Origin of the sequence: Providencia sp. 2.29 (assembly GCF_015832305.1) — a bacterium.
Lineage (GTDB): Bacteria > Pseudomonadota > Gammaproteobacteria > Enterobacterales > Enterobacteriaceae > Providencia > Providencia stuartii.
Window position 1 is genome coordinate 3,453,699 of record NZ_CP065420.1, and the last position, 115,343, is coordinate 3,569,041.

General features: G+C 42.1%; 97 protein-coding genes, 7 tRNA genes and 5 pseudogenes (2 of these 109 cut by a window edge). 65 read left to right on the plus strand and 44 right to left on the minus strand.

Annotation, left to right across the window (positions count from 1 at the left end; translation table 11 throughout):
- The 10 genes from cydB to sdhC all read right to left on the minus strand — a co-directional run.
- On the minus strand, positions 1-556 hold the start of the coding sequence (gene cydB, locus I3B46_RS16325) for a cytochrome d ubiquinol oxidase subunit II (RefSeq protein ID WP_163762157.1). Its footprint begins 584 nt before the window's first position; only the first 556 of its 1,140 coding nucleotides appear in the window; its start codon is at positions 554-556; its stop codon lies beyond the left edge, outside the window.
- A gap of 14 nt (positions 557-570) precedes the next feature.
- Positions 571-2,139, minus strand: coding sequence for a cytochrome ubiquinol oxidase subunit I (gene cydA / locus I3B46_RS16330; RefSeq protein ID WP_004917765.1), 1,569 nt, complete (start codon positions 2,137-2,139; stop codon positions 571-573).
- 925 nt (positions 2,140-3,064) lie between these two features.
- The gene (gene sucD / locus I3B46_RS16335; protein ID WP_004917763.1) at positions 3,065-3,937 is read right to left on the minus strand and encodes a succinate--CoA ligase subunit alpha; all 873 of its coding nucleotides are present in this window, start codon (positions 3,935-3,937) and stop codon (positions 3,065-3,067) included.
- Positions 3,937-5,103, minus strand: a complete 1,167-nt coding sequence (sucC, locus tag I3B46_RS16340; protein WP_004917759.1) for an ADP-forming succinate--CoA ligase subunit beta — start codon at positions 5,101-5,103, stop codon at positions 3,937-3,939. Before sucC ends, sucD begins: the two co-directional genes overlap by 1 nt.
- 134 nt (positions 5,104-5,237) lie before the next feature.
- The gene (odhB, locus tag I3B46_RS16345) at positions 5,238-6,452 is read right to left on the minus strand and encodes a 2-oxoglutarate dehydrogenase complex dihydrolipoyllysine-residue succinyltransferase (protein ID WP_004917758.1); all 1,215 of its coding nucleotides are present in this window, start codon (positions 6,450-6,452) and stop codon (positions 5,238-5,240) included.
- A 14-nt stretch (positions 6,453-6,466) separates the two neighbouring features.
- Positions 6,467-9,274 (minus strand): 2-oxoglutarate dehydrogenase E1 component, encoded by a 2,808-nt coding sequence (sucA, locus tag I3B46_RS16350; protein WP_004917756.1) that lies wholly within the window; start codon positions 9,272-9,274, stop codon positions 6,467-6,469.
- A 302-nt stretch (positions 9,275-9,576) separates the two neighbouring features.
- Positions 9,577-10,293 (minus strand): succinate dehydrogenase iron-sulfur subunit, encoded by a 717-nt coding sequence (locus I3B46_RS16355; protein WP_004917754.1) that lies wholly within the window; start codon positions 10,291-10,293, stop codon positions 9,577-9,579.
- A gap of 35 nt (positions 10,294-10,328) precedes the next feature.
- Positions 10,329-12,095 carry a succinate dehydrogenase flavoprotein subunit gene (sdhA, locus tag I3B46_RS16360; protein WP_004917753.1) on the minus strand — a complete coding sequence of 589 codons (1,767 nt, stop codon included), beginning with the start codon at positions 12,093-12,095 and terminating at the stop codon, positions 10,329-10,331.
- Positions 12,096-12,440, minus strand: coding sequence for a succinate dehydrogenase membrane anchor subunit (gene sdhD / locus I3B46_RS16365; protein ID WP_004917752.1), 345 nt, complete (start codon positions 12,438-12,440; stop codon positions 12,096-12,098).
- Positions 12,434-12,823: a succinate dehydrogenase cytochrome b556 subunit gene (gene sdhC / locus I3B46_RS16370; RefSeq protein ID WP_004917750.1), complete on the minus strand. Its 390-nt coding sequence runs from the start codon at positions 12,821-12,823 to the stop codon at positions 12,434-12,436. The genes sdhD and sdhC overlap by 7 nt, the downstream gene beginning before the upstream one ends.
- A gap of 615 nt (positions 12,824-13,438) precedes the next feature.
- On the opposite strand from sdhC, the gene I3B46_RS16375 reads away from it, so the two are divergent.
- Positions 13,439-14,725 carry a citrate synthase gene (locus I3B46_RS16375; RefSeq protein WP_004917748.1) on the plus strand — a complete coding sequence of 429 codons (1,287 nt, stop codon included), beginning with the start codon at positions 13,439-13,441 and terminating at the stop codon, positions 14,723-14,725.
- A gap of 71 nt (positions 14,726-14,796) precedes the next feature.
- Here I3B46_RS16375 and I3B46_RS16380 read toward each other — a convergent pair whose 3' ends face one another.
- On the minus strand, positions 14,797-15,561 hold the full coding sequence (locus I3B46_RS16380; protein ID WP_004917746.1) for an AraC family transcriptional regulator: 765 nt from the start codon (positions 15,559-15,561) through the stop codon (positions 14,797-14,799).
- A 102-nt stretch (positions 15,562-15,663) separates the two neighbouring features.
- Between I3B46_RS16380 and I3B46_RS16385 the strand changes: the two genes are divergently transcribed.
- The gene (locus I3B46_RS16385) at positions 15,664-16,791 is read left to right on the plus strand and encodes a multidrug effflux MFS transporter (protein ID WP_014657759.1); all 1,128 of its coding nucleotides are present in this window, start codon (positions 15,664-15,666) and stop codon (positions 16,789-16,791) included.
- 67 nt (positions 16,792-16,858) lie between these two features.
- Here I3B46_RS16385 and I3B46_RS16390 read toward each other — a convergent pair whose 3' ends face one another.
- The 5 genes from I3B46_RS16390 to I3B46_RS16410 form a co-directional block, all read right to left on the minus strand.
- Positions 16,859-17,602: a type 2 GTP cyclohydrolase I gene (locus I3B46_RS16390; RefSeq protein ID WP_004917742.1), complete on the minus strand. Its 744-nt coding sequence runs from the start codon at positions 17,600-17,602 to the stop codon at positions 16,859-16,861.
- A 213-nt stretch (positions 17,603-17,815) separates the two neighbouring features.
- Positions 17,816-19,339, minus strand: coding sequence for an IS66 family transposase (gene tnpC, locus I3B46_RS16395; RefSeq protein ID WP_163762158.1), 1,524 nt, complete (start codon positions 19,337-19,339; stop codon positions 17,816-17,818).
- 84 nt (positions 19,340-19,423) lie between these two features.
- Positions 19,424-19,768: an IS66 family insertion sequence element accessory protein TnpB gene (tnpB, locus tag I3B46_RS16400; protein ID WP_034167512.1), complete on the minus strand. Its 345-nt coding sequence runs from the start codon at positions 19,766-19,768 to the stop codon at positions 19,424-19,426.
- On the minus strand, positions 19,765-20,061 hold the full coding sequence (gene tnpA / locus I3B46_RS22530) for an IS66 family insertion sequence element accessory protein TnpA (RefSeq protein ID WP_094961085.1): 297 nt from the start codon (positions 20,059-20,061) through the stop codon (positions 19,765-19,767). The genes tnpB and tnpA overlap by 4 nt, the downstream gene beginning before the upstream one ends.
- A 380-nt stretch (positions 20,062-20,441) precedes the next feature.
- Positions 20,442-20,648 (minus strand): YbfA family protein, encoded by a 207-nt coding sequence (locus I3B46_RS16410; protein ID WP_014657758.1) that lies wholly within the window; start codon positions 20,646-20,648, stop codon positions 20,442-20,444.
- A gap of 410 nt (positions 20,649-21,058) precedes the next feature.
- Between I3B46_RS16410 and kdpF the strand changes: the two genes are divergently transcribed.
- From kdpF to I3B46_RS16445, 7 genes are all read left to right on the plus strand, one after another.
- Positions 21,059-21,148, plus strand: coding sequence for a K(+)-transporting ATPase subunit F (kdpF, locus tag I3B46_RS22760; protein ID WP_071243399.1), 90 nt, complete (start codon positions 21,059-21,061; stop codon positions 21,146-21,148).
- 1 nt (position 21,149) lies between these two features.
- The gene (gene kdpA, locus I3B46_RS16420) at positions 21,150-22,853 is read left to right on the plus strand and encodes a potassium-transporting ATPase subunit KdpA (protein WP_004917735.1); all 1,704 of its coding nucleotides are present in this window, start codon (positions 21,150-21,152) and stop codon (positions 22,851-22,853) included.
- A gap of 13 nt (positions 22,854-22,866) precedes the next feature.
- On the plus strand, positions 22,867-24,930 hold the full coding sequence (gene kdpB / locus I3B46_RS16425) for a potassium-transporting ATPase subunit KdpB (RefSeq protein WP_004917733.1): 2,064 nt from the start codon (positions 22,867-22,869) through the stop codon (positions 24,928-24,930).
- A gap of 10 nt (positions 24,931-24,940) precedes the next feature.
- Entirely contained in the window at positions 24,941-25,534 is a 594-nt protein-coding gene (kdpC, locus tag I3B46_RS16430) for a potassium-transporting ATPase subunit KdpC (RefSeq protein WP_014657757.1), read from the plus strand.
- An 8-nt stretch (positions 25,535-25,542) separates the two neighbouring features.
- Positions 25,543-28,263, plus strand: a complete 2,721-nt coding sequence (gene kdpD, locus I3B46_RS16435) for a two-component system sensor histidine kinase KdpD (RefSeq protein ID WP_036943513.1) — start codon at positions 25,543-25,545, stop codon at positions 28,261-28,263.
- The gene (gene kdpE, locus I3B46_RS16440) at positions 28,235-28,918 is read left to right on the plus strand and encodes a two-component system response regulator KdpE (protein ID WP_061064308.1); all 684 of its coding nucleotides are present in this window, start codon (positions 28,235-28,237) and stop codon (positions 28,916-28,918) included. Before kdpD ends, kdpE begins: the two co-directional genes overlap by 29 nt.
- A gap of 84 nt (positions 28,919-29,002) precedes the next feature.
- Entirely contained in the window at positions 29,003-29,398 is a 396-nt protein-coding gene (locus tag I3B46_RS16445) for a DUF5329 family protein (protein ID WP_223854703.1), read from the plus strand.
- 139 nt (positions 29,399-29,537) lie between these two features.
- Here I3B46_RS16445 and glnS read toward each other — a convergent pair whose 3' ends face one another.
- Positions 29,538-31,205 (minus strand): glutamine--tRNA ligase, encoded by a 1,668-nt coding sequence (gene glnS, locus I3B46_RS16450; RefSeq protein ID WP_014657755.1) that lies wholly within the window; start codon positions 31,203-31,205, stop codon positions 29,538-29,540.
- 149 nt (positions 31,206-31,354) lie between these two features.
- A complete protein-coding gene (locus I3B46_RS16455; RefSeq protein WP_104873337.1) occupies positions 31,355-32,170 on the minus strand; it encodes a sulfite exporter TauE/SafE family protein in 816 nt (271 codons plus the stop codon).
- A 218-nt stretch (positions 32,171-32,388) separates the two neighbouring features.
- Between I3B46_RS16455 and I3B46_RS16460 the strand changes: the two are divergent.
- Both I3B46_RS16460 and I3B46_RS16465 read left to right on the plus strand, forming a co-directional pair.
- Positions 32,389-32,604 (plus strand): annotated as a pseudogene (locus tag I3B46_RS16460) (transposase domain-containing protein); the annotation flags it as partial.
- Positions 32,605-32,726: 122 nt separating this feature from the next.
- Positions 32,727-33,362 (plus strand): annotated as a pseudogene (locus I3B46_RS16465) (IS3 family transposase); the annotation flags it as partial.
- Positions 33,363-34,132: 770 nt separating this feature from the next.
- Here I3B46_RS16465 and I3B46_RS16470 read toward each other — a convergent pair.
- The 11 genes and pseudogenes from I3B46_RS16470 to nagE form a co-directional block, all read right to left on the minus strand.
- Positions 34,133-35,626 (minus strand): DUF2235 domain-containing protein, encoded by a 1,494-nt coding sequence (locus I3B46_RS16470; protein ID WP_231405871.1) that lies wholly within the window; start codon positions 35,624-35,626, stop codon positions 34,133-34,135.
- A 43-nt stretch (positions 35,627-35,669) separates the two neighbouring features.
- Entirely contained in the window at positions 35,670-36,050 is a 381-nt protein-coding gene (locus tag I3B46_RS16475; RefSeq protein ID WP_076914346.1) for a DUF2235 domain-containing protein, read from the minus strand.
- Positions 36,043-36,555: a DUF3304 domain-containing protein gene (locus I3B46_RS16480; protein WP_076914345.1), complete on the minus strand. Its 513-nt coding sequence runs from the start codon at positions 36,553-36,555 to the stop codon at positions 36,043-36,045. The genes I3B46_RS16475 and I3B46_RS16480 overlap by 8 nt, the downstream gene beginning before the upstream one ends.
- Positions 36,556-36,678: 123 nt before the next feature.
- Positions 36,679-36,834 (minus strand): hypothetical protein, encoded by a 156-nt coding sequence (locus I3B46_RS16485; RefSeq protein ID WP_004917708.1) that lies wholly within the window; start codon positions 36,832-36,834, stop codon positions 36,679-36,681.
- A gap of 1 nt (position 36,835) precedes the next feature.
- Positions 36,836-37,098 (minus strand): annotated as a pseudogene (locus tag I3B46_RS16490) (PAAR domain-containing protein).
- Positions 37,099-37,661: 563 nt separating this feature from the next.
- Positions 37,662-38,105: a hypothetical protein gene (locus I3B46_RS16495; protein ID WP_004917703.1), complete on the minus strand. Its 444-nt coding sequence runs from the start codon at positions 38,103-38,105 to the stop codon at positions 37,662-37,664.
- A 60-nt stretch (positions 38,106-38,165) separates the two neighbouring features.
- Positions 38,166-38,528, minus strand: a complete 363-nt coding sequence (locus I3B46_RS16500) for a DUF4087 domain-containing protein (RefSeq protein WP_104873336.1) — start codon at positions 38,526-38,528, stop codon at positions 38,166-38,168.
- Complete coding sequence (locus tag I3B46_RS16505) at positions 38,525-39,190, minus strand: glycoside hydrolase family 19 protein (protein ID WP_004917699.1); 666 nt, start codon at positions 39,188-39,190, stop codon at positions 38,525-38,527. The genes I3B46_RS16500 and I3B46_RS16505 overlap by 4 nt, the downstream gene beginning before the upstream one ends.
- 2 nt (positions 39,191-39,192) lie before the next feature.
- Positions 39,193-39,420 (minus strand): hypothetical protein, encoded by a 228-nt coding sequence (locus I3B46_RS16510; protein ID WP_076914344.1) that lies wholly within the window; start codon positions 39,418-39,420, stop codon positions 39,193-39,195.
- A gap of 692 nt (positions 39,421-40,112) precedes the next feature.
- Positions 40,113-41,041 (minus strand): annotated as a pseudogene (gene tssK / locus I3B46_RS16515) (type VI secretion system baseplate subunit TssK); the annotation flags it as partial.
- A gap of 1,041 nt (positions 41,042-42,082) precedes the next feature.
- Positions 42,083-44,110 (minus strand): N-acetylglucosamine-specific PTS transporter subunit IIBC, encoded by a 2,028-nt coding sequence (gene nagE / locus I3B46_RS16520; RefSeq protein WP_014657737.1) that lies wholly within the window; start codon positions 44,108-44,110, stop codon positions 42,083-42,085.
- A 458-nt stretch (positions 44,111-44,568) separates the two neighbouring features.
- On the opposite strand from nagE, the gene nagB reads away from it, so the two are divergent.
- The 10 genes from nagB to I3B46_RS16570 all read left to right on the plus strand — a co-directional run bounded on the left by nagB (position 44,569) and on the right by I3B46_RS16570 (position 48,936).
- Positions 44,569-45,375: a glucosamine-6-phosphate deaminase gene (gene nagB / locus I3B46_RS16525; protein ID WP_004917685.1), complete on the plus strand. Its 807-nt coding sequence runs from the start codon at positions 44,569-44,571 to the stop codon at positions 45,373-45,375.
- Between the two features lie 77 nt (positions 45,376-45,452).
- Positions 45,453-46,616, plus strand: coding sequence for an N-acetylglucosamine-6-phosphate deacetylase (gene nagA, locus I3B46_RS16530; RefSeq protein ID WP_104873335.1), 1,164 nt, complete (start codon positions 45,453-45,455; stop codon positions 46,614-46,616).
- An 11-nt stretch (positions 46,617-46,627) separates the two neighbouring features.
- Positions 46,628-47,851: a DNA-binding transcriptional regulator NagC gene (gene nagC, locus I3B46_RS16535; RefSeq protein ID WP_004917681.1), complete on the plus strand. Its 1,224-nt coding sequence runs from the start codon at positions 46,628-46,630 to the stop codon at positions 47,849-47,851.
- A 361-nt stretch (positions 47,852-48,212) separates the two neighbouring features.
- Positions 48,213-48,289: transfer RNA gene (locus I3B46_RS16540), tRNA-Met, on the plus strand.
- Between the two features lie 5 nt (positions 48,290-48,294).
- Positions 48,295-48,379 (plus strand) — tRNA-Leu (locus tag I3B46_RS16545).
- A gap of 28 nt (positions 48,380-48,407) precedes the next feature.
- Positions 48,408-48,482: transfer RNA gene (locus I3B46_RS16550), tRNA-Gln, on the plus strand.
- Positions 48,483-48,516: 34 nt separating this feature from the next.
- A tRNA-Gln gene (locus I3B46_RS16555) sits at positions 48,517-48,591 on the plus strand.
- 71 nt (positions 48,592-48,662) lie between these two features.
- Positions 48,663-48,739: transfer RNA gene (locus I3B46_RS16560), tRNA-Met, on the plus strand.
- A gap of 6 nt (positions 48,740-48,745) precedes the next feature.
- Positions 48,746-48,830: transfer RNA gene (locus I3B46_RS16565), tRNA-Leu, on the plus strand.
- 31 nt (positions 48,831-48,861) lie between these two features.
- Positions 48,862-48,936: transfer RNA gene (locus I3B46_RS16570), tRNA-Gln, on the plus strand.
- A 1,174-nt stretch (positions 48,937-50,110) separates the two neighbouring features.
- On the opposite strand, the gene I3B46_RS16575 is transcribed toward I3B46_RS16570, so the two are convergent.
- Positions 50,111-51,226 (minus strand): DUF3829 domain-containing protein, encoded by a 1,116-nt coding sequence (locus I3B46_RS16575; RefSeq protein WP_004917671.1) that lies wholly within the window; start codon positions 51,224-51,226, stop codon positions 50,111-50,113.
- Positions 51,227-51,994: 768 nt separating this feature from the next.
- Here I3B46_RS16575 and I3B46_RS16580 point away from each other — a divergent pair.
- The 5 genes from I3B46_RS16580 to I3B46_RS16600 all read left to right on the plus strand — a co-directional run bounded on the left by I3B46_RS16580 (position 51,995) and on the right by I3B46_RS16600 (position 59,763).
- Entirely contained in the window at positions 51,995-53,227 is a 1,233-nt protein-coding gene (locus I3B46_RS16580) for a lipase/acyltransferase domain-containing protein (protein ID WP_076914343.1), read from the plus strand.
- A 195-nt stretch (positions 53,228-53,422) separates the two neighbouring features.
- Complete coding sequence (locus tag I3B46_RS16585) at positions 53,423-54,499, plus strand: lysophospholipid acyltransferase family protein (protein ID WP_004917668.1); 1,077 nt, start codon at positions 53,423-53,425, stop codon at positions 54,497-54,499.
- Positions 54,493-55,371 (plus strand): phosphatase PAP2 family protein, encoded by an 879-nt coding sequence (locus I3B46_RS16590; RefSeq protein WP_040132906.1) that lies wholly within the window; start codon positions 54,493-54,495, stop codon positions 55,369-55,371. The genes I3B46_RS16585 and I3B46_RS16590 overlap by 7 nt, the downstream gene beginning before the upstream one ends.
- Positions 55,355-57,865, plus strand: coding sequence for a PEP/pyruvate-binding domain-containing protein (locus tag I3B46_RS16595; protein WP_076914341.1), 2,511 nt, complete (start codon positions 55,355-55,357; stop codon positions 57,863-57,865). Before I3B46_RS16590 ends, I3B46_RS16595 begins: the two co-directional genes overlap by 17 nt.
- 548 nt (positions 57,866-58,413) lie before the next feature.
- The gene (locus I3B46_RS16600) at positions 58,414-59,763 is read left to right on the plus strand and encodes a dicarboxylate/amino acid:cation symporter (RefSeq protein ID WP_004917663.1); all 1,350 of its coding nucleotides are present in this window, start codon (positions 58,414-58,416) and stop codon (positions 59,761-59,763) included.
- A gap of 12 nt (positions 59,764-59,775) precedes the next feature.
- On the opposite strand, the gene I3B46_RS22765 is transcribed toward I3B46_RS16600, so the two are convergent.
- Positions 59,776-59,877, minus strand: coding sequence for a DUF3289 family protein (locus I3B46_RS22765; RefSeq protein WP_219725107.1), 102 nt, complete (start codon positions 59,875-59,877; stop codon positions 59,776-59,778).
- Positions 59,878-59,987: 110 nt separating this feature from the next.
- The gene (ubiF, locus tag I3B46_RS16605) at positions 59,988-61,175 is read right to left on the minus strand and encodes a 3-demethoxyubiquinol 3-hydroxylase (RefSeq protein WP_104873332.1); all 1,188 of its coding nucleotides are present in this window, start codon (positions 61,173-61,175) and stop codon (positions 59,988-59,990) included.
- A gap of 395 nt (positions 61,176-61,570) precedes the next feature.
- Between ubiF and miaB the strand changes: the two genes are divergently transcribed.
- The 5 genes from miaB (at position 61,571) to lnt (ending at position 67,163) form a co-directional block, all read left to right on the plus strand.
- Entirely contained in the window at positions 61,571-63,001 is a 1,431-nt protein-coding gene (miaB, locus tag I3B46_RS16610) for a tRNA (N6-isopentenyl adenosine(37)-C2)-methylthiotransferase MiaB (protein WP_004917657.1), read from the plus strand.
- A gap of 86 nt (positions 63,002-63,087) precedes the next feature.
- Positions 63,088-64,089: a PhoH family protein gene (locus I3B46_RS16615; RefSeq protein WP_223854883.1), complete on the plus strand. Its 1,002-nt coding sequence runs from the start codon at positions 63,088-63,090 to the stop codon at positions 64,087-64,089.
- Complete coding sequence (ybeY, locus tag I3B46_RS16620) at positions 64,086-64,553, plus strand: rRNA maturation RNase YbeY (RefSeq protein ID WP_004917654.1); 468 nt, start codon at positions 64,086-64,088, stop codon at positions 64,551-64,553. The genes I3B46_RS16615 and ybeY overlap by 4 nt, the downstream gene beginning before the upstream one ends.
- A 181-nt stretch (positions 64,554-64,734) precedes the next feature.
- Positions 64,735-65,619, plus strand: coding sequence for a CNNM family magnesium/cobalt transport protein CorC (corC, locus tag I3B46_RS16625; RefSeq protein ID WP_014657724.1), 885 nt, complete (start codon positions 64,735-64,737; stop codon positions 65,617-65,619).
- Positions 65,619-67,163, plus strand: coding sequence for an apolipoprotein N-acyltransferase (gene lnt / locus I3B46_RS16630; RefSeq protein WP_060560654.1), 1,545 nt, complete (start codon positions 65,619-65,621; stop codon positions 67,161-67,163). The genes corC and lnt overlap by 1 nt, the downstream gene beginning before the upstream one ends.
- A gap of 70 nt (positions 67,164-67,233) precedes the next feature.
- Here lnt and I3B46_RS16635 read toward each other — a convergent pair whose 3' ends face one another.
- Positions 67,234-68,157: a sugar kinase gene (locus I3B46_RS16635; RefSeq protein ID WP_040132903.1), complete on the minus strand. Its 924-nt coding sequence runs from the start codon at positions 68,155-68,157 to the stop codon at positions 67,234-67,236.
- A complete protein-coding gene (locus I3B46_RS16640) occupies positions 68,154-69,176 on the minus strand; it encodes an SPFH domain-containing protein (RefSeq protein ID WP_004917647.1) in 1,023 nt (340 codons plus the stop codon). Before I3B46_RS16640 ends, I3B46_RS16635 begins: the two co-directional genes overlap by 4 nt.
- A 150-nt stretch (positions 69,177-69,326) precedes the next feature.
- Here I3B46_RS16640 and I3B46_RS16645 point away from each other — a divergent pair, with 150 nt between their 5' ends.
- Complete coding sequence (locus I3B46_RS16645) at positions 69,327-70,040, plus strand: NUDIX hydrolase (RefSeq protein WP_004917646.1); 714 nt, start codon at positions 69,327-69,329, stop codon at positions 70,038-70,040.
- Between the two features lie 74 nt (positions 70,041-70,114).
- Here I3B46_RS16645 and I3B46_RS16650 read toward each other — a convergent pair whose 3' ends face one another.
- Genes I3B46_RS16650 through I3B46_RS16665 form a run of 4 tightly spaced genes read right to left on the minus strand, consistent with a single transcriptional unit; the run spans position 70,115 to position 73,848 of the window.
- Positions 70,115-70,615 (minus strand): protein disulfide oxidoreductase, encoded by a 501-nt coding sequence (locus I3B46_RS16650; protein WP_004917645.1) that lies wholly within the window; start codon positions 70,613-70,615, stop codon positions 70,115-70,117.
- Positions 70,616-70,622: 7 nt separating this feature from the next.
- Positions 70,623-71,351, minus strand: coding sequence for a DsbA family protein (locus tag I3B46_RS16655; protein WP_004917644.1), 729 nt, complete (start codon positions 71,349-71,351; stop codon positions 70,623-70,625).
- A complete protein-coding gene (locus I3B46_RS16660) occupies positions 71,348-73,405 on the minus strand; it encodes a protein-disulfide reductase DsbD family protein (RefSeq protein WP_104873331.1) in 2,058 nt (685 codons plus the stop codon). Before I3B46_RS16660 ends, I3B46_RS16655 begins: the two co-directional genes overlap by 4 nt.
- A 47-nt stretch (positions 73,406-73,452) precedes the next feature.
- Positions 73,453-73,848, minus strand: a complete 396-nt coding sequence (locus I3B46_RS16665) for a metal resistance protein (protein ID WP_104873330.1) — start codon at positions 73,846-73,848, stop codon at positions 73,453-73,455.
- 482 nt (positions 73,849-74,330) lie between these two features.
- Here I3B46_RS16665 and I3B46_RS16670 point away from each other — a divergent pair, with 482 nt between their 5' ends.
- The 5 genes from I3B46_RS16670 to I3B46_RS16690 all read left to right on the plus strand — a co-directional run bounded on the left by I3B46_RS16670 (position 74,331) and on the right by I3B46_RS16690 (position 78,176).
- The gene (locus I3B46_RS16670; RefSeq protein ID WP_014657717.1) at positions 74,331-75,224 is read left to right on the plus strand and encodes an amino acid ABC transporter substrate-binding protein; all 894 of its coding nucleotides are present in this window, start codon (positions 74,331-74,333) and stop codon (positions 75,222-75,224) included.
- 114 nt (positions 75,225-75,338) lie between these two features.
- Positions 75,339-76,079 carry an amino acid ABC transporter permease gene (locus I3B46_RS16675; RefSeq protein WP_004917640.1) on the plus strand — a complete coding sequence of 247 codons (741 nt, stop codon included), beginning with the start codon at positions 75,339-75,341 and terminating at the stop codon, positions 76,077-76,079.
- A gap of 1 nt (position 76,080) precedes the next feature.
- The gene (gltK, locus tag I3B46_RS16680) at positions 76,081-76,761 is read left to right on the plus strand and encodes a glutamate/aspartate ABC transporter permease GltK (protein ID WP_004917639.1); all 681 of its coding nucleotides are present in this window, start codon (positions 76,081-76,083) and stop codon (positions 76,759-76,761) included.
- Positions 76,758-77,483, plus strand: coding sequence for an amino acid ABC transporter ATP-binding protein (locus I3B46_RS16685; RefSeq protein WP_004917638.1), 726 nt, complete (start codon positions 76,758-76,760; stop codon positions 77,481-77,483). The genes gltK and I3B46_RS16685 overlap by 4 nt, the downstream gene beginning before the upstream one ends.
- A 159-nt stretch (positions 77,484-77,642) precedes the next feature.
- Entirely contained in the window at positions 77,643-78,176 is a 534-nt protein-coding gene (locus I3B46_RS16690; protein WP_036943465.1) for a GNAT family N-acetyltransferase, read from the plus strand.
- A gap of 10 nt (positions 78,177-78,186) precedes the next feature.
- Here the strand turns inward: I3B46_RS16690 and I3B46_RS21910 are convergent.
- Positions 78,187-78,587, minus strand: a pseudogene (locus I3B46_RS21910) (GFA family protein).
- A 431-nt stretch (positions 78,588-79,018) separates the two neighbouring features.
- On the opposite strand from I3B46_RS21910, the gene leuS reads away from it, so the two are divergent.
- Genes leuS through nadD form a run of 4 tightly spaced genes read left to right on the plus strand, consistent with a single transcriptional unit; the run spans position 79,019 to position 83,833 of the window.
- On the plus strand, positions 79,019-81,601 hold the full coding sequence (leuS, locus tag I3B46_RS16695) for a leucine--tRNA ligase (RefSeq protein WP_004917635.1): 2,583 nt from the start codon (positions 79,019-79,021) through the stop codon (positions 81,599-81,601).
- Between the two features lie 12 nt (positions 81,602-81,613).
- Positions 81,614-82,153, plus strand: a complete 540-nt coding sequence (gene lptE / locus I3B46_RS16700; protein WP_014657715.1) for an LPS assembly lipoprotein LptE — start codon at positions 81,614-81,616, stop codon at positions 82,151-82,153.
- Positions 82,153-83,187, plus strand: coding sequence for a DNA polymerase III subunit delta (gene holA, locus I3B46_RS16705; protein WP_104873328.1), 1,035 nt, complete (start codon positions 82,153-82,155; stop codon positions 83,185-83,187). Before lptE ends, holA begins: the two co-directional genes overlap by 1 nt.
- Positions 83,177-83,833 (plus strand): nicotinate-nucleotide adenylyltransferase, encoded by a 657-nt coding sequence (gene nadD / locus I3B46_RS16710; RefSeq protein ID WP_104873327.1) that lies wholly within the window; start codon positions 83,177-83,179, stop codon positions 83,831-83,833. The genes holA and nadD overlap by 11 nt, the downstream gene beginning before the upstream one ends.
- Here nadD and I3B46_RS22535 read toward each other — a convergent pair.
- Positions 83,824-84,546 carry a YbgA family protein gene (locus I3B46_RS22535; protein WP_223854701.1) on the minus strand — a complete coding sequence of 241 codons (723 nt, stop codon included), beginning with the start codon at positions 84,544-84,546 and terminating at the stop codon, positions 83,824-83,826. The genes nadD and I3B46_RS22535 overlap by 10 nt on opposite strands.
- Before the next feature lie 315 nt (positions 84,547-84,861).
- On the opposite strand from I3B46_RS22535, the gene rsfS reads away from it, so the two are divergent.
- From rsfS to lipA, 9 genes are all read left to right on the plus strand, one after another.
- Positions 84,862-85,188, plus strand: a complete 327-nt coding sequence (rsfS, locus tag I3B46_RS16720) for a ribosome silencing factor (RefSeq protein WP_004917626.1) — start codon at positions 84,862-84,864, stop codon at positions 85,186-85,188.
- Positions 85,189-85,190: 2 nt separating this feature from the next.
- Entirely contained in the window at positions 85,191-85,661 is a 471-nt protein-coding gene (rlmH, locus tag I3B46_RS16725) for a 23S rRNA (pseudouridine(1915)-N(3))-methyltransferase RlmH (RefSeq protein ID WP_004917624.1), read from the plus strand.
- A 32-nt stretch (positions 85,662-85,693) separates the two neighbouring features.
- The gene (gene mrdA / locus I3B46_RS16730; RefSeq protein WP_004917620.1) at positions 85,694-87,583 is read left to right on the plus strand and encodes a peptidoglycan DD-transpeptidase MrdA; all 1,890 of its coding nucleotides are present in this window, start codon (positions 85,694-85,696) and stop codon (positions 87,581-87,583) included.
- Between the two features lie 4 nt (positions 87,584-87,587).
- A complete protein-coding gene (gene mrdB, locus I3B46_RS16735) occupies positions 87,588-88,700 on the plus strand; it encodes a peptidoglycan glycosyltransferase MrdB (RefSeq protein ID WP_004917618.1) in 1,113 nt (370 codons plus the stop codon).
- Between the two features lie 12 nt (positions 88,701-88,712).
- A complete protein-coding gene (gene rlpA, locus I3B46_RS16740) occupies positions 88,713-89,690 on the plus strand; it encodes an endolytic peptidoglycan transglycosylase RlpA (RefSeq protein ID WP_163762159.1) in 978 nt (325 codons plus the stop codon).
- A gap of 226 nt (positions 89,691-89,916) precedes the next feature.
- Positions 89,917-91,125 (plus strand): D-alanyl-D-alanine carboxypeptidase DacA, encoded by a 1,209-nt coding sequence (gene dacA / locus I3B46_RS16745; RefSeq protein ID WP_004917615.1) that lies wholly within the window; start codon positions 89,917-89,919, stop codon positions 91,123-91,125.
- 99 nt (positions 91,126-91,224) lie between these two features.
- Positions 91,225-91,488 carry a DUF493 family protein YbeD gene (gene ybeD, locus I3B46_RS16750; RefSeq protein ID WP_004917614.1) on the plus strand — a complete coding sequence of 88 codons (264 nt, stop codon included), beginning with the start codon at positions 91,225-91,227 and terminating at the stop codon, positions 91,486-91,488.
- A gap of 259 nt (positions 91,489-91,747) precedes the next feature.
- On the plus strand, positions 91,748-92,392 hold the full coding sequence (lipB, locus tag I3B46_RS16755; protein ID WP_014657709.1) for a lipoyl(octanoyl) transferase LipB: 645 nt from the start codon (positions 91,748-91,750) through the stop codon (positions 92,390-92,392).
- 123 nt (positions 92,393-92,515) lie between these two features.
- The gene (gene lipA / locus I3B46_RS16760; RefSeq protein ID WP_004917612.1) at positions 92,516-93,481 is read left to right on the plus strand and encodes a lipoyl synthase; all 966 of its coding nucleotides are present in this window, start codon (positions 92,516-92,518) and stop codon (positions 93,479-93,481) included.
- A 142-nt stretch (positions 93,482-93,623) separates the two neighbouring features.
- Here lipA and cspE read toward each other — a convergent pair whose 3' ends face one another.
- Together cspE and I3B46_RS16770 are read right to left on the minus strand one after the other, a co-directional pair.
- Positions 93,624-93,833, minus strand: a complete 210-nt coding sequence (gene cspE / locus I3B46_RS16765; RefSeq protein ID WP_014657708.1) for a transcription antiterminator/RNA stability regulator CspE — start codon at positions 93,831-93,833, stop codon at positions 93,624-93,626.
- A 206-nt stretch (positions 93,834-94,039) separates the two neighbouring features.
- Positions 94,040-94,510 carry a methylated-DNA--[protein]-cysteine S-methyltransferase gene (locus I3B46_RS16770; protein WP_004917609.1) on the minus strand — a complete coding sequence of 157 codons (471 nt, stop codon included), beginning with the start codon at positions 94,508-94,510 and terminating at the stop codon, positions 94,040-94,042.
- Positions 94,511-94,800: 290 nt separating this feature from the next.
- On the opposite strand from I3B46_RS16770, the gene nrdH reads away from it, so the two are divergent.
- The 12 genes from nrdH (at position 94,801) to I3B46_RS16830 (ending at position 108,768) form a co-directional block, all read left to right on the plus strand.
- Positions 94,801-95,028: a glutaredoxin-like protein NrdH gene (nrdH, locus tag I3B46_RS16775; protein WP_014657707.1), complete on the plus strand. Its 228-nt coding sequence runs from the start codon at positions 94,801-94,803 to the stop codon at positions 95,026-95,028.
- Positions 95,029-95,037: 9 nt separating this feature from the next.
- Positions 95,038-95,451, plus strand: coding sequence for a class Ib ribonucleoside-diphosphate reductase assembly flavoprotein NrdI (gene nrdI / locus I3B46_RS16780; protein WP_004917606.1), 414 nt, complete (start codon positions 95,038-95,040; stop codon positions 95,449-95,451).
- A gap of 10 nt (positions 95,452-95,461) precedes the next feature.
- Positions 95,462-97,594, plus strand: a complete 2,133-nt coding sequence (gene nrdE / locus I3B46_RS16785; protein ID WP_071599640.1) for a class 1b ribonucleoside-diphosphate reductase subunit alpha — start codon at positions 95,462-95,464, stop codon at positions 97,592-97,594.
- Positions 97,595-97,607: 13 nt separating this feature from the next.
- Positions 97,608-98,579: a class 1b ribonucleoside-diphosphate reductase subunit beta gene (gene nrdF / locus I3B46_RS16790; RefSeq protein ID WP_004917602.1), complete on the plus strand. Its 972-nt coding sequence runs from the start codon at positions 97,608-97,610 to the stop codon at positions 98,577-98,579.
- A gap of 726 nt (positions 98,580-99,305) precedes the next feature.
- Positions 99,306-100,508, plus strand: coding sequence for a glycine betaine/L-proline ABC transporter ATP-binding protein ProV (gene proV, locus I3B46_RS16795; RefSeq protein WP_061064333.1), 1,203 nt, complete (start codon positions 99,306-99,308; stop codon positions 100,506-100,508).
- On the plus strand, positions 100,498-101,676 hold the full coding sequence (gene proW, locus I3B46_RS16800) for a glycine betaine/L-proline ABC transporter permease ProW (protein WP_004917597.1): 1,179 nt from the start codon (positions 100,498-100,500) through the stop codon (positions 101,674-101,676). Before proV ends, proW begins: the two co-directional genes overlap by 11 nt.
- Positions 101,677-101,762: 86 nt before the next feature.
- Positions 101,763-102,761, plus strand: a complete 999-nt coding sequence (proX, locus tag I3B46_RS16805) for a glycine betaine/L-proline ABC transporter substrate-binding protein ProX (protein ID WP_004917594.1) — start codon at positions 101,763-101,765, stop codon at positions 102,759-102,761.
- Between the two features lie 157 nt (positions 102,762-102,918).
- Positions 102,919-104,118: an MFS transporter gene (locus I3B46_RS16810; RefSeq protein WP_004917593.1), complete on the plus strand. Its 1,200-nt coding sequence runs from the start codon at positions 102,919-102,921 to the stop codon at positions 104,116-104,118.
- Positions 104,119-104,774: 656 nt separating this feature from the next.
- Positions 104,775-105,299: a transcriptional repressor MprA gene (gene mprA / locus I3B46_RS16815; RefSeq protein ID WP_004917591.1), complete on the plus strand. Its 525-nt coding sequence runs from the start codon at positions 104,775-104,777 to the stop codon at positions 105,297-105,299.
- 218 nt (positions 105,300-105,517) lie between these two features.
- Positions 105,518-106,699 carry a multidrug efflux MFS transporter periplasmic adaptor subunit EmrA gene (gene emrA / locus I3B46_RS16820; RefSeq protein WP_004917588.1) on the plus strand — a complete coding sequence of 394 codons (1,182 nt, stop codon included), beginning with the start codon at positions 105,518-105,520 and terminating at the stop codon, positions 106,697-106,699.
- Positions 106,700-106,713: 14 nt separating this feature from the next.
- Positions 106,714-108,249, plus strand: coding sequence for a multidrug efflux MFS transporter permease subunit EmrB (gene emrB, locus I3B46_RS16825; protein ID WP_036943452.1), 1,536 nt, complete (start codon positions 106,714-106,716; stop codon positions 108,247-108,249).
- 90 nt (positions 108,250-108,339) lie between these two features.
- Complete coding sequence (locus I3B46_RS16830; protein WP_004917584.1) at positions 108,340-108,768, plus strand: hypothetical protein; 429 nt, start codon at positions 108,340-108,342, stop codon at positions 108,766-108,768.
- Here the strand turns inward: I3B46_RS16830 and I3B46_RS16835 are convergent.
- Together I3B46_RS16835 and I3B46_RS16840 are read right to left on the minus strand one after the other, a co-directional pair.
- The gene (locus tag I3B46_RS16835; protein WP_014657700.1) at positions 108,754-109,290 is read right to left on the minus strand and encodes a hypothetical protein; all 537 of its coding nucleotides are present in this window, start codon (positions 109,288-109,290) and stop codon (positions 108,754-108,756) included. The genes I3B46_RS16830 and I3B46_RS16835 overlap by 15 nt on opposite strands.
- Positions 109,291-109,412: 122 nt before the next feature.
- Complete coding sequence (locus tag I3B46_RS16840; protein WP_072502896.1) at positions 109,413-110,456, minus strand: tRNA/rRNA methyltransferase; 1,044 nt, start codon at positions 110,454-110,456, stop codon at positions 109,413-109,415.
- 180 nt (positions 110,457-110,636) lie between these two features.
- Between I3B46_RS16840 and I3B46_RS16845 the strand changes: the two genes are divergently transcribed.
- The 3 genes from I3B46_RS16845 to pssA all read left to right on the plus strand — a co-directional run.
- Complete coding sequence (locus tag I3B46_RS16845) at positions 110,637-111,350, plus strand: tRNA-uridine aminocarboxypropyltransferase (RefSeq protein WP_014657699.1); 714 nt, start codon at positions 110,637-110,639, stop codon at positions 111,348-111,350.
- Positions 111,351-111,555: 205 nt separating this feature from the next.
- The gene (locus I3B46_RS16850; RefSeq protein ID WP_014657698.1) at positions 111,556-114,201 is read left to right on the plus strand and encodes a bifunctional acetate--CoA ligase family protein/GNAT family N-acetyltransferase; all 2,646 of its coding nucleotides are present in this window, start codon (positions 111,556-111,558) and stop codon (positions 114,199-114,201) included.
- Between the two features lie 167 nt (positions 114,202-114,368).
- A protein-coding gene (gene pssA, locus I3B46_RS16855; RefSeq protein ID WP_004917572.1) for a CDP-diacylglycerol--serine O-phosphatidyltransferase crosses the window boundary here: on the plus strand, positions 114,369-115,343 show its 5' portion. It continues 381 nt past the right edge of the window; only the first 975 of its 1,356 coding nucleotides appear in the window; it begins with the start codon at positions 114,369-114,371; the stop codon falls past the right edge of the window.

The window sequence follows — 115,343 nt, forward strand, 5'->3', positions numbered from 1 at the left end:
TTGCACCTTGAGTCACAATCATCATTAAGCTAACAACACCAGCTAACAGACCATATGGGTTCAGTAGGCCGAACAAGTTACCTGTATAAGTCAGATATTGTTGGCTATCGATTTGGAATGGAACACCTAAAAGCAGGTTACCAAACGCAACACCGATAACTAATGGTGGAACGAAACCACCGATAAATAGACCCCAGTCCCACATGTTGCGCCATTTTGGATTCTCCAACTTAGAACGGTAGTCAAAACCGACTGGGCGGAAGAACAGTGCTGCAAGCACTAAAATCATCGCGACATAGAAACCTGAGAATGCCGCAGCATACACTTGTGGCCATGCTGCAAACATCGCACCACCTGCGGTGATCAACCAAACTTGGTTACCATCCCAGTGCGGCGCAACTGAGTTAATCATGATACGGCGATCAGTATCTGTTTTACCTAGAATTGGTAATAAGAAGCCGACGCCCATGTCAAAGCCATCCGTGACAGCGAAGCCAATCAGCAGAACGCCGATTAGAATCCACCACACAAATCGAAGAACTTCATAATCAAACATAAGTGGACTCCTGTTTACTGAACGTCTTGTGCAGAGTTGTTTTTCTGTTCAAAGTGGTAGCGGCCAGTTTTCAGGCTGCTTGGCCCTTTACGAGCGAATTTGAACATCAGGAACAATTCAGCAATTAAGAACAGTGTATACAGACCACAGATCAGAGCTAGAGAGAAAATCAGATCATGGGTTGTCAAGTTTGAGTGTGCAACGGAAACAGGGAGAACCTCACCGATAGCCCACGGCTGACGACCATATTCTGCAACGAACCAGCCTGATTCAATCGCAATCCACGGTAATGGAATACCGAACAATGCGGTACGTAGTAACCATTTGTTTTGACCAATACGGTTGCGTACCACTGACAGGAAGGATAGACCGATGATAATCAGCAGCAGGAAGCCTACGCCAACCATGATACGGAATGCCCAGAACAATGGACCTACATTCGGGATACTATCTTTAACCGCTTTTTGGATCTGTGCTTCTGTTGCATCAACAATATTTGGTGCGTATTGTTTCAGCAGAAGACCATAACCTAAATCTTTCTTGTTCGCTTCGAAAGATTTACGCAACTCAGGGTCTTTATTACCCGCAAGAAGTTGTTGTAACTCACCGTATGCAATCATACCGTTACGAATACGAACTTCGTGTTGCTTCATCAGATCTTTCAGACCTAGAACTGGTGTATCCAGTGAACGCGTTGTGATAAGACCCATCACCCATGGAATTTCAATTGCAAATTTGTTTTCCATTTTTTCGGTGTCAGGCCAAGCGATCAGGTTAAACGCTGCAGGTGGAGCATGCGTTTCCCACTCAGCTTCTACCGCGGCTAACTTGGTCTTCTGCACGTCACCCATTTCGTAGCCTGATTCATCACCAAGAACGATAACAGATAGTACAGCGGCAATACCGAAGCTTGCAGCGATTGCAAATGAACGTTTAGCAAACGCAAGGTCACGGCCCTTAAGCATATAGTAAGAGCTGATACCCAGAACAAACATCGCACCAGTACAATAACCAGCAGCAACTGTGTGAACGAATTTAACTTGTGCAACAGGGTTCAGGACCAGCTCAGAGAAGCTGACCATTTCCATACGCATTGTTTCGAAGTTAAAGTCTGCAGCGATAGGGTTTTGCATCCAACCGTTCGCAACGAGGATCCACAGCGCAGAGAAGTTAGAACCTAAAGCAACTAACCAAGTCACCGCAAGGTGTTGAGTTTTGCTTAAGCGATCCCAACCAAAGAAGAACAAACCAACAAACGTTGATTCAAGGAAGAATGCCATCAAACCTTCGATTGCCAGTGGTGCACCGAAGATATCTCCAACATAGTGGGCATAGTAAGACCAGTTAGTCCCGAATTGGAACTCCATAGTCAAACCAGTGGCAACACCTAGAGCAAAGTTAATACCAAATAACTTGCCCCAGAATTTAGTCATATCTTTATAAATTTGCTTACCAGACAGCACATATACCGTTTCCATGATCGCAAGCAAAAACGCCATACCAAGCGTTAGTGGTACGAACAGGAAGTGATACATCGCAGTTAAGGCAAACTGTAATCTTGACAGTTCGACAATATCAAACATCTTGACTCCTTGCTCCTAGCAGGAAGACACCGACTTGCGGCAACCCAGCTTCCAATACAATTAAAGAAAGCCTCTTAACTACCAGCAAAAAATGCCTCAAAACAACAAATAATTAACAAAATCAAAAACTCTAACGACACTATAATAATAGTACGCTTATCTTCACATACAATAAACTTCTTTTGCGTGATTCAGATTTGAATTCTGAATATATATCAATAATTATACCCTATAATAGAAAAATGAGTATTTGATCGCACACCAATTTAAGCAAATTATAAAAATAATGCTAGTACTAATGAATTGATTTGCGTCAACTTTTTTGATTGTTGTTAAGCGATTATCCTTATCATCAATTAATGGTTATTTAAATGTTAATTGTCTGTTATTGATAATAGTACAAATATTCTTAATTTTCTAAAAGAGAGCCTAAAAAATTAACTTTTTATTTAAAACTTCATAAAAAGATAATTTAATTTATAATATTAGCCTATTTGGTTTTTATTATGAATTTTATTAATTACTAAATAATCTCTGCTTATTTGACTATTTTAGATTTATTAATTAAGACTAAGCATCCGTTATTAAAAATGGCACTTTAGTAGTATATTTAATCACATTGAGTGAAAAACACCCAACTTAAGACTAGAGTACAACATTTAAGCAGTATAAATAACCGTCAAACGGCGATAATTGGAACCCGTTAAAGGGTAGTTGCATAGTACAATTAAATCTAAAAAAACTAGGCCGCCAAAAAGAGTACGACACTCCATCTCACGTATCCACACTGCGATAATCCGCTAATTTATCGATAACAGCACCTGTGTTATCCCTCTGTGTCTAGCGCGCCACGCACAACAAAAAAGGCCCGTATTCTTTTGGAATACGAGCCTCACTGTTTTAAATGTTTATGCTAAGCGAGAGCTTATTTTGCCAACATTGATTTCACAGCATCGCCAATGTCTGCCAAGCTACGTACTGTTTTCACGCCCGCAGCTTCTAATGCAGCAAATTTCTCGTCAGCTGTACCTTTACCGCCAGCGATAATCGCACCAGCGTGGCCCATACGCTTACCTTTAGGCGCTGTTACACCTGCAATGTAACCAACAACTGGCTTAGTTACGTGCTCTTTGATGTAAGCAGCCGCTTCTTCTTCTGCGTTACCACCAATTTCACCGATCATGACGATTGCTTCGGTTTGTGGGTCTTCTTGGAACATCTTCAGGATGTCAATGAAGTTTGAACCTGGGATTGGGTCACCACCGATACCAACACAAGTTGATTGGCCAAGACCTGCATCTGTCGTTTGTTTTACCGCTTCATAAGTCAGCGTACCTGAACGTGAAACGATACCGACTTTACCTGGCATATGGATATGACCTGGTTGGATACCAATTTTACATTCACCCGGCGTGATAACACCTGGGCAGTTTGGACCGATCATGCGTACGCCAGCTTCATCTAATTTCACTTTCACAGTCAGCATATCCAGCGTTGGGATACCTTCAGTAATAGTGATAATCAGTTTAATGCCCGCATCAATTGCTTCTAAGATAGAATCTTTACAAAATGGTGCTGGAACATAGATAACAGAAGCGGTTGCGCCTGTCGCTTCTACAGCTTCACGAACAGTATTAAATACAGGTAGGCCTAAGTGAGTTGTGCCACCTTTACCCGGAGTCACACCACCAACCATTTTAGTACCGTAAGCAATCGCTTGTTCGGAGTGGAAAGTACCTTGACCGCCAGTGAAACCTTGGCAAATTACTTTGGTGTTTTTATCGATTAAAATAGACATTATTTGGCCTCCGCCGCTGCTACTGCTTTCTTAGCTGCATCCGTCAGGCTGTTTGCTGCGATAATATTCAGACCGCTATCAGCCAGTTTCTTCGCACCTAACTCTGCATTGTTACCTTCTAAACGAACCACTACTGGTACATTCACGCCAACTTCTTCTACTGCACCAATGATGCCGTCTGCAATCAGGTCACAGCGAACGATACCACCAAAAATGTTAACGAAAACAGCTTTAACGCTCTTATCTGAAAGGATAATTTTAAATGCTTCAGTTACGCGTTCTTTAGTTGCGCCACCACCAACGTCTAAGAAGTTAGCTGGTGCACCGCCGTGCAGTTTAACGATATCCATGGTTCCCATTGCAAGACCTGCACCGTTAACCATACAACCGATGTTGCCATCAAGTGCAACATAGTTCAGTTCCCACTGTGCAGCTTGTGCTTCGCGTGCATCTTCTTGAGATGGGTCATGCATTTCACGCATTTCTGCTTGGCGATATAGTGCGTTGCTATCAACACCTAATTTACCATCCAAACAAACTAGGTCGCCTTCAGTATTGATAACTAATGGGTTGACTTCGATTAGAGCAAGGTCACGCTCTAAGAACATAGTCGCTAGGCCCATGAAGATCTTAGCGAATTGGCTAACTTGTTTACCCGTTAAGCCTAATTTAAATGCTAATTCACGGCCTTGGAAAGGCATAGGACCTGTTAATGGGTCGATAACTGCTTTGTGGATCAGTTCTGGCGTTTCTTCAGCAACTTTCTCAATCTCAACACCACCTTCGGTAGAAGCCATAAACACAACACGACGTGTGCCACGGTCAACTACTGCACCCAAATACAGCTCTTTAGCAATATCTGTCGCATGTTCAACAAGGATTTGGTTAACAGGCTGACCATTTGCATCTGTTTGGTAAGTAACAAGGTTTTTACCTAACCATTTTTCAGCAAATTCTTTGATATCGTTGATATTGCTTGTGACTTTAACGCCGCCAGCTTTACCACGTCCACCTGCGTGAACTTGGCATTTAACAACCCATGGGCCGTTTCCGATTTTTTTAGCCGCTTCTACAGCTTCATCTGCTGATGAGCAGGCATAACCCGTTGGTGCTGGCAAACCGTAGCGTGTAAAAAGCTGTTTTGCCTGATACTCGTGTAAATTCATGATGTTCTATCCATAATTGAGTCTGAAGAGGCGTTTATTCGCCTCCTGCAATTGTTACTGATTTAGCAACCGGCGGGAGCCGGTTGCATCGGTTACTTCAGACCGGACAGGTATGCCCCTGCCCTGTTATGTTGCTATACGTCCAGCAGTAAACGAGTTGGATCTTCCAGCATATCTTTGATAGCCACTAAGAAGCCAACTGACTCTTTACCATCAATTAGGCGGTGGTCATAAGATAATGCAAGGTACATCATTGGAAGAATTTCGACCTTACCATTAACCGCCATAGGGCGATCTTTAATAGCATGCATGCCTAAGATTGCACTTTGTGGTGGGTTAATGATAGGTGTGGACATGAGAGAACCAAATACGCCGCCATTAGTGATAGTGAAGTTACCACCAGTTAAGTCTTCAACCGTTAATTTACCGTCGCGACCTTTAACAGCCAGTTCTTTAATTGTCTTCTCGATATCAGCCATGCTCATCGCATCAACGTCACGCAATACTGGTGTTACCAGACCACGAGGTGTCGATACCGCAATACTGATGTCGAAATAGTTGTGGTAAACCACATCTGTACCGTCAATAGAAGCATTCACTTCTGGATAACGTTTCAGTGCTTCGACCGCTGCTTTAATGTAGAAAGACATAAAGCCTAAACGCACACCGTGACGTTTTTCGAACGCTTCACCATATTGCTTACGCAGATCTTTGATTGGCTGCATGTTAACTTCGTTAAAGGTTGTTAACATCGCAGTGCTGTTTTTCGCTTCCAACAGACGCTCAGCAATACGTTTACGCAGACGTGTCATTGGTACACGTTTTTCGCTACGATGTGCCAGTGGCGCTTGTGGAGCAGCAGGTGCTTGTGCTTTAGCAGCAGGCGCTGATTTGTTCGCTGCTAAATGTTTTTCAACATCTTCGCGAGTCAGACGACCACCAACACCCGTGCCTTTAATATCTGCTGGGTTAAGATCATGCTCTGCAACTAAGCGACGGATCGCTGGAGACAGTGCATCATTGCTCTCTTCTTCCAAGCTCGCCGTTTGACGTTGTGCAGGTGCAGCTTCTTGAGCAGGTTTCACATCCGCTGGCATGCCAGTGCTATCACCCAAACGAATACGGCCTAACAGTTGTTTAGATAACACTGTTGCACCTTCGTCTTCAACGATAGCTTCTAGTACACCCGCTTCACTTGCAGGAACTTCTAGTACAACTTTATCCGTTTCGATTTCAACCAGCACTTCGTCACGTTCAACGCTATCACCTGGTTTTTTATGCCATGTGGCAACCGTAGCATCAGCAACGGATTCAGGAAGATCTGGAACAAGAATTTCTACACTACTCATTTTCTATCCTTTAATTATTCAATGTTCAACGCGTCATTAACCAGAGCTTGTTGCTGCTCTTGGTGAACGGACGTATAACCAACTGCTGGAGATGAAGAAGCAGCACGACCTGCATAACGTAAAGTCGCCCCTGCAGGGATAGCTTCACGGAAGTTGTGTTGGCTGCAATACCAAGCGCCTTGGTTCAATGGCTCTTCTTGACACCATACGAAATCCTTAACATGCGCATATTGCGCCAGCGCTTGCTGAATATCTTCGTGTGGGAACGGATATAGCTGCTCAATACGCACGATAGCAACATCTGTTTGTTCATTCTTACGACGCTGTTCTAACAGATCGTAATAAACTTTACCTGAACACAGAATGACGCGTTTCACGTTTTTCGGATTGATTTCATCTATTTCACCGATTACTGGCAGGAATTTACCATTCGCCAGCTCTTCCATGCTTGATACCGCTAATGGATGACGCAGCAGTGATTTAGGTGACATCACAATCAGAGGACGACGCATATCGCGTAGTGCCTGACGGCGTAACATGTGATAAACCTGAGCAGGCGTTGACGGCACACACACTTGCATGTTTTGGTCTGCGCACAGTTGCAGATAACGCTCTAAACGTGCAGAGGAGTGCTCTGGGCCTTGGCCTTCATAACCGTGTGGTAAAAGCATTACCAAGCCACACATACGACCCCATTTTTGCTCACCTGAGCTAATAAATTGGTCGATAACCACTTGCGCACAGTTTGCGAAGTCACCAAATTGAGCTTCCCAAATCGTCAGAGCGCGTGGTTCTGTCGTCGCGTAGCCATATTCGAATGCCAACACCGCGTTTTCTGTCAGAACTGAGTCCCAAACATTAAACACGCCTTGCCCGTTATGGATATTTTGCAGCGGTACATATACTGAACCGTTCGTTTGATTATGAACAACAGCATGACGGTGGAAGAACGTACCACGGCCAGCATCTTCACCAGATAGACGAACAGGAATACCTTCATCAACCAAGGTTGCATATGCCAATGTTTCTGCTGCACCCCAATCAAGAGGTTTTTCGCCTTTTGCCATTTCAGCACGGTCAGAGTAAATTTTCTCAACACGAGACTGAGTGACAACTTCAGCAGGGATAGTACTGGTTTTAACCGCAAGCTCTTGCAAGCGTTTTAAATCAAATGTGGATTTGTATTCTTCATTCCATTCATGGTTCAGGTACGGTTCCCATGTATAAGAATGTAGCCCCATTTCACGCCACTCTTCAACGACACAGTCGCCTCTATCTAGCGCGTCACGGTACAAATTAACCATCTCAGTGACTTCATCAGCAGTCACAACACCACTTTCAATTAGACGGTCAGCATAGATTTTACGTGGGGTCGGATGTTTTTTGATTTTTTGATACATAATTGGCTGAGTTGCATTTGGCTCATCAGCTTCGTTATGACCATGACGACGATAACAAACGAGGTCAATCATCACATCACGTTTAAAGGTATTACGGAAATCTAATGCTAAGCGAGTGACAAATGCTACCGCTTCTGGATCATCAGCGTTCACGTGGAAGATAGGTGCTTGGACCATCTTCGCGATGTCAGTACAATACTCTGTTGAACGAGTATCTTTCGGGTTAGACGTTGTGAAACCGATTTGGTTGTTAATGACGATACGTACAGTACCACCAACTTCATAACCACGCGCTTGAGACATGTTCAGTGTTTCTTGAACAACGCCTTGGCCTGCTACCGCAGAGTCACCATGGATGGTGATTGGTAGCACCATATTGCTACGGCCTTCATCAAGACGATCACGACGAGCACGGACAGAGCCAATAACAACTGGGCTAACTATCTCAAGGTGAGATGGGTTAAATGCCAATGCTAAGTGAACACGTGAGCCTTCGGTTTGGAAATCAGAAGAGAAGCCTTGGTGATATTTAACGTCACCAGCACTTGAGTGGTCTTTGTGTTTACCTGCGAACTCATCGAATAGTTCAGCCGGTTTTTTACCTAAAATGTTGATAAGAACGTTAAGACGACCACGGTGAGCCATACCTAGTACAACTTCACGCGTATCTTGTTTACCCGCATGGTGAATCAAATCTTTCAGCATTGGGATCAGTGAATCACCACCTTCCAATGAGAAACGTTTTGCACCTGGGAATTTAGCGCCTAAATAACGCTCTAGCCCTTCTGCTGCTGTTAATTCAGCTAAGAAGCGACGTTTTTCTTCTTTCGTAAATTGCTCAGCGACATTCACAGACTCGAGGCGTTGCTGGATCCAGCGTTTTTCCTCAGTATTTGTGATATGCATGTATTCAGCACCAATAGAACCGCAATAAATACGTTTCAGTGCATCATACAGGTCGCTAAGTTTCATGGTCTCTTTGCCAATCGCAAAAGAACCCACATTGAATGTTTCGTCGAAATCTTCTTTCGTTAGATTATGGAATGCTGGATCTAAATCGGGAACAGATTCACGTTTCCATAAACCTAATGGGTCAAGATTTGCATTTTGATGCCCGCGGAAGCGGAATGCGTTAATCAACTGCAAAACTTTTACTTGTTTTGCGTCGATTGCAGGATCGCTAACAGAGGTATGATAACGAGTCGAGTCTTTTGCTAAGCGACGGAAATATTCGCGTGCTTGTGAGTGGAATTGCTCAGCGTTGGTGCCTGCTCCAGGCAGTTGCTGGAAGATTTCTCTCCAGCCAGCATCAACAGAATTGGGGTCAGTTAGATAATCTTCATAGAGTTGTTCTATGTAAGTCTGGTTCGCGCCTGCCAGAAAGCTCGAATCCAGCCAGTCCTTCATTACGCCGTTCTGCATTGTGATCCCTTAAGCTTTTACAGCTTTAGTTTTCGCCGTGGTTAACTAATTGCCGCGTTTAAGCGGCCTCGATAAAGGTTCTTCTGGACGTGCTTTATGCATGTTCTCACTTTGGGTTTCCCTTTATCACTCCGGGCTCCCCTTTTAAGGAACCTTTAAAAACTGACTGCAGTTTTTAAAGGTTCCTCGAGTTTGCTCGCGTCTTCATCATTTGCAGTTTGGCTTATTACTTTCACTTTTTTGCTTTTACTTTTTACTATTTAATAACCTACGGTACTTTCGTACCGCAGGTTAAATCGGTTTTATGCACTATGTTTTAGTAACATAGATTTAATATGCCCGATAGCTTTCGTTGGATTTAGTCCTTTAGGACATACATTGACACAATTCATGATGCTATGACAGCGGAAAACACTAAAAGCGTCGTTCAGATCATCTAATCGAGCATCTGTTTCAGTATCTCTACTATCAATTAGGAACCTGTATGCAGCTAAAAGACCTGCTGGACCAATAAATTTGTCCGGGTTCCACCAGAACGATGGGCAAGAAGTTGAGCAACATGCACACAAAATACACTCATATAATCCATCGAGTTTTTCACGCTGTGCCGGTGACTGTAAATTCTCACGCGCCGGTGGGTTCTTATTATCATTAATAAGATACGGACGAATTTTTTCGTATTGAGTATAGAACTGGCTCATGTCGATAATCAGGTCACGAATAACAGGCAGACCTGGTAATGGACGGATCACAATTTTCTTTCCGCTACGAGTCAACGCAGACAGGGGTGTGATACAAGCCAGACCATTTTTACCATTCATGTTAACGCCGTCAGAGCCACATACACCTTCACGGCAAGAACGACGGAATGACAATGTTGGATCTTTCTCTTTCAGTTGGATCAACGCATCCAGCAACATCATGTCACGCCCTTCAGGCACTTCGAGCGTGTAATCTTGCATACGTGGCGCGTTATCTACGTCCGGATTATAGCGATAAATCGAAAATTCAAGTTTCATAGTTCATTTCTCCGCAACTGGATTAACACCACGCATTAATAAGTACGTACTTTCGGCGGGAAGGGTTCACGCAACTTAGGTTGCATGTTCACTTCACGACGCGTCATCGTTTCAGATTGCGGTAAATACAATGAGTGACACAGCCAATTAACGTCATCACGATCTGGATAGTCGAAACGGCTATGCGCTCCGCGACTTTCAGTACGGAAGTTTGCAGCTTGTGCTGTTGCATAAGCTGTTTCCATCAAGTTATCCAGCTCTAAACATTCAATACGTTGAGTGTTGAACTCGGTCGATGTGTCATCAAGACGTGCATTTTTCAAACGCTCGCGGATAACTTTCAGCTCTTCTAAACCTTTCGCCATTGCATCACCTTCACGGAATACCGAGAAGTTATGTTGCATGCAGGTTTGCAGCGCTTTACGGATTTCAACAGGATCTTCACCCGTACGTGCATTTTCCCAGCGGTTAAAGCGAGCCATTGCAGCATCAATGTCAGATTCAGATGCTTCACGCATTGAACCTTGCTCCATCAGTGACTCTTTCAGGTGTAGACCCGCAGAACGACCAAATACCACTAAGTCGAGCAATGAGTTACCACCAAGGCGGTTAGCACCGTGTACAGATACACACGCAATTTCACCCACAGCGAACAGACCTGGAATGACTTCATCCTCGCCTTTTTCGTTATAACGAATCGCTTGACCTGTAACCTTAGTTGGGATACCGCCCATCATATAGTGACACGTTGGGATAACTGGGATTGGCTCTTTGATTGGGTCAACGTGAGCAAAGGTACGAGATAACTCAAGAATACCCGGTAGGCGTGATTCCAGAACTTCTTTACCCAAGTGGTCCAATTTCAATTTCGCGTGAGGTCCCCAAGGGCCATCACAGCCACGACCTTCACGGATTTCAATCATAATTGAACGAGCAACAACGTCACGACCAGCAAGGTCTTTCGCGTTAGGCGCATAACGCTCCATGAAACGCTCGCCGTCTTTATTCAATAGGTATCCACCTTCACCACGGCAGCCTTCTGTTACCAGAACCCCTGCACCTGCGATACCTGTTGGGTGGAATTGCCACATTTCCATATCTTGTAGTGGCACACCCGCACGGGCAGCCATACCAACACCGTCACCCGTATTGATGTGAGCGTTTGTTGTGGATTGATAGATGCGGCCTGCACCACCTGTTGCAAGGATCGTTGCTTTAGCTTTGAAGTAAACTAGCTCGCCAGTTTCCATACAAATTGCCGTACAACCAACGATATCGCCATCTTGGTTTTTAACTAAATCAAGGGCATACCACTCAGAAAAAATAGTGGTGTGGTTTTTCAGGTTTTGTTGATACAACGTATGCAACAGAGCATGACCAGTACGGTCAGCAGCAGCAGCGGTACGAGCCGCTTGCTCACCACCGAAGTTTTTAGACTGACCACCGAATGGACGCTGATAAATACGACCGTCGTCCAAACGAGAGAATGGTAAGCCCATATGTTCTAATTCAAGAATCGCTTCTGGACCCGTTTTACACATGTATTCGATGGCATCTTGGTCACCGATATAGTCAGACCCTTTTACGGTGTCATACATGTGCCACTCCCAGTTATCTGGGTGAGTGTTACCTAGTGCAACAGTGATACCACCTTGCGCTGATACCGTATGAGAACGGGTTGGAAAAACTTTTGACAACAAGGCGCAAGATAAGCCAAGTTGCGAAATTTGCAATGCAGCGCGCATACCTGCGCCACCTGCACCGATAACGATAGCGTCAAATTCTCTTATTGGCAGATTCATTTATGCACCCCACACCACAATTGTTCCGTAAATTAAGTAAGCCAGCAGCGCAACAACAATAACAAGCTGCAACACTAAACGTAGTGCCAATGGCTTAACATAGTCAGTGAGCACCTGCCATAAACCAATCCAGGCATGCACTAAAATCGAGAACAATGTGAGGATAGTAAATACTTTCGTCACAGAAGATGCGAAGAAACCACGCCATGTTTCATAAGTGATATCGTTGATGGCAATAAAGCCAACAAGATACAGTACGTAGAGTACGATAACGATCGCTGAACCACGGATTAACAGCCAGTCCTGAATACCAGTGCGGCCTAAAGCTGAAGCATTACTTACCATACTAATATCCCCGCCAGAATTGCCAGAACGACAGTAATAACAAACGTGATTTTTGCAGATGAGTTACCTGCGGCTAGTGTTTCATCAACCCAGCCGAAGTCCATCAGCATATGACGAATACCACCACAAATGTGGTAAGCCAATGCTGTTAGAATTCCCCAAAGAATGAACTTAGCAAAAAAGCCGGTCATTATTTCGGATACGTATTGAAAGCCTTCTGGAGAGGAGAGAGATGTCCCTAACAACCAAAGCAGAATACCAACTGCGATGAAAGTAATGACGCCAGAGACACGGTGCAAGATCGAAGAGATTGCAGTGATCGGGAAGTGGATCGTCTGCAGATCAAGATTGACAGGTCTTTGTTTTTTCACAATTTTGCCCACACAGCTCTTTATTATTTTCCTTCCTCCGGACCTGGGGCGGAAATGGACAGCGACAGGGGTACAAAATGCAACTTAAGCTAAACGTTAGTCCATCATGTTCAAGTAGAGTTGCATACTGATTACGCTGGAACTCCTACATCAGGGTAATCCGGAGACCTGCTGCCAGTATAAAGTCTTCACATTGCTATTACAATTCCCACACAAAATGTTTGGTGACATTTAGCCCGAACAGTGAGAGGGATCACGATTTAAACATTTTATATAAATGTGCTTATCTTATTTGACAATGATTCAACATTTATCTTACATATATGGCTGGTAGAATTATCTGAACGTCGCCAATATCTCAATCGGCGTGAAAGAAAACTGAAAAGTTATGAAACTAGTTTCCCTTACTAAAAATAATGATATTGTAGGGAAAACAACAAAAAGAACATAACATCTACACACTCGTAAACAACCTAAAAGACATTGTCATCGGTAGTCAGATTTCAGGATTTAATGTGATAGCTAGCTGATTTCCACAACACACCGGTAGAACAATGTGTAAAGACGCAGTATAACGCTGAGTTCTGGTTGTTGGGTGTTGATTATCAAGCGCTAAGGAGACCGTAAATGGCTGATAACAAAGCTAAGCTAACGACTGAGAGTGCAAGTACAATTGAACTAGACATTCTAACCCCAACTCTCGGTCAAGACGTTATCGATGTCCGAACTTTAGGTTCAAAAGGGTATTTCACCTACGACCCTGGATTTACCTCTACTGCTTCATGTGAATCAAAAATCACTTACATTGATGGTGATAAAGGCATTCTGCTGCACCGCGGTTTTCCAATTGACCAATTGGCAACCGAAGCCTCTTACTTAGAGGTTTGCTACATCCTGTTATACGGCGAAGCGCCAACGCAAGAACAATACAATACCTTTAAGAATACGGTAACTCGCCATACCATGATCCATGAGCAAATTACCCGTATGCTTACAGGCTTCCGCCGCGACTCACACCCTATGGCAGTATTGTGTGGTGTGACAGGTGCGCTAGCAGCCTTCTATCACGATGCGCTGGATGTTAACAACCCTCGCCACCGTGAAATCACCGCGTATCGTCTGCTGTCTAAGATGCCAACGGTTGCGGCGATGTGCTACAAGTACTCCATCGGTCAACCTTTCGTCTACCCTCGTAATGACCTGTCTTATGCAGGTAATTTCTTGTACATGATGTTCTCTACACCATGTGAAGAGTATGTGGTTAACCCAGTGCTTGAGCGCGCAATGGATCGTATTTTAATCCTACACGCCGACCACGAACAAAACGCTTCAACGTCAACCGTACGTACTGCTGGCTCTTCCGGTGCAAACCCATTTGCATGTATTGCTGCGGGTATCGCTTCGCTATGGGGACCTGCTCATGGTGGTGCTAACGAAGCTTGTCTACGTATGTTGGAAGAGATCCAAACTGTTGAACACATTCCAGCATTTATTGAGCGTGCGAAAGATAAAAATGACTCTTTCCGTCTGATGGGCTTTGGTCACCGTGTTTATAAAAACCATGACCCACGCGCGACTGTTATGCGTGAAACCTGCCATGAAGTTCTAAATGAGCTTGGCCTGAACGATAGCCTACTCGAAGTGGCGATGGAACTGGAGCGTATTGCACTAAACGACCCATACTTCATTGAGAAAAAACTGTATCCTAACGTTGACTTCTATTCAGGTATCATCCTGAAAGCAATGGGTATTCCATCATCTATGTTCACCGTGATCTTTGCTATTGCACGGACTATCGGCTGGATTGCACACTGGAACGAAATGCATGATGATGGTCTGAAAATCGCACGTCCTCGCCAGCTATATACTGGCTACGGGAAACGTGAGTTTAACTCTAACCTATCAAAAAAATAATATTCTTACTAAAACGATTCGATTCCCTACATACCAAAGCCCCGAAAATCGGGGCTTTTCTATCGCATGATTTAGCTAGTTGATTGGTATTCTTTTGGTGTAACACCACTCATTTTTTTAAAAAAACTAATAAATGCGCTATCACTCGTTAGCCCTAATTCTTGAGTGATAAAATGGTAGGGCTTCCCTTGAGCAAGAAGCTCTACAGCCTTTATAAAACGCCATTGTTGGCGCCAAACCTGATAACTCATGCCTGTTTCACGCAAAAAAATACGTGTAATCGTTTTTTCACTTGCTCCAACAGTTTGGGCCAGCGCGACTAATGGTGGAGGAAGCTGCTCCATATTGACATGTTTCAGTCTGCGATCTTGCGGTATAGCGATAAACATCGGCTCTTTACTCGCATTTTGCAATTCATCGATAAACACAGGTAATAAATTGGCTAACCGCCCTGTTTGCCACTGGCTATCAAAAGGTGCAATAGCAATACGTTCAAGAAGCTCTCTCAATAGCGGTGTTACCGTTAACACCATGACTTCACTACCAATTTGCTGAGCAAACTGTTGGCTTAGATAAACGGAGCGATAGCCAACAGACGCCCGCATTTGCGCACGATGAACAACCTGTGCGGGGATCCAAGCCACTCTACCAGGAGGGAGTAATGATAAGCGGTTTTCCAATGAAATACGGATACAACCTTGCTGCGTAAACAGTAATTGCCCCATATCGTGAGCATGAAAGCCTGAGTCGTGTTGCCCCATCTCCGCTGCAATCCCTAATATCGGAGCTTGATACCAATGTGTCTCAAACTTATCTTGCTGATTAAGCCATGCCATAACATGTCCTATTTTTGATATTTATTGTCTTTATTATTGTAATAAGACAGTAAAAATACAACTAAACTGCTCGCCATCAGTGACAGATATAGGATTATTAATATGAAACGTCCTCTTTCATTATGGCTGGCTGTTGCCTTAATGATGTTTCCACAAATCGTTGAAACCATATACAGCCCAGCATTAACGGGGATTGCTATCGCTTTCCATGTTAATGCAGAACAAGCTTCACAGACGCTTTCACTCTATTTCTTTGCATTTGCATTCGGCGTCGTATTTTGGGGAAGAATGTGTGACACACTAGGCCGCCGTCCAACAATACTTGCAGGGCTTTTATTGTATGGAGTTGCCTCGATTGGAGCCTTATTTGTAACGCATTTTTATTTATTATTGCTTATGCGCATGTTATCCGCTTTTGGTGCAGCTGTAGGCTCTATTGGCACCCAAACAGCCATGCGTGATTGTTATCAAGGCCATGAATTATCTAAAGTATTCTCTATTATGGGGATCGCTCTAGCCATTAGCCCAGCAATGGGTATGTTAGCAGGTTCATTATTAGTCAGTAGTGGTGGTTATCAAGCCGTTTTTATTGGCTTAGCGGTTTTAGCTATTGGGTTATTGTTGTGGTCTTGTTATCGACTTCCAGAAACTCGACCAGCAAATGTGATACACAGCCCATTTTTAACCACTTTATTCACCATGATTAGGGATAAAGAAATTGTCAGAAATGTGATATTGATAGCATTTTTCAACATTAATTTATTCAGTTATTACCAACTGGCGCCCTTTCATTTTGAACAATTAGGGCTATCTCAACAACAATTTGGCCTAACTGGGATCTTATTAGCGTTAGGTGTAGGAATTGGTTCGACGTTAAATCGCCATTTATTGGGTAAAAATTGGTCACCAGAAAAATTAGTTAAGCTATCAAGCTTTGTTTCACTAATAAGTGGTTGCCTAGTTTTTATCCTAATGCATTCAGTGTGGTTTATTGCGCCTGTAATAGGGGTCGTCATTGGCTATGGTATTGCAATCCCTAATATTCTAGCTCATGCACTTAGCCGCTATTCCGACAATAAAGGCACTGCGGGTGCCATTTTAGGGCTATTTTATTATATAGGGCTTGCGGTAGGTTTGATGGTGGCAGGCTGGAGCCAACATTTAGGTGGGGTTTTGGTAATAGGCAGCATTATTCTCAGCCTATCATCCCTTCGCTATCGCACACAGTAAATTCAACTCACTGTCTATGTGCAGCGCCAATATTGATTGGGCTGCACATGTTTATTTTAAATAACGCTTAAGCAGGATTATCAATATCAATGAATACCGCATCTAGCCCGTGGTTATCTACCAGCCACTGAGTAAGTGCTTTGATCCCATAACGCTCAGTCGCATGATGCCCCGCTGAGTAAAAATGGATCCCCATTTCTCTTGCAATGTGGATCGTCTGCTCAGATACTTCCCCTGTTACAAAAGCATCTACACCAAATTCCGCGGCTTGCAAAATAAAGCCTTGTCCCCCCCCTGTGCACCATGCAATTTGGCGAATTTCTTGTTTCCCCGTATCACCACAATGGAGTGCTTTACGCCCAAGGTGCGTTTCCAGTCGTTCAGTTAATTCAGCAGGCGTAATCGGCTGATCAAAGTAACCAAATGGCATTAATGGCTCAATATGACCATCAATTTTAACCCCCATGATATGCGCCAACTGGGTATTATTTCCTAAGTGAGGATGTGCGTCTAAAGGCAAATGATAGCCATATAAGTTAATATCGTTTTCGAGGAGCGTTTTTAGACGCTTTCTTTTCATCCCTTTGATCACAACGGGTTCATTTTTCCAAAAGTAACCATGATGAACAATGACAGCATCCGCATTCATTTCAACGGCTTTATCAAGTAATGCTTGGCAGGCAGTGACTCCCGTTACAATTTTTTGTACATGTGAACGCCCTTCGACTTGTAAACCGTTCGGCGCATAGTCTTGGAATTCGCTGACTTTCAGCTCATTATTAATAAGTTCTTCCAACGCTAAGTTACGCATAATATTGTCCTTTTACTGCATCGGTTTTGCCTGTTCTAGCAAAAATGGTTGGTTTTGTGACAAGCTATCTAGAGTGTCTAGCTTTTGACATCCTCCCCGCCCTAAAGGGTAAGATCCCTACTATATTCATAATGGTCGTGAGGATCAGCCATGAAGCCATTTTTGTATACAGGATATCGTTTTTCCGTAAGCGCTTAATGAACCAGTAAAGCTTTACTCAACCTCACTGATTTCTACGTTCCATGGCATGAGATCCGACACATCATCTTTCGGACTTCGTTTTGGTAACTCGGTAAACAGGTGTTGGAAGTAATAATAAGGGTTCATGTCATTAGCGCGGCAAGTCATCACGAGGCTATACAAGTTTGCACTCGCCTTTGCTCCGCCTACCGACGTTGAGAACATCCAATTTTTGCGACCTGTCGTGAACGGCCTTATATCTCGTTCGGTCACATTGTTGTCGATACTTATATCGCCGTCTTCAAGGTAGGTAAGCAGCTTAGGCCACTGGTTTTGCGTATAAGTGATGGCTTTGCCAAGTAATCCTTTAGGGAGAACGTTTTGACTGTCAAGCCATTGCTTGAACTCATCTAAAATAGGTTTGGCTTCTTCTTGTCGTAGTTGGTGTCGAGATTTTGCGTCAAGCCCTTTGGCTTTCTTTTCAATACCGTATAGTTTGCTAATAAAGTTCAGTGCTTTTTCTGGCTTGCCCGCTTTTTTTGATGGTGAAGCTTTTTGAGCATCAGTGAACTTTCTGCGTACATGCGCCATGCAAGCAGCTTGAGTCACGTCCTCAAGTTTGTCGTATGCACTGTAGCCATCCGATAGCAAGTAACCAGAGTAACTACCTAAAAAGTCTTGTACGCACTCTGCTCTGCGGCTGGCTTGATAGTCGTAGATAACCACTGGGTTATTGACGAACTCACCGCTACGATAGACCCACATATATGACTTAGATTGTGCTTTCTTATCTTCTTCACGTAATACTTGAACAGTGGTTTCGTCCGCGCAGATGAGCTTTTCTTTCAATAACTCACTTTTCATTGCATCAATAATGACTTGCACTTTGCTTCCTAACTGAACGCACCAGTTGGCCAGTGTAGCGCGGCTAATATCTATACCAGAGCGATTGAGAATATCCACTTGGCGATAGAGTGGCAGAGCATCAACGTATTTTGCTGTGACTACAGCGGCGAATGCATCTGCACTCCCTAGGCTTTTAGGGATCATACTTGCGGGTTTTGGGGCTGTGATAATCTTTGTTTCAGTCTGTGTTTTTTCACACTGCCGGCAAGCGTACTTGGTTCGCTCGTGACGTATAACACTAACCTTCTGTGGGATGATTTTCAGCTCTTCAGAAGTTTCAACACCACATTGATGTAAAGGCTCGTCGCAGCAGTCGCAATAAGGGGCATTGAGTTCATGTTTATGAACTTCACGCTCGAGCTCTTTTGGAAAAGGCTTACGGCCTGTTTTTTTCTTGTCGTCGTCGGATTTAGCCGTACTCTTTTGTTGCTCCGCTTCGTTAAAGGTACCTTTGGGTATTTTTTCACTTTGTGATGAGAAGCGCTTTGACTTACTTAAATTGAGCTGTTCAATCAACAACTCAATTTTGGTTTTGAGCTCGGCAACCTCCTCTTGCTTTGCCGCAAGGAGTTTATCTTTTGCTTCGTTCTGTTGGTGAAGCTCAAGCAGCATAGCTTTTAGCTGGTCGATATCATCAGGGAGGTCGGTCATGTCTGGGCTCTGGTCATCTCAATGACTTAAGTATGACAGCAAAAAAGGATCGTTCAAGCCCAACGTGACGATCAGTATCAGCGGTCACACTTCTAGATTATGAAGTGGACGATGAGCTTTGGCATGTTCGAGCGTTAACCCCGAAAGAAGCCAACCCAGTTGTTGCTTAGTAATATGAATGGCTCCGTCCTCACTGGGTCTTGGCCACTTGAAGGTCCCTTTTTCTAAGCGACGATAGTACAGCCAGAAGCCATTAGTATCCCAAAACAAGATTTTCAATTTATCTCGGGTACGATTGCAGAAAATGAACCAAGACTCACTAAACGGATCCATCTCAAGAGTCTCCGCGACAATCAACGATAGTCCATCAATGGACTTACGCATGTCCGTGACTCCAGAGATGAGGAAAACCTTACCTGTTGGTATCATTGTAGCGCTTCAAACCAAGTCTTAATTTGTTGCGAGCTAAGCGTTGCCGGCAGTTCTGCTCGAATGCCATTATTGAGAATTAACACAACACAACTTGTGCTCACGGTAGGCTCTGTCACCACGATAGGTTGAACCCTGGTTTCAGGCTCGGATTGCGTGAGCTTTTTCGACCAATAGTGAAAAGTCTGATAGCTTATGTTTTGCTCCGAGCAAAACTGCTTAATGCCTAAATTACTTTGTCGTTGCTGCTCTAGAATTGCAGTCCAGTATTCTCGTTTACTTTGTTGTTCCATAGTCCCTCCAATGAAAAAGCTACTATGGCAAATGACGAGTTTGTTTAGTATGTGTGGTTCATTAACCGCTTACGTTTTTCCTGCCTCATGGTTTTCATTTTGGAACGCTAAGGCGTGGTTGAAAAAAGCAACAAGCCCTGCAAAGTGCGCTATGTCATGCCATTACTGACTATTGAGTCTTAATTGAAATTTAAAGGCGCGCCGTCGCTTCATAATCGGCATTATACTTTGGTCCATGAAAAAGGAAAAGTTATGCGCTAATGAGCGCCTCATCGGCATAGAAAAAGAGGGAATGGTGGAGATAGATCAGGTTAAATAATCTAGCATTTGAAATTAATATTCCCCCCACAACCTAGTGTTGCGGGGAGCGGGATCGCCAATTAGCGATGAGTATTCATGGTCATTTCTGAGCGCTCAAGCCAAACGGGCTTATCACTTGTTTTAGCCCACACTTTATAAAGGTAGCTATAAAACTTTGCGCGTTGTGGATGAAAAACCATAACCGGAAATGCAAGTATGCCAGCGGTTAACGCTGCTGTGCGGCGTAAAAGCACCTGATTCCGGGAATATTCGTGATATGCGGACATCGATATCCTCCTGTCAGTAGCCACATTATTTGCCGATTTTAGTTTGCCCCTAACTTACACATAGTACCCATTCAAGAGTGACCAAAATCGTACAGATAGTATGAAAGATAAATTAACTGCCTTAATAATACTCTTCTATTGGTAATTTTACTACTGATCTGACCACTTAAAAGATAAAAAAATCGTCAATTTTGAGAAAAAATGTAGGTTTATTACAATAATTAACAGCAAAATGAATAAAAACAACAAAACGATCACAATAAATCAACAACATCGATTAACAAAGCGTCACACTGCCGCTTTTTATCGCGATTTTTATACTTTTTTTACACCCCTAACTGACTTTTTATCAGCTTCTTTACAACGTAATCCTTACCCTACTCCTATGGAAATAATAAGGAGAAACGACTGTGTCATTACTTTCCATTATTGGGGCAGTTTTCGTTGTTTTACTGCTGGTTTATCTCATTTATGCCCTGCTTAACGCGGAGGATTTCTAAGATGGCCACAAGTGCATTACTACTTATTGCCAGTTTTTTACTGGTGCTATTTGTACTCGCGAAACCACTCGGACTATTTATTGCCCGATTAATAGAAGGCGATATGCCACACTTTATCGCCAAAACTGAGACGATCATTTGGCGTTTCAGTGGGCTAAAACAGCCAGGTCGAGAAATGGCAGAGATGAATTGGTCACGTTACGCATTCGCCATTTTGCTGTTTAACGCATTGGGCTTTGCGTTACTTTTTATTCTGCTGCTATTTCAAGGCAACCTCCCTCTTAACCCACAAAAATTTCAAGGGATGAATTGGGATCTCGCTTTTAATACTGCAATTAGTTTTGTAACCAATACCAACTGGCAATCTTACAGTGGTGAAAGCAGCTTAAGTTACCTGAGCCAAATGGCTGGATTAACCGTACAAAACTTCTTATCCGCAGCAACAGGCATCGCAGTCGTGTTCGCTCTGATCCGTGCTTTTGCACGCCACAGCAGTAAGACGCTGGGTAATGCTTGGGTGGATCTCACGCGTATTACGCTCTATTTACTCTTACCGTTAGCAGTTATTTTTGCGCTCTTTTTTGTTAGCCAAGGTGTGATCCAGAATTTCTCGCCTTATGTCTTAAGCAATAATCTAGATAGTTCAGCTCAACTCATTCCAATGGGGCCTGTGGCATCTCAAGAAGCGATAAAACTCTTGGGCACAAATGGAGGCGGATTTTTCGCCGCAAACTCTTCTCATCCCTTTGAGAATCCAACGGCGTTGACTAACTTCGTACAGATGTTAGCGATCTTTTTGATCCCAACAGCCTTATGTTTTGCCTTTGGTCGCTCCGTGGGAGATAACAAACAAGGAAATGCCCTGTTATGGGTCATGGCGATTATTTTTGTCATCGCGGCTACAACGGTGATTTATGCCGAGTATGTTGGCAACCCTTTTTTAGCTGATTTTGCGGCAAATAGCTCAATCAATATGGAAGGAAAAGAGAGCCGATTTGGGATCCTTGGCTCAGCATTATACGCCGTTGTGACTACCGCAGCGTCATGCGGTGCCGTCAATGCCATGCATGACTCTTTTACTGCGTTAGGCGGTATGGTGCCAATGTGGCTAATGCAGATTGGTGAAGTGGTATTTGGGGGCGTCGGCTCCGGTCTGTATGGCATGTTGCTCTTTGTTTTACTTGCCGTATTTATTGCCGGTTTAATGATTGGCCGTACTCCCGAATATTTGGGTAAAAAAATTGAAGTGAGAGAAATGAAAATGGTGGCTATTGCTATTTTAGTTACACCGACATTAGTACTTTGCGGTACTACACTCGCTTTAATGACAGATGTGGGCCGCGCTGCCATTTTTAACCCTGGTGCTCATGGTTTTAGTGAAGTGCTATACGCTTTCTCTTCTGCTGCCAACAACAACGGAAGTGCTTTTGCAGGGCTTAGTGCAAACACACCGTTCTACAATGTTGCACTGGCAATCACCATGTTCTTAGGCCGCTTTGGTGTCATCTTCCCTGTTCTTGCTATCGCGGGTTCATTAGCAATGAAAAAACCTCAAATGGCAAGTACCGCCAGTTTACCGACGTATGGGCCTGTTTTTATTGGCTTATTAATTTTAACCATTTTACTCATCGGTGCTCTAACTTTCGTGCCCGCACTTGCGCTGGGTCCGATAGCAGAACATTTGCAAATTGGGTTAGCAGCATAATGAGGGAAATAAAATGAACAGTAAAAAAACTCAGCTTTTTGACCGTAAACTCGTTCGTCAATCGATTATTGATGCGATAAAAAAATGTACACCGCAAGCTCAATGGCGAAACCCCGTCATGTTTGTGGTCTATATCGGTAGTCTTATTACCACGCTGTTATGGCTAGCGATGCTCACCCATTATAGTACTGGGGATGCTTGGTTTAGTGGCATGATAACCTTATGGTTATGGTTTACTGTCTTATTTGCTAATTTTGCTGAAGCGCTCGCAGAAGGGCGCAGCAAAGCACAAGCGGCTAGTCTCAAAGGGGTTAAGAAACTCAGCAGTGCGGTACGTCTTGCTAACCCTAGCTTGGATGCCCCGCAAGAAACCGTCAATTCAGACCAGCTACGCAAAGGTGATATCGTTTTGATCCGTGCGGGTGAAACCATCCCTTGTGACGGTGAAGTGCTTGAAGGCGGTGCCTCCGTCGATGAAAGTGCAATTACGGGGGAATCAGCACCCGTGATCCGTGAATCTGGTGGGGATTTCTCCTCAGTGACGGGGGGCACCCGTGTATTGTCAGACTGGCTGATCGTTGAGTGTACCGTTAATCCCGGTGAAACTTTTCTTGACCGAATGATCTCAATGGTTGAGGGAGCGCAACGTCGCAAAACACCTAATGAAATCGCACTGACTATTCTATTGACCGCGCTTACCATTATTTTCTTGCTCGCCTGCGCAACCCTGTATCCTTTTACTCTCTTTGCAGCAGAATATGCAGGTGCTGGCAATGCAGTTTCTATTTTAGTGCTGATTGCGCTATTAATTTGTTTGATCCCAACCACCATTGGTGGATTACTCTCCTCTATTGGTGTTGCAGGGATGAGCCGCATGCTAGGTGCGAATGTCATCGCCACCAGCGGACGTGCGGTTGAAGCTGCTGGGGATGTTGATGTGCTATTACTGGATAAAACAGGCACAATCACATTAGGTAATCGCCAAGCCTCTGCCTTTTTACCGTTATCAGGTGTCACTGAACAACAATTAGCTGACGCAGCTCAACTCTCATCGTTAGCCGATGAAACACCTGAAGGTCGCAGCATTGTAGTACTCGCGAAACAAAAATTTAATTTACGTGAAAGAGATATTCACGCCTTAAATGCCACTTTTGTTCCTTTTTCGGCAATGACCCGTATGAGCGGCGTCAATGTTGGTGACAGGATGATCCGCAAAGGTTCAGCCGATGCCATTCGCCGTTATGTTGAAGCTAATCATGGCAAATTCCCACTCGAAGCAGACAAGTTAGTCGAACAAGTTGCTCATCAAGGGGGAACTCCATTGGTCGTCGTAGATAACCAAACTGTTCTTGGTGTCGTCGCCTTAAAAGATATTGTAAAAGGTGGCATCAAAGAGCGTTTTGCTCAAATGCGTAGCATGGGGATCAAAACGGTAATGATCACTGGGGATAACCACCTAACGGCAGCCGCTATCGCTGCAGAAGCGGGTGTTGATGATTTCTTAGCAGAAGCGACGCCAGAAGCCAAATTAGCATTAATTCGACAATATCAATCGGAAGGCCGTTTGGTTGCCATGACAGGCGACGGCACCAATGATGCCCCTGCCCTTGCCCAAGCCGATGTCGCCGTTGCCATGAACTCTGGTACACAGGCCGCGAAAGAAGCGGGTAACATGGTGGATTTAGATTCAAACCCAACCAAACTGATTGAAGTGGTGCACATAGGCAAACAGATGTTGATGACTCGGGGCTCGCTCACCACATTTAGTATTGCAAACGACATAGCCAAATATTTTGCCATTATTCCAGCCGCCTTTGCGGTAACTTGGCCACAACTTAATGCCCTCAACGTCATGCAGCTCCATTCACCAGCTTCCGCATTATTATCGGCGGTGATCTTTAATGCCTTGATCATTGTGTTTCTGATCCCATTGGCATTAAAAGGGGTCAATTATCGCCCTATGAGCTCACAATCGTTATTACAACGCAACCTTGGTATTTACGGCCTTGGCGGTCTGATCGTTCCTTTTGTTGGCATCAAACTTATTGACATGGTCATTAGCCTCTTTGGTTTATAAGGAATCAATTATGAACACGATCCGTTCATCCATTGTGGTATTAATTTTATTGGCGATTATAACGGGTGTCGCTTATCCTCTATTGGTTACTGGGCTCGCGAATGTTCTATTTCCTTGGCAAGCCCAAGGTTCGCTCATCCAGCAAGAAGAGCGTGTTATTGGATCTACTTTGATTGGTCAAAATTACCAATCTGACCGCTATTTTTTCGGCCGACCTTCAGCGACGGCTGATTATCCTTACAATGCGTTAGCCTCAAGTGGGAGTAATCTTGCAATAAGTAACCCACTTTTAAACGAAGATTTCGCACAGCGTAGTCAACAGTTGAGGATGCAAAATCCAGATGCGGGACAAGCTATCCCTGTCGATCTACTCACCGCCTCTGCCAGTGGCTTAGATCCACAAATTTCTGTTGCGGCAGCACTCTATCAAGCACCGCGTATCGCAAAGAACAGACAGATCCCACTAAAAGCAGTAGAATCATTGATAGCGGCACAAACAGAAAAGCCACTCCTTGCCTTTATGGGGGAACCCGTTGTGAACGTGTTGCAACTGAACGTGGCATTGGATGAGTTTAAGCAGCAGGCCAATCTCCCTACTTACTGAGGTTAGTTATGGACAATCAAGATCCTGTACGTCCAAATCCAGATGAATTGCTGGCAAAAGCCAATGAAAGTGGTCGTGGCAAACTCAAAATATTTTTCGGCGCCTGTGCAGGCGTCGGAAAAACTTATGCGATGCTACAGGAGGCACAGCGCCTGCGGGCGCAAGGCCTAGATGTCTTAGTGGGGGTCGTCGAAACCCATGAAAGGGAAGAAACCGCCGCGCTCCTTGATGGTTTATCTCAGTTACCGCCGCGCCGCTTAAACCATCGAGGCCGTCGTATGAGTGCTTTTGATATTGATGCTGCTATTGCAAGGCACCCTGCTATCATTTTGATGGATGAGTTGGCATTTAGTAACCCAGCAGGTAGCCGCCATCCGAAACGGTGGCAAGACGTTGAAGAGCTTCTTGATGCGGGTATTGATGTTTTAACGACTATCAATGTGCAACATATTGAAAGTTTGAATGATATTGTGGGTAGCATTACAGGGATCCACGTACGTGAAACGGTTCCCGATCACATATTCGATGCCGCCGATGAAATCGTTTTAGTCGACCTTCCCCCAGACGATCTCCGCCAGCGCCTAAAAGAAGGTAAGGTCTATATCCCCGCACAAGCCGAGCGTGCGATCGAACATTTTTTCCGTAAAGGTAATTTGATAGCCCTTAGAGAGTTGGCTTTACGCCGTACTGCCGACCGAGTCGATGACCAAATGCGAGAGTTTCGCGATGGTAAAGGGCACGTTCCTGTTTGGCATACTCGAGATGGTTTACTGTTATGTATTGGTCACCATAATGGCAACGAAAAACTGGTGCGAGCGGCGGCAAGGTTAGCGGCAAAACTAGGCTCTGTTTGGCACGCCATTTATGTCGAAACACCAAAGTTACATCGCCTTCCTGAAGGGCACCGTAGGGCTATCCTTAAAGCGCTCCGCTTGGCTCAGGACTTGGGAGCCGAGACAGCAACGTTATCCGATCCTTACGAAGAAAAAGCGGTTTTACGCTATGCGCGCGAACACAATCTAGGCAAAATATTGGTAGGTCGGCGCACGAAGCGTCGCCGCTGGCTAGACTTTGGTACTCATACAAACTTTGCTGAACGTTTAGGCGCATTAGGCCCAGATCTTGATTTAGTTATTGTTGCACTCGAAGAGAGAAATGATTGGGTTAAGGAGCCTGAACGTAAGCCTTTTTCTGAAAAATGGCGGAGTGATGTTAATGGGTTTTTAGTGGCTATCGCTATCTGTACGGTGATTACCCTGTTTTCACGTACTTTTTTGCTGGCCCTCGATAAAGCCAACCTTGTTACGCTGTATTTACTGGGTGTTGTATTAGTCGCGCTTTTTTATGGACGTCGCCCATCCATCTTTGCTGCGCTAATCAATGTAATTAGCTTTGACCTCTTTTTTGTACAACCCCATTTTTCACTCGCCATTATGGATATGCAGTACTTGGTCACCTTTACCGTCATGCTAATTGTCGGTGTCGTGGTCGGGAATCTAACTGCGGGTATGCGATATCAAGCGAGGATCGCGCGCTACCGTGAGCAACGAACTCGTCATCTATATGAAATGACAAAAGAATTAAGCCGAGCACTCACAGAGCAAGATATTGGTAAAACTGGCTATCACTTTATCAATAATGCCTTTCAAGCAAAAACCTGTTTATTGTTACCAGATGAAAACAATCAGCTCTCCCCTTTGTTATGTGAAGGTCATAGCCCTATGCAAATTGATCAGGCTATTGCTAAATGGAGTTTCGAGAAGCGGCAACCTGCTGGTGCGGGGACAGATACCCTCCCAAGTGTACCTTATCAATTACAACCCATTACAACCGCCGATCAAACACTGGCTGTACTCGCCATTGAACCCAACAATCTCCGTCAGTTGCTGATCCCTGAACAGCAGCGCATGTTGCAAACTTTTACAGGGCTGATTGCTAGCGCTTTAGCGCGTTTGCAATTGTCAAAGCAAGCGGAAAGTGCAAAATTAGATATTGAGCGTGAGCAGTTACGAAATTCGTTATTAGCCGCATTATCTCATGATCTTAAAACCCCCTTGACGGTGCTGTTTGGCCAGGCGGAAATTTTGACCTTGAATCTGAGCGCTGAAAATTCTCCTTATACTGAGCAAGTGAATCAAATGCGCCAGCAGATACTGAGCACCTCACGTTTAGTCAACAATTTATTAGATATGGCACGGCTGCAATCCGGCAGTATTCAACCTAATTTTGAGTGGCAATCACTGCAAGAGATCACAGGCAGTGCGGTTAGAACCCTTGATTACACCTTGCATAGCCACCCTCTATCTATTGATATTCCTGCCAACTTATTGCTCTATTGCGATGGCAATTTAATCGAGCGCGTATTAATTAACTTACTGGAGAATGCGACTAAATACAGTGATAAAGATACCCCGATGGGAATTTGTGCTCAAATAGAGGATAATCAAGTACATATTGAAGTTTGGGATGCGAGCAACGCTATCCCTGATGGGCAGGAAAAAATCATTTTCGATAAATTTTCTCGCGCCCAAAAAGAGTCGGCTATTCCCGGTGTAGGCCTTGGGTTAGCAATTTGTCGAGCCATTATTCAATTGCATGATGGCAACATTTGGGCCGAAAATAATAAAAAAGGTGGAGCTAGCTTCCACTTTGTTCTACCTTTTAAACAACTTCCAGATATTGAAGAGCTAGATAATTATTGTGAATCCCCATCAAATACTGATCATTGAAGATGAAAAAGAGATCCGTCGCTTTGTCCGATTAGCTTTGGAGGGGGAAGGCTGGAAAGTTTTTGAGGCGGAAAACCGCCATCGGGGGTTAATTGAAGCGGGAACTCGCCAACCTGATCTGTTAATACTGGATCTTGGCTTACCGGATGGTGATGGCTTAGATCTGATCCGTGATCTGCGCCAATGGAGTAATATCCCGATCATCGTTCTCTCCGCTCGCGAGGAGGAGTCACAGAAAGTCGCGGCATTAGATGCCGGAGCAGATGATTACCTGACTAAACCTTTTGGTGTTAGCGAATTACTTGCAAGGGTCAGAGTCGCTTTACGTCGCTTCGGTAAAGTCACTCAAGAAAACGCAATATTCCAATTTGGTGATGTCACAATTGATTTTATCAATCGTCTCGTCACCAAACAAAATGAAGAGTTACATCTCACCCCTATTGAGTTTCGCTTGCTCAGTGAACTCGTAGCAAACAGTGGCAAAGTTCTAACGCAACGCCACCTATTGTTACAAGTTTGGGGGCCTAATTATGTTGAACATAATCATTACTTACGTATTTATATGGGGCATTTACGCCAAAAACTGGAAAATGATCCCGCTCGCCCTATTCATTTATTAACGGAAACGGGGATTGGCTACCGATTTATGCCATAACCTCTTATTCTCAGATTATTTCCTCTAGCTGCTGTAAAGTGACTCGCTATAATCTTCCTTATATCAAATTAAGGAGAGCAAATTTTGCAATCAAACATGACTTATCTAGTTCGCCGTTTTTCTACTGTTTTCGTTTTATTATTAGGTCTGTTTGTGGCCACACAAGCACTGGCACTAAGCCCTGAAGAACGCACGCGCACAGAAGCACTGTTAACTGAACTAGGTAAACAGCAGAATTTAACCTTTACCCGTAATGGCTCTGAGCACAGTGCAACCGATGCGGAGTCTCATCTACGCTTAAAGTTAAGCAAAACACACAAACGCTTGAGCACCACTGAACAATTTATTGATAACGTCGCGTCCAAATCCTCTATCACAGGTGAAGAGTATCAGGTCAAAGACAGCGAAGGGAAAGTCACTTCCGCGAATCAATATTTACATCAATTACTAAAAGAAAAAGTGGATACCCAAAAGCCTTAGTCTTGGTGATATCGGCTATTCTCCCATAAAAAAAGCTTCAGTGGCTGAATATAGCCCTGAAGCTTTTTTATTATACCTAACGTGTTCTCGCATCGAGCCATAGGAAAACCCTATAGACTCGACACACACAAGGGGGTAATTATTGTTTCTCTATCTTCGCCCAAGTATCGCGCAAGCCTACCGTACGGTTAAACACCAGTTTATCTGCGCTGCTTAAACGGTTATCTGCACAGAAATAGCCTTCTCGTTCAAACTGATATGGCTTATCTGTTGCAGCTTCACGCAAGCTCGGCTCAACAAACCCGTGTCGAATAACCAATGATTCTGGGTTAATGACCGATAAGAAATCTTCTTCCGCCGCTGGGTTTGGTACGGTGAATAAACGGTCATATAAACGAATTTCAGCAGGTAGTGCGTGCGCTGCGCTAACCCAATGAATAACGCCTTTCACCTTACGACCATCGGCAGGGTCTTTATTTAGGGTTTGTGGATCATAGGTGCAGTAAATCGTTGTGATGTTCCCTTCTGCATCTTTTTCCACGCGCTCTGCTTTAATAATATAAGCATTACGTAGGCGAACTTCTTTACCTAACACTAAACGTTTGTATTGACGGTTAGCCTCTTCGCGAAAATCTGCGCGATCAATATACAACTCGTTGCTAAACGGCACTTCACGAGTTCCCATCTCAGGTTTATTTGGATGGTTAGGTGCGGTCAAGATCTCTTCGCCTTCTGGCATATTTTCAATGACTAGGCGTACAGGATCGATCACCGCCATCGCACGCGGCGCGTTTTCGTTAAGATCATCACGAATACATGATTCCAGCGACGCCATTTCCACGTTATTGTCTTGCTTAGTCACGCCAATACGCTGACAGAATTCGCGAATAGATGCAGCGGTGTAACCACGGCGACGCAAACCCGAAATTGTCGGCATACGCGGGTCATCCCAACCATCAACTAATTTATCTGTCACTAATTGGTTCAACTTACGCTTAGACATGACCGTATATTCAAGGTTTAAGCGTGAAAACTCATATTGACGTGGATGGCAGTCAATCGTGATGTTATCAAGCACCCAATCATATAAACGGCGGTTGTCTTGGAATTCCAATGTACACAGTGAATGTGTAATGCCTTCTAATGCATCGGAAATACAATGCGTGAAGTCATACATTGGGTAAATACACCATTTATTACCTGACTGATGGTGCTCTGCAAATTTAATACGATACAAAACGGGATCACGCATAACGATAAAAGGTGATGCCATATCGATTTTTGCACGTAAGCAAGCTTTACCTTCTTCAAAGCCACCCGCACGCATTTTTTCAAATAGCGCTAAGTTCTCTTCAATACTACGGTCACGATAAGGGCTATTTTTACCCGGCTCTTTTAGAGTGCCACGATATTCACGAATTTGCTCTGGGCTCAGTTCATCCACATACGCTAAGCCTTTGTTGATAAGCTCAATAGCGTATTGATATAGAATATCGAAATAATCAGAAGAGTAGTGAACCTTACCGCTCCATTGGAAACCTAGCCACTGAACGTCTTCTTGAATCGAGTTGACATATTCAACATCTTCTTTGACTGGGTTGGTGTCGTCAAAACGTAAGTTACACTGACCCTGATAATCCTGCGCTATACCAAAATTCAGGCAAATTGATTTTGCATGACCAATGTGTAAATAGCCATTCGGTTCAGGTGGGAAACGTGTATGCACCGAAGTGTGTTTCCCGCTCGCCAGATCTTCATCAATGATCTGACGGATAAAATTTGTTGGGCGAGTCTCTGCCTCATTCATTGTCATCATTCCTCAATGCCAAAAGCGCGTAATAGCAAAATATATTCTACCATAATCTGTCAAGAAACAACCGTTTGATCAACTATGTATTGATTAAACACATATTGCCTTGTATTTCGCACCTGAAACAATGATATTAAAGCAATATATTAGGTTAATAGCATAACACTTAACACAATAAGAAGGAGCAGTGGATAACTTTGAGCATGGCGCTTATCGCTCAAGTATGGCATCAATAAACTGGCAAAACGAATTCCTAGCCATGATGTCACAATCAGAATTAATGCCCCCTTGATATAAACCATCCCAATAAAGCCAGCACCTAATTGAACATGTTCCGTTAACGCAAAATAAAAGTAGGTCAACGTTCCTGTTATCGCCATCGGTAATGTTAGTGGGTTTGCAAACGCAGCAGCTTGGATCATCGTCGCCCCACGACGTCGCATTAGTGGCACCGTCATCACACTCCCCCCCACACCGAGAAATGCAGCAACCGCCCCTATGACTAAACCAATAGGTATATCAGCAAAAACATCGCCGCCTGAAGGCGTTATGCCCTCAGTGTGTGTTTTCATAAATCCGGGTCTTATCAGGCAATCTAAAATCGTAATAACAAGATAGCCAATAAAGAGCCAACGGATCCATTCACTATCAACAGAGAGCGCAATAAAAGCCCCCAAAATACCGCCTAAAGAGATAGGAATAATAAACGGGCGAATAATGCTCCAATTTAAATGACCTTTCCGATAATGCGCCCTACTTGATAGTGAGGCAGAGAAAATCATCACGCAGGTTGAAGTTGCGACGGCAATTTGCATCGCAACTGCACTTGCTTCGCTCTCTGGCCCCCACACCAAGGTAATGAGTGCATAGAGTAGAGGAACCGTAATAAAGCCCCCACCGAAACCAAAAAGTGCCGTCGTGATCCCAGAAATAAAACCAAAAAGACAAAGTAGTAGAGTCACCAATACATCTCCATTCAAGATAACGTTGTTATCTTATTGTGAAGAGCCGTGATTAACTTACGCATAACGGACAATGTGTTTTGAAATTTCGCCAAATTTAAGGGAATAAAAAAGGGAGGCTTACGCCTTAATGTTGATCAGTTAAGAACTAAATAATGGATTGAATGATCCTACAGTTCTGCAAAAATACGTAATCATCCGAAGATTACAGATTTTTTATGTTACTTAGCCAAGCTTTCGAGACTGTTCTGGCTTTCTCGCCAAAAGAATTTACAGCCCTTTCTGACCTCCTTTCCGCTGAACTCATTGACGAATGTCTCTTTTTCGTTCTCTTTCCATGGCTCAACTCGTTTTTCATCTCGATATTGTTTTACCGAGCAACCGACCTTACGTTGCACCAAGTGCCGTTGTTCAGGCTCGGCAACGGTTAGGGGAAGATGCCGTTCGCAAAGTATTTGAAAAAACAAGCCAGCTCTGGCTTGATAAACTGCCATTATCACACTGGAACGGATTAACCTTGATGGCTGTCGATGGCACATTATGGCGGATACCAGATCCCCGCTATGGGTATCTGATGCTGCATGGTTTGCTCAGAGGTGAAGGCCGAGTCCAGAACCGTAAACGTACATATCGCCTCTACATCGAGGAAGGCTTGCAGGTCAGGACGAAGAAGCGCAAGAAGCTAACCCAGTCAAAGCAGCCCATGGAAGTACCAACGGCTCCCAATTAACGTTGGTCTATAGCCTTTGTTTCAGACCAACTCAGCAATGGTCGGTGCTTTCGGGTACTGAATGTCGTGGATGATTATTCGCGGGAAATGGTCGGTCAATTAGTCTCTGTGGCCATCAGTGGCAGGCAGGTCGCCAGATCCTTGGACCAATTGATGGAAGAACGAGGCAAACCCAACAAGGTTACCTGCGATAATGGGACCGAATTTACCAGCAAAGCGATGTTTTTTTGGAGCAAGGAAACCGGTATAACATTGGGCTTTATCCAGCCAGAAAACCCCACGCAAAACGCCTTTGTGGAAAGCCTGAATGGTAAATTCAGAAATAAATGTCTGAACCCGCATGGGTTCAGAACCTTAGACGAAGCCAGATACGAAATCGAGCTATGGCGTGAACACTACAACCATGTTCGCCCACATAGTTCACTGAACGATATGCCGCCTGTTGCGTATGCCAAGCAAGTCACTTCACAAGCTTATTCACGGTTGGGATATATTTATCAAGAAGGAATTGGCGTAAAGCGTAACCTCGGAATATCAGGACAATATTTTATTCAGGCAAATGTAGCGAATACGCTTAATTCATTAAAAGGAAATAAATTTGACTGTGATATTTAAAAAAATTGAGAATTCACAATAATTTGAATACTTCTAAATGTTTTTATGTGAGTCCAAAATCCTCAATGGTTTTAGATTCAGACTCACACTATTCACACTATGGCTTCGTTACATTGGTTTTCTGGTTTATATACATTTCCTTTTCTGAAAGAAAAATCAATACAATAAAATAAATGAATGAAATAACACCGATAACAATCGAGATCCAATTTAATCCAACTAGTGTATAAAAGTAATTAGATACTCTATTCAGTAAGAACATAATGAAACAGATAGCGATAGGATACCGATAGCCAATACTGCGCAATCGCTGGATTTCCAGTAATGAAAAAGTACAATAAGCGAGACCATAAATGATCAGAATAACCAAACCATAGGCAAATGAAATAGAAAACCCCAAATCCAAGTCAATACTTTTTGATAGGGCCTCATGAGTGTATCGATAATTAGCGCTTACAAATAAAGAATTAACCACCTTAATTGATAATGTCAATAAAATTGCAGTTAAAATATAATAACAAAAAAAATGAAAGTGACTTTCTTTTAGTATATAAAAATGCGGTACCTATTTTTCCTTCAGTCATAACTTCCTTATAATATTGATTGAGTGTGAAATTTTAAAATTTAGGCCACCCAGTGAATATAAAATCATTACCAACATACAGTGGTGGCTCTGGAGGCGTATTTACTTCAGGTTCATCTGGCGGAAAATCCCCAGAGAGTGGTTCCATTAAACGAATATAAAAATAGTGATAATTTATTCCCTCTGCGCGCTGTATATCGTGGACAAACCAACTATAGAGCTCATTTGAAACAGGAACATATGATATCGGAAATGGCATATTATCATATCCCGCCGTGCCACAGTCGATATAGTATTGTGCCCGACGTTTAGCGGGCCAGTATATTTTATCAAAAATTTCAGGTGGAACAGGGCTAAGCTTTCGTGTTTTGACTTGCCATGCCATTTTTGCTACTTCAGATAACCACCCCCAATCTTTCTTCAATAACGCCATTTTTTCAGAAGCACCGAACGCAGCTTGTCTAGACTTAGCTGAAATATTAAAACCACCTTGATGTGAACCTGCGGATAATAATTCGGCTTTCTCTTGCTCCTCTAATTTTCGTAGCTCATTTTTATATTCATAATGCTTCTGGTCTAACCACGCAAAATAACTGTCGAGGTGAGCATTCAAGGCCGTAAATGTCAATTTTTTTAATGGAATGCCTGATTGATAATAATCTACCCATTCTGTTGCATTTTTGCCTTCCACCTTTTGTTCATATTGGAAATAGAGCCACGTATCAAAATCCATTTCGCGCAATGCATCGAGTTCAGGAAATGGAACTCCAGTATGAAATGCGGCTAAATGCATTTTATTTAAGGCGACTTTAGCGAGTTCTTCATTGGGCTTTTGTTCATTATTTCTTAATCCCCCGCCGATATCCTCACTGCAACCGGGTAATAGCTCTTCCTGATGATGTTCCCCACTTCTGCCCGTTAAATAGAGACAACGCCATTTGCGTTTTTCATGGGCAGCTATCAAATGTAAAGACTTTTTAACTATTGTAGGCAGCGGTGTCATATGGTCAATATATTTACGCCCTGCAACCATAGTAATTAATGAGTCAATAGCAACTTCCGTTACCTTATTACTTTTTGCCGGAAGTGTTAGTATATTTAATCCATAATCTAATCCGTTATCCTCACTTTCAGGCGTGTCACGAGAGCAATCGAATAGTCCCACAAAAGGAATGTCAACCCAAGCACCACCGTGAACGCCCCCGTAAAAATAGAGACCCGTATCATAATTTTTTTGGCAAAGTTGGTTAACTAACACACCGATAAAGTATCGGGCTAGTGTCGCTCCCATATCAAAGCCAAACACAGAAACTGAGATCAAATTAATGGGAATTTCTCCTTTTTGAGCTTCATTACACGCTCGGGAAAATCGCTCTTTTAAGTCATTAATTCGCGTTTCTACCCCTGTTACAAAATTATAGGCAATAAATTCGTTATCTCTTAAAAATGGTGTTGCTTCAATACCTATTTTCGCAGCAGCATCAAATCCGGCCTCGGCAAACATTTTAACCTGACCTTTCGGAGACACTAATTCTTCAATTTTTTTAAAGCCATCTTTTCCTATCGCGTAATCAAACCCCCGCCTCTAAGCTCGTATCTCTTATCGAGTCTTGAATATTACTTTGAAATTCATCATTAAGATTTGTATTAATATAATTTCGCTCACTGTTATTCACTTCATTATAAGGTGTACCAAGGCCTGATATGTAAAATTTCCAATAATCATTATTCACTGTAATTTCTTCTGCATTTTTATACGCATAAAATAATTTAGCAATATTACTTAATTTGCCATTGGGTTCATCTAAGTCTTTATTTCGACCAACTCCATCAAAAAACAAGCCTATGTGTAAAGTACGTGAGCAATTACCTAATTTACATTCTTGTGCTTGCTTTGCTTTGTTTGTTGCTGCAATGATCGAATCAGTACTAGCTCGTTTATCATTATTCATTATGTGTACCCTCAATTTCTTTACTTGAGCTAAAAGGGTTATATGAAGATGAGTTTTTATTATTCCATTCTAGTTTAATTGTATTTTCTGGTAAAAAATGAACATGTAATGTATCGTCCCCTTCTTTACGCTCAGGTAATGGTACCTTAATTTGATAATTTTCAGAACGCATTCCTGCGTCATATTGTGAACCTTTGACACCTAATCGCCACTTTATTACAGCTATTTTTCCTTTTATTATTCCGCAGCATGTCATTGCACCTGAACCATAGGCATAGGGATTGTATTTATAAGCGGGTGCATTCCCCCCCATAATGTTATTTAAACTAAACCATGAAATGGGCCTGTTTTGCCAATTATGAGTAACTAAAGCGACCTCTTTATTATCTAATGCATCATTTGCACTTGACTTTGATGCAAACAAAACAGATAGCCCAATTAAAAATACAAATAAATACAACTTGAACCTCAGTAGCCTTTCGTGATTTTGTTGAATCCATGTCATGTTTTTCTCCTATATTTAATTTTATTGCAATATGCTTGTTAGTTAAATCAATAATTTCATATTGAGCTAAATAATAAATATTTGCTTTTTCATTCAGTGAAAACCCTTACTCGCCCAGCTCCATCAAAAAATAAACCCCGTTCTGTCTTTTGTCCAAAACCATAAAGTCAGCGCAAACCCCATAAACAAGATAATCAATAACACCACTAACCAGCGACGCGTATTGGGACGTGGCACTTTTGCGGCAGCAGGCGGAATCGTATTGAGCCAAACAGGCATGTCAGCCTACCTTGGCGGGCGAAAAGGAGCTGATTAAGGTACAGCCACAACCGCATTTATGCCCCTGAAAAGCGACAGGGATACCGTTATCGAGGTAGTTAGGATTACCTTCAATGATGGTGGTCGGACCGTGTCTTTTTTTGGGCAAGAAACCTGATCGCCTTTACGTGCCACCCCAATGCCCCCGAATTTCATGGTATCAAAGCCTGTCAGCACGGTGCCACCGTGGGTGGTTTTATCGCCTTTACGAATAATTTGTTGCATGGTTTTAGTCCTTTAAGATTTCAGCTGGTTAATAGCCCGTTTCTTCAATAAGTAATAAGTGCGTTTGTATCTTCATTTCTTCAAATAAATAGGTTGATGACTCCATCTCTTTTTCCGCAACTATTTTAACTCTCTTATCAGTCATCCATTGATAATCAAAGGTTTCATCGCCTTTCGTTTTACTCTCGATTTAGATAGCTTAGATTTTTAGTGGGCAATTTATTTTTAAGTCTAGCATGTCGATAATCATCGAGGCTTATTAATGTGTTATAAGCTTGTGATAGGGTTTGGCTAGGAAAATAATAGGTATATTCTAAAGTACCGTCATATTCCTTTCCTTCGTCTAACTGTCGGCAATAGGATGAAAATGTTGCACTCTTTGATTGAAGTTGCTTTGTTTCAACATTATGATTACTGGCAAATGCTTGTAGTGGAAATTTAATATAAAAAGGATTTGGATAAATTTTATTAGTAAAAATTTTAATGGTAGCGCAATTACATTGTTCATGTTAGTTCTCTGGTTATAATAATTCGATTTATCGTTCCCCTTCAAAATAAATGAGTTAATGCATACAGCCTAACGCGCTTTCTTTATCACAATCAAGAATGTTGAATAATTCATCTAATTTATCGACCTTTATTTTATTGCAATCAAAATTATATTCTTTATTAACACTCAAGTCTGTCACTTGTAACCCGCTATTATATTGGCCATCTTCGTAATTTTTATATATTGCGTAACCCATATTGTTATTTGAGTAAGTAACCCTGTAATACTCAGTATTATACCTAGAATAATAATTATATGAGAAGCCCTTACTCTCCAATAATTTAGAAGACTGCTCAATAAAAATAGAATCGTTATTTTTCATTGTTAACTTTAAATTTTCACCAACTAACGCCAAGTTAATTGAGCCATTTTCAGTTGCACATTGAAAGAATATTTTATTATTTGAGAAAGCACTTAAAGGCAGCAACATCATAAGAAACATTTTTTTAAATTTCATGACTATTATCACTTAGTTTTCTACTAAGTCAGTAATATCAAAGCATAATCACCATTAAGTTTAATTGATAAAATGTTGTATTTTTTTATCATCACGGCATTGTTTGATTTTAAGCAGATCAAAAGAGTATATCTTTATAATTGTTTTTGATTTATTATCAACCTCTACAGATAAACAGGCACACCTGACACCATAGTTACCGTTAGTGTAAATTATTTCTGAAGGGTCAATAGAATTATCAATAATTTTTTCAATTCCTTCCGATTCACGCCCTCCTTGCTGAGATATACTCCACTCAGCATCACGATCGATAAGCCAAAGATTTCCTGGTGTAGGATTATCTAACCAGCCACAAAGAATTTCTTGCCCATGTACAGAAAATTGTATAAATAGAAGGAGACATATAAAATAATTTTTTTTCATGCTAATAAGCCATTATTTAGTTTTTCCAAGTAATCCTCTGCAAAGCCTTTTATTTGATCTGCTTGATCTAATCCATTGATACACTTTCTTGCATTATAAAAATCAGTTTTAGACTCATTAATATAATCGGTTATTTTCTTACCTGTAAATTCACCATATTTAAAACCATCAATTAAAATAAACAATGAATACTCTGGATTTAATGCTAAATCTGGTTCATTAACCATGTCGACATTTAGTTTTTGTGAGTATTTCTCATAATTGTATTTCCATGTTATCTGTACATAACCTCTACCATAATATGGGTAATACCTGAATTTTTTCTTTCTATATTCATCACTAACCGTTCTTCCTCCGTAATTTCCTTCTCGTACAGGCTGAAATGCATCCCCCGTCTCTCTTTTTACAGTTGCTAAAATGTATGCTATTTGTGTGTTTAAAGAAATTCCCTGATTTTTACACTCACTAATAATTGCATGGATCGTGCCTTCTTTAGTTGAAAAATCATACTTTTTACTATGGAATGAATCCAAAAACACCAGCGGATGCATATGCCACACTTCAGGACCAATTTTTTCGTTAGTCACATCCTGCATCCAAACCATACTATCGAGAAACTCTTCGCTGTAAGAACGCCATAAGGGAGCCTCTTCACTCAGCATGTTTAGAAAATTTTGCCATACACTATCGTTTTTTTGTAATACCAATCACTAGGGTGTTTGACAATAGTTTTATTCACGATATGGGAAAACATGGGGTTATGGAAAGCGCGACGGTATTCTTCTGGATTGTAGTGCTCCGTTGCACTGCCTTTGATTTTATTAATTAAACGTTGATAATTATGGGCAATAATCCCTTTTTCAGGGCGTGGTGACACTTTAGCTTCAGCCAAAATAGTATCAAATATCGCACTGATATAAGTGGCTTTGGGTTGAATGTACCCGTTTAAATAATCAAACGTTTTTGTTTCACTGGTTAAGGCCCTAAAGCCTATTTTCTCTAAATCATAACGCGACAGAAAAAGCGCATGTTGGGTAATATTTTGGTATTCCGCTTGTTTTGTTTCATCGGCTTGAATTTCTTCAAAACGCTTTATCAGTGAGCCGATTTTATCTTTATCTGTGTCACTGATATCAATCTGTTTTGGAAAATACCCTAGATGCTCGGATAAAAAATAGTATTTTTGCTGTTGTTTGTCTGTTTCGACTTTTATCCACTTTGGAATCTTCTTAAATTTTCAGATGCGACTCTATCCGCTTCACTATTTAATAAGATTATTGATTTTTCTAAATTGACCATTTAACTCACCACTTTATTTATATAAATTTTCTTTTAAAAAGATTCTACTGAGTCAATTTTCCAGCCATTTAAATCTTTCGATAAAGTAATGAAATATAGTGAGCTACAGTTTTTTTCACCTAAAATAAGCTTTAGCTTTGCTTTATCATTTGACACTTCGATATATTTTACATTTATATTTTCCAACCAGTCCTCACAGATGGCTTGGGCGTCAATATAATAGTCCCGATCTATATCACTTGCGTTTATTTCACGTCTTAATCGTAGTGTCACATAAGTATTGGTACTGAGCAAGTCAAACAACGGTGGAAACGTATTTTCGAGGTCGTCATGGACATAGGCAGGAATGGTCGCGAGATCATGCTCTAACGAAAAGGTTAATAAACTCCCCGCCAAACGGGTCAATTCAGCCCAAATGATTTCAGGGTGGCGCTGTGGATAGCTTTCATAATTCATGAGAACATTAGCATGGGAGTTTAAGGCGTTTAACAACCAAAATAAGGAAACATCAGCGACGGCAAAATCAGCTAAACGTTCATTGCTCTCACGGCGCATGGACATCAGTCGTTGGCAACGGGAGCGTATTTGGCGATTCAGCAAGGCTAATCGCTCTTATAATTCTCGGCTTGCTGAAAATTGCGTCATGGAGGGGAATAAATGTTCTATCTATTGCCCAGCCACCTTGACCATCACGAGTTAGGCGTGCAATAGGACACGTTTGCCACGCATCATTATTTTCATGCTGAAAACGGACAGCAATATTAAAACGGGCAACTGCCATGGATTCATCATCCTGACCAAACACATCCGGCACATTCACCCACTCTTCCTGATAACGAAGGGAACGTTCAGAAAAGCCCCCTTTTTTCTGAACATTGATGATCCCTTGTTGAAGGAGTGGCAAGGCCAGCACCAGCACAATGCTGTCAGTTTGAGATAACGCGGTGGAATTTAACTCTCGGGGCTCTGGAGTGATATCACTGACTTGGGTATCTATTAACGCCCCATCCGGCAACCATGCCCTTAGTTGATGAACTTGTAAACGACCGGACGACAAAAATGACTCATCCAGTTCAACTTTTCACTCCCCAGTTAAAGGGAGAGAATAAACCGGAAACACCTTGGTTAGTGAAAGCCTCCCATTGCGCTTGCTGTTGAAATTGTTGCGGAGAGAGCAATGCGCCTTCATTCCATAATGGGCGGTAAATTTTCATTCGATGAGCCTTTTATTTAAGCAAAGGCAATTGGCATTATGATTCATTTTCCCGAAACAATTCGGCGGCGAGGTGATGTATTCACTCAAATTTGGAAAGTAAAGCATTTCTGATGTTTTGATACGCTACCGCCCTTAGCCGTCACCCAAGGCTCATAAGGTTAAAATACGCTAATACTGTCCTGACAAATCAATCCAAATTAATAAAAAATGGCACTTAAAAATAACCCGTGGCCCATCAAATGATGAATGCAATTGATGGACCGCTTGAATCCAAACGTCCATATCCTAAATATAGCGCTCAAATTATAGGAATTAAGGATTAAGTCAGCAATTATTTTTATCAATTTCTCTTATATAGTCACAAATACGCATAGTGAGCATTATTCACTAGCCGAATTAGACATAAAATGTATTGTAAGGTAACAGAATGAAATAATCTGGAGTGAAGACGGACTTAAGAAGCCATGCTGGCGCATTCAAGGCTGTGTTGTATGTTATCAATTAGAAAGGTAACGTAAGGAAATTTAATGATTAATACCTATTTTATGTGTGAAAAATGTTTCTTTCCGGTTTGTCACTACGATGCTGACTGTCATGAGTAGTCTCATTGTCACGTGAAGAGCATAAGAATAGTTGGGATATTATTCTTATGCCAAATCAAGCCGCCAATTTGCAGTATGGTTTCGGCTATACTTTATTGTTATAGATAAATTAGTTGTTAATTATCCATAACTTAGTGATTTTATCTTGAATTAATGACCATAAGGCCACTTTGTGATGATGTTTTGCATGGAGCATTGAAAAATAGCTCAATGCTTCTGTTATCGATTCTTCTGTGTTTATTGCGATACTGTAATCAAAACTTTTCTTTAAATCCGAAATCGCATACGCATAATAGCGACTTTGCGCGGTGAGTATCGCCCCTTCAGTAAGGCAACGACGAAGTATAATGGCAACCCTTATATAGCCCTGAGTATATAAATAAAAAAGGGAGGCTTACGCCTCCCTTTGACTCTGTCAATAACTGATTAGCAAACCACTATTTTAGCACGTTGTAGATCACGGTTTCACCCGCGGTCACATTTCCGTTAGCTAAAATTTCAACACCAGCAAAATCATCGATATTGCTGATAATAACAGGGCTGATCATCGATTTAGCGTTAGCTTCTAGGAAAGCGATATCCAACTTCAGAATTGGTGTACCGGCTTTCACTTCACTACCTTCTTCCACTAAACGCGCACAACCTTCACCTTTTAGAGCAACAGTATCGATACCCATGTGAACAATTAACTCAACACCATTTTCTGTTTCTAAACAGAACGCATGGTTAGTTTCGAAAATTTTCACGACGGTTCCTGATGCTGGTGCAAGCACCTCATCACTGGTTGGTTTAATGGCAATACCATCGCCAACGATACGACTAGAAAAAGCTTCATCTGGCACATCATCAAGGGAGTACACTTCACCACTGACAGGTGCTACCAGTGAAAGAATTGTTTCACCTTTTGTTTTCACAGGCTCGGCTATCTTGGCTTTTTCAGTTTCTGTTGCTGAAGCAGAAGCTGCAATTGGGCCTTTCGCAATCACTTCTTTCATCGCCGATGCGACCAGTTCAGCACGTGTACCTACAATGACTTGCACGCTTTGTTTATTCAAACGAATAACCCCTGAGGCACCAAGGCGTTTAGCCATCGCATCATTAACAATACTGGAATCTTTCACATTCAAGCGAAGACGAGTAATACATGCGTCGATACCTGTAATATTGTCACTTCCGCCGACAGCTGCGACATATTGACGGGCTTCTTTCTGAATATCACTATCTGTGCTATCAGCTGAGCTCAAGTTTTCATCATAACCGTCAATTGTTTCATCACCTGCACTCACTTCACGACCTGGCGTTAACAGTTTGAACTTGGTGATCATAAAACGGAAAACAACATAGTAAATACAGAAGAAAACGAGACCTTGAACAATCAACATCCACCATTGCAGCGCAAGAGGGTTACGTGATTGCAGTAACATATCCACTAAACCTGCACTAAAGCCGAATCCTGAGATCCACTCCATTGTGGCAGAGATATAGATAGAAATACCGGTTAATAAGGCGTGGATCACATACAGTACAGGCGCCACAAACATGAATGAGAATTCAAGTGGCTCTGTAATACCTGTAAAGAAGGCAGCAAAAGCACCCGCAAGCATAATACCTGCAACTTTGGCTTTATTTTCAGGACGAGCGCAATGGTAGATAGCCAAAGCAGCGCCTGGTAGACCAAACATCATAATAGGGAAGAAACCAGCTTGATAACGTCCTGTGATGCCTGGCGTCGCTAAACCTTCTTCAATTGACTTCGCGCCACCGAGGAAGTTAGGAATATCGTTAATACCTGCAACGTCAAACCAGAATACAGAGTTCAAGGCATGGTGCAGACCAACTGGGATTAATAAACGGTTAAAGAAGGCATAGATACCTGCGCCCACTGAACCTAAATCTTTGATACTTTCACCGAATGAGACTAATGCATTATAAACGACTGGCCATACGTACATTAGAATGAAAGCAAGGATAATCATTAAGAAAGAAGTCAGGATTGGAACCAGACGACGTCCACTAAAGAATGATAACGCTTTAGGTAATTCCACCCCGCTATAACGGTTATACAGCTCAGCCGAGAGCACACCGACCAGAATACCCACAAACTGGTTATTAATCTTATTGAAGGCAGCAGGAACGTTTTCAAGCGGAACATTCATAATCATGGAGTAAGAAGCTGGTGAACACAGCGTTGTCACCACTAAGAACCCCACAAACCCTGTCAGCGCCGCTGCACCATCTTTATCTTTCGACATACCATAGGCAATACCAATGGCAAACAGCACAGACATATTATCAATAATAGCTGCGCCTGATTTAATAAGTAACGCTGCGATTGCACTATTGGCGCCCCACCCATCTGGGTCAATCCAATATCCAATCCCCATAAGGATTGCGGCGGCTGGCAGTACAGCCACAGGCACCATCAATGCCCTGCCGATCCGCTGTAAGTAGCTAAGAATATTCACGAACTCCCCCTTTAAAGCCCTATTATTGCCCCATTCACAGGATCTTATTGTTCATACACCATAATAATAATTTAGGTGTCTGAGTGTAGCAATTTCATAGTCTAGATGAATTTTTTCGCGATACAAAATAAATAGGTTCGATTTGTGATAAATGTCAATGATAATTTTCATTATCCACCTAAATTAGTGGCTATTATTGAAAACTTATTTTATGATTAAAAATAACTTATCTACTGGATTTAGCTGTATAGCTAATAGAGAATCGATACTCCCTGAAATTTCCTATAGTTAGTTAATAAAAAGTCAGGGGCATAGCAACTCAAAATAGCAAAGTTACATGCTGGCGATTGAGTACAATCGCTGATTTGCAACAAATGTCATGTAACTTAAGCCATAAAGAGTATGGCGATCTTTCAGATTTCATAGAATTAACAGACTGTTACTAGAGGTAAAGTATCATGAGGCTTCTCCCACTAAAAACTGCTCACGACGTTGGGATTTGGTCTGCACAATATATTGCAGATAAAATCAACGCTTTTAACCCAACAGCCGAGCGCCCTTTTGTTTTAGGTTTGCCGACCGGTGGAACTCCGCTTGCGACATACAAAGCGCTTATCGCGTTGTATCAAGCAGGCAAAGTGAGCTTTAAACATGTTGTAACGTTCAACATGGACGAATATGTGGGTATCCCAGAAGATCATCCGCAAAGTTACCATACTTTTATGCATGAAAACTTCTTTAACCATATTGATATTCAAAAAGAAAATATCAATTTGCTAAATGGTAACGCATCGGATGTGGATGCTGAATGCCAACGCTACGAAGATAAAATTAAGTCTTATGGCAAAATTAATCTATTTATGGGTGGTGTCGGTAATGATGGTCATATTGCCTTTAATGAACCCGGCTCATCATTACGCTCTCGTACTCGTATCAAAACATTAACCCCCGAGACGCGCATCGCTAACTCACGTTTCTTTGATAATGATGTCAATCAAGTACCGAAGTTTGCCCTTACTGTAGGTGTCGCAACATTAATGGATGCGGAAGAGCTGATGGTATTGGCAACGGGTGCCAACAAAGCCAACGCCGTTCAAGCTGCGGTTGAAGGTTCAGTTAATCATTTATGGACTATCAGTTGTGTGCAAATGCACCAAAAAGCATTGATCGTCTGTGATGAACCCGCAACGCTTGAGCTAAAAGTAAAAACACTCAAATATTTTACGCAGCTAGAATCTGACATTATCGAAAAGTTTAACTCATAATCATTCGATCACCCGACCTGTTGAAGCAGGTCGGTGACCCGATGTTTTATCTCTCCAGAAGTCAGGAGCCAAATACCATGTACGCATTAACCCATTGTATTATTTATACAGGTCATGAAAGATTAGATAACCATGCTGTCATCATAGATGGTGCTCTTATTAAAGATATCTGCCCATTAGATGAACTTCCCTCTGATATCAAGCAGCACGATTTACAAGGTGCTATTCTTTCTCCCGGCTTTATTGATTTACAAGTCAATGGCTGTGGTGGCGTCCAATTCAATGATAACAAAGAAAATGTGACATTGAAGCATCTGGAGATAATGCAAAAAGCCAATGAGCGTTCTGGGTGCACAAGTTTTCTACCAACCTTAATTACCTGTTCCGATGAACTGATGAAGCATGGGGTAGAAGTGATGATGGAGTACTTAAAAACACATCGTCATCAAGCGCTCGGCCTACACTTAGAAGGCCCTTACATCAACATCGTGAAAAAAGGCACGCATAATCCTGAATTCATTCGTCAGCCTTCTGCGCAAATGATTGATTATTTAGCCGCTCATGCAGATGCGATTACCAAGGTCACCTTAGCACCGGAAATCGTGGGTGAGTCTTATATTCGCCAATTGACCAATGCTGGCATTATCGTTTCTGCGGGCCATTCAAATTCAACTTACGAAGAAGCGCGCCTCGGCTTTAAAGCGGGTATCCGTTTCTCAACCCATCTCTTTAATGCCATGCCATATATTTCAGGTCGCGGACCTGGTTTAGTAGGGGCAATTTATGATACTCCAGAAGTGTACGCTGGCATTATCGCAGATGGTCTTCATGTACAATGGGCAAATATTCGTAACAGTAAACGGTTGAAAGGTGATAAATTAGTTTTAGTTACGGACGCTACCGCGCCTGCTGGTATTGATCCTCAAACTGGTGAAATGGATCATTTTATCTTTGCAGGCAAAACCATATACTACCGGAATGGATTATGTGTTGATGAGAACGGAACCCTCAGTGGATCGTCACTAACCATGATTGAAGCAGTTAAAAATACGGTAGAACATGTCGGTATCGCATTAGATGAAACATTAAGAATGGCAACACTTTACCCCGCTAGAGCGATTGGCGTCGAATCCCACTTAGGGTCTATCGCGCCGGGTAAAGTTGCGAACTTAACTGCGTTTAACCACGACTTCCAAATCCTTTCAACCTATGTCAACGGAGAGGAAGTCTACAAAAAATGAGTATATAGCTGATGAACCATAGTCACTCGCTAAAGCAAATTGGTAATATTGATCTGGTAAAACAACTCAACGGTGCCGTGGTATATAGCCTCATTGACCAACATGGTCCTATATCTCGCATCCAAATTGCAGAGCAGAGCCAACTTGCCCCCGCAAGTGTCACTAAAATTACTCGTCAGCTACTTGAGCGCGGCCTCATTAAAGAAGTCGACCAGCAAGCCTCTACAGGGGGGCGACGTGCCATATCTATCGTATCAGAGCATAAAAACTTTCATACGATAGGTGTGCGCTTAGGTCGTTATGATGCCACTATCGCCCTTTATGATTTAAGCGGCAAGCTACTTGTCGATGCCCACTATCCAATCTCAGCGCCTTCTCAGCAAGCGGTAGAGCAAAAACTGATTGAAGCGATAGAAGACTTTATTGCGCTCAATCAACGCCGTCTTAAAGAGCTTATAGCCATCTCAGTCATTTTACCCGGCCTCGTTAGCCCACACAGCGGCATTGTTCACTATATGCCACACATTAAAGTGGATAACTGGCACCTTATCGATAATTTGCAGGCTCATTTCAAAATTACCTGCTATGTTGGGCACGACATCCGTAGCCTTGCCTTAGCAGAAAGCTACTTTGGAGCCACAAAAGATTGCAAAGACTCGCTACTTGTTCGGATCCACCGCGGTGCAGGTGCCGGACTGGTCATTGATAATGAAATCTTACTAAATCACCGTGGTAACCTCGGTGAAATCGGTCATATCCAAGTGGACCCTCTAGGTGATTTGTGCCATTGCGGTAATTTTGGTTGCCTCGAAACTATCGCCTCAAATCAAGCTATTGAAAACCGTGTTCAACAGCGCCTAGAACAAGGTTTTACTAGCTCACTCACACTAGAACGTTGCTCTATACAGCATATCTGCCAAGCTGCAAATAAAAATGACCCTCTGGCGACAGAGGTGATACAGCATGTCGGCCGCCAAATCGGTAAAGCCATTGCTATCGCAATCAACCTGTTTAACCCTGAAAAGGTGGTTATTGCAGGTGATATTACGGAAGCCGAGCAAGTCTTACTGCCAGCTATCCAAAGTTGTATCGATACCCAAACACTCAAAGAGTTCCGTGAAAACTTACCGGTAGTTACCTCACAATTAGTGCATACCTCAGCAATCGGCGCCTTCGCCTTAACAAAACGCGCTATGCTCAATGGGGAGTTGCTCCAAAAACTCCTTGATAACTGATCTCACAATCCCACCAGCAAAAACCAGAAACTGTTGCTCCATTTCTGGTTTTTGCTCTGGATTAGATTCTTTTTCCTTAACGCCAAAAACAGGCAAATCGTGCGTTGATAGATCTTTTGGATCACCATTTCACTGTTAGTTTGGCATCCCAACATATTAAGATGGATACAATTACTCTCATGTGACATGTCACAGTTTTTTCGATGAATGACTTGTTTTTTGCTGTCTTTATCGACAAAATGATTATTCATCAAACAAACGGACGCATTTTCACAAAAATAGTGAAAAAAGCAGTTGACTGTCTTAGCTGTAATTAGCATAATGCGCCCCGCAACGCCGATGAAGGTAATGCAAAAAAGATGGCTATGTAGCTCAGCTGGTTAGAGCACAACACTCATAATGTTGGGGTCACAGGTTCGAATCCCGTCATAGCCACCATGTTTGCGGGAGTGGCGAAATTGGTAGACGCACCAGATTTAGGTTCTGGCGCCGCGAGGTGTGCGAGTTCAAGTCTCGCCTCCCGCACCATTTCCTTCTCGGTTATTGAATTTAAGATTGGGGTATCGCCAAGCGGTAAGGCACCAGGTTTTGATCCTGGCATTCCCAGGTTCGAATCCTGGTACCCCAGCCATCTTAAATTAACGAATTTAGAAGACATCCTCGGATGGGGTATCGCCAAGCGGTAAGGCACCAGGTTTTGATCCTGGCATTCCCAGGTTCGAATCCTGGTACCCCAGCCATCTTCTCCTCTTCGTAGGTTGTCTTGAATCCCATGCAGTGAAGTTAAAAAAGCAGTCTTACTGTATGACATGGCTATGTAGCTCAGCTGGTTAGAGCACAACACTCATAATGTTGGGGTCACAGGTTCGAATCCCGTCATAGCCACCATGTTTTGCGGGAGTGGCGAAATTGGTAGACGCACCAGATTTAGGTTCTGGCGCCGCAAGGTGTGCGAGTTCAAGTCTCGCCTCCCGCACCATCCCTAACTAGGGATAAAAAATCTGATATATTGGGGTATCGCCAAGCGGTAAGGCACCAGGTTTTGATCCTGGCATTCCCAGGTTCGAATCCTGGTACCCCAGCCATCTCTCCCCCTACTCCACTTCAAAGTAAAATTTTCACCTAATATACCTTTGGGGTATCCCTTATACTTTCTCAAAAGAGACAACTTCATTTATCACTCAAGCTCAGTTACAGGTTTGCATCATCTATTTTTCTGAGCCTTAAGTAGACCAATGTACAGCCATTTCAGATACTATTTTCGTTCCGTATACCCACTTAGTGTTCGTCAGCGGCAAAACGATGAACAGCACCTATCGTATAGATGACCTTGAGATATTTTCAGAGAAACAAAAATAATCAGACAGTGTATCCATTACAGTGTCATCCCTATAACCAAATCTTATTGCCTGATTTATTCTCCTGTTCATCTAGCTCAATAAACAGGTTTCAAACCTACCATAAACACATCGTAGTGTTTTAAGCGGCATAGTGCTTTGCTTGAGGATAGAGGCTATTTGATGCTTCAAGAAAGCCCATTAGCCCATCGACACGAGCAATAAAGAGGTCGCTTACCCCGAGAATTTGCCGTTTAATCACCACAGAAAGCCATAAATTACCACTCCACTTTCATAGAGGTAGAGCTGCTTATCTTTTAAATTTGAAACGAGAGCAGTTTAAGCAGCTTTCTTCACATCGCCGCTGTCTTCTTTCACTTTATATAGGATGGGGCGTATAAAGCGTTTCTTGTGGCTTCTGTTGCCACTGCTTTGGCGCACGCGGATAGTCGCGGCTGAGTCGCTTATTCTTAGAGCAAAAAGATGCTTAATTTTGTTTGATAGCCCTCAGCGCTTATTGGCTAGCTAAGCTAACTAGGGAGCCATTGATTCACCAGACTATTAGGTACAATAGTTTTGACTTACTCTAACGCCTTTTGCTGTATATCAAACACCAGAGAGAAATCATCTAACAGCAAAACCCTGTAGCCATTCCCTTTGGTATGTCAGCATTTTTCGCAGAAAACAAAAATATCTATATTTTATCCGCATACCTATCAGGTAATAACAAGGTAGCATTATTGACACTTTTTAATGAGAAATCATTGACTCATTACAAAATTGTTTCTCCTGTGATATCTCACGACCTTTGATTTATCTTAATAATTTTCCGTTAAGAATTAACACTGATGATATTAATACTTAGTTCGTTGGGCTAGCTCAAAACTGAGTTAGCCCAATTAACATTTCTATTAAAAATTTATTATTTTGTTATTAATGAATTATAATCCTTTATCAAGGATTCATAGTTTATAAAAATCGTATCAATATCATTCGACACATTCTTGCCTTCCTTAGCTTTTTTCTCTAACACTTTTAATTCGATAACAATTTGTTGATATTTTCTTAAATATTCTTTAACTGCATAATCTGAGCTTTTTATGTTTTCTTTATTGAGTAACACTTCATTGCCGAATAATTTTTCTAACTCGACTGACTCAGCTTCAATTTTAGCAATTTCATCAGAAAGTACTTTCAAATCAATTTTCTCTGGCTCCATTGACTCAATAGTATTAGACAGTAGATCCAATGAGTTCATAATTTGAAAACGAATAATTAAGCCTTTTTCCTTCACTAATTTAAGCTCTTCAACATGCATATCTTGATAATAATTTTCATATGCATTTTCTAATTTTTCTTTTTCATCAATAAGTTTGATGTAGGCTTTTTTAGCATCGTCGTATAACACTTGCATTTGCGCATAATCATCTAAACGATATGTTTTTTTGATAATGGCATAATCACCTAATTTTATCATTTTTTCATATAAATCAACATAACTTTTACCATAAGCAATACCTGCAGCGTCTAATTCAGGGATCTCTGGGGAAAGCGTCGCCATATAATCAAATGCTTCTTTGATATTATTTAGTTCTGAATTATTGAAATGCATTGAAAAAGTAATGTCCAATGACAGTAAGCTTCCACTTATTTCTGCCCTATTTTTTAGATCCGTTTTGTTATCAATTGCTTTAAAAGCCGGAAGGTTAAGTGTCATATTTTTATCAGAACTGAATGAATCTAATACACTTTTTGTATTATTTAAAATATTAGGATTTAAACCACCTGATATCACTGATGTTTTTTTCCTTATTATATTGCCAAATTCCTCCTCAATGGCATATGTCCATAAATTACCTTTTTCAATCTTTTGGGCCAATTTAGCTTCATTGAAGTTAGTGTTTTTCTGTTTTGACTCAGATTGTTCTGCTTTATTTTTCTGAGATGGAGTGGTATTTGAGCTTTCATTAGAATCATTACACCCCGTAACTGATATTAATAAAAGGCTTAATATCGAAACTAATATTTTCTTTTTCATAATCCCTCTGCATATTATTAATTTTTTACTTCCAAGTAATTATCATAGCTCTTTTTTACGAGTAAAAAAACAATGAGCTTAACACTATCCTTCACACTCCTATTTTTTAATAACAAAGAAGATTAACATTTACGGTATTACATTTGACAATATTTCACAGTAATACATTAAAGATAAAAAAGAGCCGATCAGTATTCTCAATTTTTCAGTAACTATTTGAATGGCTTGTGCTGAAAATAAAAGAAGTGTGCTCGTAGTCAATTTTATTCAATATCTTAGTTTGGTGCTTTCTCACTTGTTGAGACTCGAAAGCAGCCTTATGTCACATGAGGTCTTTACTCCAACATTCCCCATATGAGCTTCACTAGGCTTGTTGTTCGACGGGTTCCGCAGATAATGTGGCGTCATTGCGTTATTTAATCAATGAAGTCAAAATACTATCCTCTTAAAATACTTTTAGGATTTTACCGAAAATGAAAGATTGTGCCATGCATCATTCCTTTTTAATGTGTTTACTGAAATGACACAAAATATCTATCACACCTGAAAAAAGTATATTATAAAAGATATTTCAAATTGCTCGAACGGTATGCCCGAGCAGCTCTACAACTTCTTAGTGATACCAATCCAGTTTCGCGCATAGGTAAACGAACAAGTAGAAGAGAAAAACGAATATTACAATCTGGAAAAGTGCAATTAACTTTTATTTTACTCTCATTCTAATTAGCACTTTTCTCATTTTCATGTTTTCAATAAGAGATGTGAATTATGCCGTTAAATCGGGCTTATTACGCGATTAAGATAGCAGCCATTGCAAAACAACTGCGTCATGCTGGATTAATTAACCATACACTGAATTTGCCCATTATTTACCTACCAGGTATTTTAGGAAGTCAGTTATACGATAGGCAAAAAAAAACCTTAATTTGGGGAGACTATCGTAGCTTAATTCGACAGAACCATTATCAATATACGGACTCCGCTGCTCATATTGGTGTCCAACAACTACACAGCTTCTCAGTTATTCCTGGTTTAATCGAGAATTTAATCACCGCACCGTTAAAGCAGCTCTTAGAAAAAGCATTAGGCTATCGCGATGGTATTGACCTATTTTTCCTTGCATATGATTGGCGCGCAGATCACCGCCATTTAGCCGCTCAACTTGACGCCAAAATCCATCAAGTAAAACAACGTTATGGGGAGCAGCAAAAAATATTACTGATTGCTCATTCATCATCAAACTGTGCGATCCGCTACTATCTACAACAATCGGCAACACAAAAAAATCGCGACAGCATTGCTAAATGGTATGCTTTTGGTCCTCCTTGGGTTGGAACATTTCAATCTTTAGCCTTGATTCAATCGGGGTATTACCCAGCAGGGAAACTCTTTCATGGGTTTTCTGCTGATGATATTGCCAGTTGCCCTAGTGCCTACCAGCTGCTTCCTAGCTCTCCTCAAGTCATAGATAAAAAAGGTAATCTAGTCGAAGAATTTGATATTTATGATGAAGAATGCTGGAAAAGCTTCTCTCTCGGCCCTTATCGCTCACCCACAGCCAATATCTCTGCCTCCACGGAACACCTACGTGAAGAGCTAGCAAATAACCTAATGAGTGCAAAAGCCTTTAGTCAATGTGTGTCTATACGCCATGCCGCCGAACAGTCAGTTTCTCAAACCTGGTTTTTGAGTGATAACCATCAAACAGTCAAATGCGCCGTCTATGACCAAGGGCAACTATTTTTGAACGCAAAAGCGATACAAAAGCACTACCCTAATTTAGTTGAACAGGCGCTCACCAAAGGCGATGACCACCTTCCGATCGATGGTTTACTTAAAGGATGGGAGCACCCCATTTTATGTGAAACAGAAACACCGCCATTAGGTGAAAATTATGTGTTTATTAATCAAGCTCGTACTCACCGAGGATTAGTTGGACATATTCCTAATTTACGCACGCTCGCTTTTGATATTGCGACATTAAATCAAAAAGCGTGCTGATTAAGATGGCTTTCCGTTCGGACTTATCTCAAATATGTATTAAGTGAGCTCATATATAACTTTATCCGTAGATAAACATACATAATGATAAACAGCTAAACACTTATGATGTCGCAATTTAATGTGACACTGGCAAGATTTATTATTCGAATTTTATGTGTGTTTTTCAGGTATACACAAAGGTAAAAAAGTCTCATGGGTCAAAATAAAGAAGTACCTTTAGTTCTTGCAGGGAAGCCATTGCCCCTTTATTACCGCATAGTTTCATCAACTATTCGTCGCATATACTACCCAAATTGTTCCCTTGTCGGTCATGTGCCACTACAGCAAACTAATAAACCAACTCTCTTTTTGTGTAGTCATCGCAACAGTGCCTTTGATGGCTATTTAACCTTAAAAGTCTCTCCACTGGGGCAAGCACTCGCATCCATCCAACTGCTCAATAGCTTTATCATGCGCCTTTATTTCACGGGTATTCCCGTCGTACGCAAAAAAGATAAAGAACGTTTAGGGATCAGTGCAAGCAGCTTCGAAAACCCAGTTGATGCGGGTGTTGAGCATCTCAAAGCAGGAGGCTCACTGTTTCTCTTCCCAGAGGGAAGTAGTGAATGGGGCCACCGACCATTGCCTTATCAACGTGGTGCAGCACGGATCATTCGCACTTTACTCTCTCAACAGATTGAATTTAATATCGTGCCATTAGGGCTGTTTTATGCCATGCCCGACCGCTTTGCGAGTCATGCCGAAATCTATGTTGGCAAACCAATCCAGATTACTGCCCAAGAAAATGAAGAGTCCGATCGCGAATGGGAAAAACGCATCCATACTCAAATCTCACAATCTCTGGATGATGTTTCCGTTAATTGCCCTGATGAAGAAACCTTTAAACACGCTGAACAGTATGCTAGCCACGCTTTCATGCAAGGCGATTCCTATGCAGAGGCATTTTTACGTTACCAACACAACCCAACACCCCAATTACTTCCCGACGCTCGCCCCTCAACTCACAGTACAACTTGGCGTTGGCTTGGCTTCTTTTTAATGTTTATCTTTATTCCTATTTTACTGGCCTCTCGGTTTGCAGCGACTTATGCCGATGCACGTAACACCATCACTTTTTTTAAAATATTAGGAGGAGGATTAGCCAGTTTAGTTTGGTTACCCTTACTTGCTTGTTTTACTTTCATCTGGCCTACGGTACTTATTCCGAGTTTTATCAGTGCCTTTATTGGTTATAAAATTATTCAATACAAAGGCTCTGCTCCATGCTAAAAACACACTATCTACATTTATTTAATCGGCTATTTGCCATTCAATTATTTATTATCTGGCTTTTAGGGTGCATTGGGGTTTTTGGCTCAGATCTGACAGAGACTCTTTGGCCATCGGTACTCACTGGCGGCATCTTTTGGATCCTATTAGTCGCCTGTAGCAAACTTCCCAAATGGCAATCCCCGCGTTTCTATTGGGTAGGTTTATTACAACTTATCGCTTGCTGGTCCATCTTCCCACTGTTTAAAGCCATTCGAATTCATTTTTATTCATGGAGCGCGGATCATCTCTTATACACCATAGACAGTTATCTTTGGCTTAATAAAAGCCTTCCAGAGCATATGATCGCTCTTCAAGCCCCATGGTTCAGTGAGTTAATTGCTTTTTGTTATTTCAGCTTTTACTTTTTAGTTATTGGTAGTGCTCTATTTTTCTTTTTACAACGCAAAAAAAACACCTCTGAGCATTACTTTTTGGGCTTAATGTTGATGTATTTTTTTGGATTTATTGGCTATTTCATTTTGCCTGCTGTCGGGCCATACGGTGCTTTCCCAACATTATTTACTTACCCTGTCCACAATGGTGCAATGACCCTTTTTCTGACGGGTATGGTGGAAAAAGGGATCACTGGAATGGATGTTTTCCCAAGCTTACACACAGGGATCACCCTGTATATCGTTGGTTTTTTATTCAAAACAGGCTACCGAAAAATCGCATGGTGCCTAACCCCTTTAGCAGCAGGTCTCATTGTTGCAACGGTTTATCTTCACTACCACTACGGTATCGACGTCATTGTTGGTGCTTTGTTGGCATTACTTGTACTGCATTTCCTATTTAAGAAAAAGAAGGTGGAAAATGGAACTCATCTATAGTCTAAATGATACTCAAGCGGCAGATATTGCTATCAGTGGTGGTAAAGGGGCTAGTTTGGCAAAAACAATCCAAGCCCTCCCTGTTCCTGACGGCTTAATCCTCTCTTGCGAAGCCTACAAGCAATTCATTTCCCCTTTATTTGGACAAATTAGTTCACTCCTTGCTCAACACCCTGACAATGAACAAAATGCCAGCGAATCTATCCGACAACTCATACTCTCGGCGCCATTGCCTGATAGCCTGACCACCCTGTTATCAACCCGCTTACATGATAGTCAATTAACTCATGTTCCTCTGGCTGTGCGCTCTTCAGGGACACTAGAGGATATGCCAGGAGCCGCATTTGCAGGCCAACACGATACTATTTTAGGCGTACGCGATCTCCCGTCGCTTCATGATGCGATCCGCCAATGCTATGCTTCCCTTTGGCATACCCATGTCATGCTTTATCGACAACATTTACAGTTACCCCATCAACATGCCGCGATGGCGGTTGTATTACAGCGTATGGTAGACGTACGTGAAAATGAAGCCGCCGGGGTTGCCTTCTCAATTGATCCTGTACGGGGTAATTTATCATCTGTACTGATTAACGCTGCCTTTGGATTAGGAGAAACCGTTGTTGGTGGTGAAGAGCCTATTGATGAATACCAAGTTGATCGCGATTCCTTGCAAATCGTTCACCAAGAAATCGCCGAGAAGCAGCGTGCAATTGTTATGACCGATAAGGGAACGGACATACTCCCTTTAGTGAGCCCTGCCAAAAATCAAACAACACTAACTTCTGAACAGTGCCAAGCAGTCGCCGAGCTCGCCATTCGTGCAGAGCAATATTTTCAGTTCCCTCAAGATATTGAGTGGGCATTTCATGACCAACAATTATGGTTATTACAATCACGTAATGTGACTCAAATTGCCCCAATTTGGACACGCGACGAGTCGGCAGAACGTTTCCCTAATCCAATCACACCTTTGACATGGGATATGTGTGAGGCGGGTTTCCATGCCTCTTTGAACTACAGTTTAAATTTAATGGGGCTACCTTCCTTTAATGGTAAATGGTTCACGATGAAAGATTATTATATTTATGGTAACCAAAACGCCGTTGCGCTTTACCATAACCGTCTTCCTACATCAATGATGAATGATTTACCCACTCTCTTATCTTCATTGCCTGAAATTGCCCGTAAATTTGCATGGGTACAAGAGCTACCTATTACTTGGATGCGAGACCTCGACCGATATTTGATTGGAATTGGCGCCCTTAACCAAGAGCCTCTCCAAGAGAAAAAATTGAGTGAACTGTGGGATTACATACAAAGGATCAATAAATTAGGCTCTGATTACTTTTTACCGAACATTGCGATTTCACTTACTCAACGCTCATTATACGCAGCCTTAATCGCCTTACTGAAAATGCTTTATCAAGGGGATGAACAGTTAGCTCATAAGACACTTGATAGTCTAATTGCAATGTCAGAGACCAAAACAGGGCAAGTGAATAACGAATTATGGAGCTTATCACGCCTTGTTCGCCATGATGCGAAATTATTTGCGCTATTAAAAGCTATCGATGCAGATTCAATTATGGATACATTGAAGCAAGCGCATCCCGACTTTTTCACTGAATTTACCGCATTTTTAACTAACCATGGTCATCGTGAAATGGACTTTGATGCCTACCACCCTACATGGCTAGATGCCCCTCATATTGTTCTTACACAAATAAGCGCAATGGCGGATTTAGAAAATGATGGACAAACCAGCGATGCGTTAAGTAAAAAAATTGCTCAGTCAAAAACCGAATTTGAGATCATCTCGCAAACGCCAGAAGAGTTGCGTTATTTTATGCAAGAGTTAATTAGGTTGGCGCGGGTATACACTGCATTAGATGATTTAGAGCATTACCAAACCACTCGCCTGGCTTTACCTATGCGCCGGGGCTTACATGCCCTAGGTGAGCGCTTGGTGATCCGCGGTGTCATTGATCAAGCCTCGGATATCTATTTTGCGAAAGAACAGCAGTTAGCAGACGCTATTAACGCTGAAACTACTCAAGCATTTAGCGAATTACGCCAACATATAAGCAGCAACAAAGCAGGCTATGAACAGGCTAGAAGTACAACACCGCAATGGGTTTATGGCGAAATATCAGAAGAAACCGAAGACGATGGGTCATCCCTAAAAGGGTTAGCTGGCAGCGCTGGCACCGTTGAAGGTGAAGTCTTTTTAGTTCATGGGCCTGAAGATTTTGCCCAATTCCCTCAAGGCGCGATTTTGGTTGCTCGTACCACCAATCCTGCATGGACAGCACTTTTTTATCGAGCAAGTGGCGTTATCACCGAAAGTGGTGGCCCGCTTTCTCACGGCGCAGTAACCGCTCGCGAATTAGGATTACCGGCGGTTATGGGTATCCGTCGTGTGATGAATACGCTTAAAAATGGTCAGCGTGTTAAAGTCGACGGTCAAAAAGGTATTGTTGAGCTGCTATAATCACGTATTCAATTCACTGGATAAGCTATGTTTATGATGACCTTATAGACGATGGCTTTATTCAGTGAATTGAACTTTTTGTTATAACTAATAACTACAAAGAATAACGAGCCGAATGGCCTAAATGGATGTCTTTTCTCTTTTCCGCTTATCAGTACAGAAAAGTATCTCAAGATTAGGCTACGCCTGCTCTGGACGCTTGCTACTCCCTGTTTGACCTCTTTGTATCATCTCATCTTACTTCTCTATTTTTGACTTTCGAATAGTTATCTACACTTATCATTTAGCTTCGAAAAGTAACACTTAGTTAATTTTATTTACCTTTAGATAACTTCATTATCGAATATGTGACTTTAATCATTTTATCGTAACTAATAATAGTGATAATCTCCGCGTGAATTTTGGTTAGACTCGGTTAATGGCGTCAGGAGCACTCTGCCTTCTGCCATGACTCAAATTTCATCCAACCTATCATTCCCAAAATAAAAACGTTCTCAAATCCTAATAATTATAATTTGCAGTGATGCAATATTTTACAGAGAAGATTTATGCAAAACATTATAAAACAACCACTCTATAAGATCCTTTATGTCCAAGTTATTGTTGCCATTTTATTTGGTATCGCACTTGGTCACTTTTTCCCTGATATTGGAGAATCCTTAAAACCACTCGGTGATGCTTTCATTAAAATTGTTAAGATGATCATCGCACCTGTTATTTTCTTAACCGTTGTTACTGGTATAGCCGGTATGAGCAATATGAAGGCGGTTGGTAGCGTTGCAGGGAAAGCGATGCTTTATTTCATCACTTTCTCGACTATCGCACTGATTATCGGCCTAATTGTCGCGAATATCATTCGTCCCGGTGCGGGGCTTAACATTGACCCAGCAACACTCGATAGCAGTAAAGTGGCAGGATATGTAGAAAAAGCCCATGAATCCTCTATTGTTGGCTTTTTAATGAATATCATTCCTGATACCGTTATTAGCCCGCTCGTTAACGGTAATATTCTGCAAGTACTGTTTATTGCCGTCATTTTTGGTCTGGCTCTTGCTGCAACGGGTAAGCATGGCGAGCCTATCGTTAAATTACTGCAAAACTTCTCAGAGCCTGTCTTTAAGATGGTTGCCATGCTGATGAAACTTGCTCCTATTGGTGCATTCGGAGCCATGGCATTTACTATAGGTAAGTACGGTATTTCTTCAATCGGCAACTTAATGATGCTGATTATGACCTTCTATATCACATCATTACTGTTCGTTTTGATAGTGCTTGGTGCTGTCGCTAAATATAATGGCTTTTCGATCATTCAACTGATCAAATACATTAAAGATGAACTATGGCTAGTATTAGGTACCTCATCGTCTGAAGCCGCATTGCCTAGCTTAATGAGAAAAATGGAACATGCAGGATGTGAAAAATCCGTAGTTGGCTTGGTTATCCCAACAGGTTACTCATTTAACCTTGATGGAACCAACATCTACATGACCATGGCCGCACTGTTTATTGCTCAAGCGACAAATATTGATCTGACTATTTGGGAACAAATCTCACTGTTACTGGTTGCAATGATCAGTTCTAAAGGCGCAGCAGGTGTGACAGGCGCTGGCTTTATTACCTTGGCAGCGACTCTAATGGTGGTGCCAAGCATTCCTGTTGCAGGCATGGCTTTGATTCTAGGTATCGACCGTTTCATGTCTGAGTGTCGTGCACTAACTAACTTAGTGGGTAATGCTTGTGCTTGTATCGTCGTTGCCCGTTGGGAAAAAGAGTTAGATACTGAAAAATTAGCCAATGCGTTTGCCGCAAAAGGCGAAAGCATTGATTCAATTATTACTGAAGAAAATTTTGATGTTGTAGCTGACCAACCAAAACCGGTGGATATTAGCAAAAAATAAACAGCGTATTTGTTAACTGCAAATAAGTTGGTTACCGCTCAAGTCATTACAGCGCATATCATCTGCGCTGTAATCATCCATACGACTTTGAGTCGGTGTGTATTTTTTCAACATTAATCATTGCCCAAGTTCTTGCGATTATTGAGGTTCTCGTCAAACTTTCTAATCGCAACTTGGGCATTAATGCAATTTCTATCCGCAACTTAGGTTATTTAGGATGAAATTTATAATCCTAATGCGTATTTTAATGCGATTTTCTTCGCTTCACCGGCACGTTGAGCAGCCATAAGACCAAGGTTTCTTAACATTTTCAAGCCGGGTAGCGTTTCACTAAATGCCATATAAAATGCATCCATCCCCGCTTGCATGACTAAGTTATCTGGCAAGCGTCGACGTTGATAGCGTTTTAATACCTCTGCGGAAGACCAAGGTTCAAGGTACTCTTTTGCCTGTGTAACCACTTTCAGCAAAACATCAACATCTCGATAGCCTAGGTTAACCCCCTGTCCTGCCAGTGGGTTTATGGTATGTGCGGCGTCGCCAACCAACGCAAGCCCCCCAATCACATAACGATTCGCATGGTGGCGTGTCAACGGAAATGCGCCGGAAGCATATGCGGTGACTTTCCCTAAACGTTCAGGAAAAGCTTCCGTAATCGCCCCAGTCAGTTGCTCCATCGACATTGATTGTAATCGGCGGATTTTGGCTGGGCTGTCATACCACACCAGCGAGGCCCAATGATCATAAAGCGGTAAAAATGCCCGAGGGCCTGACGGGAAAAATTGCTGCCATGTCTTATCTTGCTGCGGCCCTGCTGTTTGGACGGTGACCAACATGCAAGACTGGCGATATTGCCAACCACGGCTGCCAATTCCTGCTAATTTACGTACTTGGGAGTTTGCTCCATCCGCACCGATGACTAATTTCGCTTGTAGCTCACGCCCATCATCCAGAGAGACTACCCACTCTTTTTGGCCTTTAGGTTGATAAAGATACAGTAATTGAGCGGGGCAAATACGTTCAAGATTGGCGTATTTTTCACACTCCTGCCACAGAGCCAGCTGCAATATTCGGTTTTCTACCATAAAACCAAGTTCAGGCAACCCTAAATCATGGGCGTCAAAAACAACGTTGCTCCCTTCTTCTTCCCATGTTTCAAGTTGTCGATAAGGCGCACTGCGCATTGCTTCAACATGTTGCCAAGCACCTAACTGTTTAAGTAAATCGACAGAGGAACGGCTAATGGCAGAAATACGGACATCAGGAGCACTATTGGCGTCAAAAGCGGTTGGCTCTGCTTTTTCCAGTAATGCAACACGCATCCCTTCTTGAGCAAACCCAAGAGCCGCGGCGGCACCAGTCATACCCGCACCAACGACGACAACATCATAATATTCTGTTAATTTATTCATTACATTAGCTACTATTAACTATTTGATTTACGTAGTGTACCGAAAAATTGTTACGCTGACAGGGAATATCTCTTTCAGAGACTCTGGTCACTGATGCTGCAAATGAATACAATACAGGTTAATCTTGAAAAAAATAGGCGATAACCTGTCTTTGAGACCGCGTATTACATAGCCTTTGGGTACTAACTCAGGCTATTTTGGCATTTTTCATATCATAGAGTGATGTTTATGATCAAAAATGCGTGCGCCTTCCCAAAACGGGACAGGACTTTGGATTTATATCCATTATATTTCGAGCAACTACGCATAAAGGCTCTATGCTCAAAGTATAACGGGTATACAACGCGTTTCGGAGTCCATTATACTAAGCCACTTCGAAAACACCGGATATAGACATGTCGACGAATAAAAAGTTATATATTAAAACATGGGGCTGCCAAATGAATGAGTATGACTCATCAAAAATGGCTTCATTATTAGAAAGCACCCATGGTTATCAGATCACTGAGATTCCAGAAGAAGCAGATTTACTGCTGCTGAACACGTGTTCAATCCGTGAAAAAGCACAGGAAAAAGTTTTCCATCAGCTTGGTCGCTGGAAATCGTTCAAAGATAGCAACCCTGATATCATTATTGGTGTCGGCGGCTGTGTTGCGTCTCAAGAAGGTGATTTTATCCGCCAGCGCGCACCAAGCGTCGATATTGTTTTCGGTCCACAAACGCTACACCGTCTCCCTGAAATGATTAATCAGGTTAAAGGAAGCCGTAGCCCTGTTATCGATATCAGTTTCCCTGAAATTGAGAAATTTGACCGTCTGCCAGAACCACGCGCGGAAGGCCCTACCGCTTTTGTCTCCATCATGGAAGGCTGCAATAAATATTGCACATTCTGCGTTGTTCCTTATACACGCGGTGAAGAAGTTAGCCGTCCTTGTGATGATATCCTGTTTGAAATTGCTCAATTAGCGGCGCAGGGTGTACGTGAAGTAAACCTATTGGGTCAAAACGTTAACGCTTATCGTGGCGCAACATTTGATGGTGAAATCTGTACTTTTGCTGAATTAATTCGTTTGGTTGCCGCGATTGATGGTATCGACAGAATTCGTTTCACGACTAGCCATCCAATTGAATTTACTGATGACATCATTGAAGTCTATGAAGATACGCCTGAGCTAGTTAGCTTCCTACATTTGCCAGTGCAAAGCGGTTCAGATCGTATTTTGACATTAATGAAACGCGCACACACCGCGCTTGAATACAAGGCTATCATCCGTAAATTACGTAAAGCACGTCCGGATATTCTCATTAGCTCTGACTTTATTGTTGGCTTCCCTGGTGAAACCAATGATGATTTTGAAAAAACCATGAAACTGATCGCTGATGTGAACTTCGATATGAGCTTTAGCTTTATCTACTCACCACGCCCAGGTACACCAGCCGCTGATCTACCCGATGACGTGAGCGAAGATGAGAAGAAACAGCGTCTCTATCTCCTTCAACAGCGCATAAACCAACAAGCAATGAGCTACAGCCGTGCTATGTTAGGTACGGTACAACGTATTTTAGTCGAAGGCCCTTCACGTAAAAACGTTATGGAGCTTTCAGGTCGTACAGAGAGCAACCGTGTTGTGAACTTTGAAGGTTCACCTGATATGATTGGCAAGTTTGTTGATGTAGAGATCGTTGACGTTTATGCCAATTCACTACGCGGTAAAGTGATCCGCACAGAAGACCAAATGGGCTTGCGCGTTCACGAATCACCCGCTTCTGTCATCGCACGTACTCGTAAAGAAGATGAGCTTGGTGTTGGTAGTTACCAACCCTAACGATAGGATACTCAGTGACCGATAAAAAACCGTTGCAAATCGCAACACAAGAAATCTTTCTAGAGCCCGCAGATAACCAACGCTTAATGAGCCTTTGCGGGCCATTTGATGATAATATCAAGCAACTTGAGCGTAGACTTGCGATTGAAATTAATCGTCGTGATAACCGTTTCAAGCTATCAGGCAAACCACTCAATATCCAAGCGGCCAGTAAAATCTTACGCCAATTGTATGTTGATACCGCTCCAATACGCGGTGTGATCCCCGATATTGACCCTGAGCAAATCCACCTTGCTATCTCCGAAAGCCGCGTACTAGAGCAGGCTGCCGATAGTATTCCAGATTATGGTAAAGCCGTTAATATCAAGACCAAACGTGGTGTTATCAAGCCTCGCACACCAAACCAAGCGCAATATATAGCGAATATTTTAGATCACGATATTACGTTTGGCATTGGCCCCGCGGGTACAGGTAAAACATACCTTGCCGTTGCAGCCGCCGTAGATGCTTTAGAGCGCCAAGAAGTACGGCGTATTTTGCTGACTCGCCCTGCTGTTGAAGCGGGGGAAAAACTTGGCTTTTTACCCGGTGACCTCAGTCAAAAAGTAGATCCTTATTTGCGCCCACTGTATGACGCATTATTTGAAATGCTAGGGTTCGAAAAAGTTGAAAAACTGATTGAACGTAATGTTATTGAGGTAGCACCACTGGCTTATATGCGCGGTCGCACCCTCAATGATGCTTTCATTATTTTAGATGAAAGCCAGAACACCACCATTGAGCAGATGAAAATGTTCCTGACCCGTATCGGTTTTAATTCAAAAGCCGTCATCACGGGGGATATTACTCAGGTCGACTTGCCTCGCGGTAATAAATCAGGCTTACGTCATGCCATTGAAGTGCTTTCTGATGTTGATGAACTTAGCTTTAATTTCTTCCACAGCGAAGACGTTGTTCGTCACCCTGTTGTCGCAAAAGTTGTTATTGCCTATGAAAAATGGGAAGAACAAGACAACAAACGCCGTCAACAAATTAGAGAAGAAAAAGAACAGCAAAAAGCGTTAGAAAAGCAGGAAATAATTAAATGAGTGAAGTCATTCTTGATTTACAGCTCGCTTGCGAAGAAACAACAGGGCTACCTGATGAAGCACTGTTTCAACGTTGGTTAGAAGCCGTACTCCCTAAGTTTCAACCACAAAGTGAAGTGACAATCCGCATCGTTGATGAAGAAGAAAGTCACCATTTAAACCTGACTTATCGGGGGAAAGATAAACCAACAAATGTGTTATCTTTTCCTTTTGAAGCGCCACCAGAGGTAGAATTACCTCTACTTGGCGATCTGATTATTTGTCGTCAAGTGGTTGAACAGGAAGCCATCGAACAGCAAAAAAGTGCCGAGGAGCATTGGGCGCACATGGTTGTACATGGCTGTCTGCATCTGCTTGGTTATGATCATATCGAAGACGATGAAGCAGAAGAAATGGAGAGCCTAGAAACGGAAATTTTAGCTGAATTGGGCTATGCTGATCCTTATCTTGCAGAAAAAGAATGACCCACGGTCTATTTTTATGTTAAATATTAGCTGAATAAGTCTAATCGCGTTTTTTGGGAGTAAATACCATAGTTATCTCACGCCGTTGAATATATATTTGGCAGAGTTAAAAACCTAAGCAATTGACTTATTTAGCTAAATTAACCATTATCATCAATTGAGGAATAATTAATAAAACGCCATGAGCGACGATAACTCTTCGAGTAGTGACAACCCTGGTCCTAAGAAAGGGTTCTTTGCACTATTAAACCAACTCTTCCACGCTGAACCTAAAAACCGTGGTGACTTGGTCGAGCTGATCCGTGATTCCGAGCAGAACGACCTTATCGATCCTGATACCCGTGACATGTTAGAAGGCGTCATGGATATTGCCGATCAGCGGGTACGTGACATTATGATCCCGCGCTCCCAGATTGTAACCTTAAAACGTAATCAAACTCTGGATGAGTGCCTTGATGTTATTATCGAATCCGCACACTCACGTTTCCCTGTCATCAGCGAAGATAAAGATCATATTGAAGGGCTACTAATGGCAAAAGATTTGCTGCCATTTATGCGTACAGACGCTGAGCCATTCAGTATTGATAAAGTGTTGCGCCAAGCGGTTGTTGTACCTGAAAGCAAACGGGTCGACCGGTTGTTAAAAGAGTTCCGTTCACTACGCTATCATATGGCTATTGTCATTGATGAGTTTGGCGGTGTCTCTGGTCTTGTTACCATTGAAGATATTTTAGAGCTTATTGTTGGCGAAATTGAAGATGAGTACGATGATGAAGATGATGTCGATATTCGTCAGCTAAGTCAGCACTCCTACTCAGTTAGAGCCTTAACCCAAATTGAAGACTTCAATGATGCGTTTGAGACTCACTTTAGCGACGAAGAAGTGGATACTGTCGGTGGCCTTGTTATGCAAGCCTTTGGTCATCTACCCTCTCGAGGTGAATCCATCACTATAGATGGCTATCAATTTAAAGTTGCCATGTCGGATAGCCGCCGAATTATTTTACTTCACGTAAAAATTCCAGATGGCGCGCCTGCACCAAACTTAGATGAAGAAAAGAGTTAATGAACTTAACGTCATACTATCAAAGTCAGTGGTTAAGACTACTACTGGCTTTCATTTTCGGAGCCAGTGGTACACTGGCTTTTTCGCCATTTGACCTCTGGCCTGCAGCTCTCCTTTCCATCCTATTTCTCCAACTACTGACCCTACAACGCTCCCCTAAACAAGCTTTTTCGATTGCTTTTGCATGGGGCTTTGGGCTATTTGGCTCGGGCGTTAATTGGGTGTATGTCAGCATTGCTGACTTTGGTGGAATGCCAGAGGTTGTTAATGTCCTATTGGTGATCCTGCTTGCAGCTTACCTTTCCCTCTACACTGGGTTATTTGGTTATCTACTCAGCAAATTCTTTCCCCAATCAACAATATGGCGATTAGTCTTTGCCGCTCCAGCCATTTGGCAGCTCACCGAGTTTTTACGAGGTTGGGTTCTTACAGGCTTCCCATGGCTTCAATTCGGTTACAGCCAAATTGATGGCCCAATGAAAGGCCTTGCCCCCATCTTTGGTGTAGAACTGATAACTCTAATATTATTTAGTATTAGTGGGTTACTCGTGCTTGCGTTGGTACGTCGCCGTATTACGCCGTTAGTCGCCGCTGCCGTACTACTTTTCGCTCCTTTAATCATCAAGAGCTATCAGTGGTATACCCCTCTGGAGTCAAAAACTACGGAAGTGGCGCTTGTACAAGGCAATATTCCCCAATCCATGAAGTGGGAAACAAGCTACTTACAAAAAATCAAAGATACTTATATTAAGCTTTCTAGCCCTTATATTGGCAAAGCTTCCTTAATTGTTTGGCCTGAATCCGCAGTGCCGTCAGTCGAATTAGATAACCAAGCATGGCTAAAATCACTGGACAAAATATTAGCTGAATCCCAGACCAAACTGATCACGGGTATTGTTGATGCCCGTCCTATTGACGGTGACTATCAGTTTTATAACACCATCATTGTATTAGGGGATACAACTCCCTATCTGTACCCATCAAAAAATCGCTATAACAAGCACCATTTAGTGCCTTTTGGTGAGTTTGTACCGCTAGAGGATATTTTACGCCCTATCGCACCATTATTTAATTTACCAATGTCAGGATTTAGCCGGGGCGATTATCAACAAGCTCAGCTTGCTGTAGGCAACATGCATCTAACAGCCGCCATCTGCTATGAAATTATCCTTGGAACACAGGTTCGCGATAATTTCCAACCTAATAGCGATTACCTCTTAACCATTTCTAACGATGCGTGGTTTGGTAAGTCGATTGGGCCATGGCAACATTTCCAAATGGCGCGCATGAGAGCGCTGGAGCTTGGTCGCCCACTACTTAGAGCTACCAATAATGGCGTCACCGCAATTATTCGAGCAGATGGTACCGTCCAAGCTAAGTTGCCTCAATTTACCGCTGCTACACTATCTGCATCTATTACCCCAACAACGGGGTTAACACCTTATGCACGCTGGAGTAATTGGCCAATGTGGGGCGTTGTTATCATATTTATGCTGATAGCCATATCACGAGGCCGCAGGTCAAAAACAAGTTCAGATAAATAACAAAAATCCCAGTCTTTGCATTAATTGCACACGACTGGGATTTTATTTTACATCGCCTAAATTTTATCATTTAACCAATCAATTGCCCTTGTACATCCGCAACGCTAATAGAAGCGATGCAACCTGCATTAAAATTTAAATAATCATCTTCAATGCCATCGGAAAAAATCACGCCATTTTCCGGCATCAATGATTCAAGTTGCAGCGGTGAATTCTCCTCAATCGCACCGAAAACAAATGAAGTTCCTGTTGTCTTACTAGGAAAAGGCTCCCTAACACTAAATTGAAGTCGCCTTTCTTGCCAAGAAAATCCTTGTGACAACGGGTGATGAGCTACCCCCATAACGGCTTGAGCACCCGCTAAAATCGATTGAAACCACCCTGTCGACCCTAAGCCTGTTGAAATAATGATCCCCGAGGAGGATTGAAATTCTTGTTCCCCATTCCATCTCATAATATAGCGTGCCGATGTGTGGGTTTTAGGGCCAATAAATAGATCATTAACCGCAAGTAATGTTTGCCCATCATTAGTTGTCGCCTGAGCAAAAGTCACCGTTCTACTTGGCATCTTTTCCTTTAACGTATTCAAAACGACTTCACGCAGTTGGCCTATTTCAAAAGGTAATAATTTGCCATCCCATCTTGCAGGATCAGGATTAATTGCGATAACAGGCTGACCATTTAAATATTTCAATGTATTTGCCACTAGGCCGTCTTGTCCTATCACAATCACAATATCACGAGCCGTAAATTGGTAGCTAGGCAGTAAAGAACGTTCTAACAATTGAAATCGCCCCATTGATTTCAGAACCGCCTCTGCTTGTACTAATTGTTTTTGATAGTGATCGTGCTCTTCAAGATAATCGTTTACCTCAACATGATTATGCTCTAAATAAAATTTGGCTTGTGGCCAAGTATTAAAACGTTCAATCAGTGCCTGTAACCGCGTTTTACGCATAATCAAAACAAAACGGACATCCTCTCCTCTTTTCATGCTTTAGCTCCTTTTTTAAATATTTGGCTAAAGAGATCGGGGGATATATTCAACTCACCAATTTTCCCTGCATTTAGCGCTAATGATTCAAACGCCATAGCCATTAACTGCTCCGGTGCCATTTTTGCCAATGCCATCGCTTTTAAATTCTCGACAGGCAGTTCTCGATAAGCACGCATTTTCACCTCAATAGCGTAAGCATCCGCATCCGATTGAATTCGTTGGTTTTCAACGCTTAATGCCACAAGCTCATTACGTTTAGCTTCGGCATTGACTTGAGCGGCTAACTTTTCCTGCTCAATTTCAGCCTGTTCACGCAATAAATGACGTTCATTTTCTAAACGTGCTTCTTCAATTTGTTGCTGCTTATTTTGAACGGATAAATCGGTTTCCAGCTCGGCTTCCTTAAGCATACGCTCTTGTTCGACAGAAAACTTACGTCTCGCATAAATCGCATCATCGGCCTCTTTTAGAATCGATTCTCTCGCTTCTGCTTCAAGAGCTTTCAATGTTTCAGGTGATGGTGTAATGGCTGCAATCGAAACATCAAGAATATCGATGCCTAATGCTTGTAGCGCCGAATGTATCGATAACTGATTGGCGACCTCTGTGATCAATGTTTGACTTATCAACAATGCATCACGCATCGCAGTGCGTTGGATTTTTGCCTGAATTAAAGTCTGTGCACTACGCACAACCCTATCGCTTAATTTTAATGGGTCCTCAGACGCATACGAGCTGCCATCTTGAGTCAGGTTATAATTCAATACCTCTGCTGTTTTTTCCGGTTGGCTAATTCGAAATGAGATTTGCCCTTGAATACGCAAGCTTTGAAAGTCCGCCGTTTGTAAATTAAAAATAAACGGCGCTTCAAGCGCATTTAATGGTAGTGCTGCAATAGATGTTGTTGCTGAGTTATACCAAAAACTTAATCCCTTCCCTTGCTTAATCACTTTTCCGTTGACGGATTTAATAATGAAAGTCGAAGAGTCTGCTTTGAAATAATTAATATTAAACATAGTTAACCTCATTAGTGTCCTTATGACAATAATTAATTATTGTCTTATAGACACCAAAGTGTCAAGCATTAAGTGTCTTAATGACACAAATATTTTTTTAACGTATCATCGCCCTATTAACCATAAAATAGCTTAGTGGGTTGTCATCTCATGAATGAACAAGAATATTTATCTAAATACGATAGGAATGCATATCTTTCGCCACTAGTGACGGTAGATGCGGTGCTATTTACTTACCATGAAGAGACGTTAAAGGTTCTCCTTGTTGAGCGTGCAAATCATCCAGATAAAGGGATGTGGGGGCTACCTGGCGGGTTTATCGATGAAGAGCAAGATAGCACTCTTGAGCAAGCTATCTTGAGAAAGCTAAAAGAAAAAACGGGCGTCATTCCCCCCTACATTGAACAGCTTTGTACTGTCGGTAACCATTTTCGTGATAAACGAGGTTGGTCTGTCACCGTCTGTTATACAGCCCTTATCGCCTATCAGGCATGTCAGCACTACATTGATAGTGTCGGATCAGCAAAATGGGTCGCTATCAGCGACATTGAAAACATGTCATTAGCCTTTGACCACTCGATGCTTTATCAGCAAGCACGAGAGCGATTAAAACAAAAATCACTCTATTCTATTGTTCCCGGCTTTGCCTTACCTGAAGTCTTTACTTTGACAGAGCTGCAACATGTGCATGAAGTATTAATCGGCAAAACATTGCAAAAAAAATCTTTTCGCCGTCGCTTAGAGCAGGCTGATTTACTGATTGATACCGGGGAAAAACGGCAAGAAACAGGCCGTCCAGCTAATTTATATCGTCTGAAACCTGAGTCAGCTGATTACCGTTTTATTCGTAATTTAGAATTTTAACCCTGATGGGTAAAACAAAGGCCCCCTTGAAACATATCTTCAAGAGGGCCTGAAATAGCCTAGCGAGAAATTAACTAAAAAGAAGCCATCCACATACGTGTTTTTATTCCCCAATAGCTTGTATAACCACTGGTAAAACTGACCATTTTACCGTTATCGATGATCATAAAGGTCGGTGTGGCACTAATGCCAACCTGATTCGCAAGCGAGCCTTGTGTATCATTGATTACTGGGAAATTTAGCTCTTTTTTCTCCATCCCTGATAACAGACGTTCACTATTGCCAGAACGTATTGCCACAGAAACAACGGGAACACCGGCCTTAGCTAAGTCGGCTACCGTTGGAGAGGTTATTTTGCAAACCCCACACCATGTCGCCCAAAAATAGACTAAAACAGGTTGTTCTTTACTCAACTCTGCTAATGATACGGTTTCACCCGTCGCAAGTAATTGCGGCTCAAGCAAAATAGGTGCTAGGCTTTCAGGTTTACGCCAAAAATCCATTACGGTAAAGACGACGAACAAGATCACCACCAACCCAATAATTTCTTTTGACCACTTTTTCAGTCTAGCCATATTTACCTTATTTCACTTTTGCTAATTGCTCTTTAACAATCATTTCTAATTGTTGAGCATCTACAGCCCCTGGGATCATTTCTTCACCAATGAGTGTTGCAGGTGTACCATTAACCCCTAATTTTTCGGCTAACATCATGTTAGTGCGAATAGTTTCTTCGCTCTTATCGTTAGCGACTAATTTTTCATTACCTGTCGCTTTCAACGCCTGTTTGATGTTTTCTTCAGTTAACATCCCTTGCTTTTGCATAAATTTTTGATGCAGTGCTTGGAATGCTTTTGGATCTTTTTCCCACAATGTCAGAACCAGTTGAGAAGACTCCAGCGATGTTTTGCCTTTAAATGGCAGAGGTTTTATCACCACAGCAACATCAGGGTATTTCTTCACAATCTCTTCAAGCTGTGGATCAAAACGCTTACAGAATGGGCAGTTATAATCGGTGAAGTTAACCAACACCAGTTTTGCATCTTTGGCACCCAGTCGTGGGCTTGCTGGATCATTAAACAGCTTATCGTGCTCGGCTTTAATCGTTGCCTTCATTTGAGCTTGCTGTTTTTCACCTTGCTTAGCCTGTAGTGCAACAATCGCTTCTTCTAAAATTTCAGGGTTTTCAACCAAGGTATCACGTACCAACTTACGCACTTGTGCTTCTTGGTCAGACGTTAATGGAGCCGCATGAGCAGTTGCACCTAGCATTAGCGACGAGAACAGAACAGCTACAATTGTTTTTTTCATTTTTCGGCTCCTTTGGCCTCATTCATAATTGATAATAAAACTTCACGATCAAGTATCGTTGACAGTATTTCACCCTCAGCCAACCTAGGGCCATAAATTTGATTAAATGGCACAGCCACCTGCCCACGTTTTTGTAAAAATGCGGTAATTTCTGGTGATGGCTTAGTCCAGTCACCTCTTAATGCGACCACATCTGGTTCATTCAAGAGTTGCTGAACATCATCTCTTAGCAATACATTATATTTATTTGCTTTACAGGTTACACACCAATCTGCCGTAACATCAATAAACACACGCTTATTTTCTGACAGAGCCTGTGTAATCGCTTCCTCACTCAGAGGTTGCCAATCCACATTATCCTGAACAAGGGTTCGACTTCCTGTCGTTTGCTCCATCGTTGCCCAAACAAAGCCACCTGTTAATAATGCAAACAGGACAAACGAAATTGCCGCAGTGCGTAAACTGAATTTTTTGCCAATGAAAACCACCAGCAAAAGCAAAAAGACGATCACAATAGCTAAGGCAGCCATTTCACCAAAATGAGGGATCAGTAAGCTAATTAACCATAGACATGACAATAGCATCATCACACCTAAAACCACTCTCAGTTTACTCATCCAAGCCCCAGGTTTTGGTAACAGCCGAGAAATAGCAGGGAAAGCGGCGATTAATAGCCACGGCAAACTCATTCCGATCCCCAGTGCCGTAAAGACTAACCAGAGTTCTCCTATCGGAGCCGCTAGTGCAAACGCCACTGCTGTGCCCAAAAATGGTGCAGAACAGGGGGTTGCCAATAAGGTTGCAAACACACCTTGCCAGAAATGCCCACTGTTACCTTGACCACCCGCAGTCGCTAAACGAGTGCTCGCTTTACTTCCTAGATGGATCTCAAACAAACCAAATAGGTTAGCCGTAAATAATGCTGTCACTAATACCATAAACCCAATAAACCATGGGTTTTGGAACTGGATCCCCCATCCAACAGCTTGTTGCCCAACGCGCAACAAGGTCATTAATAACGCTAATAGCCAGAAAGAGACTAAGATCCCTGAAGAAGAAAGCAAAAATTGCCGACGGATGGTTTTCTGCTCCCCTTGCGGTACCATCAAGACCGAGCCTAACTTCATCGCGAGAACCGGCAAAACACAAGGCATAAGGTTTAAAATCAAACCACCTAGTAACGCAAAGGCCAAAATCTGCCAAAGAGGTATCGCACCGCCAGCATTATCCTGCTGGGTAGCGCCAGTAAAAGGTGTGATTTGCGCTGTTACCTGTTGTGAAAGCGCGCCATCCGTCACCACAAAAGAGAACGGTTTTCCTGTCAGGTCTGGCGCTTTATCTCCCCAATCATCACTCACCGCAACGGTCGCCGTCAGCTTGTCACCCGATAAACGAATATTTGGCACACCTAGCGTGGTTCCTTCTGGTGTATCAGTAAAAACCCCTGCTTTTTGGCTCCACGGCTCGCCAGCCACTTTTTGTAATTCAAGAACGAGTTTGTCACCATCAAACCCGACATTATGGTTTTGCACTAGCCCCGCTGTAGGAGGAATACGCCCCATCGCTTGATTAAATGCCCACTCAAAATTCTCAGGCTCAGGTTCAGTCAAATCGAGCTCGAAAGGATAATCCGTTAAAATACAGACATTGCTACAGGTGGAAAGCGTTAAAACTCCCGAAAGTTTATCTAGCTTTTCATCGGCATTAACGACGATAGGAAAAACAACGTCTCCCATATAACCTTGAGTTGAAATACCTGCAACATCAAAACGACCAGGAGCTGGCCACTGCCAATCCATATCTGTTACTGGTGATTTCCAATTGATTTCCGGCGCAATACCGCCTTCTCCTGGAGAACGCCAATAGGTTTTCCAACCATCTTGTAGTTGTACATCCAACAATAAAGCAACCTTCCCATCTTTTTGGGAAGCACTTAACAATCTTACTTGAGCATGGTCATTATGTTTATCTGTTAGCCAGCCAGTATCAGCTGCCTGTAGCACTCCCGAAAATAAGGCAGATAAAATAATTAACGCATTAATTAAAAAACGCATAATTCCTCCAGAATAAAATACACCAACAAGCTGAACGTGATGGTGTTCTAATCTCGAAGATTGCAATATTGTAAATGGAGCCTAACTCTTGGTGGGGGATGTTTATCCTCACGTTTAGCTCTGCGTGAAAATAAATTAGAGTAAAAAATACCTAACGCAGTGATAGAAAGGAAAACAAAAAAGAGAGGTTCAATAGCAGCAGGACTTAATGTCAGTAGTGATTTAGCACTCAATTCACAAGAAGACAATTGCGCGTTTTTTTCACTCGAAACAGCCGTTTTAAACACCATAGACTGACCATTGGATTGCATTTGCACGACAGGGTCTTGAGGCGAAAAATGGGCGAAAAGACGCTCTCCAACGGCTCTTTGATTAATACAAAGTAAAACCATCAGACAGGCGAGTACTACTAATCCTTTGCCTAATTTGAGTTGCCTGTTCATGCGTGTCTCTATTTCTTCGTCCTGAAATCACACTGTTAAATAATGATAAGTTAATTCAATATTTAAATTTAACCAATTTAATCAAGGTTACATCTTACACAGCAAACGACTCGGTACAAGTAGCATGAGCTAACTTTACAAACCCAATCCTATTTACACCCCTAAAGATAAAAATTGGCATACAAGATGCATTATACCCACGAGCAACAGGAAAATGAGATTATTTTTCACACTAGTGGTGCATAAATACCCTTTTTAGGAAAGTTTTCCCAGTAATAGTGCAACAAATTAGGAACTGCCCAAATAATATGCGAGATAGCTCCCGATTTTGAAACAATTCATTTTCATTGTTTAACATTTTTCTTTAATTTTTAACAATATTAAAACATACAGCAGGTGATCGTGGTATTGATAGCATCCACGAAACATCAGCAAGCACAACAAACGAGATAAATCTCCGATCTTAGAAAGGAGCTGTAAATATGCGTATGAGCAAGATTGTATTATCGATGATGGTGCTAGGAGCAACTTGTGCCGTTCAAGCAGAAGAACTAACAGGTACTCTAAAAAAAATTAACGACAATGGTGTGATTGTTGTTGGCCACCGTGAGTCATCCGTTCCATTTTCTTACTATGACAACAACCAAAAAGTGGTCGGCTACTCTCAAGACTACTCCAATGAAATCGTTGATGCGGTTAAAAAGAAACTCAACAAACCTAATCTCGAAGTTAAGCTTATCCCTATTACATCACAAAACCGTATACCGCTATTACAAAATGGTACCTATGATTTTGAGTGTGGTTCAACGACCAATAACTTAGAAAGACAAAAACAAGCTGCGTTTTCAAATACGATTTTCGTAGTAGGTACTCGTCTACTTACTAAAAATGACTCTGGAGTCAAAGACTTCGCCGACCTCGCGGGTAAAAACGTCGTTGTTACCTCTGGAACAACGTCTGAAATTTTGCTCAATAAACTTAACGACGAAAAAAATATGAAAATGCGCATTATCAGTGCAAAAGATCATGGTGACTCATTCCGTACCCTTGAATCTGGCCGCGCTGTCGCCTTTATGATGGATGATGCGTTGTTAGCAGGTGAACGTGCAAAAGCGAAAAAACCAGATATTTGGGAGATTGTAGGCAAACCGCAAACAGAAGAAGCTTATGGCTGTATGCTACGCAAAGATGATCCTCAGTTTAAGGCGTTAGTCGATGAAACTATCGCGAAGGCACAAACTTCTGGTACGGCTGAGAAATCATTTGACCGTTGGTTTAACCAACCTATCCCACCAAAAAATCTTAACTTGAAATTCACGTTATCAGATGAAATGAAAGAGTTGTTCAAATCACCTAATGACAAAGCACTTAACTAAATAAAAAGACAAACAGGGTGTTACTGAAGTGGGATTTGCAAGGCGGTCGTTCCCCGCCTTGCACTTTCTCACCAGTAGTAGGGTCAATCTAAATTGCCCACAGGAAGTAGAATTATGTCAATCAATTGGAATTGGGGGATTTTCCTACAGGAAGCCCCTTTTGGGAATACCACCTATTTAGGTTGGTTATTATCTGGCTTAGAAGTCACTGTCGCACTTTCTATCTGTGCTTGGATCATTGCTTTTCTGGTCGGCTCGTTCTTTGGTATTTTACGTACCGTGCCTAATCGCTTTTTAGCGATGATAGGAACCGTTTATGTCGAGCTATTTCGTAATGTCCCTTTAATTGTTCAATTTTTTACTTGGTATTTAGTGATCCCAGAGCTGTTGCCCCGTTCTATCGGCGACTGGTTCAAAATGGACTTAGATCCTAACTATCAATTTTTTATCTCTTCAACACTGTGCCTTGGTTTATTTACCGCCGCCCGTATGACTGAACAGGTAAGAGCGGCAATACAATCATTACCAAGAGGGCAAAAAAACGCCGGTCTCGCTATGGGGCTGACCTTGCCACAAACTTATCGCTATGTGCTTTTACCCAATGCGTATCGTGTCATTTTGCCACCAATGACATCCGAGATGCTTAACTTAGTGAAAAACTCGGCGATAGCTTCCACTATCGGCCTCGTTGATATGGCAGCCCAAGCAGGTAAGTTGCTTGATTATTCTGCCCATGCTTGGGAATCATTCACTGCGATCACGCTTGCCTATGTCGGCATCAATTTGATCATTATGCTGTTAATGAATTTGTTAGAACGTAAAGTTCGCTTACCCGGCACATTAGGAGGGCGATAATATGTTCTATGAATTTGATTGGAGCTCCATCGCCCCAAGTTGGCCATTTCTTCTTGATGGGTTAGTCGTCACCGCTAAAATTACCATTACGGCTATTGTCGTGGGGATATTGTGGGGAACGGTTCTCGCCGTGATGCGTCTATCTACTTTTAAACCTATCAGTTGGTTCGCTGCACTGTACGTAAATACGTTCCGCTCTATCCCATTAGTCATGGTATTGTTGTGGTTCTATCTGATTGTGCCTAACTTAGTCCAAAATGTTCTAGGCATATCACCAAAAAGTGATATCCGTTTAATTTCAGCAATGGTAGCCTTCTCGCTTTTTGAAGCCGCCTACTACTCTGAGATTATTCGAGCAGGTATTCAGAGTATTTCACGAGGCCAAGCATCTGCCGCACTTGCACTGGGCATGACGCATATGCAAACAATGAGGTTAGTCATCTTGCCTCAAGCCTTTAAAGCGATGATCCCTCTGTTATTAACACAAGGCATTGTGCTATTTCAGGATTCATCATTAGTTTATGTACTGAGTTTGACGGATTTCTTCCGTACGGCAACCAATATTGGTGAGCGTGATGGTACACAAGTAGAAATGATATTGTTTGCAGGTTTCGTGTACTTTATTATCAGTTTCGGCGCTTCAATGCTGGTGAATTATCTTAAGAAAAGGACTGTTACATGATTACCCTGAAAAATATCTCTAAATGGTATGGCCAGTTTCAGGTACTCACAGACTGTACAACTGAAGTCAAAAAAGGCGAAGTCGTGGTTGTCTGTGGACCATCAGGCTCTGGTAAATCCACATTAATAAAAACAGTGAATGGCCTTGAGCCAGTTCAACAGGGTGAAATTTTTGTAAATGGTATCCAAGTCAATGATAAAAAAACTGATTTGGCAAAACTTCGCTCTAAAGTTGGCATGGTATTCCAACACTTTGAGCTATTCCCGCATCTTTCTATTATAGAAAATTTAACACTGGCTCAAGTAAAGGTGCTAAATAGAAATAAAAAAGAGGCTGAAGCAAAAGGGTTGAAATTACTCGAACGCGTTGGGCTAGCAAGCCATGCAAATAAGTTTCCTTCCCAGCTTTCGGGTGGGCAGCAGCAGCGTGTGGCAATTGCTCGAGCCTTGTGTATGGATCCCGTTGCAATGTTATTTGACGAGCCAACATCAGCACTTGACCCTGAAATGATCAATGAAGTGCTTGATGTTATGGTCGAATTAGCAAACGAGGGTATGACTATGATGGTCGTTACCCACGAAATGGGTTTCGCTAAGAAAGTCGCTAACCGTGTGATTTTTATGGATGAAGGAAAGATTGTTGAAGACAGTAAAAAAGAAGACTTTTTTGCTAATCCGCAATCTGATAGAGCTAAAGATTTCCTCGCGAAAATACTGCATTAATTATTGCAAGCCATAGGGAGAGACTACCTCTCTATGGCTGCCCCCTGCACGACACTCTTATACCTTTCTATTTTGTTTTATCTAAATATTTGTTGCCCGACAATACATACAGATATAGATTAAAAACCCAATTAATATCAATCTAATAATCTAAGCCTCATGATGAAAAATGATCAACAAATAACAATTATCCCTTTACAAGACGATACGGTTCTGGATGTTTCTGCCTGTAATTTTAATGTGATGATAACTGATGAGTTACTCCATCCCTATGACGATATAAACAGGAAAAAAGCGATTAAGCCCTACCTAAAGGATTATCATTTCTCTCCAGAGCAGTGGTTGAATGAACAAGAAAGTTTAGGTGTTTTATATGTTGCGAAATTGGGGGATAAAACGATTGGCTATGCCTGTGCAAGTCTTTGCTGGAATGGAATGGCTCAACTTGATGAATTGGCCATCGATGAGCCATATAGAGGTAAAGGTATCGCCAAACAATTACTAGAAAAAATTGAAGCTTGGGCAACCGACAATGGTTTACATCACATCAGATTAGAATCTCAATCTACGAATACCACAGCCGCTAAGTTCTATCACAAACACGGTTTTCGCATTCATGGTTATGATAAAGCGCTCTATTTATGCACGGAAAATGCCCATGAAGTCGCATTATTTTGGTATAAGACATTATAAACATTAGCGTTCAATGTTTACTTTTATAAATAAGTTGACCAACAACACCTCCCTCTCTTTCGGAAGATGTCTTCCATCCATCACATTGACCGATGCAAAATCAAAGGGAGAGACACCTTCAATGCAAGCAACCTTTACTCCATACTCTTGTGGGGGTGAGCGTCTTTGATGAAAAGTATAAATTCCGCAGATTGAATAAAAAGAGGGCGGCTTGCTTTGTGTTAAAACGATATTCCGTTAGTTTATCTTTTCCTTCTAAAATAGTGTCTCTGACAAGGGCGCAAAGGTTGCGATTGCCCCACACATTCGGCAAAAAGGGCAGTGACATCTTCTTGCTGTGTTATATCTATCAGTCAACGCAACCTTAAATTTCACTGTACCACAATGGCTCTGAACTTGTTTTTCAATCACAACGCCCTCCCTAATAGCATAGGCAAAAACGAAATCAGTGGATTAAGGTACTCAAACAACTCAAATAGGTTTTGTTAATTGATGTAATTTATTGATGCTTTTTTATGTTTCTAGGGGATCTTTGCACTTTAGTGCTAATAAAATAGAGTGAATAAATACCCCTCCCTATGTATTGCCCAATATTTGCTGGCTTTTTGAGTTTTTTTGCGTGAAACACTACCAATCTTACTGTTTTTTAGTTAAGTTTGATGCTCATCGGAATAAAATATTCTGACACCGCCCCCCAAAAACAATATCCAGCTTTCCCCGTCGGTTCAGCTAATCAACTATTGTTGTTTTAGGGTAGGATCCGCTATGCTATGCGGATCTAACTTATAGAAAGACATTAACGCTACTGAGTAGCATTTATTCACCATAGGATTATCGGTGCCATGCAAGAACAATATCGTCCAGAAGATATAGAGCCAAAAGTACAGCGTCACTGGGATGAAAAAGCCACATTTAAAGTGACAGAAGACAACAGCAAAGAGAAATACTACTGCCTGTCCATGCTACCTTACCCTTCTGGTCGACTACACATGGGCCATGTGCGCAACTACACTATGGGTGATGTGATCTCCCGTTATCAACGCCTATTAGGTAAAAACGTTTTACAACCAATCGGTTGGGATGCGTTTGGCTTACCTGCTGAAGGCGCGGCTGTCAAAAATAAAACAGCACCTGCACCATGGACCTATGCCAATATCGATTACATGAAAGGCCAGTTAAAAATGCTGGGCTTTGGCTACGATTGGGATCGCGAAGTTACCACTTGTACGCCTGAATACTATCGTTGGGAACAATGGTTCTTTACTAAGCTCTATGAAAAAGGCTTAGTCTACAAAAAAACCTCTGCTGTAAACTGGTGTCCACATGATTTAACCGTACTCGCCAACGAACAGGTTATCGATGGCTGCTGCTGGCGCTGTGATACGCCCGTCGAGCGTAAAGAAATTCCTCAATGGTTTATTAAAATCACCGATTATGCTGAAGAGTTGCTAAACGATCTTGATAAGCTTGATGATTGGCCTGAGCAAGTCAAAACCATGCAACGTAACTGGATTGGGCGCTCTGAGGGTGTCGAAATCACCTTTAACGTTGCCGATCGTGATGACAAATTAACCGTATATACCACTCGCCCTGATACTTTCATGGGTGCAACTTATGTGGCGGTTGCCGCGGGTCACCCATTAGCACTCGAAGCCGCAGAAAAAAATGCCGAATTAGCCAACTTTATCGATGAATGCCGTAATACCAAAACAGCCGAAGCTGATATGGCGACCATGGATAAAAAAGGGATGCCAACTGGCCTTTATGTTATTCATCCACTCACCCAAGAAAAATTACCTATCTGGGTAGCCAACTTTGTGTTGATGGAATATGGCACCGGTGCGGTGATGGCTGTACCTGCTCACGACCAACGTGACTGGGAGTTTGCCCATAAATATAACCTGCCACTAAAAGTGGTTATTGCCGACGCTGAAGGCAATGAGCCTGATATTTCTCAAGAAGCGATGACTGAAAAATTTGCATTGATCAACTCAGGCGAATTTAGCGGCTTAGATAATACCGCTGGCTTCAATGCTATCGCAGACAAATTAGTCGCTATCGGCGTGGGTCAACGTAAAGTGAACTACCGTTTACGTGACTGGGGTGTTTCTCGCCAACGCTACTGGGGCGCACCAATTCCAATGGCAACATTAGAAGATGGCACAGTTGTTCCTGTTCCTGAAGATCAACTGCCAGTGATTTTGCCAGAAGATGTCGAAATGGACGGTATCACCAGCCCAATTAAAGCGGATCCAGAATGGGCGAAAACCACCATCAATGGTCAGCCAGCTTTACGTGAAACCGATACCTTTGACACCTTTATGGAGTCATCTTGGTACTATGCTCGTTACACTTGCCCACAATTTGATGAAGGCATGTTGGATCCGGCTGCTGCGAATTACTGGTTACCAGTGGACCAATACATTGGTGGTATTGAACACGCCATCATGCACTTAATGTATTTCCGTTTCTTCCACAAATTGATGCGTGATGCAGGCCTAGTCAACTCAGATGAACCAGCAAAACGCCTATTATGTCAAGGTATGGTACTGGCAGATGCCTTCTACTATACCGGCAGTGATGGTCAGCGTGTTTGGGTTTCGCCAAGTGATGTCACTGTAGAGCGTGACGACAAAAACCGTATTATCAAAGCCGTTGATACCGAAGGACATGAGCTGGTTTATACTGGCATGAGCAAAATGTCTAAGTCGAAAAACAATGGTATTGACCCACAATTGATGGTTGAAAAATACGGTGCCGATACCGTGCGCCTATTTATGATGTTTGCGGCACCACCAGAGCTAACCCTTGAATGGCAAGAGTCTAGCGTCGAAGGGGCAAACCGTTTTGTCCGTCGTGTATGGCGTATCGTTCATGAGCACTCACAAAAAGGGGCAACTCAGCCGCTTGATGTCAGCACATTAACGACAGAGCAGAAAGACTTACGTCGCGACTTACATAAAACCATTGCTAAAGTGACCGATGATTTTGACCGTCGCTATGCGTTTAACACTGCGATTGCCGCTATCATGGAGTTCATGAACAAATTAGTTCGTGCACCACAAGAGACCGAACAAGATCGTGCATTGATGCAAGAGTCACTTGAAGCGATCACCTTGATGCTGTCACCTATTATTCCACATGCATGTTTCGAAATGTGGAAAGCATTAGGTCACACCGATGATGTCGATTTTGCAAGCTGGCCTGTCGCTGACGAAAAAGCCATGGTTGATGACACTAAATTAGTCGTTATCCAAGTTAATGGTAAAGTGCGTGGTCGTATCACTGTACCTGCTGATGCAGTGCAAGACTTTGTGTTAGATATGGCAACAAAAGAGTATAGCGTCTCGAAATACCTCGAAGGCGTTACTATTCGTAAAGTAATTTATGTACCAGGTAAATTACTAAACTTGGTTGTTGGCTGATAAGGAGGCCAGGTGCGCTATCTGATAACTTTATTACTGAGCCTGTCGGTGCTAGTCACCGCAGGTTGCGGTTTTCGCCTTCAAGGAACGACACAGATCCCTGAGGAACTGAAGACGTTACAGTTAAGTTCTAATGCACCTTATAGCTCTCTAACCAGAGCCGTTAGGGAGCAACTCAGGCTCAATAATGTGACGCTTGTTGAAAATGGCAGCGCTGATATCCCAATTTTAAAAATTACGGGATCGTCAGAAAAAACAGAAACCGTATCGATTTACCAAGATGGTAAAGCGGCAGAGAAACAATTGACCTTTGTGCTCAATGCTCAAGTCATGATGCCAAATGGTTCGGTTTACCCGTTACAAAGCCAAGTTGAGCGTACTTTCTTTGATAACCCATTAGAAGCTCTTGCAAAAGATGCTGAAAATGAATTGGTTAAACAAGAGATGCGGGAACAAGCAGCGCGGATATTAGTCCGTAAACTGTTAATTGTTCATACTGCCGAACTTGAGAAAGCTAACGCTAAAGCTGTTGTTCCTGTTGTTGAACCATAATGATCCGTATCTATCCTGAACAGTTGACCTCTCAGTTACAAGAGTCTCTGAGAGGCCGCTATTTAATCTGGGGCAATGAGCCCCTATTAATTCAAGAAAGCCAAGATGCCATCCTAAAAACGGCTCAAACTCAAGGGTTTGAAGAGCATTTCACCTTTTCACTTGAACAGCACACTGATTGGGACGAAATATTCAGCCTCTGCCAAGCCCTGAGCCTATTTACAAGCCGTCAATCACTGACGTTGATCCTGCCAGAAAATGGCCCTAGTGCTGCCATGGCGGAAAAGCTGATTCAATTATCTCAACTTCTTCACCCAGATATCCTGCTATTGCTTCGCGGGCAAAAACTCACCAAAGCACAAGAAAACAGTGCTTGGTTTAAAGCTATCAGCCATGAAGCTGTCTATATCAGTTGTCTAACGCCTGAATATCAGCGCCTACCTCAATGGGTTGCAAAACGGGCGCACAATATGCAGCTCTCTTTAGAAACAGAGGCCAACCAACTCCTTTGCTACTGTTATGAAGGGAATTTACTCGCGTTGGCACAAGCACTTGAGCGATTATCGCTACTCTACCCCGATGGTAAATTAACCTTGCCACGTGTCGAAACTGCCGTGAATGATGCTGCACATTTTACGCCGTATCATTGGGTTGATGCCTTATTAGCCGGCAAATCACGGCGCGCTTGGCATATTCTCGAACAGCTTCAACGTGAAGATACTGAAACGGTCATCCTCTTACGGGCTATCCAACGTGAATTAATGCTACTACTGACATTAAAACGCCAATCGGTTACCACGCCATTAAAAACCTTGTTTGATCAGCATAAGATTTGGCAAAGCCGCCGACCATTATTGAGCGCAGCATTACAACGTCTAAGCTTACATCAATTACAATCCGCACTTTTGTTGCTAACACAAGCAGAGCTACATGCCAAACAAGACTTTAGCCACTCGGTGTGGCCTGACCTACAATCCTTGTCTATGTTAGTATGTACTAAAGCCTTACCAGAGAGTTTTATCCATGACCTTTAAGACCAAAGGCCTTCAAGCGTTATTTGGTGGGACATTTGACCCGATACATTATGGCCATCTACGCCCAGTAGAAGCATTAGCCAAGCAAGTTGGCTTACAAAAAGTGATTTTGTTGCCAAATCATGTGCCGCCGCACCGACCTCAACCAGAAGCTAGCCCAGCTCAACGATTAGACATGGTACGTCTAGCGATACAAAATAACCCGCTGTTTACCATCGATACCAGAGAGCTTGAGCGTAATAGCCCATCCTACACGATAGAAACCTTAACCTCATTACGTACTGAGATGGGTCCAGAGCAGCCGTTAGCATTCATTATTGGTCAAGATTCGTTATTGTCGATCCAGACATGGAATGGTTGGGAACAGCTGTTGGATAAATGCCATTTATTAGTTTGCTCACGCCCCGGTTATGCGACCAATTTCAGTGAGCCGCAAATGCAAGCATGGTTAAAAAAACACAGAACAGAGGATACCAATAAGCTGAGCCAAGCACCGAACGGTTATATTTTCCTTGGTGATACGCCACTCATTGATATTTCAGCCACCGAAATCCGTCATAGCTTAAGTGCCGGCCATCTAAATGATGATTTGATCCCCGCTTCTGTCATGGCTTATATCAAACAGCAGCACCTCTATCAAAATTGAAGTAATGCTCTGATTTTTTCACATCCCGGATATGGTGATAAGTAAAGTTGCTCACTGATATAACTATCAGGGTATTGAGTGAGCAACTGCAATATCATCGATAACGGATTATTAATAGAAAGATAACCCGCTTGATAATCATTGATTAGCCACCCCAAACGGACTTTTTCATCTCTTGTCGCTTTATATTTAAAATAGCCTTGTATATGTTGAAGCGCATTGACTTGTAACTTGCGAGCTGGTGTTGTGGCTAAAATAGCCAGTAGTTGATAACGATATTGGGTGTAAACCTCAGTGAGTTCGCTATTTTTTTGAATACCCGCCACAAATTTACCTGTTGCTTTATATCCCTTCGGGGAATAAGCCATCAATAAATATTTATGACGACTGTGAAAACAAATAATTTGGTGGTGCGTTAAATTCTTAGCTAATTGCGTTAATCGATATCCGGTATACAGTTGAATAAGAAACCGATCGAGATGCTCTGGACATGACCATTCCTGCGTAGTTAACAGTGGTGTGTTTTCAGGAAGTTGTTCAAGGAGTTGCTGACGAGCTCCCTCATCACAAATTACCCCTTGATATGCAAACTTTATCTCTGTCAGGGCCGTAATGGGAATCAACTTAATATGTGACTCCGTTAATGAGGTGATATCCTCGGCAGGAAATTCAACATCCCCAAACAGAACAACATTAAACATTATTGATTCCACGCATGGCTCCTTTGCTTTGCGAGATAAAACTCACGATGGCTGATTATTGATTTATCACTTTGTAAAGTTTGTACAAATTTCTTGCCCTGAACGCCAGTTATTCATATAAATCACACACCTTAAGGAATATAAAATAATTTAGCCGATTTTTCTGAAAATCTAGGGTAAAATGTCCCTGCCTTAACAGGTATATTACAAACAGTGTTTAACGTTATACCCGTCATACTTCGAGTTGTCTCCTAATTAGTGGCGCCAATAGCTTCTAAGGGATAGCTACTGGCATTATGTATTGGCTGAGTATAATTAGAATAAAAGGTGAACCTTTTGCAAGGAACTGAACTCCAACAATTTATTATCAATCAGCTTGACGATGCAAAAGCTGAAGATATCATCTCGATCGATGTTCATGGTAAATCAAGTATCACTGATCAAATGATCATCTGCACTGGGACATCAAGTCGTCACTTAATGTCTGTTGCAGACCGGTTAATTGAAGCTTGCCGTAAAAATGGCTTGCACCCACTCGGTGTTGAAGGCCAAGGGGTTTCTGACTGGATTGTGGTTGATCTTGGTGAAGCTATTGTTCATATCATGCAAGACGAAAGCCGTCGTATGTATGAACTTGAGAAACTCTGGAGCTGAGTTTGAAATTACAACTCATTGCTGTAGGTACAAAAATGCCGGACTGGGTTCAGACCGGCTTTATGGATTATCTCCATCGTTTCCCTAAAGATATGCCTTTCGAACTGATTGAGATCCCAGCAGGGAAACGCGGGAAAAACGCAGATATTAAACGCATTCTCGAGAAAGAAGGTGAACTGATGCTGGCAGCCGTCGGCAAAGGTAATCGGATTGTCACATTGGATATACCCGGTGAGAAGTGGGATACCCCAAAACTTGCTAACCAACTTGAAAATTGGAAACAAGATGGTCGCAATGTTAGCCTGCTCATCGGTGGCCCTGAAGGACTTGCACCTGCTTGTAAAGAAGCCGCCATGCAAAGTTGGTCATTATCTCCACTGACACTGCCCCACCCTCTTGTTAGAGTACTTGTTGCAGAAAGTCTTTATCGTGCGTGGAGTATTACGACTAACCACCCTTATCATCGGGAATAGTCAGTTTTTAATATGTTCAATATGGCAGTGGGATGAAAAATCAACGCACCCCTTTTCGCGACCATACAGCAGAATCAATGTTATTTATTCGCCGAGCATTAATTGCATTCGGCGTCATTGTGCTATTAACTGCTGTTCTTGTTACTAATCTCTATCATATACAAGTTGTTCGCCACGAGGATTATCAAACAAGATCAAATGATAACCGGATAAAACTCGTTCCCATTGCCCCTAGCCGCGGGATTATTTATGACCGCAATGGCAGACAATTAGCCTTAAATAGCACCTTTTACCAATTAGAAATTGTGCCTGAAAAAGTGGCCGATCTCCAAGACACGCTGGATAAACTGCGTGATGTCATCGGTCTAACCGATGAGGATATTGCTAACTTTGAAAAAGAGCGTAAACGCTCCCGCCGTTTTACCTCTATCCCCCTAAAAACACAGCTAAACGAAGTACAAGTAGCGCGCTTTGCCGTTAACCAATACCGTTTCCCTGGGCTTGAAGTAAAAAGCTACCAACGTCGCTCCTATCCTTATGGCTCGGCATTAACCCATGTCATTGGTTATGTTGCTAAGATCAACGATAAAGACGTAGAGCGCCTTGATAAAGAAGGAAAACTGCCTAACTATGCCGCCAGCCATGATATCGGTAAATTAGGCATCGAGCGCTACTATGAAGATGTGTTGCATGGGAAAACAGGCTATGAAGAGGTTGAAGTGAATAGCCGCGGGCGTGTTATCCGCCAGCTACATGAGCAACCGCCGCAAGCAGGCCGAGATATCTACTTAACTATCGATCTTGAACTGCAAATTTATATTGAAAAACTGCTGACAACGAGTCGTGCCGCGGTGGTTGTCACTGACCCGCGTAATGGTGAAATATTGGCATTGGTCTCTAACCCAAGCTATGACCCGAACTTATTTGTTAACGGTATATCAAACAAAGACTATCAAGCACTCTTAAACAACCCTGATAGGCCGTTAATTAACCGAACAACTCAAGGCCTTTATCCTCCCGCTTCAACCGTAAAACCTTTTATTTCGGTTGCGGCGTTAAGCGAAAAGGTGATCACCCCTTCAACGACTATCTTTGACCCAGGTTGGTGGCAGCTTCCAGGCTCTGAAAAACGCTATCGTGACTGGAAGCGTTGGGGGCATGGCAAATTAAATGTGGTGAAGTCAATCATTGAGTCTGCGGATACGTTCTTCTATCAAGTCGCCTATGATATGGGGATTGATAGAATATCCGATTGGATGAAGAAATTTGGCTTTGGCGATTATACTGGTATCGACCTTGCCGAAGAGCGAGCAGGTATTATGCCGACTCGAGAGTGGAAGCAAAAACGCTATAAAAAACCTTGGTATCAAGGGGATACTATACCTGTCGGCATTGGACAAGGCTACTGGACCGCAACGCCAATTCAAATGTCAAAAGCCTTGATGACACTCATCAATGACGGTCAAGTGAAAACCCCTCATTTATTGTATGGCACCAAGCTCGGCAATGCGATGGTGCCTTACGAAGATAAAGAGACGGCTCAGATTGGTGATATCCATTCAGGTTATTGGGAGCTCGCGAAGCAAGGAATGTACGGTGTCGCCAATGCACCAAACGGTACAGGAAGACGTAGTTTTATCGGCACGCCATATAAGGCAGCAGCGAAATCAGGAACTGCTCAGGTGTTTAGTTACGAAACCTATAACGCCAGCAAATTAGCCGAGCATTTACGCGATCATAAACTAATGATTGCCTATGCCCCCTACGATAAACCAACCGTTGCGGTCGCCATTATTTTAGAAAATGGTGGCGCTGGCCCTTCTGTCGGCGATATCGTTAGGCAAATATTTGACCATGTTTTATTAGGTGATAATAAAATAGAGGTTAATAGCGTACCAACAGGCACTGAGGAAGACCGTTAACACTATGACAGACGATAAGAAAAAATTATCACTCTCAGCGCGCCTGCACATCGATGTGCCTATGCTGTTAATTATTTTAGCGTTACTTGCTTACAGTGCGTTTATTATGTGGAGTGCTAGCGGGCAAGACCCTGAAATGATGGAAAGAAAATTGGGGCAAATCGCTTCAGGATTTATCGTCATGATCATCATGGCACAAATTCCTCCGCGCCTATATGAAAACCTTGCCCCTCATTTATATATCTTTTGCGTTATTTTGCTAATTTTTGTCGATGTTTTCGGGCAAATCAGTAAAGGGGCACAACGGTGGCTCGATCTGGGGATTATCCGCTTCCAGCCTTCCGAAATTGCTAAAATAGCGGTTCCTTTGATGGTGGCACGCTTTATGAACCGAGACCTCTGTCCGCCATCACTAAAAAATACCATGATAGCGCTCGTGCTTATTTTTACGCCTACCTTGTTAGTTGCCGCCCAACCCGACCTTGGTACCTCTATCTTAGTTGCCGCATCGGGGATATTTGTGCTCTTTTTAGCAGGAATGAGCTGGCGTTTAATCACTATCGCCGCAACCGCCCTTGCCGCTTTTATTCCGCTATTGTGGTTTTTCTTGATGCATGATTACCAACGAACTCGCGTCATGATGCTACTCGACCCTGAAACCGACCCATTAGGCGCTGGTTATCATATTATCCAATCAAAAATCGCGATTGGTTCTGGGGGGCTGATGGGTAAAGGCTGGCTACATGGAACACAATCACAGCTTGAGTTTCTACCTGAGCGCCATACTGACTTTATTTTTGCCGTATTAGCGGAGGAGCTTGGCTTAATTGGTGTATTGGTCTTACTCGGCTTATATCTGTTACTGATCATGCGTGGGCTTTATATCGCAGCAAACGCACAAAACACCTTTGGTCGCGTCATGGCTGGTGGCTTAATGTTGATCCTCTTTGTTTATGTATTCGTTAATATTGGCATGGTTAGTGGTATCTTACCTGTGGTTGGAGTACCTCTACCGCTCGTCAGTTATGGGGGATCGGCACTGATTGTTTTAATGGCCGGATTCGGTATTATCATGTCTATTCATACACACAGAAAATTTCTTTCCAAGAGTTTATAAAAGAGGCTTAGTATGCGTTTTCAATGGATTATGCTTGGCATTACGACTGCATTGCTTAGTGGTTGTGTCACAGAAGAGAACATTAAGCAGCCTAGTAATGTACCGGCTGTACCTGCTCAAGACGTGCTTGGCGCAGAGCCTCATTATGAGCCTTTTCATCCAACAGCCAACAGTGACTATCAGCGTAACGGCCAGCAATACCAAATTGTTCGCGACGCATCGCAATTTTCACAAGTAGGTTATGCCTCTATCTTTGGTTCAGAGTCAGCAGGGAATATGACAGCAATTGGTGAGCGAGTTAACCCTATTGAATTAACAGCAGCCCACCCGACTTTACCTATTCCAAGCTATGTGCGTATCACTAACATGATGAATGGCCGAATGATGGTTGTTCGTGTGAATGATAGAGGCCCTTATACACAAGGCAAAAGCATCGCTGTTTCTCGCGCCGTTGCTGATCGCCTCAATTTAATGCCAACCACACGCATCAAAATTGATGCTATCCAAGTCGCTCAAGATGGCTCTCTATCAGGACCAGGTACGATTGGCTCAAACTTTGTTAAACAAAGTTATGCCCTGCCAGGGCGCCCTCAGCTAGGCTCCGGCCCAATGGGAACGCCTGTAATGGAAAATTTACCAACCCCTGAAAATGTGCTCCCCGTGAAACAGCCAACAGCCCCAATGGAGCCCGTTGTGCCTGAAAGCAGCTTAAAAACCCCTGAGCCAGAAGCCGCTCAAGCGACGCCAAGTACTCCTGCCGTTCCTGAAAGAGGTTATTTAGTTCAAGTTGGTGCTATCGGAAATCAAAGCAACGCCAAAACTATGTTGGAAAAATTGAAAAGTCAGTTTGGTGTTCCCGGCCGCTTACAGCCCTACAACAATATTTATCGTGTTCAATTAGGGCCATTTGCAGATAGGCAACAGGCTGTGGATCTACAAGGCCGAATTCAGGCTGAACTAAATCAAACGTCGATGGTTGTCGCTCCATAAGGTAGGTATTCATCACTATTCAAATTATCAGTACCAACAATAATGACGCCTCTTAACCTAAACATATCAAGGGGCTTTTTTATTTGCTCGATAACCGACTAGTAACTTGAAGTGTGATCTGTATAAAATATTGTAAAAACATTGGCGCAAGCATTAATCAATCCTTGTACTTTTGCTAAACTGCGCCTCCTTGTGTTAACCGAATTCCGGATGTAACAATACAAACATGAAAAATTTTGCCCCATCACGCACCCTTCGTCATACCTTGCTAGGTGCATCGCTACTTTTCACTATGACACAGGCAAATGCTAACGAGCCATTCCCAAATAGCCCTGTTCCAGCAGTACCTGAAATTGATGCAGAAGCCTATATCTTGATTGATTACAACTCAGGTAAAGTGCTTGCTGAAAAGAATGCGGATCAACGCCGTGACCCTGCGAGTTTGACTAAAATGATGACCAGCTATGTTATTGGTCAAGCGATCAAGTCAGGCAAAATCGGTGCAGAGGATATTGTCACTGTCAACGAAGATGCATGGGCAACAGGTAACCCAATATTTAAGGGTTCCTCATTAATGTTTCTGAAACCCGGCGACCGCGTGAGTGTTTCTCAATTAACTCGTGGAATTAACTTACAATCAGGTAACGATGCTTGTGTTGCCATGGCGGACTATGTCGCGGGTGACCAAGCGAATTTCATCCAATTGATGAATGGCTACGTCAGCAAACTGGGCTTACAAAATACCCATTTTCAAACCGTTCATGGTTTAGATGCTGAAGGCCAATATAGCTCAGCACGTGACATGGCATTACTCGGGCAGGCTCTGATACGTGATGTTCCCGATGAATATGCTATCTACAAAGAAAAAGAGTTCACTTTTAACAATATTCGCCAAACTAACCGTAATGGTTTGTTATGGGATAAAAGTCTCTCAGTTGATGGCATTAAAACAGGCCACACTAATGCTGCGGGGTATAATTTAGTTGCCTCCGCAACAGAGGGCCAAATGCGCCTTATTTCCGTCGTAATGGGCGGTAAAAGTATGAAAGGCCGTGATGCAGAAAGTAAAAAACTGCTCACGTATGGCTTCCGCTTTTATGAAACCGTCAAGCCGCTACAAGCGGGGGTTGAGTTTGCCTCCGAGCCTGTTTGGTTTGGTGATGAAAATAACGTTAAACTTGGGGTAACAGAAGATCTGTTCTTAACTATCCCTCGTGGACGTTTAAAAGATCTTAAAGCAAGCTATGATATCTCAACATCCGAGCTAGAAGCACCACTGAAAAAAGGGCAAGCAGTTGGAACTATTAATTTCCAACTTGATGGTAAAACCATCGAACAACGCCCTCTGGTCGTGCTGAAAGATGTGGAAGAAGGTGGCTTTTTCAGTCGTTTAATTGACTATATTAAGTTACTGTTCCATCGCTGGTTTGGCTAACCCTTGAATCAGATATATATCATCCCCATATAGTGTATATCTGAAAGTTTGAAGGGGGGAATCCCCCTTCAAACACTATTATTGTTATTAGGAGCGCCCATGAAAACGAAATTAAACGAACTACTTGAGTTCCCCTGCTCATTCACTTACAAAGTGATGGGATTAGCGGAGCCGGAGCTGGTTGATCAGGTCGTTGAAGTGGTTCAGCGCCATGCTCCGGGCGACTATTCTCCAGAAGTGAAGCCGAGTAGCAAAGGCAATTACCACTCCGTTTCGATTACCATTAATGCAACGCATATTGAGCAAATCGAAAAATTATATGAAGAGCTTGGTGCATTAGAGCGCGTTAGAATGGTTCTGTAATTCACTTTGTGTCTTATCAAAAATCGGGTGGCTTAAACCCACTCGGTTTTTTCCTAACATCTTTTATGTTACTCCCCCCTATATAAAAACTTTCACCGTTTCTGGGTCCAAATACCCGCCTTTTTTCCCGCCAGATAGCGTTACAGGTTACTTTGCATAACACAAATAGATTGCGTCAACCCTCAATATAACATTTTCATAACATGACAAAACTGGCGATAACCCGCTACCAGCGTTATACTACTGGCACATTTCTAATGTGGATGTTAAAACATTGTCAGCACGAACCATTATTGTACGTCAATTAGGGCTTGCCCCTTATCAACGCGTTTCTGATGCGATGCACCAGTTCACTGAAAACCGCGACAAAGAGACCGCCGATGAGCTATGGCTTGTCGAACATCCTCGCGTCTTTACCCAAGGCCAAGCAGGTAAGGCTGAACATCTGCTCGCTCCCGGAGAGATCCCCGTGATCCAAAGTGATAGGGGCGGCCAAGTCACTTATCATGGCCCTGGTCAGCAAGTGATGTATGTCATGCTTGATCTCAAACGTAACAAGTTAGGCGTTCGCGATTTAGTCACGGCTCTTGAAACGACGGTTGTGAAGACACTTGCACATTACCAAATTGAAGCTTATCCACGCCCTGATGCCCCCGGCGTGTATATCAATGGTGATAAAGTTTGTTCGCTAGGTCTACGCATTCGAAAAGGTTGCTCTTTCCATGGATTAGCGCTCAATATCAATATGGATCTAGAACCTTTCAACCGCATCAACCCTTGTGGTTATTCGCAATTAAAGATGACACAGATGTGTCATTTCATTCCCAACCTGACATTACCAGATGTTCAACCCGTGCTAATTGAACAGTTCTGTGACACACTGGGATTTCATATTGTTCAATAATGATGCTATAATTTTTTAACATTTTTAAAAAAAATTTTAATGGATAAGTCACGGCTCCCATACTTTTATTCCTAGTATCAACTTATCCAATAACTCAAAAAGATAACTGGAACCGGTATAATTATGAGTAAACCAATTCAGATAGAACGCGGAATTAAATATCGTGACGCCGATAAAATGGCGCTGATCCCTGTTAAAAACGTTGTTACAGAACGTGAAGAGATTCTACGTAAGCCTGATTGGATGAAAATTAGGTTACCGGCTGACTCGACCCGTATTCAGGGGATCAAAGCCGCTATGCGCAAAAATGGCCTGCACTCTGTTTGTGAAGAGGCCTCTTGCCCTAACCTATCTGAATGTTTTAATCACGGTACAGCCACTTTTATGATCCTCGGTGCTATCTGTACACGCCGCTGCCCATTCTGTGATGTTGCCCATGGCCGCCCAAATGCCCCCGATGCTAACGAGCCAGTTAAACTTGCTCAAACCATTAAAGATATGGGGCTTCGCTATGTCGTGATCACCTCGGTGGATCGTGACGATTTACGAGACGGCGGAGCACAGCACTTTGCAGATTGTATTAGCGCTATTCGTGAAAAAAGCCCCTCGATTAAAATCGAAACATTAGTGCCAGATTTTAGAGGCAGAATGGATCGTGCTTTAGAGATCTTGACCGAAACACCACCGGATGTATTTAACCATAACCTTGAGAATGTGCCGCGTCTTTATCGTCAAGTACGTCCCGGCGCAAATTATGATTGGTCATTAAAGCTACTTGAAAGGTTCAAAGAAGCGCATCCAGACATCCCAACCAAATCAGGTTTGATGGTTGGCTTAGGTGAAACTAACGAAGAAATTATTGAAGTAATGCGCGATTTGCGCCGTCATGGCGTTACCATGCTAACGCTTGGTCAGTACCTCCAACCAAGCCGCCATCACCTTCCGGTTAAGCGCTATGTTAGCCCTGCTGAATTTGATGAAATGAAAGAAGAGGCTATGGCGATGGGCTTTACCCACGCGGCTTGTGGTCCGTTCGTACGCTCATCTTACCATGCAGACCTACAAGCCAAAGGCGAAGAAGTTAAATAGTCACGACGTTTATCACCCAGTCTATCAAGCCTCGAAAATTCGAGGCTTTTTTATTTGTGACCCCAAAATCTAAGAGGCAAATAAAACTCGCCCCAGATAAACTGGGGCGAGTTTAGAGGCTGTTCGTTTCTATTTGTTTAAATTACAGAGAGACAACGTTTACAGCAGATGGGCCTTTAGCACCTTCAGTGATTTCAAATTCAACTTTCTGACCTTCTGCTAGGGTTTTGAAACCTTCGCTCGCAATAGCAGAAAAGTGAACAAACACATCTTTGCTGCCATCTTCTGGAGTGATAAAACCGAAACCTTTAGACTCGTTGAACCACTTAACGTTACCTTTAACTTTAGACATCAAATTATTACCTTTAAATAAAAATAGACACACCATCAGTGTCAGGTTCAGTACAACAGATATACAAGTAACTTGTCTACAACCTAGATCACGAAAATTGACAAAATATATAAAAAAATATTATTTATTGGGATAAATTTCTCATTTAACATGAATTATTCTTTATAATAGTAATTAATCCCAATAATAATATTAAACTCACTGAACTAATTAGCATATTCCTTTTCATGCGCTAATAACCAATCCTTGATATCTAACCCTCCGGTATAGCCGACCAGCTTGCCGTCATGACCTAATACGCGATGGCAAGGAACAATCAACGAAATCGGATTACGTGAGTTTGCCATCCCCACCGCGCGGCAATAATTCACAGAACCGAGTTTTAAAGCCAGATCCTTATAGCTCCAACGCTCACCAAAAGGAATACTACAAAGGTGCCCCCATACTTTCTTTTGAAATTCAGTGCCTTGTGGATTTAACTTTACCGTGAATTCTTTACGTTGATGGTTAAAATATTCTGTCAGTTGTTTAACACACAACTCAGAATGCGTATTTTTCTGTTCTGGATAACTCTTTTGCTCAACAAAATAGATACTGGTTACCCCCTCGTCATCCGCCGTGATTTGTACCCACGGTTTAGGAAATTTTTCCGGTGCAGCCAAATATTGACAATACATAATATCCCCTTAAGAGAGTGCGATTATCTGATCGTATATACAGTTATAAACTGTATTATTTCTACTTGGCAATAATATTTTTTCTCAGACTTGATAACAGAACTATTCAAATCCTCAAAATTTAATTTTCCAATATAAATAACTACCTAGCCATTAATTAGAATAATTATCATTCAATATTTCCATACCACTATATATTGTGTGGTTGAAAAAAATTAGATCTATATATAGTCTTTAAATACCAATCATCACACTACTGATAGTATTCAGTACACCTAAAGGTACTTAATATGGCCATTATTACGATTTACAGTAAACCCGACTGCGTTCAATGTCATGCCACTTACCAAGCCCTAGAACGTAAAAGCATTCCATATCAGGTCATCGACCTCACTCAAGATGATGAAGCTCTACAGTTTGTTCGCAAATTGGGTTACCAGCAAGTTCCTGTTGTCGTTGCTGATCAAGAACATTGGTCCGGCTTTCGCCCTGATATGATCAGCCGCCTTTCAGCTTAGGAGCGGATTATGCAAACGGAATCACTCATCTATTTTTCGAGCCGTTCTGGCAACTGTCACCGTTTTGTTGAAAAGGTTGGGCTGCCAGCAACGCGTTTGCCTATCGGTGAACAACAAAGCAGCATCATTGCCACCACGCCATTTGTCCTGCTCCTTCCGACCTATGGGGGAGGTGGCAGCCGAGGTGCAGTTCCGAAAGAAGTGATCCGTTTTTTGAATATTGAATCAAATCGACGATTAATTCGTGGGGTTATTGCCGCTGGTAACACTAATTTTGGCGAAGCTTATGCGATTGCGGGCGATATCATCGCCACAAAGTGCCAAGTTCCCTACTTATATCGATTTGAATTATTAGGCACGGAGCGCGATGTGCAACGTGTCCGTGATGGACTAAATGCCTTTTGGCAACAAAGACATAATTAGAGCTAATTCAATGGAAAACACCAAAAACAAGACCACTGTTGATTATCATGCACTTAATGCCATGTTGAATTTGTACAACAGTGCGGGCGAGATCCAGTTTGAGAAAGATAAAGAAGCGGCTCACCACTATTTTCGCCAACATGTAAATCAAAATACTGTCTTTTTTCATGACTTAAAAGAGAAGCTCGATTTCTTAGTTAACGAAAATTATTATGAACCACAAGTCATTGAGCAATATGATTTTGCCTTTATCAAGAAGCTTTTTAAGCAAGCCTATGCACATAAATTCCGTTTTCAAACTTTTTTAGGTGCATTCAAATACTACACCAGCTACACCTTAAAAACCTTTGATGGCAAACGTTACCTTGAACGCTATGAAGATCGTGTTTGCATGGTCGCGCTAACACTCGCTCAAGGTAATCAAGCACTTGCTAGCTATTTAGTCGACGAAATTATTAGTGGACGCTTTCAACCGGCCACCCCTACTTTCCTTAACTGTGGGAAAAAACAACGCGGAGAGCTGGTTTCCTGCTTCTTACTGCGTATTGAAGACAACATGGAATCAATTGGTCGTTCCGTCAATTCAGCCCTACAGCTATCAAAACGTGGTGGTGGTGTTGCTTTTCTGATGACCAACCTGCGGGAACAAGGCGCGCCGATCAAGCTGATCGAAAACCAATCCTCTGGCGTCGTTCCGGTCATGAAAATGTTAGAGGATGCCTTTTCCTACGCAAATCAATTAGGGGCGCGACAAGGTGCAGGCGCTGTCTATCTGCATGCTCATCACCCTGACATCATGCGTTTTCTGGATACTAAGCGGGAAAATGCCGATGAAAAAATTCGCATTAAAACATTATCACTTGGTGTAGTGATCCCTGATATTACTTTCCAATTGGCGAAAGAAAACAAAGAGATGTATCTGTTTTCACCTTATGATATTGAACGTGAATATGGCGTTCCCATGTCAGAAATCAGCGTGACTGAAAAATATCATGAGATGGTCAATAATAAGGCCATAAAAAAATACAAAATCAACGCACGCGAATTCTTCCAAACCCTCGCCGAAATCCAATTTGAGTCTGGTTATCCTTATATTTTATTTGAAGATACGGCGAATCGTGCGAACCCAATAGCGGGACGCATTAATATGAGTAACTTGTGCTCAGAAATTCTGCAAGTTAATCGCCCTAGCTTCTATGAAGACGATTTAAGTTACCGCGAAGTCGGGAAAGATATCAGTTGTAACTTAGGCTCCATGAATATAGCCAAAATGATGGATGCTCCCGATTTTGCCCAATCCGTTGCCATTGCGATCAGAGCGCTAACGGCGGTCTCCGATATGAGCCATATTCGCTCAGTGCCTTCTATCGAACAAGGTAACCATCAATCCCACGCCATTGGGCTTGGGCAAATGAACTTACATGGCTATCTTGCAAGAGAGCGTATCCACTATGGTTCAGAAGAAGCGCTTGATTTCACTAATATCTATTTTTATACCATCACTTATCATGCTTTAAAAACTTCAAATCAATTGGCAATTGAACGCAAAGCCACTTTTAAAGGTTTCGAGCATTCTGAGTATGCCAATGGTCGTTATTTTGATAAATATATCAACCAAAGCTGGCTACCAAAAACACAAACCGTTCAGGAATTATTCCGACGTTCGGGCATCGAAATTCCAACTCAGGCGGATTGGCTATCATTGAAACAATCAGTGATGGAGCACGGTATTTATAACCAAAACTTACAGGCAATTCCGCCTACTGGTTCAATATCTTATATCAATAACTCAACATCGAGTATTCACCCGATAGTTGCCCGGATAGAGATCCGTAAAGAGGGGAAAATAGGTCGCGTCTACTACCCTGCCCCATTTATGAATAATGATAACCTTGAATATTATCAAGATGCTTATCAAATTGGCCCTGAAAAAATCATCGATACCTATGCCGTTGCCACACAACATGTCGACCAAGGGCTATCTCTAACCTTGTTCTTCAAAGACGATGCAACAACTCGCGATATCAACCGCGCTCAGATCTACGCGTGGCGTAAAGGTATAAAAACCTTGTATTACATTAGGCTTCGCCAAACCGCCCTAGAAGGCACAGAAATTGACGGTTGTGTTTCATGTACGCTTTAAAAGGAAAATCAGTATGACAACGCACATTTCATCTGCACCAGTTAAAGCGATCAACTGGAATCGAATCGAAGATGATAAAGATTTGGAGGTCTGGAACCGCTTAACCACCAACTTTTGGTTACCAGAGAAAATACCTCTATCAAACGATATCTCTTCATGGAATACATTAACGGCTGCCGAGCAACAGTTAACTATCCGAGTCTTTACTGGGTTAACGCTGCTCGACACAATTCAAAATACCGTTGGCGCACCGAGCCTCATGTCCGATGCCCTTACACCACATGAAGAAGCGGTATTATCAAATATCAGTTTTATGGAAGCAGTACACGCTCGCTCTTATAGTTCTATATTTTCAACGCTTTGCTCAACTAGCGATGTTGATGATGCTTATCGTTGGAGTGAAGAAAATTCTGCGCTACAAAATAAGGCAAAAATCATTATGTCTTATTACTGTGATTCACATCCATTAAAGAAAAAAGTCGCAAGTGTTTTTTTAGAATCATTTTTATTTTATTCGGGATTCTATTTACCTATGTATTGGTCCAGTCGAGGCAAGTTAACCAATACTGCTGACCTCATTCGTTTAATTATTCGTGATGAGGCAATTCACGGCTATTATATTGGTTATAAATTTCAGAAATCCTTATTAAAATATGATGAAAAAACACAGAAGGAAATTAAAGATTTTACTTTCAGTTTACTTTTTGATTTATATGAAAATGAAGTGAATTATACACAAGAATTATATGACACTGTTGGTTGGACAGAGGATGTTAAAAAGTTCCTTCATTATAATGCCAATAAGGCATTAATGAATTTAGGTTATGAAGCCCTATTTCCCGATGTGGTTACTGATGTTAGCCCAGCAATATTATCGGCACTTTCACCGGATGCAAATGAGAATCATGACTTCTTTTCGGGTTCAGGATCTTCATATGTCATTGGCAAAGCAGTAAGCACCGAAGATGATGATTGGGATTTTTAATCAATCAATTTAGTTAACCAATTGTTTTAAACATCCTAAATAAGCATATCCCGCTGAATAATAATAACTTTATTTAGCGGGATATCTTTTAGTATAAAAAACCATCATGACAACTCGAGATTTACATTTTTTACTGTTAAATAATTCATTTTTAATATGCATATCAGGCAATAATTTTTAAGAATAAATATTTTCGCTTAAAAATTAATTAATATAACTAATCAATAAGGCCTTATATTGAAATTATTTTCAATTTTATTTGCTAATTGACCTAACCGTTATAATCTCTATTCTTTTTAATTTGTTATGGTTAGTTTTCAAATGCACAATAGTAAAATAAATGTATATACAACAAAACGTTAACCTATTTATTTTGAAAATAAATCACCTTAATGTTGAATCCCATAAAAACAACACTTTCCTAATTTGTATTCTATTTTTACTCGCTATTTTTTTGATTAATACTCCTTAACCAAGGGTTGTCAGCTCAATTTATTATGCTAGGTTATATTGCTTGTTTATTTTTCTAATAATTTTAAGTGGAGCCGTTGAATTCAAATCATAATTATTAAATTCACCTTAAGCGAAATAGGAATATCTACCCTAAATATTTTCAACCAATAGTCTAAAGCTGATAATCGAGTTTTTGGCCAATTGATAAAAAGACCAGTTTCATTCGATAAGTGCTTTGAACAATTTATTAATTGAAAAATGGGTAATTACTGTATGCCAATAAAATTAGAAGTTAAAAATTTATATAAAATTTTTGGGGAACACCCTGATCAAGCCTTCAAACTTTTAGAATCAGGAATGAGCAAAGATGATATCTTTGAAAAAACAGGCCAAACGGTTGGTGTTCAAGATGCAAATTTAGCCATTAATGAGGGTGAAATCTTTGTTGTGATGGGGCTTTCGGGATCTGGGAAATCAACATTGGTACGGCTTCTCAATCGCCTAATTGAACCCACCAGCGGACAAGTGCTGATTGATGGTGAAGATATCTCGAATATTTCAGAAAAAGCGCTACGTCAGGTCAGACGCACAAAAATCAGTATGGTGTTCCAATCCTTTGCGCTCATGCCACATATGAATGTTCTCGATAACACCGCTTTTGGTATGGAACTCTCGGGGATCTCAAAAGAGCTGCGTCATCAAAAAGCAATGGATGCCCTTCGACAAGTTAACCTTGAAAAATGGGCTTACTCTTATCCTGATGAATTATCCGGCGGTATGAGGCAGCGTATTGGTCTTGCACGAGCCTTGGCAAATGATCCCGATATCTTGTTAATGGATGAAGCCTTTTCTGCGTTAGATCCCTTGATCCGAACCGAAATGCAAGATGAGTTGCTCTCTCTTCAAGGTGATAAACAACGCACCATTGTGTTTATCTCCCACGACCTTGATGAAGCCATGCGCATAGGAGACCGAATTGCCATCATGCAAGGTGGTGTCGTTGTGCAAATAGGCACTCCCGATGAGATACTCAATAATCCCGCGAATGATTACGTCAAAACCTTCTTCCGTGGTGTTGATATTAGTCAGGTCTTTAGTGCCAAAGATATTGCGCGACGAAGAGCCGATGCCCTATTGCATATTGCGCCTGGTTTTGGCCCACGTTCCGCATTGAAAGTGCTTAATGATGATGACCGATACTATGGTTATCTCATCTCTCGAGGACACACATTTGCAGGTGTCGTATCTGTTGAATCACTCGAAAAAGCGCTACAAAACAACCAAGGCATTGAATCAGCGGTGATTTCTAGCATAGAACCAATTCAGGGAGAAACCCCACTCAATGAGGTCATCTCAACCGTTGCACAAGCTCCCTGCGCCGTTCCCGTTATTAATGAAAAAAATCGCTATCTTGGTGTGATATCGAAGGGAATGCTACTACAGGCGCTGGATAAGGAGACTTCTAATGAGCAATAACACGAATGAGCGTAAAGCTGACTATCAGGATCCGTGGGCAGAAACCCAAGCAGATGAGACATCGCAACAAAATAATGCGACGGATACCACTTCAGGCAGCGACCCTTGGTCAACAAGTTCTGAAAGCCAAACATCAACAGAGAGTGATCCGTGGGGAAGTACAGCAGATACTTCAACACCGTCAGATACCGGCGGAAGCGATTGGCTGGATGCGGCTCCCACTGAGGGAATAAATACAGAACATTTTGATATTATGGATCCTTTTCAACATACTCTGATCCCACTTGACTCTTGGGTCACTCAGGCTATTGATTGGATCGTGTTGCATTTCCGTCCTGTTTTTCAGGGGATCCGAATTCCTATTGATTTTATCCTTAGCGGCTTTGAGCAGCTTTTAACCTCACTACCGTCACCGATTGCGATTATTTTATTTGCGTTGATAGCATGGCAACTGGCAGGCCGTGTCATGGGTATTGCAACATTTGTGTCGATGATTGTGATTGGTGCTATCGGGGCTTGGTCAGAAGCGATGGTAACACTCTCTCTGGTGCTAACCTCGTTACTCTTTTGCTTAATTATTGGCTTACCACTCGGCATATGGCTAGCCCGTAGTGATAAAGCCGCCAGCATTGTTAGGCCGATCCTTGATGCGATGCAAACAACACCAGCATTCGTGTATTTAGTACCGATTGTTATGCTTTTTGGTATTGGTAATGTGCCCGGTGTTGTCGTCACCATCATCTTTGCGCTACCGCCTATTATCCGTTTGACTATTTTAGGTATCAAACAAGTTCCCGCAGACTTGATTGAAGCAGCAGAATCCTTCGGCGCCAGCCCTCGTCAGCTACTCTTTAAAGTCCAACTGCCTTTGGCGATGCCAACCATTATGGCTGGTGTTAACCAAACCTTGATGTTAGCACTTTCCATGGTCGTTATCGCCTCCATGATTGCCGTCGGTGGCTTAGGTCAAATGGTATTACGTGGTATCGGTCGTCTCGATATGGGACTCGCGTCCGTTGGTGGTGTGGGCATTGTTATCCTCGCGATTGTGCTTGACCGATTAACGCAGTCACTTGGCAAAAATTCGCGTAGTAAAGTCTCAACTCGCTGGTATCAACAAGGCCCCATCGGCCTTATCACGCGCCCATTTAACCGAAAATCACATTAAGTTTTTGCTCTTCCATTCACGATAGAGCCGACAATCGGCTCTTCGCTTGCCAAGGCAAGCCAAAACGACAAACAGAGGTATCAATAATGAAAAAACCAATGATATTGGCAACTGCCCTGACAGCCTTACTTGCCGTTCCATTTGCTCATGCAGAAGATCTTCCCGGCAAAGGGGTAAAAATCACCCCGGTACAAAGTACCATCAGCGAAGAAACGTTCCAAACGCTGTTAGTGGCAAAAGCCCTTGAGAAACTCGGTTATGAAGTCGAGCCGATTAAAGAGGTCGACTACAATGTGGCTTATGCTTCCATTGCCAATGGGGATGCAACCTATTTGGCGGTAAGCTGGGTGCCATTACATGATGCACAATATAACGCGGCAGGGGGTGATAAGGTCTTTTACCGCCAAGGTGATTATGTCGTGAATGCGGCACAAGGTTATCTCATCGATAAGAAAACCGCCGAAAAATACAAAATCACCAATATTGATCAGCTAAAAGATCCAAAAATAGCCAAATTATTCGATACCGATGGTAATGGTAAAGCAGACCTAACGGGTTGTAACCCAGGCTGGGGCTGTGAAGCGGCGATTAACAACCATCTAAAAGCTTATGGTTTAGAAAAAACCGTTGAGCACAATCAAGGCAACTACGCCGCTATGATGGCAGACACCATCACTCGTTACAAAGAAGGTAAACCTATCCTGTACTACACATGGACGCCTTACTGGATCAGTGATGTGCTCAAACCAGGTCGTGATGTGGTTTGGTTAGAAGTACCGTTCTCATCAATGCCAAATGGTGACAAAACCGACACCGCATTACCGAACGGTAAAAATTACGGCTTCCCACCAAACACAATGCATATCGTCGCCAATAAAAAATGGGCCGAAAAGAACCCTGCGGCAGCTAAGTTATTCGAGATCATGAAACTCCCTATTGCAGATATCAACGCACAAAACTTGAGAATGCATAATGGAGAAGCTTCGCAATCGGATATTCGCCGTCACACCGATGCGTGGATCAAAGCCCACCAAACCACTTTTGATGGTTGGGTAGAGCAAGCACGCAAAGCTGCTGAAAAATAATATCTGCCAGTGATGAGTCTTCTAAGCCACCTTTTTAGGTGGCTTTTTTGCACGCCTCCCAACTTATAGAAATATTTTATTAATAGATAAAATGTTCCCATTCATAACTCAAAATTGTTTTATAGTAGAGGCCTTATGAATGATGAGTAGATATTGAATGAATAAGGCACCACAAGCAGAACTCACTCCGGGTTTAGTCATATTAATGGCCATCGCAACAGGCCTCGTCGTTGCTAGTAACTACTACGCGCAACCCCTTCTAGACACTATCGCCACTCAATTTAACCTGACCACAAATATGGCGGGGTTTATTGTGACTGTCGCCCAATTAGGCTATGCAGTAGGTCTACTTTTTTTAGTTCCCCTAGGTGATATCTTTGAGCGTAAAGGCCTGATATTAACAATGACATCCTTGTCAGCTATCGGCTTACTTATCACCGCGCTCTCAAATAATATCTGGCAAATTCTTGTTGGAACGGCACTCACAGGGCTATTTTCAGTTGTTGCTCAAGTGCTCATCCCAATGGCAGCCTCGCTGGCAAAACCTCATCAAAGGGGAAAATCTGTCGGTATCATCATGAGTGGATTGCTATTAGGGATCTTACTTGCTAGAACAATTTCCGGCGCCGTCGCTATGGTAGGAGGATGGCGAACCATTTATTGGGTCGCTTTTGCCCTACTTATTATCTTAATTATTGTGCTTGCGATTAAACTGCCTCGTTATCATCAAAAAGCAAACCTAAATTACTTCCAGTTGCTGTTTTCAATAGGTCGACTCTTTTTTGGAACCCCTGTGTTGGCCGTTCGTGCGCTATTGGGCGCCCTATCCTTCGCCAATTTCGCATTACTTTGGACTGCCATGGCTTTTCTACTTGCCAGCCCACCTTTTAGTTTTTCAGAAGGAACTATCGGCCTTTTTGGCTTAGTTGGTGCTGCCGGAGCATTCATGGCTTCCCAAGCCGGTCATCTCGTCGATAAAGGTAAAGGAAAACGAGTGACAACCATCGGCTTAATTTTATTGCTTCTGTCATGGATCCCAATTGGATTTGCAAAGGATTCACTGATTGCTTTTATTATTGGCGTCTTAATACTTGACCTGGCTATTCAAGCTGTCCATGTCACTAACCAAAGTACTCTATACCGTATTTTACCTGATGCGCGTAATCGTATTACCGCAGGCTATATGACGAGCTATTTTATTGGTGGTGCACTTGGCTCTTTATTATCTGGCTATGCTTACGAAAAAGCAGGTTGGGAAGGCGTTGCTATCGCTGGCGGCATATTATGTGTGATCAGTTTGATTATTTGGGCAATAGGTATTCGCTTTGACCCCACCATATACCCATCCGATGAATAAAATATACTCGCAAGGAGTGTCTTTTTTTAGGCACTCTTTATAAACCCTGCCATAAATCTATCAGAAAATATAATGCATCGGTAAAAATACTTAATTTATACTTAATATCTCATTCTCCGCTTCCTCTCTTTATAATCACAAATTTTTGCCAATGATTTTATTTTGCAATAATTACATAGGCAAAAATCATCAAATGACACAGTTAAACAAAAAATATACCTTTCTATAAAGTTATAATGTAATTTATATAAATTACTATTTCTTGTAGTTATTGTAATCAATATGTTAGTTGTCACCTAACAATACTAAGTAACAGAGGAAAGGTTTACAAATGTCATGAAATCATGACAGTAAGGAGAGTGCAGCAGTATAATTACGTGATTTTATTTTGTTTTACTCGGTTATTATCATGATGAAAAATAAAGCAAAATGATGATTTTATTATACGTAAATAATTTAAAAGGCAGAAGAGTATAATTAAGCTATACTAAATTTAGCAAATTACATTCATAAAATTTATGAATTATGTATCATTATCAAAATAAATTTGATGGTATCAATTAACTACAATTGCTAATTTTAGCTTTTGATATACCATTTAGATGGTTGATGACAGTTGTAATCTTACCAACTGAAACTAATAAGGTATCTAAATAATGGAAAGTTCATTTACTCCGACTGAAGAGTTACTTAATGCTCGCGTCGCACAGCAAAGTTCACACAGCAATCCCATTCCCTATCAGGAGATCCTCCTAACACGCCTTTGTATGCATGTTCATGGCAAGCTCCTTGAGTCTCGTAATAATATGCTCAAAGCTCAAGGGATTAATGAAACACTGTTTATGGCGTTAATGATCCTAGATACAAAAGATTCCCGCAGTATTCAACCTTCTGAGCTAAGCGCTGCTTTGGGATCCTCACGCACTAATGCAACCCGTATTGCCGATGAACTGGAAAAAAATGGTTGGATTGAACGTAAAGAAAGTCACAATGACCGTCGTTGTTTGCATCTTCACCTAACTGAAAAAGGCTCTGAATTTTTAGCAGGGTTATTGCCTCCTCAGCATGCAGCCTTAAAAGATATCTGGTCAGTATTAGATGCTGAAGAACAACAACAACTGAATAAGTTGATGCGTAAGTTGCTAATAAAGCTAGATACTGTTAAAGATTATAGTAAATAATTAACCATTGTATTTTTGTGGGTAATGTATTTGAGGCATTTATAAGCAAAAAGGCGAAAAAAGACTTTTCTGTCTGAAAGATTTCGTTATCCTTTCTAACTTGTGCTTACGATATCCCATCAAGCAAATATTTCAATTGTTGTCTTAGTTTCCAGTGGTTAATGTTAACTGCTGGGAACATTCGTGATCTAAAATGCCGATGAGCGGAGAAACACCCAATGAGTGCCCATGAGGAAATGCAACCAACCCAAAATCCACAACCAAATAAAAAAAGAAAACGCAGAAATGCTTTAATGTTTCTCACATTCCTTTTTATTGCTATTGGCGTTGGCTGGGCAATATACTGGTTCCTTGTTTTACGCCATTATGAAACGACTGATAACGCTTACGTTGCAGGTAACCAAGTTCAAATTCAATCTCAAATTTCTGGCAGTGTTATGACGGTGAATGTCGATAACACCGATTTCGTCAAAAGCGGTACAGTATTAGTAGAGCTTGACCCTCGTGATGCTCAACTTGCATTAGAAAAAGCCAAAACCACTTTAGCAAACAGCGTTCGTCAAACCCACCAGCAGATAGTGAATAGCCGCCAATATCAAGCGAATATTGATATGAAGCGCTCTGAGCTAATTAGTCTACAAAACGATTTAAAACGCCGTGAAGTCCTTGGCAGCAGTAACCTAATCGGGAAAGAAGAACTGCAACACGCTCGCGAAGCCGTTGTCAGCGCTAAAGCAGCGCTCGAAGTGGCTATTGAGCAACTCAATGCAAACAAAGCGATCATTCTAGATACTCCACTCGAAAAACAGCCGGCTGTCGAAGCTGCCGCAACAGAAGTTAGGAACACATGGTTAGCATTGCAGAGAACTAAAATTGTCAGCCCTGTGGATGGTTATGTCTCACGCCGTAGCGTACAAGTCGGCTCACAAATTACGACTTCAACACCGTTGATGGCTATCGTTCCTTCTGAAGGTATGTGGATTGATGCCAATTTCAAAGAAACCCAACTTGCCGATATGCGCATTGGACAGCCCGTTAAAGTAACGACTGATTTTTATGGTAAAAATATTGTCTTCAATGGCACCGTAGCAGGGTTAGATATGGGAACAGGTAGCGCATTTTCATTACTGCCTGCTCAAAACGCTACAGGGAATTGGATCAAAGTAGTTCAACGTTTACCCGTCCGTATCGTATTAGACCCGGCCCAATTGGAGCAATATCCATTACGTATTGGCTTATCGACAGAAGTGACGGTAGACACGCTTAATAAAGATGGCAAAGTGCTATCAAAAGGTATGCGTGAAGCGCCTGCATATCACACCTCTGCACTTGCCATAGATATGTCTCCTGCAGACAAAATAGTTACTGAGATTATTAACAATAACTCAGGCAACAAATAATCCGAGGTGTAATTGTGACAAATACACCGTTAACAGGATCAAAACTCGCGTGGATGACCATTGCTCTGTCATTGGCCACATTTATGCAAGTACTTGATTCAACAATTGCTAACGTTGCCATTCCAACGATTGCAGGTAATCTTGGCGCCTCTAACTCGCAGGGAACGTGGGTAATTACCTCTTTTGGTGTGGCAAATGCGATTTCAATTCCTATTACTGGATGGTTAGCCCGCAGGATTGGTGAAGTTAGGCTATTTTTATGGTCGACAGGCCTATTTGCACTAACTTCATGGTTATGTGGTATCTCTGGCAGCCTTGAAATGCTGATTTTATTCCGTGTGTTACAAGGGCTGGTTGCGGGGCCATTAATTCCCCTATCCCAAAGTTTATTGCTCAATAACTACCCCCCTGCCAAACGGAATATGGCCTTGGCGCTTTGGTCAATGACCATCGTTATCGCGCCAATTTGTGGGCCAATATTGGGTGGCTACATCAGTGATAATTATCATTGGGGTTGGATATTCTTTATCAACGTTCCATTTAGTATCGCAATTATCTTTGCCATTATGCAGACACTAAAAGGGCGTGAAACCAAAATTTCTATTCAACCCATTGATACTATCGGGCTAGTACTGCTAGTTATCGGTATTGGTGCCCTGCAAATCATGCTAGACCAAGGGAAAGAGCTAGATTGGTTTAATTCCACTGAAATTATTGTGCTGACCGTCATTGCTGTTGTTGCGATATCGTTCTTAATTGTTTGGGAACTCACTGACGATCACCCTGTCATTGATCTTTCGTTATTTAAGGAGCGCAACTTCACCATCGGTTGTTTATCGCTTAGTCTTGCATATATGCTCTACTTCGGAACAATCGTACTACTTCCCCAACTCCTACAGGAAGTTTATGGTTATACAGCAACCTGGGCGGGTCTTGCTTCCGCCCCAGTAGGCTTATTGCCCTTGTTGATCACACCAATTATTGGACGTTTCGGTAATCGCATTGATATGCGTTATATCGTAACCTTTAGCTTTATTGTTTATGCTGTTTGTTACTATTGGCGTGCTTATACATTTGAGCCGGATATGGGATTTGCCGCCGCAGCATGGCCACAATTTGTGCAGGGGCTAGCGATTGCCTGTTTCTTTATGCCATTGACGACCATTACTTTATCAGGGCTTCCTCCTGAAAAAATGGCCTCAGCATCAAGTTTATCTAACTTCACACGGACATTAGCGGGTGCGATTGGTACATCCATTACAACCACAATGTGGACACAACGCGAAGCGATGCACCATGAGAATCTGACGGAGTTTATTAACCCGTACAATCCAAATTCTCAACATATGTACAGTGAATTAGCCCAAATTGGTATGAATGAGCAGCAAAGTGCCGCCTATTTAGCGAAAACAATTACCGACCAAGGGCTGATCTTATCTGCAAATGAAATTTTCTGGTTATCTGCTGGGATCTTTATTTTGCTCATGGTCATTGTTTGGTTCGCCAAACCACCTTTTGGCGCAGGCTCTAAAGGTGGCGGAGCACACTAAACTCTAATTAATAAGGTCTCATAGATTCAATATGAGACCTTATTTTATTCACCAACATGACAGTATTTATACACTATAACGAGGAAAAAAATGTTGAAATCATGGATTGAAAATAGCGAGTTACTTGCCCTAATTAACTCAATCAGCGAAGGAGAAGCAGAGCAATATCGCCGTAAACTTATTACCTATGTTAATCGCTATCAAGAAGAACATTCCTTTGATATTCTTGAAGATGTTTTCACTTATATGCAGCTAAAACTTGAAGAAGATGATCTCGATTTTACTACTTTACCCCAACAAATTAGCGACGCCATTCAGGTAGGCTACTATGAATATTGTCTAAGTTTAAATGAGATTTCAGCTGCTTATAAAATTATCAGCAAGCCCACGCCTCTCACGCGTTTAGATATCAAATCTTTTATCAATCATATATTGGAAGCATTTTCCTGCAATTACCCTAAAGAAGAGTTTTTAGACCGTGAACTAAATTATCTCACTGAATTATTAAGCGAGTTCTAAATTCACAATTTCATGCTCTATACCTTGCGTATCAATCACAGAAAGTGCAAAGGCATCAAAACCGTCACATTTGACTTGCTCCCATGGCATACTCAGCCCATTCAATAGCATAACATTTCCCATTGCATCAAACTCATAGCTCTCTTTTTCATCTTCATAATCAATATTATAAAAAAAGGAGAGCTTCAAAATCGCTGGGGGAAAGTCATATTTTATTGGTGATAACTGCTCAAGAGGCTCATCATAAGGTTGATCACAAAACATCGCATCATACCCATGAATTGTGCCATCAAACAGCAAGAATGTTTGACCTGATACAGAGTGTTTAGCAATTATTATTAGGGGATGACTATCAGTTTCCATGATATAAGGCTGTGCTTCCTCATCGACAGAAACCACCTCACCCGTGAACCAAATTTCAAACGTATCCTCTGTCGATTGTGAGCCAAAATAAACCTCGGTCAATTCTCCGTTACCCTGTATTGAGCGGAAATCATGGGTTAAGTACGACGGAATTTTCATTCCTATCTCTCCATCAAATAATGTTGTACGCACATTGCTTAGAGCCTAATAATAAAAAAACTGCATATTAATTGGCGATAATTTCACCTTTCATATGCAGTTTTATTTATTAATTAAAATAACTAGTTAGCTTTATTCTGTTGCCACCATTGTGCCAACATAATCCCCGTCGCAACGGAAACATTGAGGCTCTCAACTTTACCTGTACCACCAATATACAGGCTCATATCCCCCTCGTTCCATACGCTGTCGCTCAAGCCATCACGCTCTTGGCCTAAGACTAACACCATTTTTGCAGGCAACTTAGCCTTCGCAATATCTTGGCTACCTTTATGGCTTGATGTCGTTACAATCGTATAACCAGCTTGGCGGAATTGGCTTAACGTGTTACTCAGACCATCAGCATCAATCGCTTTGATATGTTCAGCGCCACCTTCAGCCGTTCGAATCGCAGCACCAGACTCCACAACGCCCGCATCTTGTAAAATCACACCTTGCACGCCAAAGTGCGCACAACTACGCATGATGCCACCTAAGTTATGTGGATTACCGACATCTTCTAACGCCAAAACACAATCTTTTGCGGGTGCTTGTTGCAGATAAGTTTCCACACTCATACCACCGCGTTTTTTAATCAGAAAACAGACGCCGCCGTGGTGCTCTGTTCCAGATGCTTTCGTTAATTCTTCATCATCAACCACATGGTATGCCTTACGGTTAGCAGCCATCCACTTTAGCGCATCACGAAAACGAGGTGTGACTGATTGTAGGAACCATGCACGAACAATCGCTTCTGGGCGATTTTTAAACATCGCCTGACACGCATTTTCACCATAAATACGCGTTTCTTCTAAACGCTGTTTACGCAATTGCTCAGGGTCAATCTGGCTTTTACCGGCAATCCCACCATGATCATGGATTAACTCATCACTATTTGGCTTCGATACGGTGCGCCAAGCGGAGTGCTCACGAGGTGGTTGGCTTTTTCTATCATCAAAACGACCTGAACGCTCATTGCGACGTCCGCCGCCACCTCTTCTATCATTCGTGCGCTTATTATCTTGTTGACGCTTGCCTTTGCTATGACCATCATCTTGGCCTTCGCTACGGACATACATCACTTTTACTTTACCATTCTTACCATTAAAATCATTCGAGTCGTTCATTGCTATCCCCTACAAAGCTATGGCGCGAAGGTTACATGATGTTGCCGAGCTACGCCACTGATTCACGCTATTATTGCATCTAAAAGATGCCGAATATACTTCTATCGTCATTTAACGGATTTACGTACAATACGCGCTTTGTTTTATCAAAACCGTACAATATCAAAAGCTGCACCCAACATGACTAAAAATGCCGTTTATACATTACGCCAAGAACGCCTGACCGCCTCAACGAAACCCTTTAAAGCACGAGGGTGTCGCGTTAAACGCTGTCATTATTGCCTACTTCCCGTTCCACAATGCCTGTGCCAAGAAATTGTTCCGGTCCACGCTAAGAGCCAATTCTGTTTAATCATGTATGAGGGAGAGGTCTTTAAACCAAGTAATACAGGAAAACTGATCGCAGATATTTTACCGAATACGCTGGCTTTCCAGTGGTCAAGAACCGATCCAGACCCACAACTCCTTGCTGCGATTCAAGACCCAACACGGCAGCCTTATATTATTTTCCCTGAAAGTTATGCTCAAAGTGGAAGAACGGTAGTCAACCAGCCAACCGTTTCAGATAAACCTGCATTATTTATTTTATTAGACGGTACATGGCCAGAAGCACGCAAAATGTTCCGTAAAAGCCCTTATCTTGACCAGATCCCTGTATTATCAATCAATACAAAAGCACGAACAGATTATTTATTGCGTACCCCTTCAAAAGAGGATCAACACTGCACAGCAGAAGTTGCAGCAACACTCCTTGAGCTAGCAGGAGATACTTCCGCTTCTAAACAGCTCTTCAACCATTTTAACCTATTTAGAGACAAATACTTGGAAGGCAAGCCGCATCATCCACTCGCACAAATGCGCCAAGCAGAAAAGCAGCTAACTCAAAGTGAGTAGAAAAAATAAGCAATTGTTTATCTACAAAGATGAACGTCATGCAACTTTAGGATAGTTAGCAGTTTAAAACGTGAACATCATTAGATAATTCCATTAAATAAACAGGATAAACTAGCACTAATTATCAGATACGGCATAGTATTACTTGGCTTCTCAATATTCTTTGAACGGTGTTTTCGCTCACTAAAGCAAAAGGTTATCTGCCATGGGTTTACTGAGTCAGTTAGAATCGTTATTTAGACCAAAATCGATCGCTGTGATTGGTGCTTCTGAAAATCCGAATCGTGCAGGTTCGGTAATGATGAAAAACTTATTAACTAATGGTTTTAAGGGGCCTATTCTCCCTGTCAACCCTAACCGAAGCTCTATTCTTGGCGTGCTGGCTTACCCATCCATCGATAAGTTGCCTTTAAAACCAGATCTTGCGGTCATCTGTACTCACCATTCGAAAAACCCTGAATGTTTAAAACAGCTCGGTGAATATGGCTGTAATGTGGTTATTATTTTATCATCTCCTTCAATTCAATTCGCTGAACTCAAGAAAATCGCCCAGCAATATCAAATAAGGCTACTCGGTCCAAATAGCCTCGGTATACTGGCTCCATGGCAAGGGCTTAATGCGAGTTTTTCACCGATCCCAATCCTAAAAGGGAAATTAGCCTTTATCTCTCAATCCGCCGCTGTTTCTAATACCGTACTGGATTGGGCGCGTCACCGAGATATTGGCTTTTCTTACTTTATCGCCTTGGGTGATAGCATTGATATCGATATTGATGATTTACTGGATTATCTGGCTCGCGACAGTAAAACGAGTGCTATTTTGCTCTATCTTGAAAATATTAGCGATGCACGTCGTTTTCTTTCCGCCTCACGTAGCGCATCACGGAATAAGCCAATTCTAGTAATAAAAAGCGGTCGTACCCGAAAAGCTCAACAACTACTCGGTGAAAAACCAAGTCTTGATGCGGCATACGATGCTGCCATCCAGCGTGCAGGGCTGCTTCGAGTACAAGATACTCATGAAATGTTTTCTGCGGTTGAAACCCTAAGCTATATGACGCCTCTACGGGGAGAACGACTATCTATCATTAGTAATGGTGCTGCCCCTGCGGCAATGGCTTTAGATGAGCTACTGCAACGAAACGGTAAGCTCGCTACCTTAAGTCAAGAAACAGAAAATGAACTTAGTTCACTCCTTCCCCTTGACCTCTCAACCCAAAATCCTATCGACCTAGGTGATGATGCCACCGTTGATCGCTATATTAACGTATTGAACAAAATGCTCGATAGCCATGACCATGATGCACTGTTATTGATCTATACACCTAGCGCCATAACAGAAAGCAAGACAATGGCAGAAAAAGTCATCAAAACCATTAAGCAGCATCCAAGAGGTAAGTGGTTAACCATACTAACTAACTGGTGTGGCGAATACTCATCACAAACCTCACGTCGGCTCTTTAGTGAAGCAGGGATACCAACATATCGTACACCTGAAGGCGCGATAACCGCATACATGCATATGGTCGAGTACCGACGCAACCAAAAACAGTTAAAAGAAACGCCAGCACTCCCAATTGGTATCACAGCCAACACTCAGCAAGCACATGAATATATTCAACAGGCTCTACAAAATAACAACTTACACTTAGACACACATGAAGTTCAGCCTATTTTACAGGCTTATGGTTTAAACAGCCTACCGACTTGGATAGCTCATTCTAGTGATGAGGCAATTGAAATTGCAGAAAAAATTGGCTACCCCGTCGCATTAAAATTACGTTCACCAGATATTGTGCATAAATCAGAAGTACAAGGGGTAATGCTCTACTTACGTAATGCTAAAGAAGTGGGAGATGCTGCTAAAGCCATTATGGAGCGTGTATCCACCAATTTCCCCAATGCACGTATCGAAGGTTTACTGGTGCAAAGTATGGCGAACCGTGCTGGCGCCCAAGAGTTGCGTATTGCCGTTGAACTTGATCCCGTCTTCGGCCCATTAATTATGCTAGGGGAAGGCGGTATTGAATGGCAACAAGAGAGCCAAGCTGCGGTCGCTTTACCACCATTGAATTTGGCCCTAGCGCGATACTTAGTTATTCAAGCCATTAAAGGCTATAAAATCAAAGCGCGCAGTGCACTGGCACCACTCAATATCCCAGGGCTGGCGAGTTTGCTGGTGAGGGTTTCAAACCTAATTATTGATTGCCCAAATATTGCACGACTAGATATTCATCCGTTACTCGCCTCTGGAGATGAATTCACTTTACTTGATGTCTCAATGACATTAATTCCAGAGCAAGAGAACCAAAAATCAAGGTTAGCGATCCGCCCTTATCCAAGCGAACTAGAAGAAACTATCTCACTCAAAGATGATCTCACTTGTTTGCTAAGACCAATATTGCCGGAAGATGAACCACTATTAAAATCATTTATTGAGCAAGTGACTAAAGAGGATCTTTATTATCGTTATTTTAGTGAAATCAGTGAGTTTACGCATGATGATCTCGCCAATATGACGCAAATTGATTATGACCGCGAAATGGCATTCGTGGCTGTTAGGGATCCTGATTCAAACCCTGAAATTATAGGGGTGACTCGCGCAATGGCAGATCCTGATAACCAAGAGGCAGAATTTGCGGTTCTCGTCAGATCGGATATGAAAGGGCTAACTCTTGGCTATCAATTAATGACTAAATTACTGAGCTACACCCGTTCACATGGTATAAAAAAATTGACAGCAATCACGATGCCCGAAAACCGTAATATGATCAGCCTAGCGAAAAAGTTAGGTTTCGAGATTGACGTTCAATTTGAAGATGGGGTTGTAAACTTAACATTACATTTATAACCCGTAGCCTAAATAAACCTGTACAACAATTAAACAAGTTTTTAATTTATTCTAAATGGTTTGGCTAAGTATGCTATCATCGACAGATCATTCGCTTACCAATACCTGAGAGTATATTTATACAAGCGATTTGCTATTAGACTAATTAAGAGAAAATTTACACTGTGATGTTGTCAAAATTAAAACAAGCAAAACATCAACAATATTTAGCGAGTTTACCTAAACTGGCTCAGTCTATTGCTGATGTTAAAACGCTATATAAGACAGAAGATTTTCGTGATGCTCTACTTGAACAAATATCTATTGCTCAACATTGCATCTACATCACTGCGTTATATTTAGAGCAAGATGATGCAGGTAAAGATATTCTTCATGCACTGTATGCCGCTAAGCAAGCGAATCCATCATTAGAGATTAAAATACTTGTTGATTGGCACCGTGCGCAACGAGGAAGAATTGGTGCAGCCGCTAATTCAACGAATGCAGACTGGTACTATGATGTTTCGCAACAATACCCGGACATTGATATCCCTATTTATGGTATTCCTGTGAATACACGGGAAGCCTTAGGTGTCTTGCATCTAAAAGGTTTTATCTTTGATGATACTTTATTGTACAGTGGCGCTAGTATTAATGATGTCTATCTACAGCGCCATGAAAGATATCGCTACGACCGGTATCAGCTGATCAAAAATAAGGCATTAACGACATCAATGAAGACTTATATTGATGATGCCTTACTAAAATCGGATGCGATTCAGCTATTGAATAAGGCAAACAGACCCAAAACCGCCGAATTCAAAAATATCATCAAACAATTCCGTCTTTCACTTAGAGGAAGCTCATATCAATTTAAGGGTAATGCAACTAATGGTGAATTAGCCGTCACGCCTCTAGTTGGTTTAGGCAAAAAAAATGACCTAAACCGAACAATTACCCATCTAATGAGTTCAACACAAAATAAACTCACAATCTGTACCCCTTATTTCAATCTTCCAGCCGTATTAGTTAGGATTATTAGCCGACTATTACGTGAAGGTAAACAGGTGGAAATTATTATTGGTGATAAAACTGCTAATGATTTCTATATTCCCCCTGAAGAGCCATTTAAAATTATTGGGGCTTTGCCGTACCTCTATGAG

Coding starts and splice junctions, on each gene's coding strand:
- cydA (WP_004917765.1), bottom strand. CDS start 2,139: ATGTTTGATATTGTCGAACTGTCAAGATTACAGTTTGCCTTAACTGCG.
- sucD (WP_004917763.1), bottom strand. CDS start 3,937: ATGTCTATTTTAATCGATAAAAACACCAAAGTAATTTGCCAAGGTTTC.
- sucC (WP_004917759.1), bottom strand. CDS start 5,103: ATGAATTTACACGAGTATCAGGCAAAACAGCTTTTTACACGCTACGGT.
- odhB (WP_004917758.1), bottom strand. CDS start 6,452: ATGAGTAGTGTAGAAATTCTTGTTCCAGATCTTCCTGAATCCGTTGCT.
- sucA (WP_004917756.1), bottom strand. CDS start 9,274: ATGCAGAACGGCGTAATGAAGGACTGGCTGGATTCGAGCTTTCTGGCA.
- I3B46_RS16355 (WP_004917754.1), bottom strand. CDS start 10,293: ATGAAACTTGAATTTTCGATTTATCGCTATAATCCGGACGTAGATAAC.
- sdhA (WP_004917753.1), bottom strand. CDS start 12,095: ATGAATCTGCCAATAAGAGAATTTGACGCTATCGTTATCGGTGCAGGT.
- sdhD (WP_004917752.1), bottom strand. CDS start 12,440: ATGGTAAGTAATGCTTCAGCTTTAGGCCGCACTGGTATTCAGGACTGG.
- I3B46_RS16375 (WP_004917748.1), top strand. CDS start 13,439: ATGGCTGATAACAAAGCTAAGCTAACGACTGAGAGTGCAAGTACAATT.
- I3B46_RS16380 (WP_004917746.1), bottom strand. CDS start 15,561: ATGGCATGGCTTAATCAGCAAGATAAGTTTGAGACACATTGGTATCAA.
- I3B46_RS16385 (WP_014657759.1), top strand. CDS start 15,664: ATGAAACGTCCTCTTTCATTATGGCTGGCTGTTGCCTTAATGATGTTT.
- I3B46_RS16390 (WP_004917742.1), bottom strand. CDS start 17,602: ATGCGTAACTTAGCGTTGGAAGAACTTATTAATAATGAGCTGAAAGTC.
- tnpC (WP_163762158.1), bottom strand. CDS start 19,339: ATGACCGACCTCCCTGATGATATCGACCAGCTAAAAGCTATGCTGCTT.
- tnpB (WP_034167512.1), bottom strand. CDS start 19,768: ATGATACCAACAGGTAAGGTTTTCCTCATCTCTGGAGTCACGGACATG.
- tnpA (WP_094961085.1), bottom strand. CDS start 20,061: ATGGAACAACAAAGTAAACGAGAATACTGGACTGCAATTCTAGAGCAG.
- I3B46_RS16410 (WP_014657758.1), bottom strand. CDS start 20,648: ATGTCCGCATATCACGAATATTCCCGGAATCAGGTGCTTTTACGCCGC.
- kdpA (WP_004917735.1), top strand. CDS start 21,150: ATGGCCACAAGTGCATTACTACTTATTGCCAGTTTTTTACTGGTGCTA.
- kdpB (WP_004917733.1), top strand. CDS start 22,867: ATGAACAGTAAAAAAACTCAGCTTTTTGACCGTAAACTCGTTCGTCAA.
- kdpC (WP_014657757.1), top strand. CDS start 24,941: ATGAACACGATCCGTTCATCCATTGTGGTATTAATTTTATTGGCGATT.
- kdpD (WP_036943513.1), top strand. CDS start 25,543: ATGGACAATCAAGATCCTGTACGTCCAAATCCAGATGAATTGCTGGCA.
- glnS (WP_014657755.1), bottom strand. CDS start 31,205: ATGAATGAGGCAGAGACTCGCCCAACAAATTTTATCCGTCAGATCATT.
- I3B46_RS16475 (WP_076914346.1), bottom strand. CDS start 36,050: ATGAATAATGATAAACGAGCTAGTACTGATTCGATCATTGCAGCAACA.
- I3B46_RS16480 (WP_076914345.1), bottom strand. CDS start 36,555: ATGACATGGATTCAACAAAATCACGAAAGGCTACTGAGGTTCAAGTTG.
- I3B46_RS16485 (WP_004917708.1), bottom strand. CDS start 36,834: ATGCCTGTTTGGCTCAATACGATTCCGCCTGCTGCCGCAAAAGTGCCA.
- I3B46_RS16495 (WP_004917703.1), bottom strand. CDS start 38,105: ATGAAATTTAAAAAAATGTTTCTTATGATGTTGCTGCCTTTAAGTGCT.
- I3B46_RS16500 (WP_104873336.1), bottom strand. CDS start 38,528: ATGAAAAAAAATTATTTTATATGTCTCCTTCTATTTATACAATTTTCT.
- I3B46_RS16505 (WP_004917699.1), bottom strand. CDS start 39,190: ATGCTGAGTGAAGAGGCTCCCTTATGGCGTTCTTACAGCGAAGAGTTT.
- nagB (WP_004917685.1), top strand. CDS start 44,569: ATGAGGCTTCTCCCACTAAAAACTGCTCACGACGTTGGGATTTGGTCT.
- nagA (WP_104873335.1), top strand. CDS start 45,453: ATGTACGCATTAACCCATTGTATTATTTATACAGGTCATGAAAGATTA.
- nagC (WP_004917681.1), top strand. CDS start 46,628: ATGAACCATAGTCACTCGCTAAAGCAAATTGGTAATATTGATCTGGTA.
- I3B46_RS16575 (WP_004917671.1), bottom strand. CDS start 51,226: ATGAAAAAGAAAATATTAGTTTCGATATTAAGCCTTTTATTAATATCA.
- I3B46_RS16580 (WP_076914343.1), top strand. CDS start 51,995: ATGCCGTTAAATCGGGCTTATTACGCGATTAAGATAGCAGCCATTGCA.
- I3B46_RS16585 (WP_004917668.1), top strand. CDS start 53,423: ATGGGTCAAAATAAAGAAGTACCTTTAGTTCTTGCAGGGAAGCCATTG.
- I3B46_RS16590 (WP_040132906.1), top strand. CDS start 54,493: ATGCTAAAAACACACTATCTACATTTATTTAATCGGCTATTTGCCATT.
- I3B46_RS16595 (WP_076914341.1), top strand. CDS start 55,355: ATGGAACTCATCTATAGTCTAAATGATACTCAAGCGGCAGATATTGCT.
- I3B46_RS16600 (WP_004917663.1), top strand. CDS start 58,414: ATGCAAAACATTATAAAACAACCACTCTATAAGATCCTTTATGTCCAA.
- I3B46_RS22765 (WP_219725107.1), bottom strand. CDS start 59,877: ATGTTGAAAAAATACACACCGACTCAAAGTCGTATGGATGATTACAGC.
- ubiF (WP_104873332.1), bottom strand. CDS start 61,175: ATGAATAAATTAACAGAATATTATGATGTTGTCGTCGTTGGTGCGGGT.
- miaB (WP_004917657.1), top strand. CDS start 61,571: ATGTCGACGAATAAAAAGTTATATATTAAAACATGGGGCTGCCAAATG.
- I3B46_RS16615 (WP_223854883.1), top strand. CDS start 63,088: ATGAGCCTTTGCGGGCCATTTGATGATAATATCAAGCAACTTGAGCGT.
- ybeY (WP_004917654.1), top strand. CDS start 64,086: ATGAGTGAAGTCATTCTTGATTTACAGCTCGCTTGCGAAGAAACAACA.
- corC (WP_014657724.1), top strand. CDS start 64,735: ATGAGCGACGATAACTCTTCGAGTAGTGACAACCCTGGTCCTAAGAAA.
- lnt (WP_060560654.1), top strand. CDS start 65,619: ATGAACTTAACGTCATACTATCAAAGTCAGTGGTTAAGACTACTACTG.
- I3B46_RS16635 (WP_040132903.1), bottom strand. CDS start 68,157: ATGAAAAGAGGAGAGGATGTCCGTTTTGTTTTGATTATGCGTAAAACG.
- I3B46_RS16640 (WP_004917647.1), bottom strand. CDS start 69,176: ATGTTTAATATTAATTATTTCAAAGCAGACTCTTCGACTTTCATTATT.
- I3B46_RS16645 (WP_004917646.1), top strand. CDS start 69,327: ATGAATGAACAAGAATATTTATCTAAATACGATAGGAATGCATATCTT.
- I3B46_RS16650 (WP_004917645.1), bottom strand. CDS start 70,615: ATGGCTAGACTGAAAAAGTGGTCAAAAGAAATTATTGGGTTGGTGGTG.
- I3B46_RS16655 (WP_004917644.1), bottom strand. CDS start 71,351: ATGAAAAAAACAATTGTAGCTGTTCTGTTCTCGTCGCTAATGCTAGGT.
- I3B46_RS16660 (WP_104873331.1), bottom strand. CDS start 73,405: ATGCGTTTTTTAATTAATGCGTTAATTATTTTATCTGCCTTATTTTCG.
- I3B46_RS16665 (WP_104873330.1), bottom strand. CDS start 73,848: ATGAACAGGCAACTCAAATTAGGCAAAGGATTAGTAGTACTCGCCTGT.
- I3B46_RS16670 (WP_014657717.1), top strand. CDS start 74,331: ATGCGTATGAGCAAGATTGTATTATCGATGATGGTGCTAGGAGCAACT.
- I3B46_RS16675 (WP_004917640.1), top strand. CDS start 75,339: ATGTCAATCAATTGGAATTGGGGGATTTTCCTACAGGAAGCCCCTTTT.
- gltK (WP_004917639.1), top strand. CDS start 76,081: ATGTTCTATGAATTTGATTGGAGCTCCATCGCCCCAAGTTGGCCATTT.
- I3B46_RS16685 (WP_004917638.1), top strand. CDS start 76,758: ATGATTACCCTGAAAAATATCTCTAAATGGTATGGCCAGTTTCAGGTA.
- I3B46_RS16690 (WP_036943465.1), top strand. CDS start 77,643: ATGATGAAAAATGATCAACAAATAACAATTATCCCTTTACAAGACGAT.
- leuS (WP_004917635.1), top strand. CDS start 79,019: ATGCAAGAACAATATCGTCCAGAAGATATAGAGCCAAAAGTACAGCGT.
- holA (WP_104873328.1), top strand. CDS start 82,153: ATGATCCGTATCTATCCTGAACAGTTGACCTCTCAGTTACAAGAGTCT.
- nadD (WP_104873327.1), top strand. CDS start 83,177: ATGACCTTTAAGACCAAAGGCCTTCAAGCGTTATTTGGTGGGACATTT.
- mrdA (WP_004917620.1), top strand. CDS start 85,694: ATGAAAAATCAACGCACCCCTTTTCGCGACCATACAGCAGAATCAATG.
- mrdB (WP_004917618.1), top strand. CDS start 87,588: ATGACAGACGATAAGAAAAAATTATCACTCTCAGCGCGCCTGCACATC.
- rlpA (WP_163762159.1), top strand. CDS start 88,713: ATGCGTTTTCAATGGATTATGCTTGGCATTACGACTGCATTGCTTAGT.
- dacA (WP_004917615.1), top strand. CDS start 89,917: ATGAAAAATTTTGCCCCATCACGCACCCTTCGTCATACCTTGCTAGGT.
- ybeD (WP_004917614.1), top strand. CDS start 91,225: ATGAAAACGAAATTAAACGAACTACTTGAGTTCCCCTGCTCATTCACT.
- lipA (WP_004917612.1), top strand. CDS start 92,516: ATGAGTAAACCAATTCAGATAGAACGCGGAATTAAATATCGTGACGCC.
- cspE (WP_014657708.1), bottom strand. CDS start 93,833: ATGTCTAAAGTTAAAGGTAACGTTAAGTGGTTCAACGAGTCTAAAGGT.
- I3B46_RS16770 (WP_004917609.1), bottom strand. CDS start 94,510: ATGTATTGTCAATATTTGGCTGCACCGGAAAAATTTCCTAAACCGTGG.
- nrdH (WP_014657707.1), top strand. CDS start 94,801: ATGGCCATTATTACGATTTACAGTAAACCCGACTGCGTTCAATGTCAT.
- nrdI (WP_004917606.1), top strand. CDS start 95,038: ATGCAAACGGAATCACTCATCTATTTTTCGAGCCGTTCTGGCAACTGT.
- nrdE (WP_071599640.1), top strand. CDS start 95,462: ATGGAAAACACCAAAAACAAGACCACTGTTGATTATCATGCACTTAAT.
- nrdF (WP_004917602.1), top strand. CDS start 97,608: ATGACAACGCACATTTCATCTGCACCAGTTAAAGCGATCAACTGGAAT.
- proV (WP_061064333.1), top strand. CDS start 99,306: ATGCCAATAAAATTAGAAGTTAAAAATTTATATAAAATTTTTGGGGAA.
- proW (WP_004917597.1), top strand. CDS start 100,498: ATGAGCAATAACACGAATGAGCGTAAAGCTGACTATCAGGATCCGTGG.
- proX (WP_004917594.1), top strand. CDS start 101,763: ATGAAAAAACCAATGATATTGGCAACTGCCCTGACAGCCTTACTTGCC.
- I3B46_RS16810 (WP_004917593.1), top strand. CDS start 102,919: ATGAATAAGGCACCACAAGCAGAACTCACTCCGGGTTTAGTCATATTA.
- mprA (WP_004917591.1), top strand. CDS start 104,775: ATGGAAAGTTCATTTACTCCGACTGAAGAGTTACTTAATGCTCGCGTC.
- emrA (WP_004917588.1), top strand. CDS start 105,518: ATGAGTGCCCATGAGGAAATGCAACCAACCCAAAATCCACAACCAAAT.
- I3B46_RS16830 (WP_004917584.1), top strand. CDS start 108,340: ATGTTGAAATCATGGATTGAAAATAGCGAGTTACTTGCCCTAATTAAC.
- I3B46_RS16835 (WP_014657700.1), bottom strand. CDS start 109,290: ATGAAAATTCCGTCGTACTTAACCCATGATTTCCGCTCAATACAGGGT.
- I3B46_RS16840 (WP_072502896.1), bottom strand. CDS start 110,456: ATGAACGACTCGAATGATTTTAATGGTAAGAATGGTAAAGTAAAAGTG.
- I3B46_RS16845 (WP_014657699.1), top strand. CDS start 110,637: ATGACTAAAAATGCCGTTTATACATTACGCCAAGAACGCCTGACCGCC.
- I3B46_RS16850 (WP_014657698.1), top strand. CDS start 111,556: ATGGGTTTACTGAGTCAGTTAGAATCGTTATTTAGACCAAAATCGATC.